Raw genomic sequence first — 115,343 nt, forward strand, 5'->3', positions numbered from 1 at the left:
ACGAGCGTCGCATCTGCACCAGGCGCTGCAAAGGTCGGAGACACTGCCGTCGCGTCACTCAACGTAACAGCAGTCCCGCTCGTCTGGGTCCACATATAAGTCAGTGGATCGCTATCGGCGTCCATTGAGGCCGAGCCATCCAATGTAATACTCGTGCCGGCCACAGCCGTTATCGCTTGATCTGCACCCGCATCAGCTACCGGAGCTGTATTGGTGGCGACGGCTGTAAAGGCGATCCGCACACGGTCCGCCACAGAATCGACCGTGCCATCATTTACGATTAAGTCAAAGAAAAGTGTTTCATCCGCAGCTGGCGCCGGGAAGGTCGGAGAGACCGTATCCGCGCCCGTCAATGTGACGGACGGCGTTCCTGCCTGAACCCACATATAAGTTAGCGTGTCGCCGTCGATATCCGTTGAACCCGAACCGTCCAGCGTAATTGTCGTGCCAGCGGCCGCTGTGATGTCTTGATTAGGCCCCGCATTGGCTTCAGGCGCCGTATTGGTAGCAGAGAAAGTATACGTCACAGTCGCTGTAGCCGGAGCGGAGTCTACAGTGCCATCATTGACGACAAGACTGAACACGAGCGTCGCATCAGCATTCGGCGCGGAGAATGTCGGCATGACAGCCGTCGCATCACTGAGAGCAACCGCTGTTCCGCTGGTTTGTGTCCACATGTAAGTCAACGGGTCACCGTCCAGGTCTGAAGAGGCGGAACCGTCGAGAGTAATCGTTGCGCCGCCAGCCGCTGTGATAGTTTGATCTGCACCCGCATCAGCCGTTGGAGCTGAATTACCTGCTACAAATGTGAAGTTCACTGTTGTTGTGGACGGAGCGGAGTCCAGAGAGCCGTCGTTCACAATAAGGCTAAAGACTAGCGTAGTGTCCGCATTAGGGGTTGGGAACGTAGGCATGGCAATATTGGCGTCGCTGAGTGTAACGGTCGTTCCGCCTGTTTGGGTCCAAGTATAATTTAACGTATCACCCTGAGGATCTGAAGATGCAGCGCCATTCAACGTAACTATTAGCCCTGCATCAGATGTGATATTTTGGTCTGGACCCGCATCAGCCGTTGGCGCCGTGTTAACCGGATCTATCGAATTGGCAATCGCCTCACACTCACCGCCGGCAGCTCGCAGAATAGCCGGAGTAATTTCGGTAGAAGACACAACATCACCATCGCTGGCACCACCTGTGTGATTATCTCTTTCAGTCACATTAAAGAACAAGGACATCGCGCTTCCAACCGACGCAACGCTAAGGTCATACATTGCAGACGCTTGCTCGGTAGTTCCCTTTGTAACAGTTGCGTTCCCATTAGGCGCACCAATAGAGGGGGTTCCGCCAGTGGTCCCGTTTCGAGTAATCCGTGTGCGATATCGATCCTGCCCATTAGTTCGACCGTCAGTATCCACCCCAGTTATCGTGTAGGATCCCGTTATTGTGCATACTCCGCCTGAAGATGTGGCCGATATAGAAGGCGGCACAGTGACATCAACCGCATGCGCACTAAGACTGTAAGTAAGAAAAGTCACAAGCATAACGCTCAGGACTTTTAGTTTAGCCGCAATGCTCCCTGCAGCTAAATAGACACGCTCACGACAGATAAACCGATTAAAATTAGACATACAGCCTCCCAAAACCTCACCCATTTTTACCATTAATAGTATAAATAAGACAAATACAATAAAAAAGTTCAGTAAGACTATACTTTTGTTAATTGAAGTCCCAAGAAAACGGTTAAGTACGGTAGTTTATAATGATAAAAATCGTCCGCAGGATTTCACGGCTTCAATCGTTTAGAGGGCATAAGACTATATAAATTCTGCGAATACAGGAATAAAACTATGAAGAGAAAAGCACATTATATCGCATCAGCATCTTTGTTGACTTTTTTTTCAATGCCAATTAGCAACCGCCGCGCCCGCGGCCGATACGAACAAAGATAGCGTAATTTCAAAAAATGAATTTATGGCAGCGTCAGCGACGCGTTTCGAACTTACCGACAGAGACGGCAACCATGTGCTTTCGAAACAAGAAATTAGTCATTTCCGCAAAGCGCGTCGTTCTCAGCAAAAATCTAGCAGCTTTAACCGCGCCGACATTAACAATGATAACATCATAGACAGGGACGAATTCACACAATATGACTTTCGTCGACATTCCTCCGACCACTCTGCAACGGCTTCTCGTCCAAGCTCACGCCATAAAAAACGTGCAAACAGAAGGAAACAAAGGAACTCTGATCGATATCAAGGGCTGGACGGAAATAAAGACGGACAGATTACGCTCCCAGAATACCAAAGTGCAGCAGAGCAGCTATTTTTGAAGCTCGATTCTAATAGCGATGGCGAGTTGACACGGGGTGAAAATAGAATGCGTAAAGTTTAAGCTGAAACTTAAGGCCCGTTGCGTCTGATAGACCTCACACGTAACTATTGTTGTAAACCTCGATACCTTCATGTGCTGATAACTGATGCCGCGCTAAGGTTATAGATACCTTATTTGGTAAGCACGTAGCTGCACGAAAGTCTTTATTTGGCCGCTAGTTCTTTAAGGCGAGATTTAACCTGCTTGCTCAAAACGATGGAATCCTCGTACGTTTCACCATATTCTAAAAGCTCTACACTCAACGATTGAATGATTTCCGTATAAGCTGGATCCGTGAAATAATTCACGGTCTCTGTAGGGTCTTTTTCTAAATCGAATAACCAAGGTTGCGTCTTAGTCTTCTCAAATACCAGCTTGTAACGGTCGGTAAAAGCACCTGCCCACCCATTATACCTCACAAACGTCAAATCTTTCAATAATGCGCTCTCACGCCCTTCTAACCATGGTGTTAAGTCCCGTCCATCAGTCGTAGTTTGGTCATAGTTTTTAACATCCATAAGACTTAAAACTGTATCCATCATATCGGTGTTATTGGCAGCTTTATCGATGACCGTGCCAGGCTTAATTTTACTCGGGTAGTACACAATGAATGGCACTTTTGCGGAGCCTTCATATGGAACACCTTTGTTGTCACGCCCGTGCTCACCCAAAAGGTCACCGTGATCTGCCGAGAAGATGATGACCGTATTCTCAAGCTCACCAGTTTTTTTTAAAGTTTCGATTATCCGTCCAATATTGTCATCAATCGCTTTGACCATACCAAAATATTGCGTAGTATTTTCGCGTATCATCCGCTGCATATCTGCATTAGATATTTTAGGACGCCCACGATATTGTTCCTTCGTTTTCGGATCTTTAAATTTTGTGGCAGCGTCAATCTCTGGATTCCACCACTTCGGCATGTTGTCATCATAATGCACATTCCATGTGGCCGGAACCTTAATGTCCTCCAAAGCATACATCGTATCATAAGGTGCACGCACAGTATTTGGAGTGTGGGGATCAAGAATGCTAAGAACATGGAAGAATGGTTTATCCGTATCTTTGCTGGCCTTAATGAAGTCCAATGTACGTGTCGTCAGCCAATCAGTCGCAAAGGATGTTTGATCCGTCCCTTTGGGCCTTCTCATAACTTTGGGCGTACCATTTTTATCAAACTTAAAGCCCTTCCAATGACCGCCATTGAACATATAGGCTTTGTCTTCAAATCCGTAACTGTACTCCGGGGCCCACATTGGTTTTTCGTTGCCGATAAGGTGCCATTTGCCAACATATCCTGTCCTGTAGCCCCTATCTGCTAAAACATTTGCAATAGTCGGGACATCTCTTCTTAGTGATTTTCCATTCTTTTCTATGCCATTTGTTTGAGGATAATCCCCTGTAAACATGGCAGCCCGTGACGGCGTACAAGATGGAGATGTTGCATACATGCTTGTCAGGATTGCGCCGTTGTCTGCCAGATAGTCGAGGTTCGGAGTCTCGACAACTGTTTCGCCCCACATTTTAGCCTGAGCCTCGGGCAGCAAGTCACGATAAGCGCCAATGGTTCTGAAATTATGCTCGTCAGTCATAATGTAAAGAAAGTTTGGCTTTCCCTCAGTGCGCGTTTCCAACGAGGCGCTGGCCACAGGTTGGCAGCCAGCCAGGCACAGCCCTAAGAAAGACAAACTAATAAGGGAAATAGAATTCATTTTAAATCCTCTGGCTTCCATAGTATCCACAATTTTATCGTTGGCTCCGGCCTCCCAACCGACGCCACCCACATACTACTTATAGGGAACTTGCATGTTCTTATTTATAGTATAATTGAGAGTATCACGCCGGGGTTTTAAATGTAAAGTCATCCAAGCATAGCACTAAAAGCTTCGCCCTTTGCGAAACTGGTAACATGGAGAACCGAGAACTTGATTTTATCAAACGTTGCTCAACCAATGAAAATTCTAGACGAAAATGGGTGAGTTATTTTCAGTAACTCATCACGTCGATACTCCATTGAACCGCCATCACCGTAGGCAGGCCGGTCATTCTTGTGCCCCATTAACAAACATCGCAAAGCGTAATCAATATTCGCTTCTTGCATGCGTTTCTCAAATGCATGGCGGAGAGAATAGATTACATGGTTCTTCGTCGGCAATAGGTCCCGGTTACGAAAAGCCTTGATGAGATTAGCTGAGACAAGAGTCCCCCTGCCCCTATATTTCTCAAAACCATTTGGAGTTAGCTTCATAGCTTCTAAGGCCACGCCAACAAGCGGAATTTCGCGCTCTGAATCAGGTGTCTTTAACTCTCGGTCATCTCTTGGGCGTATAGATATAAACGGGATTTGCTCTTCCATTTTAATATCTTCTGGCATGAGGTTACAAATCTCACTCATACGTGCCCCAGTTTCTATGAGAACATATATCATAACTTTTAAATCTAGATTGAGGCCATCAAAGAGGCCGGGCACAAGTATACGGTCTCGCACCCACTCATTTTCAAAAGCTTCTACAGATGACTTGCTGGTCCCTGTGAAATGCATATTTCGGAATGGGTTCAGTCTGTCTTCGTCACCAATATATTTGTAGTAGGCTCCATAAAGCCCTCGAATATTTCCAAGATGCCGATTGGCAGTGTTTGGCTTTATCCCGCGCTTACCGTTCTTATTGGTCTTCATCCGGGTTCGCCACCAATCTTCATATTTCAACGCATGCTTCCGAGTAATTTCGTCCATATTGAGGTCACCCATCACCTCAATAAAATAGTCTCTTGATGTCCGCTTTACTTTCTTCCAGCTATAGAGCTGATCGGCATCTTTGTTATATTGGTCATCAAATGATATCTTCTCAAGATATAACTCAAAAGCTTCTGAGACTCTCATCGCAGTATGAACGGGTTTCTTTATAGCCCCCAAAAGCGAGTCAGTGACATGCTCAGTCGCTACCCCTTTTGGCCCTGCGGTTTGCTCTAGGTGATTCAGCCTCTCTAATATTTCCTGTGTCGTGCCATCCTTTGCAAGTACGTCAGTGGGTATGTAAGCGAAGCCCAGAGCTAACGCGCGTGAAGCGGCGGCTAAGTGTCGTTTTTTTTCAACTTCACGCGTGGCAGCGCTTACGCCGCCATTGGCTGCAGATTCGACGCATAGTACTTGCCAGAAAGCGTTATCCGCAACCTCTAAGGCGTCACGCCTGACCCTGGCGTCTTGCAATGAAACTGTCTTAAGGGAGTGCCGTATTAGCGCACGAGGCTCTACATGTTTGAATCGCTTAGGTGGGCGCCGATTATAATACCAGCGCTTACCCTTTAAGAGTAAAAATCTATCTGGGTCAGACGCCTTAGACATAGTGTTTGTGTGCAAATTTGTGTGCAGTTTTGTGTGCAAGTTTTGCGCTACACATAGACATAAGAAAACCTCAGTTCTAAAAACTGAGGTTTATCATGCACTTATCAATCTGTCCATTCCGAAAAATGGCGCGAGTGACGGGACTCGAACCCGCGGCCTCCGGCGTGACAGGCCGGCGCTCTAACCAACTGAGCTACACCCGCGCAAATCATTGCGCTTAGCGAGCGCGCTTACTAGCCGCGCCCTATAGACCCGTCAACACGGATTCACGTTTGTTATGCAGAAAACTCATCTTTTATGAGACAAAATTTCTGACAGGTTGAAAGCCCTGAAGGGCAATCAATTTATAAAAATTTCAGGAAGATGTTTTGAAAATGGTGGGCGGTAACGGGTTCGAACCGCTGACCCTCTCGGTGTAAACGAGATGCTCTACCAGCTGAGCTAACCGCCCCCATGGACGAAGACGCGCTATATCGCCCGTGTCTGATTTTTGCAACGCCTTTTATGCAGAATTAATGCGCGACAACATTTCCCGTACCGCCTTCGCTGCGGCTGATAATGCCAGCCAGATCAGCGGCGTCCTGCGCCGTCCATTCAATCGCCGTAATCGGCGCGACAAGCGCATGTTTCAAGACTTCATCGACATGGCTAACCGGGATGATAGTCATACCTTTTTTGACATTGTCAGGCACGTCCGCAAGGTCTTTTTCATTCTCCTGCGGGATGATAACCGTTTTCACACCGCCGCGTAGAGCCGCCAGCAATTTCTCTTTCAATCCGCCGATCGCCGTGACGTGACCACGCAAAGTCACCTCGCCGGTCATGGCGATGTCTTTTTTGACTGCAATGCCGGTCAGCACAGATACAATCGCCGTGGTCATGCCGATCCCGGCGGACGGCCCGTCTTTGGGCGTAGCTCCGTCCGGGACATGAACGTGAATATCAGTGCTGCGGAAGGTCCGCGGACTAATACCAAATTCAGGTGCCCGCGATTGCACATAGCTATTGGCCGCGCTGATGGATTCTTTCATCACGTCTTTCAGGTTACCTGTGACTTTCATCATGCCTTTACCGGCCATGGAGACCGCTTCAATGGTTAGAATGTCGCCGCCGGTTGAGGTCCATGCCAGGCCCGTCACAACGCCGACGCGGTCATCTTTATCGGTCTCGCCGAATTTAAATTTGCGAACGCCCAGATAGTCGCCAAGCACTTCAGGCGTAATCGTGACGGATTTAAAATCTCCGCCGACAATCTTGCGTAGCGCTTTGCGCGACAGGCTGGCCAATTCGCGCTCCAGCGAGCGCACGCCCGCTTCGCGCGTATAATAACGCACAATATCGCGAAGTGTCGCATCTGTAATATCCAGCTCGCCTTTTTTAAGGCCATGATCTTTGATCTGTTTGGGAATTAAATGACGTTTCGCAATCTCGACTTTTTCGTCCTCAGTATAGCCCGGGATACGGATAATTTCCATGCGGTCCAGCAAAGGCTGCGGCATGTTCAGGCTGTTCGCCGTTGTGATAAACATGACATTGGAAAGGTCGTAATCGACCTCCAAATAATGATCATTAAACGTGCTGTTTTGTTCCGGATCTAAAACCTCCAATAGGGCGGAGGACGGGTCACCGCGAAAATCGCTACCCATTTTGTCGATCTCATCGAACAGGAACAGCGGATTATTATGCTTGGCTTTTTTCATGGACTGGATAACGCGTCCGGGCATAGAGCCGATATAAGTGCGGCGATGCCCGCGGATTTCACTCTCATCACGCACGCCGCCCAGCGACACACGCACAAATTCACGGTTGGTCGCGCGCGCAATCGAGCGCCCAAGGGATGTCTTGCCTACGCCCGGAGGGCCGACAAGACACAGAATCGGGCCTTTAAGTTTTTTGGTGCGGGTCTGCACAGCCAAATGCTCGATAATACGCTCTTTGACTTTTTCGAGGCCGTAATGATCCGCGTCCAGAATATCCTGTGCTTTGCCCAGATCTTTCTGCGTGCGCTTGGTTTTTCCCCACGGCACGGAGAGCAGCCAATCCAGATAATTGCGGCTGACATTAGCCTCGGCGCTCATCGGGCTCATCTGTTTGAGCTTTTTGATCTCAGCATCAGCTTTATTGCGCGCTTCTTTGGTCAGCTTGGTTTGCTCAACTTTCTCAACAAGCTCGCCAATTTCGTCATTGGCTTCTTCACCGCCGCCAAGCTCAGTTTTAATCGCCTTCATTTTTTCATTGAGATAATATTCGCGCTGCGTTTTTTCCATCTGGCGTTTAACGCGGCCGCGGATTTTCTTCTCAACCTTGAGCACGCTGATTTCGCCATCCAGCAATGTAAATATTTTTTCCAGGCGTTTGGATACGGACAACTCTTCGAGCAGGGTCTGTTTCTGGTTCATTTTGACGTTCAAATGCACGGCGACAACATCGGCCAGACGCGACGCAGACTCGGCCTCAGCTACTGAGGTCGCAACCTCCTCGGCAATTTTTTTGTTCAGTGAGACATAGCTCTCGAAATGTTCGGTGACACTGCGCATCAGCGCTTCGGTTTTAGACGGCGCTTCATCGATATCGACAAGCGGCTGAGCAAACGCTTCGAAATAATCATCATTATCGGTAAATTTGTCGACCTGCGCGCGCATCTCACCTTCGACCAGCACGCGAACCGTGCCGTCAGGCAGCTTAAGAAGCTGCAAGATCGTGGCAATACAGCCCTTGTGATGAATATCATCAATTGTCGGATCATCATCCTTGGCGCTTTTCTGCGTCAGAAGGAAAATCCGTTTTTCGGACTTCATAACTTCTTCCAGAGCTTTGACGGACTTATCGCGCCCGACAAAAAGCGGCACCACCATATGTGGAAACACCACGATATCGCGGAGCGGAAGAACAGGAAGGCAGATTGGCGCATCACTCATTAGGCATACCCTTATCAAATTCAGACAGCGATTCGTCACCGCTGTCTTATGAAGGTGGGATAGCCCGCCGTTTAATTCAACCGCGCGGGTGCAGTTAAGACGCTTTTTCCTGCGCCTTACTCTGCTTTGCATAAATTAGCAGCGGCTGGGCTTTCCCGTCCACCACTTCACCATTGATGACGACTTCTTCTACGCCGTCATAAGACGGTAGGTCGTACATTGTATCGAGCAAGATGCTTTCCATAATGGACCGCAATCCACGCGCGCCTGTTTTTCTCAAGATAGCGCGTTTAGCGATGGCCTTAAGCGCTTCTTCGTTAAAGGTCAGACGCACATCTTCCATAGCGAACAGCGCTTGATATTGTTTCACCAGCGCATTTTTCGGCTGGGACAAAATCGTGACCAAAGCCTCTTCATCCAGATCCGTCAGCGTGGCAATGACGGGAAGACGGCCGACAAATTCCGGAATAAGGCCAAATTTAACCAGATCTTCAGGCTCAACCTGCTGCAATATCTCACCTGTTTTGCGTGTTTCGACATCTTTGACATTAGCGCCAAAGCCGATTGAGGCTTTTTCGCCGCGATTCGAGATGACTTTATCCAGTCCGGCAAAGGCCCCGCCCACGACAAATAGAATATTGGTTGTATCGACCTGCAGGAATTCCTGCTGTGGATGCTTGCGGCCGCCCTGCGGCGGTACGGAGGCCACAGTGCCTTCCATAATCTTGAGAAGCGCTTGCTGCACGCCTTCGCCCGATACGTCTCGGGTGATGGAGGGATTGTCGGATTTACGGCTGATTTTATCGACTTCGTCAATATAGACAATGCCGCGCTGCGCGCGCTCAACATTGTAATCCGCGCTTTGCAGCAATTTGAGAATAATATTTTCAACATCTTCACCGACATAACCGGCTTCGGTTAATGTCGTTGCGTCCGCCATCGTAAAGGGAACATCGAGAATGCGCGCCAGTGTCTGCGCCAGGAGCGTTTTACCGCAGCCTGTTGGTCCGACCAGCATAATATTGGATTTCGCCAGCTCGACTTCAGAATTTGCGCCGGCGTGGTTCAAACGCTTATAATGATTATGAACGGCAACAGAGAGCACACGCTTAGCCATGCTTTGGCCAATGACATAGTCATCCAGAACGTCGCAAATCTCTTGCGGTGTCGGCACACCTTCTTGCGGTTTGCCCACAGAGGCTTTGCCCTCTTCGCGGATAATATCCATGCACAGCTCTACGCATTCATCACATATAAACACGGTAGGTCCGGCAATTAGCTTGCGAACTTCGTGTTGTGACTTCCCGCAGAACGAGCAGTAAAGCGTATTCTTAGAATCGCTTCCGGCAGATTTGCTCATATTTTCTCCCAGTGTCGCGCTGACAATTACATATCAGCTCCACTTTGCAATTTTTATGCCCTAGGGCCGTTACCATGACCGAATATGACAGTTAAGTTACAATATCATTGATACCGTGCTGTCAATATCGCGGCTTTAGCCCGGAAGGACGTCTTTTGTATCCGTACGGCTCTCATAAACATGATCGACAATGCCGAAATCCTTGGCTTCCTGCGCTGTCATAAAGAAGTCACGGTCCAGCGTTTTCTCAATCGTCGCGTATTTCTGGCCGGTATGTTTAACGTAAATCTCGTTCAGGCGCTTTTTCATCGCCAGAATATCATTGGCGTGACGCTGGATATCAGAAGCCTGACCGCGGAAGCCGCCCGACGGTTGATGAACCATGACGCGCGCATTGGGCAGTGCCACGCGCATATCTTTCTCGCCGGCACATAATAGAAGCGAGCCCATAGAGGCCGCCTGCCCCATTACAACCGTGCTAACCGGCGCTTTGATATACTGCATGGTGTCGTAAATCGACATCCCCGCCGTCACAACGCCGCCCGGACTGTTGATATACATGCTGATTTCTTTTTTCGGGTTCTCTGATTCTAAAAACAGAAGCTGCGCGCAGATCAGGCTGCTCATCCCGTCCTCGACCACGCCCGTCAGGAAGATAATGCGTTCCTTCAGCAGGCGGGAGAAAATATCAAATGCGCGTTCACCGCGGCTGGTTTGCTCCACGACCATCGGAACGAGGTTCATCATAACGTCTTTAGGATCTTGCATCTTTATTCCTTAAATAAATTTCTCACCGCGACTCGCGCCGATCTTCAGACACTGTGGTGAACAAAAAGTGTTACCGTTATATTGATATGCCCATCTTTAATGGCAAGAGCGTATGTGGGTTTGGTTCAGTTTTAATTAGCAGTCTCACAGCCTTAGGCATTAGAATGATCACTATCTAAGCCCAAACTTACAGGATTACCTTGAATATCGGTTTCAATTAGAAACGTTAGCGTCTTCGTTTCGTTCATATAGACCCCGGATGGATTAGAATTTTATGAGACACGGGACGCGGATTTAAGCAAACAAAAAGCCCGGCGCAAAGGCCGGGCTGTTCAATTCGTAACCTAAGTCAAAGACTAAATGCCTTCGTCTTCGGCAAAGAGAACGTCGCGTTTAACTTTTTTGTCTTTGACTTCGGCGGCTTCGATGATCAGGTCCACGACCTTTTCTTCATAAATCGGCGCGCGAAGCTGGGCGACAGCATTCGGGTTCTTTTGGTAGAATTCGAACACTTGCTGCTCTTGACCCGGATAGTTGCGGGCTTCGCGAACCATAGCGGCTTGCAGCTCTTCATTAGTGATTTGGATGTCCTGCTTGGAGCCCATTTCCGCTAAAACGAGGCCAAGACGCACGCGGCGCTCGGCAATCTTGCGGTAATCTTTCTCAAGCTGCTTATCTGTTTTCTTGGAGTCGTCCTCGTCAAGCTGTCCGGCTTCTTTTTCAGCCTGAACCTGCTGCCAGATCGCGCCGAATTCGGCTTCAACCATGCCCGGCGGCAGATCGAAATCATGGAGTTTGTCCAGCTCATCTAAAATGACGCGCTTAAGCTTCATGCGCGACTGACCGTCAATTTCGGCTTTGGCTTGATCACTAATGGCGGCTTTGAGCGCGTCCATATCAGCCACGCCGAAACGCGCGGCAAATTCATCGTTCATCTCGGCGTCTTGCGCGCCCTGGACTTCATGCACTTCAGTTTCAAATACCGCGTCTTTACCGGCCAGATCTTTAGCCTGGTAATCTGCGGGGAAAGTGACTTTCACGTCCAGCTTGTCACCGGCTTTAACGCCGACGAGCTGCTCTTCAAAACCGGGGATGAAAGAGTTGGACCCCAGTACAAGCTGATGGCCTTCCATCGCGCCGCCGTCAAAGGCCTCGCCGTCAACGCGGCCGGTAAAGTCGATCAGAACCGCGTCGCCGTCTTTGGCTTTGGCGGTTTTGGCTTTTTTCTTATAGGTTTTTTGGCCTTCGCCAAGCTTTTCAAGACGCTCTGTAATGTCTTTATCGTCAACATCCATGGTCAGGCGCGTCAGCTTAAGTTTTGACGGATCAGCCGGTTCAAATTCAGGAATAATCTCGACAGACAATTTATAGTCCAGATCCACATCACCCGTGGTCAGCTTTTCCGCATCAGACTTCATTTCAATTGAGGGCTGTACGGCGGGACGGAGCTTTTTCTCTTCGAGAACTTTCTGACTGGTCTCGGTCACAGTCTCAGTGATGACATCGCTCATGATCGATTTGCCGAACATTTTACGGATATGAGAGACAGGAACCTTGCCGGGACGGAAGCCCTTTAAGCGCACTTCGCCCTTCATTTGTTCAATCTTGGCTGTCAGCTTAGTCGCCAGTTCGTCTTTGGGGACGATAACTTCATAAATATGTGACAGACCTTTGGTGTCGACGTCTTTAATTTGCATGGTAATATCCTACGCTCGGGCGGGCGGCATGTGATTATATCTGGCCCGGGGAATCTAATTAGCGCGCCTTATAGCGGCTCGCGCGCGCAAGGCAACATGCCACAGCGTCCATTCACATCAATTTTGCAGAGCTTGTCGGCACAGCGGAATCGCTCAACACTCCTGCCTTCACGACTTTCATTGTCGCCGCCATACCTTTCGGGATGCTTTTATCAGACATGTGGCAATACTGACCGGGCTATCCGGCCGCCGCGTGTCGCAGAATGTACTCGCCAGATACATATACGCGGCAACACCGGCAAAATTCTGTTCAGCGTGCGGTTTTTACCGCTGGCACGCATTTCCGCCAAAGCCTGCGCCAATGATGAGCGTCTTGATCTCTTCGGGCAAGCCAGTCTGCACGGAAGGGCTAGGCCGCGTCGAAGCGGGCTTTATTCTCCGCCATCCAGCGCATACCGTCTTCTTTGGTTTTGCTACTGTCATTCATGACGTCGCTATGCGCCGTCTTGTAATGCGGCATCAGCTTTTGCATCCAGTCGTCGAAAGTCTCCGCGCTTGCTTTGTGATCACATAAATCGCATGTCAGGGTTTTCATAATCGTCTCCTATTCATTCGTGTAGACCCATTAAAGCGGTATATGCAATGATTTGCATATTAAGGCCTGCGCCATTACGCTGTTCTAACATTCTTATTACTGCCGGACGAAACATGGATATCTACACTGACGAGCACCGCGCCATTGCCGGGACAATGCGTAAAATCATTGAAAAAGACATTAACCCCTATGTTGATCAGTGGGAGAAAGACCGCATTTTTCCGGCGCATGACGTCTTTAAAAAACTTGGCGATGCAGGGCTTCTCGGCATTCAAAAACCGGAAAAATATGGCGGCATGGGTCTTGACTATACTTACCAGGTCGCCGCCGTCGAAGCGCTGGGCGCAATTAACTGCGCGGGCATCCCTATGGCGATCGGCGTACAAACTGATATGGCGACGCCCGCGCTCGCCAAATATGGCAGCGAAGCTTTGTGTAATGAGTTTCTGGTCCCCGCTATAGCGGGCGATATGGTCGCCTGCATCGGCGTGTCTGAACCTTCCGCCGGCTCAGATGTGGCCGCGATCAAAACCAAAGCCCGCAAAGACGGCGATGATTACATCATCAATGGCGGCAAGATGTGGATCACTAACAGCTATCAGGCCGATTTTATGGTTGCCCTTTGCAACACTTCGGACGGCCATAAACACAGCAATAAAAGCCTGATCGTGATCCCGATGGAGACACCGGGCGTGGTGCGCGCCAAAAAGCTGGAAAAGATCGGCAATCACAGCAGTGATACCGGACAGATATTTTTCGAAGATGTGCGCGTGCCGCAAGCCAACCTGATCGGCACCGAGGGCGCAGGCTTTATGTATCAGATGCAGCAATTCGAAGAAGAGCGCCTCTGGGCGGCGGTCTCCACCCTGCCCGGCCTTCAAGCCTGTATCGACGAGACCATTGAGTATACGCGGCAGCGCGAAGTCTTCGGCAAACCGATCCTTGATAATCAGGTCGTGCATTACCGCCTCGCCGAGCTCCAAATTGAGGTCGAGCTATACCGCGCCCTTGTCGAAAAATGCGTCACGCAATATGCGCGCGGCGAAAACATCACCAAGCTGGTCTCTATGCTGAAAGTCAAATCCGGGAGGCTCTTACGCGAAGTCACGGATGCCTGCCTGCAATATTGGGGCGGTATGGGCTATATGGACGAAACACTCATAGCGCGGCGCTTTCGCGATGGCCGCCTCGCCTCTATTGGCGGCGGCGCAGACGAAGTCATGCTCGGCGTAATCTGTAAAATGCTGGGAACGTTGCCGGGGCGGAAGTAGTGTATCCAGGTTTCTGGTGTGGATGAAGATTGAGCACCTCTCCCAATTACCGTCATCCTCGGGTCAAGCCCGAGTCGAACCGGCGTTCCGGATGACGGTTCGGAGTGTTAAGAGCTTTAGTTTGGTGGATATAAATAAATTCATCCCCACCCCTGAATCCTGCCCTATCTTCAAATTGTTCTTATCGCATTGGGCAGGCAAGCGTACGTTGGCTGGCTGGCAGGTAAGACGGTGTTGGGTGTAGGTTCGACGGGTAACGCCGGAGAGGCCGGCCCGCTAAGCGTGAGCTGTCTAGCGCCTCGACTGGCTAATTCGGCCGTTTAGCAAAGACATTGCTGTGCTGACGCTCAAACAGAGTTTGGGCGCCATGTCGGGTATGCGGCGCAATCCGTATTTCCGGCAGGGACTTTAAGAAACGAAATTATATTTACGCGTACCCAAACAGGTAGCCCCTGTTTTTTAATGTCCCGCACAGACGCCCTTTTTAACACGAGATAAAGAGACGCAGATAAAAGAGAAATCAGAGATACCGCGTTACGCCCTATACAAACTATCTTCAATGCGACATGGGCAGGCCATGAACAGCGCAACAAAATTTGAAATATTCCTCGGCACGCAGCCCGGGCTGGAGCGCGTCTTGCGCGACGAAGCGATTGAGGCCGGCTATAAAAAAGCCAAGACAGTTAATGGCGGCGTGACCTTTTGGGGGGATTGGAGCGATGTGTGGCGCGCTAATTTAACCCTACGCGGGCCGTCCAAAGTGCTCGCGCGTATCGGTACAATCCGCGCCTTTCATTTGGCACAGCTCGATAAACGCGCGCGCAAATTCGCCTGGGGGAACACCATTCCGCCCGGCCTGCGGGTGCGCGTCGAAGTCGTCACCAGTCAGAAAAGTAAAATCTATCATGCCGGCGCAGCCGCCGAGCGCATAGAGCGCGCTATGGCCGAAGACCACGGCGTAATCATTGCTAAAGATGCCGATGACGCGCAGATCGTAATCAAAGCACGCATAGACGATAATAATGTCATTCTCTCCGTCGATACCTCCGGCGCGGGCCTTCACAAGCGCGGTCATAAACAGGCCATGGGCAAAGCGCCGCTGCGCGAAACGATGGCGGCGCTATTGCTGCGCGCTTGCGAATATAACGGCACCGAGCCTGTGCTGGATCCGATGTGCGGCTCCGGTACATTTATCATTGAGGCCGCCGAGATCGCTGCAGGATTTATGGCCGGACGGTCGCGCCGCTTTGCGTTTGAACAGCTCGCTACATTTGACGCGGCGCAGGTCGCGCAGATCCGCCGCGATTGGCAAGAGGCGCATCCGGCGCCGTCCAAACTGCAAGGGTTTTACGGCTCTGATCGCAATGAAAAAGTTATCGGTTTTGCGAAGCAGAACGCAAGGCGCGCCGGAATAGAGCAATTCTGCACCTTCGCCCCGCTCGCCATATCGTCGGTGAAACCGCCGGCTGGCCCGCCCGGATTGGTTATGGTCAACCCGCCTTATGGGTCGCGTATCGGCAATAAAAAAGAGCTGTTTTCGCTCTATCACGCCTTTGGGGAGGTCATGCGGGATCGTTTTTCAGGCTGGCGCATCGGCATGGTCACGTCTGATACTATGCTGGCAGAGTCTACAAAATTGCCGTGGCTCCCGACGAATGCGCCGATTGCCCATGGCGGGTTAAAAGTAAAATTGTTTCAGACCGGGCCGCTATAATGGTGCCTTTTAGCCCGTGAACTGCATGCCGAGCCAGTCGGCGATAAGCGCCGGTTTTTCAACGCCTTCAATCTCGACGGTGATTTCATAGGTGAGCAAATGCTGGCCCGGTTTTTTCTCAACCGCGTCTTTAAGTTTGAAATGGCCGCGCACTTTGCTGCCACTGGGAACGGGATTGATGAAGCGGACTTTTTCAAATCCGTAATTCACACCCATTTTCACGCCTTCAATGACAAGGCCGGCGCCTTCACTGAATTTAGACAATAGAGACAAAGTCAGAAAGCCATGCGCAATCGTTCCGCCAAATGGCGTCATCTTAGCGGCCGCTTCGTTAACGTGAATAAATTGATGATCTTCAGTGACTTCTGCAAATCTATTGATGCGGTCTTGACTGACAGTTATCCAGTCACTCGTGCCAATATCGCTGCCGATCATACCCTGTAATTCAGATGCTTTAACGGTTTTCATGGTCTCTCCCTCTTATATTTTAGTAATGACTTTGCGTGGCCAGTTGATCAAAATGATAACTCGCATCGCCCAGCAGTTCTTGCAATACGCGGATGCGTTTCATGTAAAGGCCGATATCATATTCGTCAGTCATACCGACACCGCCATGCATTTGCACGCCTTCTTGGCTGGCCAGCTTGGCAAAACTGCCCAGCTTGGCCTTCGCCATAGCGCAATATTTCGCGGCGTTTTCATCGCCCTCATCCAGCGCCGTCAGCGAAGCAAGTACAGCCGAGCGCGCCAGTTGATATTCGGAATAAAGATGCGAGGCGCGGTGCTGCAAGCCTTGGAACTCGCCAATGATTTTGCCAAATTGCTTCCGCTCTTTGATATAGGCGACGGTCATCTCAAACGCCGCCCCGCCCGCACCGAGAAGCTCTGCCGCGACAACGGCCCGGCCTGCGGACATGACTTTGGTCAAAACATCATCGCCTTCGCTGAGACGCGCGTCACCCGTCACTTCAACGTCTTTCAGGTCGATGCGCGCCGCATTACGGCTGTCGACCATGATTGTGCGTTCAATATCCACGCCCGCCGTTTTCGGATCAACCAGAAACAGACCGATTTGCTCATCATCCATGCGCGCCGCGACGATCAACTGATCAGCCACATGGCCATCAACGACCATGGCTTTCGCGCCATTGATTTTAAAGCCATTGCCCGACGTTTCCGCGCGGGTCTGGATACCCTTTGGATTGTGCTTTGCGCCTTCATCCAATGCGAGCGCCATAACCGCCCGCCCGCCTGAAATGGCGGATAACCATTTGGCTTTCTGCTCAGCCGTGCCGCCGTGGCGGATCGCTGTTGCGGCCAATATAGCCGTGGACAGAAACGGTGACGCCGAGAGATTGCGGCCCATTTGCTCGGCCAGCAGTCCGGCCGCCATAAAGCCCATATCCACGCCGCCATGATCTTCATCGACGCAAACGCCGGCAAAGCCCATATCGGCCATTTCCGCCCAAAGCGCGCGGTCAAAACCAGTCTCATCGCGTGCATCGCGCAGTTTGCGCAGTGCCGTGACGGGCGCTTTATTGGCAAAGAAGCCTTCCGCTGTGTCGCGCAGCGTGACTTCGTCTTCGTTTAATACAAGTGCCATATTTACGCCCCGGGAAGCTGAAGGATATGTTTGGAAATGATGTTGAGCTGCACTTCGGATGTGCCGCCTTCAATCGAATTGCCTTTGGTGCGCAGCCATGTACGGGCCAAATTGCCCTCTTCGCTACGCTCGCTTTCCCATTCCAGACCGTCATGTCCGGCGGCGTCCATCAACAACTCAAACTTACGCTTATTCAGCTCTGTGCCGTAATATTTTAGCATAGAGCTATTCGCGCCCAGCGACGCGCCCGCTTTGGCCTCCGCGAGCATACGCGCCATGGTCATGGACATCGCCCAGTCATCAATCTCGGCTTCGGCAATTTTACCGCGCAAATAGGGGTCAGGCATTTTACCCTCGACCGTGCCGGTTTGCTGCACCGCCATTTCAGACAGGCTACGCGAGAGCGGCGACTCGCCAATCATTTCGCGCTCATGGGTCAGCAGGTATTTGGCGATATTCCAGCCCTGTCCCTCTTCACCAACCAAATTTTCTTTGGGGACTTTGACGTCATTCATGAAGGTTTCGCAGAAGGGCGATTTACCGGAAATCAGTTTGATCGGGCGGGTTTCAACACCTTCGCTTTCCATATCGAACAGAACGAAGCTGATGCCTTGATGTTTTGTGCCGGAATTATCCGTGCGCACCAGACAGAAAATCCAGTCGGCTTGGTCGGCATAACTGGTCCAGACCTTTTGGCCATTGACCAGATAATAATCACCTTTGTCTTCAGCCTTCGTGGCCAGAGAGGCGAGATCAGATCCTGCGCCCGGCTCGGAATAGCCTTGGCACCAGCGGATTTCGCCGCGGGCTATTGGCGGTAAAAACTCTAATTTTTGGTCTTCGCTACCGAATTTTAAGAGTGCGGGGCCAAGCATCCAAATACCAAAGGACGGCAGCGGATTGCGCGCATTAATACGTTTCATTTCCTGTTTCAGGATCTGGGCTTGCGCGCGGTTCAGGCCCGCGCCGCCATATTTTTTATCCCAGCTGGGCACGGTCCAGCCCTTGGCGAGCATACGCTCAAACCAGAGTTTTTGGTCTTCGGATTGAAACTTTGCGCCGCGGCCGCCCCAATACATCTCGCTGTCAGATTTGACGGGTGCGCGCATTGATTTCGGACAGTTTTCTTCAAGCCAGGCGCGCGTCTCCGCGCGAAACTGTTTTAAATCGCTCATGTAAACTCTCCCTTTTGGACGCGGGTCAGGAATTTCGCGCCCTGCTGGCCGCCATTTGTAAATTCTTCTTGACCGGCTGTGTCACGGATTTTATCAATATTTGCCGCAACATTCTCCGCCGTTTGATCGCCCTCAGCCAAATTAATGCCTTGGGTCTCAAACACTTTGGTTTCACTATAGCCGCCAGCACCCGCGCAGAGGATCATTCTGTTCGGCGCGTCATCGCAGCATAGATAAACCAGACCCGCAGAAACAGACTCAACGGTCAATTTCTCAAGGATTTCTTCTGGCATAAGATTTTCAGTCATGCGTGAGCGCGCTGTTGGCGACAGCGTATTGACGCGGATATTATATTTCGCGCCTTCAAGGCAGAGCGTGCGCATCATGCCTGACAGCCCGGCCTTGGCAGCGCCGTAATTCGTCTGCCCGAAATTACCATACATACCGGAGCTGCTCGTCGTCATCACAATACGGCCATAGCCGTTTTCTTTCATGTGGTTCCAGACGGCCTTGGTGCAATTGGCAGAGCCGATAAGATGCACATCGACAACAAGGCGAAAATCAGACATCTCCATTTTGGAAAAGCTTTTATCACGCAAAATTCCGGCATTATTGATCAGGATATCAACCTTGCCCCATTTATCGATGGCCTGCGCCACCATGGCCTGAACGTCGTCCATTTTCGTGACATTCGCGCCATTGGCGATGGCCTCGCCGCCTGCCGCTTCAATCTCAGCGACGATGTTCTCAGCCATTGTGGCGCTGCTTCCGCTACCGTCGACGGAGCCGCCCAGATCATTGACGACAACTTTGACGCCGCGCGCCGCCAATGCCAAAGCATGACTTCGGCCCAAACCGCCGCCCGCGCCCGTTATAATCGCAACACGATTATCAAATTTAATTTCGCTCATCTTAAATAATTCTCGCTCATTTTTGACCATTCTAATTCGGTTCCGAATGGAAAATTTGGTTTGTCAAACGGACCTGATATTACGGTTATTTCGACTTCAGGGATGGCCCCTTGATCTAAAAGTTTCGGATGCTGACGCTCCTCAGCACTCCTATCCATATTCTTTTTTGCCAGACGTTTTGCGTCTGCTTCGTTTTCGGCCCCGACAGAGATTTTGCATGTATACTTAAATGGCTTCAAAGCTCCCGAATGAAGCCGAAATAAGTTCTTCGCGACAATCTCAAAATCGTACCAAGCCACTTATGCGACTTCGAACAACCCGGCCGCGCCCATGCCGCCGCCAATACACATCGTGCTGACAACATATTTCGCGCCGCGGCGTTTGCCCTCAATAAGCGCGTGTGCGCTCATCCGTGCGCCGCTCATACCATAAGGATGGCCGACAGAGATTGCGCCGCCATTAACGTTGAGTTTATCCATCGGAATCCCGAGCTTGTCCGCGCAATACAGAACCTGCACAGCGAAAGCCTCGTTCAGCTCCCACAGGTCAATATCATCAACCGTCAGGCCATGGGCTTTAAGCAGTTTCGGCACGGCGTAAATCGGGCCAATGCCCATTTCGTCCGGTTCCAGCCCGGCCACAGCCATGCCGCGATAAATCCCCAGTGGGGTCAGGCCGCGCTGTGACGCCATTTTGCTGTCCATCAGAACGGAGACAGATGCGCCGTCGGAGAGCTGCGAGGCATTGCCCGCCGTGATCGTCTTATCGGGGCCAAGCACAGGCTTCAGACCCTGAAGACCTTCAAGCGTGGTGGACGGGCGGTTGCCTTCGTCTTTTTCCAGCGTCACGTCCTGTTTGGAGACTTCTTTCGTTTCTTTATTCATCACCATCATGGTGGAGGCAAATGGCACAATCTCGTCGTCAAAGGCGCCGGCTTGCTGCGCAGCATGTGTGCGCTGCTGGCTCATCAGCGCATATTCATCCATGCGCTCGCGCGATACGCCGTAACGCGACGCAACAATTTCAGCGGTTTGAAGCATCGGCATATAAGCCGCCGGATGCTTGGCAATGACAGCCGGGTCAGGCGCAACGCGCAATTCCGGGGTTTGCACCATAGAGATGCTGTCCACGCCGCCGCCAATGGCGATATCGACTTCGCCGCACATAATCTTTCGCGCGGCAATGCCGATGGCGACCATGCCGGAACTACACTGACGATCCACGCTCATGGCCGGAACCGTGACAGGCAAGCTGGAGGCGAAAACGGCGTTACGGCCAATTGTAACCTGTACGCCCTGTTGTAGGGCACAGCCCATGACGACATCTTCTACTAACGCGCCATCAATGCCTGCGCGTTTGACGGCGTGATCGATGCAGTGACCGGCAAGGCTGGGTGACGGCGTGGCGTTAAACGCCCCGCGATAGGCGCGGCCAATCGGTGTACGGGCGGTGGATACGATTACGGCTTCTCTCATGGGAGGCTCCCCTTTAATGTGTCTTGAATTTCGTTATCCAACTGATATGCACTTAATTGCATATAATCAAGGGGAACTGCATCAATTGAGCGCGACGCATCAAAATGTGAAGATTGGCGGCGCCAGCGGCTATTGGGGCGAGAGCGCTATGGCGACCCCTCAACTCCTCGCTTCGGGCGGGCTGGATTACATCGTTTACGATTATTTGGCCGAAATCACGATGTCGATTCTCGCCCGCGCTAAGGCCAAAGACCCCGCCAAAGGCTATGCCACGGATTTTGTCGATTATGTGATGAAACCCTTTCTGCCGATGATTGCAAGCAGCGGCGTGAAAATCATCGCCAATGCGGGCGGCGTTAATCCGCAAAGCTGCGCCGAAGCTGTCCGCGCACTCATTGCCGAAAAGGGCCTCAATTTGAAAGTCGGGATCGTCACTGGCGACGACTTTATGCCAAATAAAGAGGCTATAGCAGCGGAAGGTTTGACCGATATGTTTAGCGGCGCGCCCTTCCCACCCGTTGATACAATCATGAGCATTAACAGCTATCTCGGTGCATTTCCTATCGCAAAAGCGCTGGATATGGGCGCGGATATTATCATCACAGGCCGCTGCGTCGATAGCGCGGTGACACTTGGCGCGCTAATCCATGAATTTGGCTGGCGTGAGACCGATTGGGACAAGCTGGCCAGCGGATCACTCGCCGGACACATCCTTGAATGCGGGCCACAAGCCACGGGCGGCAACTTCACCGATTGGGAAGCGGCGGGCGATATCGTCAATATCGGCTACCCCATCGCGATATGCAGCGAAGACGGCAGCTTTGACGTGACGAAGCCCGAAGGCACAGGCGGGCTCGTCAGTGTTGGCACCGTGTCCGAGCAAATGCTCTATGAGATTGGCGATCCGCGCAGTTATATCCTGCCGGACGTGGTCTGCGATTTTTCAAATGTTGAGATATCACAGATTGGCAAAGACTGTGTTCATGTTAGCGCCGCACATGGCCTGCCTGCCCCGCCAGCTTATAAAACCTGCATGACCTATATGGACGGCTATCGCGCAGGTACATATTTGACGCTTTATGGCGCTCGCGCTGATGAAAAAGCCCAAAAACTTTGCGATGCCGCCTTTGCACGCGCCCGCAAAACAATGGCCATGTTTGGCCTTGGTGATTTTACCGAGACATCCGTCGAAATTATCGGTGCAGGCAGTCAGATGGGGGCGCCGCGCAGCAGCGATGAAGTCGTTGCGAAAGTGGCCGTCAAACATCCTGACATGCGCGGGGTCGGCATATTTCTCAAAGAGCTGGCGGGCATTGGCCTCGCCACCCCGCCCGGACTATCAGGCTTCACAGGCGCAGGCCGCCCGCGCCCCTCACCCGTTGTGAGGCTGTTTTCCTACCTCAACCCTAAAGACGGCGTTCAGATCACGATTGATGTCGACGGGCAAACACAGAGTTTCGAAGATCGCGTTCAGCCGCCCCTGCTCGATGAAGGCCATGGCCCGACGCCGAAAAATGTGGCAGATGCTAGTCTTGAAATCCAGCTTATCAAACTCGCCTTTACCCGCTCAGGCGATAAAGGTGACACAGCGAATATTGGCGTTATTGCGCGCAAACCGGACTACCTCCCTTATATCTGGGCAACGCTTACGCCGGAATATATTGCAAACCATTTCAGTCACTTCGGCGCAACACCTGAGTCTATAAGTCGATTTTACATGCCCGGCGCACACGCCATGAACATCCTGATCAACACCGTTTTAGGCGGCGGCGGCGCGGCGAGCCTTCGAAATGATGCTCAAGCGAAAGGCTATTCCCAAATCCTTTTGAATGTTCCAATCAGCGTTACTGAAGACATCGCAAAGCAAGTTGGACTCAATTAATGCCCGTTTATAAGTCCAAGATTAATACGTCCTCTGATCGGTATAAGAAAAACCGCACCGATATGCTGGCATTAATTGATCGCCTGTCCGAGCTTAACGCCCGCGCGCCCGCGCTCTCGGCCAGCAAAAAAGACCGGTTTGAAAAACGCGGGCAACTCTTACCTCGTGAACGTTTGGGCCGCCTGCTTGACCCCGGCATGCCCTATGTCGAGATCGGTAATCTTGCAGGCTATTTACAGGACACCAAGAAAGAGGCGCGCAGCATTCCCGGCTCAACCATCATGGCGGGGATTGGCTATATTAGCGGCGCTCGGTGCGTGATTGTCACAGATGATAGCGGCATTAAAGCCGGCGCACTGACGGTTGGCGGCGGCTATCGTCTTCAGCGCGCCCAGGAAATTGCGCTGGCGCAAAAGCTTCCCTTTATTCATCTCGTCGAGAGCGCGGGCGGGGATCTGATGAATTATACCGTCGAGGGGTTTTTCCAAGGCGGGACGCTCTTTGCCAATCTGGCGCGCCTGTCCAAAGCAGGCATTCCGGTGATCTCTATTTTGCATGGCAGCTCGACCGCGGGCGGCGCTTATATGCCCGGCCTGTCCGATTATGTCATTGCAGTGAAAGGCGGCGGTAAGGCCTTCCTTGCCGGGCCGCCTCTGCTCAAGGCCGCAACAGGTGAAATCGCGACCGAAGACGAGCTGGGCGGCGCGGAAATGCACGCGACAGTCTCGGGCCTTGCCGAATATCTGGTCAATGATGACGGGCAAGCCGTCGCCCTGCTCCGCGATATTATCGATAACCTGGACTGGCCATCGCGGTCACCAAAAGCTGGCGAAATTCTAGTTGACGACCCCATTTATGACTCCGACGAAATCGCGGGCATTGTCCCGACGGATTACAAAGTCCCTTATGATGTCCGCGAAGTTGTCGCCCGGATTGTTGACGGCTCTGACTTTACCGATTTTAAAGCCAATTACGGCGTTTCCACGGTCTGTCTGCAAGCGAGCATATTCGGCTATCGCGTTGGACTTATTGGTAATAACGGCCCGATTGACACACAAGGCGCAACCAAGGCCGCGCAGTTCATACAGCTTATGGATCAGGCTGATACGCCCGTTATCTTCCTGCAAAACACCACTGGATATATGGTCGGGACGCAATTTGAGCGTGCCGGCATGATCAAACATGGCAGCAAGATGATACAGGCCGTCACCAATATGAGCGTGCCACGCATTACCCTGATGATTGGCGCTAGTTTCGGCGCAGGTAATTACGGCATGTGCGGCCGCGGATATGACCCTGACTTTCTGCTGACATGGCCCAATGCCAAATCCGGCGTGATGGGCGGTGAGCAGGCCGCAACTGTTATGAGCATTGTGGCTGAGGGCCGCGCAGAACGCAGCGGCGTAGAAATCGATCCACAAATCGCCGCGCAGCAAAAAGCTATGCTCACTCATATTTTTGATAGTCAGTCGGATGCGTTTTATACCTCCGGCCATTGTCAGGATGACGGCATGATTGACCCGCGCGATACCCGCAAAGTGCTGGGCTTTCTGCTCGCCACCGTCTGGGAAGGCCGCCGCAAAAAGGTCAAAGACAACAGCTTTGGCATAGCGAGGATGTAAAGATGAGCCTGCCTGAAACGACTAAAGTCCTGACTACGCTGGATCGCGGCTGGCTGACCGTTACGCTGAACTCACCGGAAAACCGCAATGCGTTGTCAGCAGAGCTGACGGCAGAGTTAAGCGCTGTGCTCGATCACTGTCACAACAATTACGATATTCGCGGCATCACCCTGCGCGGCGCAGGCGGAACATTTTGCGCAGGCGGCGATCTGAAAAGTTTCGGCAAAATCTTATCCGGCGGCGGGGATCACGACGCCGTCAAAGCCATGAACTGCGCAGGCGGAGACCTGTTTACAAAGATCGAGGCCCTGCCCCAAGTCGTAATTGCCTATGTTGAAGGCGCGGCGATTGCCGGCGGACTGGGGATGATGTGCTGCGCCGATATCATTGTCGTGCACACGGATGCCAAATTTGCGCTCACAGAAACCGCGCTGGGCATTGTGCCCGCGCAAATCGCGCCCATCGTCGTTGCCCGCGTAGGAATAGCCACCGCGCGGCGGCTTATGCTGACGGCGGCGCGCTTTACAGGAGCGCAGACCAAAGAGGCCGGCCTGTCGGATTATGTCGTGAGTCATGAAGGCGAATTTGACGAGATAGAGCGCGACATAAGAACGGGCGTGCTGTCCTGCGCGCCGCGCGCCAATGCCCTGACGAAAGAAATTTTACTCGCCAGCCGCGACATGCCGCGCGCTGAACTGCTGGATTATGCGGCTGATAAATTCGCTGACGCCATGCTGTCCGATGAAGGCAAAGAGGGTATTATGAGCTTTGTGACCAAACAAAAACCGTCATGGGCCGCGCAGAGCGGTGAGGATTAAAATGATGATGCAAGACCTCAGCCGCGCCTTTAACATTGAATGTCACTCTATCGCCGATCTGCTCGAAAATCACCGCGAGGATATTTTCAGCACGGTCACCTTGTTCAAAGGCTGGACGATAGGCGATATTATGGCTCATCTTCATTTGTGGAATATCGCGGCCGATATGACCCTAAATGAACCTGATAAATTCCAGAGCTTCATGATGAAAATGATGAGCGCTCTGGTTGGCGGGCAGTCTCATATCGCTTTGCAAAACGCCTATTTCGGTAAGCAATCCAAAGCGCAAATTTTCGCGGCATGGCAGAGCCGATGCGAGGATATAGCGCAGACATTTGCGCAGGCCGACCCCGAGGCGCGGGTGAAATGGGCGGGGCCGGATATGAGCGTCAAAAGCTGTATCATTGCCCGCCAGATGGAGCATTGGGCCCATGCCCAGGCTATTTTTGACGCGCTCGGCGTGGAGCGCAAAAACGGGCCTCGCCTCAAAAATATCGCCCATCTGGGCGTCACTACCTATAGCTGGAGCTTTAAGGTCAACCAAATCGCGCCGCCCTTGCCTAAACCTTATGTGCGCCTGAACGCGCCGGGTGGCGAGATATGGGAATGGAACGACAAACAACTGGATAACCGCGTGACAGGAACGGCCGAGCAGTTCTGCCAAGTCGTCACCCAATGCCGCAATATCGCAGATACAGAGATTAAAACGATCGGCGATACGGCGCGCAAATGGATGGAGATCGCCCAATGCTTTGCCGGCGGCGCAGAGACCCCTCCCACTAAAGGCTCGCGGCACCTTTACTCAGAGCCCTAACGCCGCCGGAACGCTCTGGCGCAATTCAAACTTCTGCACCTAACCTGTCGCATTACGCGGCAATTATTCCATACAATAGACGTAAAGCGGCAATTTATACTTTGCGAGTTTCCCACCCAGATATGCTAATACCGTTTCAAGCGGCAGTTCTACACCCGGCTTAATCACCGCGCGAATGCAGCCCGCCTCGCCCCAGTCATGGGCATAGGGCCGGATTTCGGTTTTGATGCAGCCTGCCACCATTTCGCGAAAGGCGCGGCGCTCCTCTGTGTCAAATGGGTGCACCAACACGGCGTAATCTCCCCATCCGCCGCCATTTTGATGGCATGTCAGATTATATTTTGCCTTTACATTCTTTGCGGATGGCGGTTTCATATGCAACTCTTTTCATATGAATTTTACCGGAGCCGATATGAGTCTCACTGATATTCTTGCCTCGCGCTACTCTGTGCGCGGCTTTCTGCCTAAGCCCGTCCCTCAGAAGGAACTGGAGGATATATTCGCAGCGGCGCAGATGTCGGCGTCTAATTGCAATACCCAGCCCTGGCAGCCTTTGGTGGTGTCAGGCGACAAGGCCAAAACTGTCTCGAGTGCCATGCTGGCCGAGATCATGAGCGGCACAGCGCCATATCCTGACTTTGAATGGAATGTAAAATACCAAGACGAGCACCGCACACGCCAGTTCGGCAGCGCCAATGCGCTATATTCCGCCATGGGAATCGCGCGCGAAGACAAACCGGCGCGCAATATGGCGATGGGCCGTAACTGGCAATTTTTCGGTGCGCCGCACGCCATCTTTTTTACAATGGAAAAATATCTGGGCATTATGGGAGCCGTTGATGTTGGCATCTACGCGCAGACCCTGTCTCTGCTAATGAAGGAGCGCGGCATTGATAGCTGTATGCAGGGCGCGCTGGGTCAATTCCCCGGCCCCGTTAAAGAGATATTTGATGTCCCTGAGGAGCGCGGCATCCTCTTTGGCATGAGCTTTGGCTATGCCGATCCTGATCATTCGGCCAATCAAGCGCGGACAGACCGTGCACCCCTGGGCGATAGCGTCCGATTTGAAAGCTAAGCAGCGAAAGCTGAATATAACTATTGACGGCGCGCGCGATGAGAGGCAAATCGCGCGCACTACTATGGTATCACTTTGATATCGATTGCATCGTGCGGGTGTGGCGGAATTGGTAGACGCGCCAGATTTAGGTTCTGGTATCGAGAGATGTGGAAGTTCGAGTCTTCTCACCCGTACCATTCGCAGACGCTTCGCGCAGCGAATAATTTAATCCAGTGAATTAAATCAAGTCGTAGAATGCCCCGGCAGTGGCCTTCGCTCTGACTGTCTTCTGCTGTAAGGCCAATTTGGCATTAATAGATAAATCGCTCAACAAAAGTGCCGCAATGTTGTCACGCCCTAGCCGTAGGACAGCGGCGGACTAACTCTTGCGCGCGGTCATTGGCGCTTTGTGAAGCGTCCAGTACCGCGCAAGTAATCCTGATACAATATTAGCGATTGCTATGCCGATAAATGCGCCCATCATGCCGCCATAATTCACGCCCAGCGCCACAAGCGGAGCGTAAAGAACGAGTGAGCGGATGATGGTAAAAGCTAGGCCATAGAACGGACGGCCCAATGCATTATATCCGGCCGCCGTGACGAAGACAAAGCCATATCCAGCGATCGTTATCGGCACGATCCAGAAATAAGATTTCGCCAGAGCGTACACTTCAGGATCATTTGTAAACAAGCCCGTGATCGGCCCGGCCAGTAGCGCCAGGACAACGGCCATTCCCGTGCTCCAATAGATGCAAATGCGGTAGCTCACGCGAAAAGCTTCTTCCACGCGGTCTGTCCGTTTGGCGCCTCCATTCTGCCCTATGACAGCCCCGATACAGGCCGATAAGCCATAAAGCAGACCCACAGAGATTAGCTCGGCGCGGCTGACTAATGTGAAAGCCGCATTATAAGTGTCACCGCCCTCGCGCGTAACTGCCGCAACGGCTACCATTGCACCGACCGGGACAATCACATTTGTCACAGCCGCAACAGCTCCAACCTGGGCAATGACGCCCCAGGCATGGCGGATGGAGGCAAAGGTCATTTTGGCGAAAGACACCGCCTTGCGCCTGAACTGCACAATGTACAAGCCGAATATGGCCGCGACCGTATTGCCGAAAACGGTGGCAATCGCCGCGCCCTGAACTTCCAGTCTGGGGAACGGCCCCCAGCCGAATATAAGGAAAGGATCAATAATGATATTCAGCAGCGCGCCCAAAATCATGATAGCGCTTGGCAGTATAGCCTCGCCACCAGCCCTTAAAATATTGTTTGAAATCATAGAGATAGAGACAATAACTAATCCAGGCAGAGAGATTGCCAGATAAGTCGTCGCCATCTCCCGCGCCTCATCCTGCGCGCCTAGCAAATCAAGCGATATAGGCAGAGTGAACCAGATAAGGGCTGTCACCAGCGTCATGACGCATATTGCAAAGAGTATTGCCGCCGCGCCGTGGCGGGCTGCGCGCTGGCTGTCTCCGCCCCCTATGGCGCGCGACAGAGCGCTCATCGTCCCTGCGCCAAGGCCTATATTCACGCTATTGCCGAAGAATGTCAGCGGATAGGCAAACCCAACAGCGGACAGCGCCAACACGCCAAGCGCCGCAGACCCGTCGGCGGCGGTCAGATTTCCCAGATAGATTGTATCGACAATACCGGCAGACAGCAGCGCGATCACAGCAATCGCAAACGGGCCAAGCATACGCAGGATATGTCCCTGCACCGGGCCTTTCGTCAGATCGATCTTTCCCTTGCCGCTTGTCACGGGCGGCATAACGGCTTCAGGCAGAACCGCTGCGAGCTTTTCCTCTAAAGTCCCGTCACTCACGAGCTAGCTGTCTTCAGGCTCGCGGCCGGGGTCAAAGGCGGCCAGTGTCGCCATGCGGATAATCTCCGAGGCTGTTGCGCCAAGGCCGCATATCTGCACAGGACGTTCCAGTCCCGTCAGGAACGGGCCAAGCACAGTTGCGCCGCCGACACAGTCCATCAATTTTGTTGATATCGACGCGGAGTGAATGGCCGGCATAACCAGGACATTGGCCGCGCCGTTTAGGCGGGAAAATGGATATTTCAGGCCGTGCAGCGGGTCTAGCGCCACATCAGCGGCTAAATCGCCCTCATAGACAAAGTCCGCGCCGCGCTCGTCCAGAATGCGGACAGCGTCGCGCACTTTTTCCATACGTTCACCAACCGGATTACCGAATGTCGAATAGGATAAAAAGGCCACTTTGGGTTCGAACCCGAACCGGCGTGCAAATTTCGCTGTTGTTGTCGCGATATCCGCCAAATCCACTGCGCTCGGCAATTCGGTGATATTGGTATCGGCGATGAACAGCGTTTTACCCCGGCTGATGATTACGGACACCCCCATAGTGCGCTCATTAGCATCATGGTTTAGCACCAAACGGACGTCGCGTAGCGCAATATCATAGCTTCGCGTCACGCCGGTCACCATGCCGTCAGCCAGATTGTGGTGCAGCATCAGCGCAGAGAAGACGTTCCGGTCATTATTGACCAGGCGCTGGCAATCCCGGCGCAAATAGCCCCAGCGCTGCAGCTTGGCATACAGCGTTTCGGTAAATTCCGGATTACGGTCAAACAGGCGCGCATTGAGAATTTCGAGACTTCCGTCATCTTCCATGCCCAGCAGCTTCATATTATCCCGGATAGGTTTTTCACGGCCAATCAGGATAGCCTTGCCCAGCCCGCGCTGTTGATAGGCCTGCGCGGCGCGGATAACAGCGGGCTCCTCGCCCTCCGCAAAGACAATCGTTTTAGGGTTATCAATAACGGTCGACTGAATGCCTTGAAGCAGAGACGCTGTCGGATCCTGACGACGGGCTAATGAATGCTTATAAGCCTCCATATCCTCAATCGGCTTACGTGCCACGCCTGTATCCATGGCGGCCTGAGCCACATAAGGCGGAATTTCACTGATAAGGCGCGGGTCAAATGGTGCAGGAATAATATATTCGGGGCCATATTGCGGGCGTTTGCCGTGATAAGCGGCGGCCACTTCTTCGGGAACGTCCTGACGCGCGAGATCAGCCAGCGCATGGGCACAGGCCAGTTTCATTTCTTCATTTACATTACGCGCGCGCACGTCAAGCGCGCCGCGGAAGATGTAAGGGAATCCGAGCACATTATTGACTTGATTAGGGTAATCGCTTCGGCCTGTCGCAATAATAGCGTCGCTTCGCGCTTCTTTAATAAGCTCCGGACTGATCTCGGGATTGGGGTTGGCCATCGCAAAGATAATAGGATTTTTAGCCATGGATTTGACCATGTCCTTATTCACAATCCCGGCCACGGACAGGCCCAGAAACACGTCTGCGCCAACCATGGCTTCGGCAAGCGTGCGCAATTTTGTATCAACGGCGTGCGGCGCTTTCCATTGATCCATATATTCTGCACGACCCTTATATACCACACCGCGGCTATCGAGGACTATCGCGTTTTCATCTTTTACGCCCAGACGTTTAATTAAGCCCAGAACCGACAGACCCGCTGCGCCCGCGCCGGACAAGACAACTTTAATGTCTTCGAATTTACGGCCCGTCAGATGACAGGCATTGATAAGCCCCGCCGTCGCGATAATCGCTGTGCCGTGTTGATCATCATGAAAGACAGGAATGTCGAGCTTGTCGCGAAGTTCCTGCTCAATAATAAAGCATTCCGGGCTGCCAATATCTTCGAGATTAATGCCGCCGAATGTATTGCCGAAACGCTGCACGCATTCGATAAATTTCTGCGCGTCTTCTTCCTCAACCTCGATATCGAAACTATCGATATCGGCGAAGCGTTTGAACAGGACGGATTTACCTTCCATAACGGGTTTGGACGCCATGGCGCCCAGATTGCCCAGTCCCAGGATGGCTGTTCCGTTTGAGATAACAGCGACCATATTACCCTTGGACGTGTAATCATAAACGCTGTCAGGATCTGCAGCAATCGCCTCGACGGGTACGGCGACCCCCGGGGAATAAGCCAGCGAAAGATCGCGCTGCGTCGCCATGGGTTTCGTTGGCAATAAGGCCAATTTTCCTGGCGTGGGATAGGCGTGAAAATCAAGCGCCTGTTTATCAGTAATATACGTGCGCTCAGGCACATCTTTTTCGTTTTTTGGCATGGATCCCTCGAACGACATGAATGGTCTAGCTAAGTAAAGCGGTCTAACGTCCTTCAACCCAAAGATATAGGGTTAAACGTGACGATTCACCCGAAAATTCCGTTTCACATGATAAAATCAATGATGAATATTTCAGCGCAAAGCATATGAACTGCATAATTAGAGTGCACAATTTGCCTGAATATCGAATTAGCCTCTTCAATACTGCGCTTTTGCTCGACTCAGCCTAGGGCTCTTTTATCACTAGGCTAACACCAGCCGCGTTCGGAGAGAGCCCATGAAAAAGATCGAAGCCGTCATCAAGCCTTTCAAACTTGATGAAGTCAAAGAAGCCTTACAAGAAGTTGGCCTGCAAGGCATGACTGTACTTGAAGCCAAAGGCTTTGGCCGCCAAAAAGGCCATACAGAGCTTTATCGCGGCGCGGAATATGTCGTAGACTTCCTGCCCAAGCTTAAAATCGAACTGGTCGTCACCGACGAGCAGGTCGACGCCGCACTTGAAGCTATTCAAACTGCCGCGAAAACCGGGAAAATCGGTGACGGAAAAATCTTTGTTTCTACTGTAGAACAGGCTATCCGTATCCGGACCGGCGAAGCAGGTGATAGCGCGCTATAATAAAATCACAAAAGACGTCTTAAACGTCGCCATATGTTCACATTCAACAAAGGGAATAGATGAAGAATGTCAAATAAGATATTGAAAAAAATCAAAGATGAGGAGATCGGTTATGTCGATCTGCGCTTTACCGATGTTAAAGGCAAAATGCAGCATGTGACCTTCGATGCCTCTATGGTTGACGAAGACTTGTTCGAAGACGGGACCATGTTTGACGGCTCCTCTATTGAAGGCTGGAAATCGATTGATAAATCGGACATGGTTTTGCTGCCTGATCCGGACACAGCGGGCATAGATCCGTTCTATCAACAGGATACCATGACGATTTTTTGCGATATTCTGGAGCCTGATACAGGCGAGCCTTATAACCGCGATCCGCGCGGCACGGCGAAAAAGGCTGAAAACTATATCAAATCTGCGAAAATCGGCGATGAAGTCTATTTCGGACCGGAGGCGGAATTCTTCGTTTTTGATGATGTCCGCTGGAATACTGCATCTAATAAAACCGGTTACAGCTTTGACAGCCTTGAAGGCCCTTACAATACCGGCACGGAATATGTTGGCGGCAATAAAGGTCATCGTCCGGGCATTAAAGGCGGCTATTTCCCTGTTCCGCCCATTGATAGCGAACAGGATATGCGCACGGAAATGCTCGCGGTCATGACAGAGCTGGGCCTGCAACCTGAAAAGCATCACCACGAAGTTGCACCGTCACAACATGAGCTGGGCATGAAATTTGCCACCTTATTAAAGATGGCGGACAGCATGCAGCTTTATAAATACATCGTGCACAATGTCGCCCATGCTTATGGCAAGACAGCGACATTTATGCCCAAGCCGGTTCATGGCGATAATGGCTCAGGCATGCATGTTCATCAATCAATCTGGAAAGACGGCAAGCCGCTTTTTGCGGGCGATGAATATGCGGGACTGTCCAAAGACTGTCTGTATTACATTGGCGGCGTGATTAAACATGCCAAAGCGATCAACGCATTTGCTAACCCGTCAACCAACTCTTACAAACGTCTGGTTCCCGGATTTGAAGCGCCTGTTATGCTGGCCTATTCCGCGCGTAACCGTTCGGCCTCCATCCGTATTCCGTGGACGGCCTCGCCGAATGGGAAACGTATGGAAGCGCGCTTTCCTGATCCGATGGCAAACCCTTATCTGTGCTTTACCGCATTGCTTATGGCCGGTTTGGACGGAATAAAGAACAAAATTCATCCGGGCGATGCCATGGATAAAGATCTATATGATCTTCCGCCGGCAGAAGCTGCGCAGATCCCGCAAGTCTGCGGAAGCTTGAAAGAAGCGCTGGAGTCTCTGGACTCTGACCGCGACTTTTTAAAAGCCGGCGGCGTCTTCGACGATGATCAGATTGATGCTTACATTAATCTGATCATGAAAGATCATCACCGCGTCAATATGCATCCGCATCCGGTCGAATTTGATCTATATTACAAAGCGTAGACTGTTTGCCAGACCATAAAAAAAGCCCGGTCGATGACCGGGCTTTTCTTTTTTAAGATTTTGACAATATTCTAGAACAGCATGCGCAGGACCAGGCGGGCAATATGGCGGCTATAGCCGTCACGTATGTCCGCATCATAATCAAATCCAAAGGAGCTGTAACCGCTGCCAGCCATAAAGGTTACGCCCAGCACCATGCCGGTATCAGGAAATTCCTGGCTGGTGACACTGAACGGAGCCCCGATATTGGCGAATGACGCCGTAGTTGTGATCGGATCGTTGGCGAAGTCATTGCGCACGCCAATACGCGCAGACGGCGCGTACCAGACTTTTTCGCCCTCAAAGCGCGCGCCAAAATTAAACAGGGCTGTCGCACTCCCGTAATCGGACTGACGCTCTTCTACACTCAGACGGATCGCGTCGGAACCATCCTCAATATAGCTTTGTTCTTTCAAGGACAAATATGTCACCGTCACAGCCGGGCGCGCGAAATACCGGCTTCCAATATCGAAATCATATCCGACACTCGCCGTGGCATTATAATGATAGCCCTGCCAATCCCCTTCAGCCTGCCGCGCAAAGCTTCCGATAGTGATATTCCGGCGGCTTTCAAAGCTGTTATAGCCTGCGCCCACATAGCCGTCGGCATATATATTGCCGCGCTCAATACCGCCATATATCCCCGTCTGGAATGTTGAGACATTAAGCGGATCATCAATGCCGATCACATCTTCGACTTCTGTGGCACTATAGGATAGATTGACACCCACCGTATGGAACGGGCCCCACTGCGTATCCAGACCACCGGTAAAGCCGAACCCATAGCCGCGATAGGCGTCAGAAAGACCCACAAGCTCACGGTCTGCGAAATAAGCAAATTCTTCGACCCATACGCCGCCGGGTTTTTCATCGGACAGTCGGGCATTATTCAGATGGGTAGCAACTGCGCCTGTCGCGCCATCGACATTGGAGAACACAAAGCGGCCCGCGGCCGCGTTAAATTCGGGCAGGATCTGATTGTAGGCTGCGTTAAAAGTCTCCTGCGTCGTCAAGCCTGCAAAGGCGGCGCCCAAATCGGAATCCGCGCCAAATGCGCCAAATGCAGCATCAAATGCCGCTGTCTGAGTGCTATCCAAGCCGAGTTCCTGCGTGCTGCGCAGGCGCAATGTAGCAATCAAAGCATTGGCATTCGTCGGATCAAGGCTAATCTGAGTATCGTATAAGAACGGCGCATTTTCAGGCTGATATGTAGAAATATCGTCGCCGAGCGTCAATGTACCGGCATTAATCAAGGTAAATGTCCCGCCGCCGCCAATAATATTGCTGAGTGTCGGCGTGATACGCGCGCCGGATTCGAAACTAACCTGTCCGGTAGCATTTAATGTCGAGGCCTGTCCGGTTGCGCCATTGATAAGAGTCGACAGTATAGACGTCCCGTCAAAATTTGCCGTCGTCACATTCAAAGGCACAGCGTCATTTAAGGCCAGCGTAGACCCTCCCGTTACGTCGACCGTCAACAGACCGTCACTGTCAGTGACTGAGCCCACCAATACAGTTCCCCCGGACAATATTAATTGATCATTGCCATCACCAAAGCTGACATCGCCGACCAAAAGACCGGCGCTGGAATTAAGCGTGTCATCGCCGCTGCCGAGCATAATATCGCCGACAATGCGCGGAGCGACAGGCGTGATATCATCGTCAGGATCTTCGTCGGCGAGTTGGGACTGAGTGATCGTCACGCCGGTTGTGTTTGCGCGAACGTCGATGGCCACAAGCGTAAATACCGGCGCTGCGTCTGTCGAAAGGGCATTAGAATCCGACGTCGATCCGGTCGCCTGGATATAACCTTGATTGTTTATAACAGCCAGAGAACCGGATTGATCAACAATGGCATAGGCCTGTCCGCTGCGTCCGGACAGCAAGGCTTCTATTATGCCTTGATTATCGATCTGTGTCAGTGATGCACCCGCATCAATCTGAATGCCTGTCGCGATGACATTATTGGCGCCCTGAATATTGTCGCCATCTTCATAGACCAGGTCAGTGGCCTCTGAAGCTACAGCACGGACAGTCCCGGTATTATTGAACGTACCGGCTTGACCGCCATCCGCGACCCGTATGCCATAAGCATGGGCCACATCGCCGTCGACATTCGCGCTGCCGTCCGTTGGGACGCCCGTGCGAAAAGTTTGCGTGCTCATTTGTCCTGTGTTGGAAAAGCCATTTGTGAGTTGCGCATTTTCAATGCGCAGCGCCGTCGCTGAGCGGTCATCAAGTACGGCGCTGGAGCCGATCGTGCCTTCATTAACGAAGCTATATTGCAGCCGCTCTTCATATCCCTCGGCGGTTGGGTCGGTGATATCAGCGAGCAGTCCGATAACAATCGGCGTGCCGTCTCCTGCAATGAGCACAGCCGCTGCAACGCCGCCCTGCATTACTGTTGGTGTAGCTGTTACCAAGCCTGCATCAGATCGCGTCGCCTCAAATATGACGCCGCCATCGACATTACCGCCAATCCGCACAGCATTGCCGCCTTCCTGCGTATCTTCGGCACCATAAAGCGCACGAACGGTTCGGAATTGACGTGTTGAAACACGGTAACCCGAGCTACTGGTCGCTCCGGTAAAGCTGACGCGTCCGCTGACATCACCGTCAACACGTGCAGCCGACGCATCTTCGCCGCCCACCTGAATATTGCCACCAACATCAACGTCGCCGTTAACATTACCGGCCACATCCATTCCGACGCTACGATCACCCAAAACTTGAATATTGCTGTTAAAGTCCAAATTACCGTTGACAGTTGTCATATTTGCAAGGCGGAAACCTGCACTGTCATTGCCTTCAATTTGAATCGTACTGCCGGCTGTTGATACGATATTCCCGGTAAAAGGGCTGGCGCCGGTAATAAGTATTCCGGTGCGGCCGGTTCCCTGCGCGCGCGGCCCGTCATTTATGCCATCGTTATCCGTGTCCGTAGAGGTATAATCTTCGAGGATTGTTATATTGCCGCTAAAATTGACGTTGCCCGTATTGCCGCCCTGAACGAGAATGCCCGTCGTGTCATCAGCATTATCAATATCAACCGTGCCGGCAACAGTAACATCATTATCGCTATCCAGCGTCACGGCTGCGCCTGTTGTGGTCTCAAAACGGCCCGTAGACGTGACCACAATGTCGCCCGGTGCGCCATTATCAACCGTACTTGTCGCGACGCCAGTCGTCCGGGTATCGGAGATTTCAACCTGCGCAAAGCCTGTTGCGGCTGATGTGAGGCATAGCGCGCTGACTGCAGCACTGCGGAGCAATAATTTATTCAACGACATAGACGGTCCATACAGATAGGCCTGCAAATATGCAGGCGATTCAGATGTGTGTTTAGACCAGTGCCGCGCCCCCACGCAATGACCGATTTCAGCCTTTGCATGGCAGGGTGATTAAGATTGCGTAAGACGGTAGCGTTCTGAAGGCACAATGCGAGTCTTCTGAATTTCTGCCGCGTGATGACTGTTTTAAAATCGAGATGATGCGGCGTATATAAGTTTGGGAAAACCAATTGCCGCATCTTGCGATTTGGCTTGCTGCGCAGGGGCGGTTTTGTTTACAAGACCGCCATGAAAACACCATTTAAACTCTGCCTAGCCCTAACAGCCGCGCTGGCGCTGTCGGCTTGCGATACGTCATCAGATAAAACCGACGCGAAAAATGACGGCGATGCTCCGGCGATCAGTTATGCCTCGACCTATAAGGCTCTGCCCAGCCGCACGACGCTCATCACCAATGCCAATATATATGACGGTAAGGGCGAAGAAATTCTGGGCGGTTATGTTCTGATTGTCGACGGCAAGATTTCCGCTCTTGGCGAAGGCAGTATCGGCGCGCCCGAAGGCGCCCTGACCGTCGATGCTAATGGCGCGTGGGTAACGCCGGGCATTATCGATATTCATTCCCATCTGGGCGATTACGCCACCCCGGGCGTGAACGCCCATAGCGATGGCAACGAAGCGACCAGCCCGATCACAGCCGAAGTTTCTGCCGAACATGGCGTGTGGCCCCAAGATCCCGGTTTTGCCGAAGCTCTGGCCGGCGGCGTGACCACGTTGCATATCCTGCCCGGCTCAGCCAATCTGTTCGGCGGGCGCGGCGTAACCCTGCGAAATATCAGCTCACGCAGCGTCCAAGGCATGAAATTTCCCGACGCGCCTTACACGCTGAAAATGGCCTGCGGCGAAAATCCAAAACGGGTCTATGGCGGAAAAGGCGGTCCCGCTTCCCGCATGGGTAATTTCGCGCATTATCGCAAAAACTGGATTAAAGCGGCGGATTATAGACAAAAGCGCGATGACGGAGAAGATTATACGCGCGATCTGCAGCTTGAAACGCTGGCCGATGTTCTGGACGGCAAAATTCTGGTGCAGATGCATTGCTACCGCGCTGACGAAATGATGCAGGTTCTCGATATGGCCCGGGAATTTGACTATAAAGTCACGACATTCCACCACGCGGTTGAGGCCTATAAAGTGGCCGATAAACTCGCCGAAACAGGCACATGCGCCGCCGTTTGGGCCGATTGGTGGGGCTTTAAAATGGAAGCCTATGACGCCATTCGCGAAAACCTGCCTTATCTTCACGCGGCGGGGGCCTGCGCGATGATCCACTCTGATAGCGCAGACGGCATTCAACGGCTTAATCAGGAAGTCGCCAAGACCTTGGCTGACGGAAACCGCGCCGGACTTGATATCAGCAAGGCCGACGCGTGGACATGGCTATCGCTTAATCCTGCCAAAGGGCTGGGCATTGACGAGGAGGTCGGGTCGTTAGAGCCGGGTAAACGCGCCGATGTCGTGATCTGGTCGCGCAATCCCTATTCGACCTACGCCCGCGCCACCCGCGTCTATCTAGACGGCGCATTGGTCTATGACCGCGCCAGCGGCCTTAAACCTGTAAGTGACTTTAGGTTGGGCCAGCCCGGAACTGACGCTCCCGTCCTTCAACCGACAACCCCGCAATAGGAGAGACGACAATGAGAAAATTACTAACCACCGCCCTCTCCGTCTCTTTACTGGCCATCGCTATACCGGCCATGGCTCAGGATAGCTTTGCGATTATCAACGCCAAGGTCGTGACGAATACCGGCCCGACAATTGAGAACGCGACAGTCCTGGTTCAGGACGGTAAAATCCGCGGCATTGGCGCAACAGATTCCTCCGCCGCTGCGCCCAAGCCAAATGGCACAAGCATTATTGACGGCACAGGCCTATGGGTCACGCCCGGCATTTTTGCGCCTTATGGACAAGTCGGCCTTGTCGAAGTGTCATTGGAATCCTCAACGCGCGACACGCGCGCCGGTGACAGCATAAGCCAGGCCAGCCTAAAAGCCGCAGAAGGGTTTAATCCTAAATCCTCCTCTGTCTCCGCCACGCGCGGCGAAGGCGTCACCCATGTGGCCATCGGGCTGTCCCCCCGAGCCTCCGTATTTGGCGGCATCGGCGCAATTGCCACGATGAGCGGTGATTTTGACAGCGTTCAAACCCCCGAAGCCTTTGCCTATGTGCAACTGGGCAGCAATGGCGCCAATCTTGCGGGCGGCAACCGCTCTGCATCTATGGCGCAGCTGCGCCAAGGCCTATCCGACGCCACGCGCCGTTATACCTCGCCCGATGACGGTGATGCTGTGCGCCGCGCCGATGCGCTGGCGCTGCGCCCCGTTGTCGCCGGACGCATCCCGCTGATGATCGGGGCTGATCGCGCCTCTGACTTGCAGGCCATTGCCGGACTAAAACGCGACTTTCCAAACCTTCGTCTTGTCGTTCTGGGCGCATCTGAAGGCTGGATGGTTGCAGACGCGCTGACAGCGGCTAATGTCTCAGTGCTGATCGATCCGCAGGAAACCCTGCCTTACAGCTTTGATCAGGTCGCGACCCGTGCCGATAATGGCGCGCGCCTACAAGCAGCGGGCGTTCGCGTGGCCTTCATGCAGCGTAGCAGCGAGTTTAGCCATAATGTACGGCTACTGCCGCAACATGCCGGTAATGCCGTCGCGCAGGGCTTTACATGGGATCAGGCGTTCAAAGCGATCACATTGACGCCCGCCCAAATTTTCGGACGTCCGGATTTGGGCACATTGACGGTTGGGCAAACAGCAAATCTTGTCGTGTGGGACGGCGATCCTCTGGAAGTCATGACCGGCGCAAGGCGCGTTGTGATTGATGGCGAGGTTCAGGATATGACCAGCCGCCAAACAGAACTGGCCAAGCGTTATAACCCGAATAATACTTCGGATATGCCGCACGGCTATCGCAGGTAAGCTCGGGAAAGTCTTGAGAAATCAAAAAGCCCCGCCTGTTATGGACGGGGCTTTTTTGTTTCATCCCCGGTCGCAGCGGCCGTCCATCTGCGCAATCCATTGAGTGACCAAATCGACGCCTTCGTCGTGACGCAGTGACCGTCCAAGTTCGGGCATCATTTCCGCCGGATTGGTCGAGGCCATGCGATAGGTAAAGATGGACTGTTCCGGCTTGCCCGGTACGATATCAAAATCTCGCCCGCCGGTTCCTGTTCCCGCCGCAATGGGAAGTTTACATATCCCTAAAGCGGGGCCATGCGGCGCGTCCGGCTCAAGGTTTAATCCTGACGTATCGGCAGGCCCGACCGGATTATGGCAATGCGCGCAATTTATATCCAGATAGGCCCGTGCGCGCGCGGCGGCTGTTTGCGCGCTATCCGTCCAGTCCGCATTTTTGGGCGCGTCACCCAAGATTGAAATCGGCCCTAAAATACCCAGTGACTGCCAGGCCGAGAGCTGATTTTGCGATGCCGAGTCGTAATCATAATCCTTGTTTAAATGCCGCGCCTTAGGCCCAATCGGCAGAATCTCCCGCGTTGTGGCATTGGTCGCGTGGCACCCCGAGCATTGATTGACATTGGGCACAATATAGGAGAATTGCGCCGTATCCATGTCTTCGCCGCTTATCTCGAGCGGGATAATATCACCTATGCGTTTGAGTTTCGCCTCCGTCTGCGCGGCATTCCAAACATAAGGAAATACTGCCCAGCCTGCTTCGCGCCGCACCAAAAGCCGCGTCTCGATCAGACGCACTTCGGATAAATCGAAACGGCCATTTAGACGTTGCGCGGTATTATCATCGGTTTTTAAAACAGCGTCAGTGTCGCCGTCGCGCGGATAGTAAAAAGTTTTGGAAATGATCGTGCCAACGGGAAACGCGAAGGTCTCTGTGTCATTATATTCGGCCATCTGCCCGTCGGGCACCCAAACTGTCCGTAATTTATGGGCGTAGTCAGAAAACAGTGCCGAGTTTAGATCATAAGGAACAACGCGTCCTGAGAGCCGCAAGTCTTTCCCGTCAACCGACAAAATATTCCACTCGGACAATATTTCAGGATTACCCTGCGCGTGAAAGACAGGCTCACTTGGCGTTTTGCTACAGGCGCAAAGGAGGGCTGTCACCAAACCTATAATAAATGCCCGCCACATCAGTCAGCTAAAGCGAGCGTAACAGGGGGCAGCTTCTCCAGCTCGCATTTATGATCAGCCATATCTTTGGTCGGGCTTTTATATCCGCCCGGTCCGTCCGCATTGATCATCATAGTATCGCCATTATTGATACAAATGCGCATGGCCTCCGGCATCTTTCCGTCGACCATTTTAGCGTCATTTTTAAAGCCGTCCCAGAGCACATCCGGAAAGCGTCCTGTCAGGCCATACATGGCGGTTTTCAGAGCTTTTAAATCCAGACCGTCCGGCGAATTGCCGCCGCCCGAAAATCGGTTTCCGTAAATATAAATGGCTTCGGGGTAAGGATCGTATTCCGGATTGGCATTGTCTTGCGCGTAATTCGTCGAATAGACACTGGAGATAATTACATTGGCCGTACGGTGGTCACGCACATCATTATCAAAAATTTCAACGTGGTCATTAGAGTTGACGACAATGCCTGACCCTGCCGGAATGCTGGCGACAGGCGTGCCTTTATGGCCGAAATTTTTCGTATTGTTCTCATAGACCTCATTTCTAAACAGGCGGGCTCGCTTTCCTTCCTGCGCAAGGTTCGGCATATTAAAGACGAGAATGCCGCCGGTATTATTCGTCGCGATATTGTCGTAGACATCGGCGTCGACTGTGTTCTCGATTTCAATTCCCGCAACGTTAAATTCAGCGCGATTACGACGCACAATCACGTTTTTGGATTGCCCGATATACAGCCCCGCATCAGACGCGCCAATGGCGACATTATCTTCCATCAGGACGTTCGTCGTTTGGACGGGATAAATGCCGTAAGCTCCGTTTTTCGTGCTCGGCCCATTTGTCCATTCTGTGCGCACGCGGCGGATGATGATATTCTCGCCCTCTGTGATTTTAAGCGCGTCGCCGGTCGTGTCTTCAATCGCCAGGTCTTCGATGGTGAAATCACTTGCCGTGACCAGCAGGCCTTCTGCCCCCGCGACTTGGTCTTTAAATGACAGGATGGATGTCCCCATCCCCTCGCCGCGTATCGTCACCCCGTCCACGGAAAGGCTTAGCCCGCGGTTCAGACTATGCGTGCCTGCAGGTATTGTTATGATGTCGCCGGGCTGTGCGTCCAAAAGCTGTGTTTGCAGCGTGTCTTGGTAATCCGTGTCAGCCTGCGGCGCGGACGTTTCAGGTGAACAAGCCGCCAATATTGCCGTCAGCATGACGGATGAGATTAAGAGTGCGCGTGTCATAAATATCCCCATATTTTGCTGCAGTATTAAACAAATCCACGCTGCGGGCAATCGCACTATAATAGCGCTCTGAGACGAGAGTTTCGCCAGCGCGCTCTGCAATTTCCCAATGGACGCACTTGCCCGGAGTTAGCCCCTGCCTTACATCGCGTCCATGACAAAACCAGTGCATATTATCGGCGGCGGACTCGCCGGATCAGAAGCGGCATGGCAAATCGCCAGTCGCGGCGTTCCCGTAATCCTTCACGAAATGCGCCCCGAGCGTAAAACCGCCGCCCATGAGACAGATGGGCTGGCGGAGCTGGTATGCTCAAACTCGTTTCGCAGTGATGATAAGCTTGGTAATGCCGTCGGGCTTTTGCACGAAGAAATGCGGCGATCCGGCTCACTGATTATGGGTATGGCGGATATGACCAAGCTGCCCGCCGGCGGCGCGCTGGCCGTTGACCGGGATCACTTCTCTGAAGCGGTGACAATGATTTTGCACGCCCATCCGATGATCACGATTGAGCGGGGCGAAGTCAAAGGCCTGCCGCCCAAGTCATGGGGCAATACCATCATCGCGACAGGGCCGCTCACCAGCGAACCTCTGGCGAATGCAATACTCAAGCAAACGGGCGTCGACAGTCTCGCCTTTTTCGACGCCATTGCGCCCATCATCTATAAGGATAGCATCGATTTTGATATTGCCTGGATGCAGAGCCGTTATGACAAAAAAGGGCCGGGCGGAGACGGCGCGGACTATATTAATTGCCCGCTCAATGAAGCCCAATATCTTGAATTTGTCGATGCCTTAGTTAATAGCGACCAGACTGAGTTCAAAGACTGGGAAAAAGACACGCCCTATTTTGAGAGCTGCCTTCCGATTGAAGTGATTGCCTCACGCGGGCCGGAAACGCTGCGCTGGGGTCCGATGAAGCCGGTCGGCCTGACCAATAAACATAATCCAACCGTTAAAGCGCACGCCATTGCGCAGCTGCGTCAGGATAATGCGCTGGGGACATTATACAATATGGTCGGATTTCAGACCAAGATGAAATATGGCGCGCAAACCGAGATTTTGCGCAAAATACCGGGATTGGAGAACGCAGTTTTTGCGCGTCTTGGCGGCATTCACCGCAATACATTTATCAACTCGCCCAAGCTGCTCAATACTCAACTCCAGCTTAAGGGCCGCGAAGATATTCGCTTTGCCGGCCAGATTATGGGCGTTGAAGGCTATGTTGAAAGTGCGGCATTGGGCCTGATCGCCGGCCAAATGGCTGCAGCGCAAGCGATGGGAAATAAACGCGGCGCACCTATGCCGACCACTGCGCTCGGCGCGCTCATCGAACATGTAACAGGCGGATTCATGACCGGGCCAAAAGCCAAGTTCCAGCCCATGAATGTCAATTTTGGCCTCTTCCCGCCCATTGACGGCATCGTCTTTAAAGGCCCGAATGGCGAGCGCATACGCGGTAAAGATAAGACCCGTTTTCGTAAACGTCACCTCGCGCAGCGCGCATTGGTCGATATTGAGAAATGGATTAAGGTGGCTTAAACCCGCCCCGTTATGACTACGCCCATAAGGCGGAGTTGCTTGGCCAGCGGGCCCAGTGTGAGCCCGGTGGTGAGAGGGTCGAAATCACCGCCGGATTTAGCGATAAATTTCGGTACCAGACCCGCATAAGCAATGGCCGGGATAAGGTCGGCGCTGACTTTGCCTGCACTCGCCTTTGCCACCTTATAATCCTCCAATGCGGCGGCGCGCAGATCGCCATAATCCAAATTAAGCAGCATAGCTTTATGGTAATAGCCATAAGCCCGAACCAGCCCCGCCATGCCCCAGCTGCGCCCCAGCAATCGTGCGAAATCCATATTTTCATCAGGTGAAGCAATGCGCGCCGCTAATGTCATCAAGCGGCCCGACGTCTGCGCCGCATAATCGCGCGCTGCCGCAATATCGGCAAATGGCTCGGCCTCCAGATCACCCATGCGGGCATCAATTAATTTATCAAGCCCAAATCGTGGCAGATTGCGGCGCCGCACCATCTGCGCCAGCGGCGTACTGACTTCGTGACTGCGCACATTGCCGCCGCCATAAATTTCCTCAACCGCGTCACGCCACCATTGATATCGGATCGCCCCAACCATTGGTTCGCTGACCAGTTCCGGGATTTTAGCGAGCTCATAGTGAAACGCGTAAAGCGTCAGCAGATCATCGCGCACGCCCTTTGGCGCGAACAAAGCGGCGCGGCGGCGGTCAGGGTCATGTACCGCCAAGGCGTCAACCGCGGAGGGCGGCGCGGAAATTGTCTTTTCTCGGGACAAATCAAACTCTTTTGGTAAATTCGGTCGATTACGGGTCGCAAACGGAACTGTAGCGGCGTATCAACCGTAGTAAATACAAGACCACATTATAAATGGAGAGACTTATGGCTATTGAACTGCCCGACCTACCTTATGCCCGTGACGCCCTTGCCCCGACAATTAGCGAAAATACGCTGAACTATCACTACGGCAAGCATCATCAGGCTTATGTCAACAAACTCAATGACATGATCAAAGACACGGATTTTGAAGATGCCAGCCTTGTTGCGATTGTCAAAAATACAGCCGGCGAGAAAGAACGCCAAGGCATGTTTAACAATGCCGCGCAGGTTTGGAACCACACATTTTACTGGCACTCCATGACCCCTAAAGGCGGCGGCAAGCCGTCCGGTAAAATCGCTAAAGCGATTGATGAGAGCTTTGGCAGTTATGATAAGTTCTGCGAAGCCTTTAAAGCTAAAGGCGGCGGCCAGTTCGGCTCCGGTTGGGCCTGGCTTGTTCAAAATGAAGACGGCTCTTTAGAGGTACGCAATACGCCAAATGCAAAAACGCCTCTGACAGATGAGAGCGTCACGCCGCTCCTGACCATGGATGTCTGGGAACACGCCTATTATTTGGACTACCAAAACAGTCGTCCGAATTACATGAATTCGTTTCTCGATAAATTAGTCAATTGGGAATTTGCTGAACAAAATATGTCTTAATTCCTCCAGCCATTTGATGGCGATACTCCCCAATAAATAAGCCCGCGCAAGCGGGCTTATTTTTATGCAAATTAGCTTCCGCTGTTAGACGGCCACGGCCCTTTCAGGCTCACCTGACGGCCGCTTTACGCCCAGCAGAAGCAGAAGCGGCGAAGCCACGAAAATAGAGGAGTAGGTCCCGACAAAGACGCCCCAGATCATCGCGAAACTAAAGCCGCGCAGACCTTCACCGCCAAGAATGTAGAGTGAGAACAATGCCAGTAAGGTCGTCAATGACGTCATAATCGTACGGGACAAAGTATCATTGATCGACAGGTTTAAAACGTCGGGCAGCAGCATCTTCTTATATTTACGAAGGTTCTCCCGTATCCTGTCGTAAACGATCACCGTATCGTTGAGTGAGTAACCCACAATCGTCAAAATCGCGGCGACGATGGAGAGGTTAAATTCAATCTGAAGCAGTTCGAACACGCCCAGCGTCAACGCTACGTCATGAGCCAGCGCTATAACCGCGCCCAGCGCAAACTGCCATTCAAACCGGATCCAGATATAGAGCAAAACCATGGTCAGCGAGGCGACAACGGCAATCATGCCTTTTGTGCGAAGTTCGCCCGAGACCTTGGAGCCCAGCACGCTGGCACTCATATTGACGCGCTGTACGCCAAATTCGGTCTCCAGCATCGTTTGGACGCGTTCCAATGTGTCTTGCTGCAGACGGGCGTCTTTGAGAGAAATTTCGTCCTCAGTGCCTTCGAACGGAGCTTCAGGATCCTGCAAGGCATAAGAGAGACGGACGCCGGGCAAATCACTGCCGGAAAGAGATATTGTCTGCACGCCCACATCCCCGATATTAAGGGCGTTACCGGCGCTGCGAATGGCTTCGACATCCGGCTGCTGATCCATCGTAAACTGGATAACGGAGCCGCCTTTAAAGTCGATGCCGTAATTCAGCCCGTTGGAGAAAAATAGAAACAGTGAGAATAATACGGCTACGACAGAAATAATTCCTGCAATAATCCGCATTTTGATAAATGGAATTTTCGGCGACATCGGAAGGATCCGCACCATAGAAATATCAAACATGGCAGTCTCCTAAATCGGCAAAGTTTTTGGCCGCGCGCGCTTATGCCAAATAGAGGTGAACAGGCGGGCAACGATGACGGCGGTAAATACGCTCATTACGATCCCGATCATCAGGGTAACGGCGAAGCCTCGGATAGGACCCGAGCCGACAAAATACAGCGTCGCCGCCGCAATTAGCGTCGTGATATTGGCGTCCAAGATCGGCGCCATAGACAGGCGGTAGCCAGTATCAATGGCGTTAAGCGGCGGACGGCCATTAGCCGCTTCCTCGCGGATACGCTCAAAAATTAAAACATTGGCATCCACAGCCATACCAATTGTCAGGATAATACCCGCAATTCCCGGCAGGGTCAGCGTCGCGCCCAATAGCGATAAGGCTGCAGCTATAAGAATAATATTAAATGTCAGAGCCAGATTGGCAAATAATCCAAAGCGAAAGCCATACATGAAGAACATAAATATAGCGACGCCGAGCAGACCGACTGAGGCGGCAACCTTGCCCGCACGAATAGAATCTTCGCCCAGCTCCGCGCCGACCGTTTGTTCTTCTACCACAACTAGCTTGGCCGGCAGCGCGCCGGCGTTCAGCAACAGTGACAACTCACGCGCGCTCTCTGAGGTGAAATCACCTTCGATAAAACCACGCCCGCCTAAAATAGCCCCGTTAATACGCGGCGCACTAATAACCACATCATCAAGAACAACCGCAAAACGCTTGCCAAGATTATTCGATGTTGTCCGGCCAAAGGCCACGGCACCCTTTGTATTGAATGTGAAATTAACAATTGCGTAGCCGCCCTCAGGATGCAGGCCCGCCGACGAATTTTTAAGGTCTTCGCCCGTAACTTCCGGACGTTCTTTCAAGATATAAGGGACGCCGCCGTCGTCAAACTTCAAAATATGAAGCGGACGGACTTTGCCTTGATCTACGGCGCGGCGCAGCTCGTTTTCATCAGCTTCGCGCACCAAATGAAAGCTCATATTGGCTGTATCTTCGATCCGCGCTTTAATCTCACCCACATTTTTAGCGCCCGGAACTTGGAGTAAAATACGGCTATCGCCTTCGGGCGCCAGCGTCATTTCTGTCGTTCCGGTTGGGTCAATCCGGTTACGCAATACGTCAATAGACTGATCTACTGTGCGTTTTTTGATATCGTCCACATAATCTTCGGTCGGCGTAATGCGAAAACCGCGCTCGCCAACCTGTTCAATTTTGAGAGTCTTGGCGCCGCCAATTTGATTATCCTTAATCGAAACCGCTAAATCGCCCATAGCCGTCATTGCCGGCCCAATATCTTCAGCTTTAGCAACCCGTCCGGTAATCGTTTTACCGTCTTGAGTAATGTTAGTCGCAATAATTTTAGCTTCACGCAGACTAAGTTTAACCGCTGACAACTCATTGGTCAGCACGCGGTTCATGACATCGTCTATATCGACTTCGAGAAGCATATGTGCGCCGCCCTGTAAATCCAGACCCAGATTTATTGTCTCTTTTGGAAGAAACCCGGGAAGGCTTTCGCGGGTTTGTTCATTTAAGAGATTGGGCGCGGCCAGGATAATGCCTAACAGCAAAGCGATGGTGATCATAATGATCTTGAACCGGGAGAAATAAAGCATAGGGCGCGGCCTTACTGACGACTAAATATAGATTTTAGGATTTGGATTTCTTGCCTGTATCATTGGCAGGCGCCGGCTTGCCGCGCACATCAGCGATGGTTTGTTTGACGACTTTAACGCGCGTACCTTCGGAAATTTCAACGGTCACGTCATTATCATCAACTTTGGTAATTTTACCTACGATCCCGCCGCTGGTCACAACCGTGTCCCCGCGCGATAATCCGGCGATCATGCCGCGATGCGCTTTCGCCCGGTTTTGTTGAGGGCGCCACAGCAGAAAATAGAATATCAGTATAAGCGGCACGAATAAAATAAGATTGCCGACAATTCCGCTGCCGCCGGGGGCGGCTTGCATAAGTGGAAAAAACATAAAGTCCCCTATATAAGATTTTGCGTGGCTCAGTCGCCCGCGTTTGCAGGATATATAGAGAGCGCAGTTCTAAACGCAACGGGCCAGCAGCCAAGTTTTTTCCCTTAAAACACAAAACCGCACCTCAAAGCGGGATGCGGCCTGTTTTCAGCGATGTGCGGGACGTTATGGCGCGCAGTGCCCGACGGGTAATCGTAAAACCTGTCCGGGTTGAAGTTTTCCGTTCACGCTAATATTCGATAAAGCTGCAATCTGATCCGGCGTGACGCAGCTGCGACGGGCAATGGAATAGAGCGTATCACCGGGCAGAACCCCGTGCAGATTTGGATCCGGCAAAGGCGCAACGACCCGTGTTACCGCAGATGATTTATTCGTCGGCAAAATAACTGTGTTAGACGCCGTGGGCGATGATGGCGGAGTCTGCGTAACAACCATACTCTGACCCGGAACGATCAAAACCTGGCCGATATTGATATCACTTCCGTTCAGCTTATTGGCATTCATAATGGCAGACGGCTTAATGCCGCCGTAACGCCGTCCGATATTGTAAAGTGTATCGCCTGCGCCCACAGTGTGGCTGGCGATCGCCGGTACAATTTCTGCATTAGCCGGCAATTGTGCTACAGTCGTTGTCGCAGGCGTGACCGTAAGCGGACTGTTTTTAGCCTGCGGCTGTGTATATCCGGCAGAGGCGCGCTGCTGCGCCTGATACATGCGGATAGCGTCGGCTTCCTGCGCTGTATTCGCGTAAGTTTGCGCGGCTGCAACAGGTGCAATCGTCACCAGCGCTGCGATGGCCAAGCTTTTATAAAGTGTCAAATGTGTCATAATATCTCCCAAATCTTGGGCGACATCGTTGCGCAGCAAGGTTAAATCTTGATGAATTTAAAGGCGTTTACAGCGCCTTAGACCGTCCGGGCTCCAAATCCGGCATTTCCGCCGGCAATAGAGACGTCACTGTGTCGCCTTCAATAATGGTAATCATGCCTTCTACGACGGCGACAATACGTCCGCCCGCTTTAATCTGTACGGTCAGAGCCGGCGGCACATGGCTGACATTGGCCGCGATCAGGATCTTGTCATATGGAGCCTGCCCTGCCCACCCTTTTTGTGCGTCGCCATGACGCTGAGAGACATTGGCAATACCGCAAGCTGCAAATATGGTCCGCGCCCGGGTCAGAAGGCGCTGATAGCGCTGCACCAGATAGCTTCGCGCGCTCATTTTGGCGCATAAAGCCGCCGCGTAACCACTACCCTCCCCGATAACGAGAATCTTATCACCTCTGGCCAGGCGGAGGGATTGAAGCATAACGGCCAGCGTAAAGGACGGCGGCATCATGGTCGCGCAAGGCAGTGGCAGCATATCTTCATTATAGGCCCGCCCCGCATCTTCAGGCGCGCAAAACCGATCACGCGGCACGCTCTCAATCGCGCGAAGGACATTATTGTCATGAATTCCTTTTTGCCGCAGCCGCAGGATTAAATCCATCTGCGCGGGGTTCATGCCCCCTCGAAGCTTTGCGCAAGGTCATCAAGGCTGCCCAGATGAGTAAGGTCTGTGTGAAGCGGCGTAATTGAGATATAGCCATCGTAAATAGCGCGCAGATCGGTTCCGGTAAGCGGATTGCTACGCTGTCCGCCATAAGTAAGCCAAAAATAGCTACCCCCGCGCGGATGGGCGCGTTTAACGACGTCCGTCATATGAAAATCGCGATGACCTTGGCGGGTCACTTGAATACCCGAAACCTTATCCGGCGCGCGGTCGGGAAAATTAACATTCATTACAACGTCTTTAGGCCAGCCTGTATCGACAAGTTTTTTGACCACATCAGGGCCGTGCGCCAGTGCTGTTTCCCAAGGCAGGCTTTTGGCCCCCTGAAAGCCTCTGGCCAGAGATAACGCGATAGACGGAACGCCCATTTGCATACCCTGCAAAGCCCCCGCAACCGTACCTGAAAATGTTACATCTTCGGCCAGATTTTGCCCGCGATTAACGCCGGAGAGCACCAGATCCGGAAGGCTGTCGGCCAAAACTTCGCGCATCGCTAGAATGACGCTATCCGTTGGCGTTCCCGTGACGCTATAGACGCGGTCCTCGAGTTTTCGCAGCATGACCGGATTATGCAGGGACACGCCACGCGACGCTGCGCTCTGCTCGCTGGCGGGGGCGACGACCCATACATCATCGCTCAGTTTCGCTGCGATCTGCCGGAGCACATCCATGCCCGGGGCGTGGATGCCATCATCATTTGTCAGGAGGATTTTCATACCGCCTGTTAAGCGAGCCCGCCGGTGCGGGCAAGATGGTTTGTAACGTCGGTTCTAGTAAAGACCGTCTTCAAGTACATCTTCGCGCTTCGGCTCCGGTTTTTTAGCCGGGACATCAGGCGCGGGCGTTTTCGGCGTCGGGTTATCAATCAACAGATTATCCAGATCGTCATCCTCACCGCCATAGGGCAACGGGGCATCGTCGCCATTGTAATCGGTGATAAAACTTCCCGTACCCTGTCCAATCGACCCGCCAAATCCGCCCGTTCCGCCAATTTGCGGCTCGGTTCCGGGCTTAAACGCTTCCAATATAGCGCCGGGCGCACCGATAAAGGACGGCTGGCCGGTCGCGCCGTTAACGGGCGCGAGCACCACGCCTTCAGGAATACGGAACGGCACAACAGGGACGTCTTTGAGCGCTTGCGAGGCAAAGCTGCGCCATATTGGCAAGGCCGCCACGGCGCCGGTCTCATTCATCGGCTCAGGCGTATCCATACCGACATAAACGCCGATGACCAGGTCAGGCGTAAAGCCCATAAACCACGCATCCACCTCATCATTGGTCGTGCCGGTTTTACCCCCCAGCGGACGATCCAGACGGCGCAGCCCCGCGCCTGTGCCGCGCAGCACAACGCCTTCGAGCATTGAGGTCATTTGATACGCGGTCACGGGGTCAATCACCTGTTCGCGTAAGTCGGGGATCTCAGGCGGAGGGCCGGCAGTATATTCGTCTTGGTTGCATCCAATGCAGTCCCGGCTATCGGCTTTATAAATCGTAAGCCCGCGCGAGTCCTGCACGCGGTCAATAATGGTGGGCGTGACTTTCTTGCCGCCATTGACCAGTGTGGCATAGGCACCGGCGAGACGCATAACCGTCGTCTCCCCCGCGCCGAGTGACCACGCCAATTCGGGGCGCACTTCATCATAAATGCCGAAACTTTTACCGTAATCCATAATGGGCTGCATACCCATATCATTGGCCAACCGCACTGTCATGGCGTTGCGGGATTTCTCCAGACCCAAACGCAGGGTCGACATGCCGTAGAATTGTTGAGAGTAGTTTTTAGGCTTGTAAAGGCACGCACTCCCGCTGGAGCCACTGCCGCCCGAACAATCCGCCCTGACTGTTGAAATCACAAATGGCGCGTCCAATACGGTGGTCGTCGGCGTATAGCCGCTCTCTAAGGCTGCAGCATACACGAAGGGTTTAAACGCCGATCCGGGCTGGCGATAAGCTTGCGTGGCGCGGTTAAACTGGCTTTGCGAAAAGCTGTACCCCCCGACAAGCGCCATGACGCGTCCGGTATGCGCGTCCATCGCAATCAGGCCGCCATTGACTACCGGCACTTGCTGCAGAGCATATTCACCGGCTTTGGATTTCGCGGAGACCAATATGACGTCGCCGGTCTTCAAAGCATCATCCACTCCCGATAGAGACGGGCCGACACTTGGGCTACTTGGCAAGTCTTTGCGGGCCCATCTCATATCAGCAAAGGCTAGCGTGCCGTCTGACTTTTTAAGTGTCTCGACCGGCGGTTCGTCATCATCGCGCTCCTCACGGACAACCGTCAACAGGCCAAGCTTCGCGCGCGTGTCATTGACATCGAGAACCACTGCGGCTTTCCACGACTCAATATCGCGCGGTAAATCCACGGTTTGCAGCGCCTCCCCCCAGTCACCTGATACATCAATTGACCCGATAGGCCCGCGATAGCCGTGGCGCTTGTCAAATTCCTCCAGACCGCTGCGCATGGCGCGCCGGGCGGCTTGCTGCATTTTTGTGTCCAGCGTCGTACGGACGGACAGGCCGCCAGTATATACCATCTCTTCGTCCTGGCCGTACATGTCGAACACCATACGGCGGGCTTCTTCGACAAAATATTCCGCCGCCAGATATTCTTCGCCCTCGAGGCGCTCAGTTGCGACCAAAGGCTCATTAGCGGCAATATCAGCCGTGGCTTGCGTAATATAGCCATCTTCGACCATCCGTCCGAGCACATATTTACGGCGGCTGATCGCACGCTGCAACGTTTCAGGACGGTCCAAACGATAATTATTCGGGCCTTTGGGCAGCAGCGCCATATAGGCCAATTGACCAACGGTCAGTTCGCTCATCGGTTTCCCGAAATAGTTCAGCGACGCCGCAGCAATCCCATAAGAGCGGCGGCCAAAATAAATATCGTTCAGATATAGCTCCAGGATCTGGTCTTTGGTCAGCGCTTTCTCAATCCGGCGGGCAATCGCGATTTCGCGCACTTTGCGTTTGATAGAGTAATCATCCCCGACAATAAAGTTTTTGGCTATCTGCTGGGTCAAGGTCGATGTCCCGCCGACGCGCTTGCCCTGCAATTTCGTTGGAATCGCCATAATCGCGGCGCGGGTCAAACCAATCGGATCCCAACCATTATGATCATAAAAGCGCTGGTCTTCGGTCGCGACGAAAGCGTGTTGCAGCTCTAGGGGGATTGCGCTGATGGGAACGAAGACGCGGTGCTCCGTAGCATATTCCGCGATCAGCTTACCGTCACCTGCATGGACGCGGGTCATTTCCGCCGGGCGGTAGTCTTTAATGGCCTGCAGATTGGGCAGGTTGCGCGTCCATGAGAATATGACAATGGCAACCACTACCAGTCCGACAAGTCCGGTGACAAATCCACCTGCAACAGTCCATTTGGCGATTCTCCAGAATGTGTCGCGTTTACGTCTTGGCGCAGGCGTTTTTGCAACGGGAGTTACGGGCTCCACCGGAGCAGCAGGGTGTTCGGGTGTAGCGGGCGGTGTGTCGCTCATGTCCAGCCTTTATAGGATATTTCCGGTGTTACGGGGCGCAATAGACGCCAAATCTGTCCTAAACATGGCACAGACCTATTGATTCTGTCGAGTAAATTGCAGCAGAAACTAAGCTCCTACCCTTCGACCTCGACGAAATAGCGATCAATGGCTTTGACAACCGCGCCCATTTTACGGCGGCGGTCGGGGGCGCTGTTAAGCAGCTTTTCGTCCTGTGCATTCGACAGATATCCCATTTCAATCAACACGGCAGGCACATCCGGCGCCAGGAGCACCGCCAGACCGGCCCGGCGATGGGTATTGCCGATCACCGTCGTCACCCCCGCCAGCTCCGGCACTAATATATCGGCAAAGGCGGCGCTGTAGCTAAATGTTTTACGCTGCGCCAGATCGACCAATATATCATCGACATCTTTGGGAGTGGTGTCCAAATCAATATCCATGATCCAGTTCTGGCTGCCAACAAGATCGGTTGATCGTTTGCGCGCGTGATCGGCGATGGTGTAGACCGACGCGCCGCGAAGGCTGGACTTGCTAATACTGTCGGCGTGCAAGGAGATAAACAGATCCGCCTTGGCGCGGCGCGCCAGACGCACGCGCTCATCCAGCTCAATAAAGACGTCGCCCGCGCGGGTAAGCACAACTTTATATCGTCCGGTTTTCTCAAGCTGGCTTTTAAGCTCTTTTGCGGCGCGCAGTGAGACAGTTTTTTCATGCGTTCCGGCCCTGCCAATTGAGCCTGGGTCATAGCCGCCATGTCCGGCATCAATGACAATAACTTTTTTCTGCAGCTTAGCCTCGGGCTTCAGTGTTGGCTTGAGACGCGGCGTGGGGAGTCCGGACGCGGAGATCTGCGGCGTACCGGCCACAGAAACCTGCTCACCAAGGACAGGTTTGAGACGCGGGATAGGAATCCCGCTCTCGCTAAGCCGCCCCCCGCCCTGCCCGTCTGCGTTATTGTCGATACTTTTATCATCGACGCCATGCAGCATGACGACAGTCTGCTGCCCGCCATGAGTGAAGCCCGTAAGTTTCGCTCCATCTGCCAAGTCAATAACGATACGCATGCCGCTGCCGCGCGGGGCGTAGCGCACGGCACTAACCGCGCCCGAAGGCGCTACAGCTTGCAAATTTGCACCGCTTACCATAGCGTCAGTAATGTCAATGACGACGCGCGGCGCCCCGTCCTCCATGGTAAAAATATTAGGCTCGGAAACTTTACCATCATAGCTGATGATCAGATGTGTTTGCCCTCCTGAATTGCGCAGCGTCATGTCGCCCAGCGACACAGCATAGGTAGGTAACGCCAATGTAACGCCATAAGCGAAGCATACAAATATCAGGAGAACACGTATCATAGAGCTCTTTGACCACGGCTTTCTAAAAGTTTGGTTACCAGTCTCTTAATTCAGCTATCCATACACATGTGCAATCACAGGGTGGCAGAGAATTTACCTTGCAATTTAAGCCCCCTATGCCATTTAGAGAGAGTCGTTAGAGCGCCGGGCATCGAAAAAATCCCGCCGGTTGCGACAGATCGCGCGGACATAATCCACGCCCCTTTAGAGAGTTCCTATGCACGTCACGGCATCGTTTAAACCTTCACAGCCCGGATACTGTCCCGGCGGCGAAGCTGCGCGTGCGGCAACATTAATTTATCATAGAAATATATCGTCCATGAATACGGATCACGGTGAAGGCGCGCGTCAGCGCAGCCCCGCTCCGAGGCATGCGACGGTCGGAGTTTTACATGTCAAAGAAAATGCTTATCGACGCCTCCCACCCGGAAGAAACACGGGTCGTTGTCGTCAACCAGAACAGAGTCGAAGAACTTGATTTTGAAAGTGCCGCCAAGCGACAGCTACGCGGCAATGTCTATCTCGCCAAAGTCACGCGCGTAGAGCCGTCATTACAGGCCGCATTCGTCGAATTTGGCGGAAACCGTCATGGCTTCCTCGCCTTTAGCGAAATTCATCCCGATTATTATCAGATCCCGCATGCCGACAAGGTCAAGCTGCTCGAAGCCGAAGCCGCGCATAGCCGTGATGACGATGATGACGACGACGATGATGAGGATAACGGCAAGGGATCACGCAATAGCCGCAATCGTAGCCGCTCTAAACCCGCTAGCGCTAAAAAAGGCGCGCGCGTCAGTAAAAAATCATCATCAGATGACGAAGGTAAAGACCCATTGCGTAAAGCCGCGGCCAGCTTTGCTGCCGCCCTGCGCATAGCCGCGTCAAATCCCGATGACGAAATTGATCCGACGGCGCAGGCTTCCGACAATTTTGTCGTTGCCAAAAATCTACGGACGAAAGATTTCGACCCTGCTGATATCCCCGATGACTTAGATGATCATGATGACGATGAAATCGATGCGGAACTGGCTGAAGACGCCGCCGATGAGGACGACGAAGAGGTCGCGGTCGAGCAGGCCAAAATGGACAAAAAACGCCGGCAGCAGCAATTGCGCCGCCGCTATAAAATTCAGGAAGTTGTCAAACGCGGACAGGTTTTGCTGGTTCAGGCCGTTAAAGAAGAGCGCGGCAATAAAGGCGCAGCCCTAACAACTTATCTGTCGCTGGCCGGACGCTATTGCGTGTTAATGCCCAATACGCCGCGCGGCGGCGGCATTTCTCGTAAAATTTCCAATGGTGCAGACCGTAAGCGCTTAAAAGGCATTATGTCCAACCTTGAAGTGCCCAAAGGTATGGGCGTTATTGTCCGCACAGCGGGCGCAAAACGCACACAAACCGATATTGAGCGCGATTTTGATTATCTGGCCCGCCTGTGGGAAACCATCCGCAAGAAAACGCTGGAATCCTCTGCGCCAAGCCTGATTCACCAAGAAGGCGATCTGGTTAAACGCGCCCTACGCGACATGTTCAGCAAAGACACAGAACAGGTTCTCGTGGCGGGCCGTGAAGCCTATGAACAGGCGCGCGATTTCATTGAAATGCTGATGCCGGCCCAAGCTGAAAATGTTGTCGAATATACGGACGATATTCCGCTGTTTTTGCGCTATCAGGTCGAGCAGCAAATCGAAGCCAGTCTTGAGCCCGTCGCGCAGCTTAAATCCGGCGGCTATCTGGTCATTCACCCTACCGAAGCTCTGGTCTCTGTCGACGTCAATTCCGGCCGCAGCACCAAAGAACGTAATGTCGAGCGCACAGCGCTAAAAACCAATCTTGAAGCTGCCGAGGAAGTCGCGCGCCAGATGCGCCTGCGTGATCTGGCCGGTCTGATTGTTATCGACTTCATTGATATGGACGAAAACCGTAATAACCGTGCGGTCGAAAAACGCATGAAAGACATGCTGTCCACGGACCGCGCCCGCGTACAAATGGGCCGGATTTCACAGTTCGGACTGATGGAAATCTCCCGTCAGCGCCGCCGCCGCAGCCTTCTCGAAGGCAGCTCTGCCTCTTGCGAGCATTGCGGCGGTGTAGGCCGTAAACGCAGTGTTGAGAGCAGCGCGCTCAAAGCAATCCGCGCCGTCGAAGAAGAAGGCGTACGTAACCGCGCCAAGCGCATTCGACTGAAAGTCTCGCCAAATGTTGCGCTCTACCTGTTCAACGAAAAACGTGACCTGCTTTCCAGCGTTGATACGCGCTTTGATATGTTCACAGAAATTTTCAGCGACAACTCTATGCACCGTCCTGAGTTCGAGATTGAGCGTCTTGAAATGAACGAGGAAAAAGGCGACGATCCAGTCGAAGTCATGGAGAAAGAGGCCAAGCGCAATGAGCGCCAGAGCCGTAATTCCAGTCCGAAACGCACAAATAATAATGATAATAAGAGCGATGACGACGATAGCTCTGATACTAAAGCAGGCAGCACTAGCCGTAATCGCCGCGGACGCCGCCGCAATAGTTCTGATACATCTGAGAGTGACAGCAGCGAGACCCAAAGCAAAGCCTCCGCGCCAAGCCCGACCAAAGACGATGCGTCGGATTCAGATGAGAGTAACCGCCGCAAACGCCGCCGTAGAGGCCGCCGCGGAGGTCGCGGTAAGCGCCGTGACGAGGGCGAGACGTCCGGTGATAACTCCGGCAGTAACACCACAGACACGACGTCCAAAGCTGAAACGTCTAAACCTGTTGAAGGCTTAGAAGTTATTACGCCCGAAGCCGCTAGCAAAGCCGCCGCGCCCAAACGCCGCCGCACCCGCAAGTCTGCGCCGAAAAAAGAGAGCGGTTCATCGTCCACAGAGGGCAAACCCCCGCGCGAGTCGAAACCACAGGCCAATGATAAGCCTGCGGGCGCCGCTCCTCAAGGTGACGGTGCCACGCCCAAACGCCAGCGCGTGCGCCGCAAAGCTCCGAACAAAGACGGCGGTGAGGCTAAGCCCGCTGCAGCGGCAAAAGCGCAAGCCAAGCCTGCTGAAACGAAGGCCGCTGAGCGCAAATCAGATAAGCCAAAACGCACGCGTACACGTAAATCCGCGCCGTCAAAAGCGGCTGATGCTCCGGTGAAAGACGCGCCTAAGGCCAAGCCTGCTGCCCGGAAGAAAGCTCCGGCTAAAGCGCAGTCCCCCGCGCCTGAGCCTGAGAAGGCTCAGGCCGGAGGCAAACCCAAACGGGTTCGCGTCAGGAGGAAAGCGCCGGGAAAGCTTGAAGGCGCGCAGGCCCAGGCCAATAGCGCGCCAAACACTCAAGAGCCCGGCAAGCCAAAGCCTAAAAAGAAAAAAGGATTTTTGGGCAAGCTCTTTAATATTTAAGCTTGGCCTGTATTTATGGTTTAAACCAATCGGCGCAGCGCGTCGATTGGAAAACCGGAATCTATACACGTCCTGTCCATAGATAAAACCTGTTGGTTAATCTTGCGCCTCTAACGGTTCGCGCTTGACCGCGAAGCGCTTATCGCGTCAATTCCCTTTGAATATTCAGGGGAAAAATATGAACAATGAAACGCCCAGCAAAAGGTATCGCACCATTGTCCTCTTGTTGCTGACATTGGTCTACGCCTTTAATTTTATTGATCGTCAGATTATCGGCATTTTATCGCCTTTTATCCAAAAAGATTTAGAACTTACAAATACGCAATTGGGAATGCTCAAAGGTATTTTCTTTGCACTGTTTTACACCTCTATTGGCATCCCCATTGCGTGGCTGGCGGATCGTTATAACCGTACAAATATCGTCACAATCTCGCTTGCAGTTTGGAGTGGATTTACAGCATTAACCGGTATGGCCGGAAGTTTTGCATCTATTGCTTTGGCCAGAATGGGCGTTGGCATTGGTGAAGCCGGCGGCTCACCACCCTCACATTCTATGATTTCTGACCTGTACCCAAAAGAAGAACGGTCTGGGGCTTTAGGTGTTTACTCTCTTGGAATACCTTGGGGTCAAGGTATCGCTTACGCCCTGACGGGATATCTACTTGGCAGCCAAGCCGTTGGGTTTACGTGGCGCGAACTACTGATTTCACTTGGCATAGCCGGCGTGGTCTTTGCTGTGGCCGCTCGCTTGATTATTCGCGAACCACAGCGCGGCATTCAAGATACGGATACGCCCGAGCTTGCAACCAAAATTCCCTTTAAGACAGCCCTAAAAACCCTTTTATCTATTCCGTCGTGGTGGGCTATGTGCATGGGGATAACGACAGCATCATTTGTCGCTTACGCAGTCGCGACATGGCAAGTGGACTATTTGCTTCCATTTGATGGAGCAATGGAAAATCCATATGGCTTTCAAAAAATGATGTACATCTTGGGCGCGTTAAACATTACACTTTATGCTGCCGGAACTCTTCTTGGCGGCAAGATTGTCGATAAACTCGCTAAGGGTAATTTGAGATATTACGGCATAATTCCGGCTGTCACAGTGTTGATTTGCTTGCCCTTGATCATTGGAGCATTTTGGGCAAATTCCACATTCTTACATATGGCTTTTGGCGGCGTTTTTCTGTTTTTTATTGGCATGTATTTGGCGCCGTCATTTGCCGTCGCTCAAACCCTTGCGCCAATCAATATGCGGGCCATGTCAACGGCAATTTTCTTCTTGATTTTAAATCTCATTGCTTTGGGTGGCGGGCCAACTCTTGTCGGGATTTTGACTGATATATTTGAAGTCAACCACACCAAAGTTGAAGCCATTCGATTTAGTCTTACTATTGTTTCATCAGGTTTCATTATTAGTGCTCTGTGTTTTCTATACGCGGCTAAAACGCTGCCTAAGGATTGGGCCGAAGCACAAAAACGCAATGAAAGTTTAAAAGACCAGGTCAGATAAGCGAAGCAAATTTCACCCCTGCCCTTGACCTTCGGCCAAGGCGGGGGCAATGCGCGCGACACGTCACCTAGATAAAGAGTCGCAATTATGATCGATCGTTACGCCCGCAAAGAGATGGCCGAAATTTGGTCTGCCGCTACGAAATACCGTATCTGGTTTGAAATTGAAGCCCATGGCTGTGATGCGCTCGCGCAGTTGGGCGTTATTCCCAAAGCGGCGGCGAAAAATATCTGGGATAAAGGCGGCGCGGCGGAGTTTGACGTCGCGCGCATTGACGAGATCGAGCGCGAAGTCAAACATGACGTCATCGCCTTTTTGACCCATCTGGCCGAATTTATCGGTGAGGATAGCCGCTTCGTCCATCAGGGGTTTACCAGCTCTGACATTCTCGACACAACATTATCTGTACAGATGGCCCGCGCCACCGATCTTTTGCTGGTTGGCATGGACCGCGTTTTGACCGCGTTGGAACACCGTGCCAAAGAGCATAAATATTCGATCACCATCGGGCGCAGCCACGGTATCCATGCCGAGCCGACAACGATGGGGATCAAACTTGCGCGGTTCCATGCTGAATTTGCCCGTGGCCGCGCACGACTTGTTACGGCCCGCGAAGAAATTGCTGTCTGCGCGATCTCCGGCGCTATCGGGACATTTGCCAATATCGACCCCTCCGTAGAGGCGCATGTGGCCGAAAAAATGGGCCTCGCCATAGAGCCGGTCTCAAGCCAAATCATTCCGCGTGACCGTCACGCCGCCTATTTCGCGGCGCTCGGCGTGATCGCCAGCTCGGTTGAAAATATCGCTGTCGAAATTCGCCACTTGCAACGCACAGAGGTTCTGGAAGCCGAGGAGTTTTTCTCCAAAGGCCAAAAAGGCAGCTCGGCCATGCCGCATAAACGCAATCCGGTGCTGACCGAAAACCTGACAGGACTGGCGCGTCTTGTCCGTATGGCCGTGATGCCCGCGATGGAAAATGTCGCTTTGTGGCATGAACGCGATATTTCGCATAGCTCCGTCGAGCGCGGCATTGGCCCGGACAGCACGGTGCACCTGGACTTTGCCCTGCACAGACTGGCGGGCGTGATTGAAAACCTTGTGATTTATCCTGAGAAAATGGCGGCCAATATGAACCGTCTGGGCGGACTTCATAACTCTCAGCGCTTCCTGCTCGCCCTGACACAGGCCGGAGAGAGCCGCGAGACGGCCTATAGCCTTGTGCAGCGTAACGCCATGCAGGTCTGGGAGCTTTTCCGCACTCAAGGTGATGCCGGCGAAGGCGCGTTTTTGAACCTTTTGCTCAAAGATGACGATGTGCGCGCCCGCCTGTCCGAAGATCAGATTCGCTCTATGTTTGATGATGAATATCACACCAAACATGTCGATACGATTTTTTCGCGTGTTTTTGATTAAACTGCCTGCGACGTTATTTAGGGCTAGCTAAAACACCGCCGCCCATCGGCTCAGGCGTGCCAGTCGTGCCGGGAAAGCTGAGCGGCAGACCGCAAAGCGTGCGCGCCGCCATATAAGCAAAGGCCTGGGCTTCCAGCGCGTCACCGTCCCAGCCGAGCGTATCAGCACTCACGACATTACCGCCGCAATGGCTTTGCAGCATATATATGATGGCGCGGTTGTGCCGACCGCCGCCGCATATGATAACGGTTTGTGGGTCAAAATTAGCCATGTCGCGGGCGATCGCTTGAGCCGTAAAGCCGGCTAAAGTCGCCGCGCCATCCTCAGTGCTAATGCCTGCCAAATCGCCCAATACGTCAAATTCATAACGATCAGCACTACGCGGCAAAGGCCGCATAAAAAACGGCGCCGTCAGCCAGCACGCGATCAAATCAAAATCGACTTTGCCCGAAAGCGACAGCGCACCGCCCGCGTCATAATCCTTGCCAGACTTAGCCTTGACCCAACTGTCGAGCGGGCCATTGCCCGGCCCGCAATCACCAGCGATAAGCGGCGCGTCACCGTTAATCAGCGTGACATTGGAGACGCCGCCAATATTGACGACCGCAATGCGTCCCGTCAGGCCGCTATAATCGCACAGCGCTTTATGATAAATCGGAGCGAGCGGTGCGCCCTGCCCGCCAGCGGCCACATCGGCGCTACGAAAATCAAAGACAACAGGTAAGCCCGTGGCGGCAGCGAGACCCTCTCCGCTTCCAATTTGCAAGCTCTCACCTTTGCGCTTCGGCGTCGCCCCGCGATGCAAAACTGTCTGTCCGTGATAGCCCACCAAATCAATATCGTCTTTGCCAAGACCGCTCGCCTCCATCAATCCCGCCACAGCGCGGCGATGGGTGGCGTCTATAAGCGCTTCAGCGCGGGAAAAAATATTAGGCGGCGGGCCGGTGAAATTCCAGTTTACGGCAGCGGCCATACTTTCCGATAGGACAGTGCGCTCTGCGTCAGAATATTCAAGGGTCCGGGCGGGGCCGAAAGAAAGTATCCGCTCACCATCAGTCTCGATTATGGCCGCGTCCACCCCGTCCAGGGAGGTGCCGCTCATTAATCCGATCACTTTTATTCGTTTGGGCATGTATTTGATGCTCATTTGGCCTTTGACGTGTCGAGTCGCTTTGTTACACGGCTACCTTAGCTTTGGGAGAGTGCCATGTCCGCTTATAAATCAGACCTGATGTCCGTTCTGACCCAGCGCGGCTATCTCTATCAATGCACGGATGAGCAGGCGCTGGACAAGGCCGCGCATGACGGCACGTTGACCGGCTATATCGGCTTTGATTGCACAGCGCCCAGCCTGCATGTGGGCTCTATGGTCCAGATCATGATGCTGCGACGTCTGCAGCAAGCGGGTCACCGCCCGATTGTTCTTTTGGGCGGCGGCACGACCAAAGTCGGTGACCCGACGGATAAGGATAAATCGCGCCCCATCCTGACCGATGAACAGATAGAAATTAACAAGGCCGGCATCCGTCAGGTCTTTGCCAAGCTGATTGATTTTGACGGCCCGAACGGTGCCGTCATGGTTGATAATGCAGACTGGCTCGACAAGCTGGGCTATGTCGAATTGCTGCGCGAATACGGTACGCATTTTACGGTTAACCGTATGGTTCAACTCGATACTGTGAAGCGCCGTCTCGAGACCGAACAGCCCATGACGTTTTTAGAGTTTAATTACTCCATCATGCAGAGCTATGATTTTTGCGAACTTAACCGCCGCTATGGCTGCACCTTGCAAATGGGCGGCTCTGACCAATGGGGCAATATTGTCAGCGGGGCCGATCTGACGCGCCGTAAAACGGGCAATATTTGTTATGGCTTTACCACGCCGCTGATTACCACCGCCTCGGGCGGAAAAATGGGTAAAACAGCAGACGGCGCGGTTTGGCTGAATAATGAGGCTAATATTGACCCTCAATTTACGCGCAGCCCTTATGAGTATTGGCAGTTTTGGCGCAATACCGAAGACGCCGATGTCGGCCGCTTCCTACGCCTGTTCACCGATGTGCCGCTGGACGAAATTGCTGTGTTAGAAGCGCTGGACGGCGCGGCGATTAACGAGGCCAAAGTGCGGCTGGCAAATGAGGCAACGACCATGCTGCACGGCTCGGACGCAGCCCGCGAGGCCGAGCAAACCGCCAAAACAACCTTTGAGCAAGGCGGAACAGCTGACGGCCTTCCCACCTTTGAGATCGCTGCCGCCGAGATCGAAACTATGGGCGTTTTAAACGCAGCCACGCTGGTCGGGCTGGCCGGATCAAACGGCGAAGCCCGCCGCCACATCAAAGCCGGCGCGCTAAAGATCAATGACGAAAAAGTTGGCAGCCACGAGGACACTTTGTCTGGCAAGCTGATTGACGGCGTCGTCAAAATCAGTGTGGGCAAGAAGAAACACGCGCTGATTAAGGCGGTCTAGTGGAGCAATTTTGGTCCGGGCAAGGCTGTAATTCGCATAATATTGTGTGGATTAATAACCCTCACCTACCCACACCTATGCGTCATCCTCGGGCCTGACCCGAGGATCTATTTCTCCATTCAGGCCTGCGTGAGTAGGCATTAAACCGTTGGTTCAACACACTTATTTTTAACACGGCTCGACGACGCGCCGTGGATCCTCGGGTCAGGCCCGAGGATGACGCAGGTTGAGAATGGGGGGCGTGAACCGTTGATATATAAAGATACATCCCCGCCCCCTCAAGTCTCCCCTATCTTTAAACTGTCTCTTGTGGCGGGCCGGGTGTCGACGTTCGGAACTTATGAGAGATCGGTATTGGATTCGGGAGAAGTGGGGTTACGGCCTACGTCAAACGGGTTTGGGAGCATTCTGCGCTGCGGAGTGTGACCTTAGCGAGAGCCGCGTATCGGCCGTGAGATATCGCCGCGAAGCTGACCCTTCGTAAAACATTTCTCTTCTGGTCTCCATCGGAGGCTCAGCTTCGCGGATGAGTCCGCGCATTTTAATTCCCCGCTCGTGCAGCGGCGAGACCGCCTCTTGTTTTTTGTGACGACCCGATGCGTCAGTATGCGATTACGGCTGCGCGTAATAAAAAAGCCGCCCTTAGCGGCGGCTTTTTAAATTATGAGAGTGTCTTGTATCAAAATCCCTGCTTATGCGGAATTTTGATGATCAATACCGGTTGTCAGGGCCGTTATCACGATCACCTTGGAAAGCGCGGAGCAGTTCGTCAGCGTTCATTTCCGCAGGTTTTTCAGGCGCCTGTTCAATATTGCCGGCAATAACGACTTCGTCTTCATCATCTTTCAGATCATCATCAAGCAGGACGCGCTGCAGACCAACAACAAGGCTTTCGCGAAGGTCATCAAGATTAAGCGTTTCGGCGGCAAGCTCACGCAAGGACACGACCGGGGTCTTGTCATTATCACGGTCAACCGTCAGCGCAGAGCCGGCAGAGATGTTGCGCGAACGGTGCGCGGCCAAAAGAACGAGATCAAAGCGGTTGTCGATTTTGTCGATGCAATCTTCTACGGTAACGCGGGCCATAAAGTCTCCAGTAAAAAAAAGGCGTGCAAGTGCATACACGCCGTATCAAGGCGCCGTATATAAAGCTGTGGATACAAATGCAAGCCTCGCAAGCTTTAGCTTATGCTATGACCTGCAAAAAGGCACGAAAAACGGGCATATTAACCTCTGCGTCCTTGAACCGCCCTGCACCGCACGCTTAACTTTACTGCTAATAGAAATGTGATTCGATTATGGATGATGAACCCCCAACAGAAGATATGTTCGGCGGCGAGGAAGATAAAAATAAAAATAAGGCCGAAGCTGCTTATTCCGGTAAAAATATCCGTGTCCTCAAAGGGCTGGAACCTGTCCGCCTGCGCCCGGGCATGTATATTGGCGGCACGGATGAGCGCGCTCTGCATCACCTCTTTGCCGAAGTCATTGACAATTCCATGGATGAAGCCGTCGCCGGACATGCCAGCCGTATTGAAGTTGATCTGAACGCCGAAGGCTACCTAACCGTAACCGATAACGGGCGCGGCATTCCCATTGATTCGCATCCCGACCCTGAATTCAAAGGGAAATCCACGCTCGAAGTGATCATGACAGAACTTCATTCCGGCGGTAAATTTGACAGTGACGCTTACGAGACTTCCGGCGGACTGCACGGCGTCGGCGTCTCTGTCGTCAATGCGCTGGCCGACCATTTAATTGTAGAAGTCGCGCGGTCCAAAGAAATCTACCGTCAGGAATTCTCGCGCGGCGTGCCGCAGGGCAAATTGGTCAAGATCGGTGATACGCCAAACCGGCGCGGCACAAAACTGAGCTTCCATCCTGATCCTGAGATTTTCGGGCCTAAAGCGCGGTTCAAGCCCGCTAGAATTTTTCGCATGGCGCGCGCCAAAGCCTATCTACAGCCCGGCGTGGAAATCCGCTGGTCGTGTGATCCGTCCTTGGTCGAAAAGCTTGACGCTGTTCCGTCAGAGGCTGTTTTTCACTTTCCGGGCGGGCTGGCAGATTTTCTAGCCGAAACCATGGGTAAAAAGGCCCGCGTCGTGCCTGAAATTTTTGCGGGGCGCACGGAGAAATCCAGCGGCCACGGACGCGTGGAATGGGCCGTGGCGTGGAGCCCGTCCGGGTTTGGGGAAGCCGACAGTCTTATCCGCTCTTATGCCAACACAGTCCCTACGGCAGGCGGCGGCACGCATGAAGCGGGCCTGCGTGCAGCGCTAACCAAAGGCCTTCGGGCCTATGCTGATCTGTCCGGCATGGGTAAAAAGGCCGGTATTGTGACGCCCGATGACGTCATGGGCAGCGCCGGCGCGCTGATTTCCGTCTTCATCTCTGAGCCCCAATTCCAAGGCCAGACCAAAGACCGTTTGTCTAATGCCGGAGTGACGCGCATCGTCGAAAACGCTGTGCGCGACCCGTTCGATATTTGGCTGGGCAGCCGTCCAAAAGAAGCGACGCAGCTTTTAGAATGGGTGATTGAGAAGGCGGAAGCGCGCATTAAACGCCGCAAACAGCGCGATATATCCCGCAAAAGCGCGACCAAGCGCCTTCGCTTGCCCGGCAAATTGGCGGACTGCTCCAATAAGGACGCGGCCGGCACTGAGCTTTTCATTGTCGAAGGTGACAGTGCGGGCGGAAGCGCGAAACAGGCGCGCAATCGCAAGACGCAGGCCATATTACCTCTGAAGGGTAAAATCCTCAATGTGGAGAGCGCGAGCGCTGATAAAATCTCGCGTAATGCCGAGATTAATGATCTGTCCACCGCGCTGGGCGTCGGCATTGGCAAAAAATTCGATATTGAAGATTTACGCTATGAGCGCGTGATCATTATGACCGATGCTGATGTGGACGGCGCGCATATTGCCGCCCTGCTGATTACATTTTTCTTCCGCTATATGCCCGAACTCCTTGAGCAAGGGCGGCTCTATATGGCTCTGCCGCCACTCTTTCGCATTACGCAGGGCGGTAAATCGATCTATGCTTCCGATGAGGCGCATAAAAACGAGCTCCTGGCAACAGAATTTGCCGGACGCGGAAAAATTGAAATTGGCCGGTTTAAAGGTCTGGGCGAAATGATGCCTGCGCAACTTAAAGAAACGACAATGAACCCGGAAAGTCGAACATTGGCGCGCATCACGGTGGACGAGGAAAATATGCCTTCGACCGAAGCGCTGGTTCAGACCCTGATGGGAAAGCGGGCTGATTTGCGCTATCAATTTATTCAGGACAATGCCGAATTTGTTGAAGATCTGGACGTATAATCTGCGCCTAATGTCGCCCTGACTGCACCTTAATCTTACATTCATCCAAAATATCGTTAACCCGCCGCAACCGCCTTCAAAGCACCTGTAATGGCGGCGCAATTTATTGGAGATTTTAATGCATAAATATATCATCAGCGCCGCGATTGCCGCGCTTGTTACCGCCCCTGCTTTTGGACAGGATGATGGCTGGAGCGGAGAAGCCAGCCTGTCGGGCAATGCGACAACCGGCAATACAGAGACGACCGATCTCGGCATTGGTTTGGCATTACAACGCCAGTCCGGGGTTTGGCGTAATAAATTTGATGCCACAGTGGATTATGGCACTGTCAATGATCAGGATACGAAAAACCGCCTCTTTCTCGGCTATCAACTGGACCGCGACATCAACGAACATGTATATGTTTTCGGAACCGGCGATTATTTCAAAGATGATTTCGGATCATACCAAAATGGCTATTTTGTCGGTGCCGGCGCAGGCTATCATGCGCTGAAAAGCGAGCCTACATTCTGGGATTTGGAAGCAGCGCTTGGGTATCGCAACCAAGAAACACGCGAAACCGGCATCTTTGGACAGCCCGGATATATCGATAGCGAGAGTGTCGGTGAAGCGGCCCTGCGCGGTTCGTCCGATTTTAAATATAATTTCAATGAGGCCGTAAGCTTTTACAACAAAACCGAAGTTATCACCTCATCATCGGACACGTATTTATGGAACGATATTGGGATTTCAGCTAATCTGATGGGTAATCTGTCGGCGAAATTCGGCTACCGCGTCGATTATCACACTGATGTTCCTGTCGGCGTCGAGCAGACTGATACAGTCACGCGTATCGCGCTGGTCTACGCAATTAATTAGGGTCTCGGCACACAGCTTAGTCCATCATCGCTTGGGAGGCGGGCAATCGCCTCCCATATAGACATCCCGCTTTCGGGGTGTCTCCAGTCCGGCGAAATCTGCGCCAGCGGAAACAAAACAAAAGCCCGGTCTGTCATGCGCGGATGGGGTAAAGTTAAATCGCCAGTTTTAAGTTGAAGACCGTTATAGTCGATAATATCCAAATCGATAACGCGCGGCGCATTTTTCTGTGACGCCTCGCGGCCCATTTCACGCTCAATGGATTTAAGCGTTTTCAGTAAGTCCTCCGGCAACAGATCGGTTTCGACTTTCCAGACCGCATTAACAAAATTCGGATAGCCCCGCCCCGATGGCCATGACGGACTTTGCCACAGCCGGCTTTTATGGGTTATTACAATACCTAACCGGCGCATTTGCCCGGCCGCATATTCAAAGCTCTGCGCAGGCGCGCGTGTCACACCTTTGATAAGGCTTGGCATATTGGCCCCGATTGCGATAAAGACAGACATATTTTTCGCTTTATATTTTAAAAATTATTAGAGGACAAAATGGCATTTTATACAGACGAGAAAATCGCCCTTTTTATTGACGGAGCCAATCTTTATTCCGCAGCAAAATCAATGGATTTTGATATTGATTACAAAAAGCTCCTTGACGTTTTTCGCTCCCGCGGACGATTGATCCGCGCCTATTATTACACAGCTACGATTGAGCGCGACGATTATTCTGCGCTTCGTCCCCTCCTCGATTGGCTCGACTATAACGGTTATCACGTTGTAACCAAGCCCGCCAAAGAATTTGTCGACCGCGAAGGCCGCAAGCGCACCAAAGGCAATATGGACATGGAAATGGCTGTCGACATGCTCGATATAGCAGACCATATAGATCACATTGTTTTGTTCTCCGGCGACGGAGATTTTCGCGCCATTGTTAAAGCGGTTCAAGCCAAGGGCTGCCGCGTTACCGTGGTGAGCAGCCAAAAAACAAAGCCGCCCATGCTCGCCGATGAGCTGCGCCGGCAAGCTGATAATATCATCGATATGGCCGATATGGCCGATATGGTCGGCCGCGCCCGCCGCGCCCATGGCGACTTGCCAATGGTCGAGCCTGATGATGACGATTATCATGAATAATGCCGCCTTTACCGAGCCCCCGCGTAATTGTGCCCGGTGTCCGCGCCTGCGCGCGTTTTTGCTGGATCTGCGCGCGCAGTATCCGGATTGGCATAATGCGCCTGTCCCGAGTTTTGGTGACCCAGAGGCCGCGCTTTTGATCATCGGTCTTGCGCCGGGCATGCAGGGCGCAAACCGCACGGGCCGTCCTTTTACCGGCGACTGGGCGGGCGATCTGCTTTATGCGGCGATAAATGAATATGGATTTAGTGAAGGCACATACGGCGCCGAACCCGATGATGGGCTCCGACTAACCGGTGCAATGATCACCAATGCCGTGCGCTGCTTACCGCCGCAAAACAAACCCGTCGGCGCGGAGATCAATACATGTCGTCCGTTTTTGGTCGATCAGATAGAGGCAATGCGCAGCCTGAAAGCCTTATTATGTTTGGGCAAGATTTCCCATGACAGCACGATCCGTGCATTTGGACTTCGTCTGAAAGATTATCCCTTCGGGCATCACGTCATATATGATTTGCCAAACGGGCTGAGGCTTTATTCAAGCTATCATTGCTCGCGATACAACACGAATACGAAGCGATTGACCGAAGACATGTTCTACGGCGTTTTCACAGATATCAGGGCGTATTTAAAACGTTAGCCCGCGCGGGTACGTTCCCCGCGCTCATGCGTTTCCTGCGCTTCAATGGACAGAGTCGCAATCGGACGTGCATCAAGACGTTTGACATCAATCTCGTCGCCGGTCTCTTCGCAAAGACCATATGTACCATGTTCTATTTTGCGCAGCGCTTTGTCGATCTTGTTGATAAGCTTACGCTGGCGATCCCGCGAGCGCAGCTCCAAATGCCGGTCAGCAGTCGCAGACGCACGGTCCAGACTGTCCGGATGGGACATGCTGTCCTCTTTGAGCGAGCTCATCGTGTCTTGTGTTTGCGTAAGTATATCGGCTTTCCATTCCAGAAGTTTCTGGCGGAAATATTCGCGCTGAACAGGGTTCATAAACGCTTCATCTGCCGTTGGCGCATAGCCTTCGGGAACAGTAACACTATTTGTATTCGCAGCCGTCATGATCTACCCCATCAATGCGTCTCTCTCGAGGGCGCATTAGCGGTGAGAATCGATTTTAACAACTGATTTCTGCAGTCATACAGCGCGGCCTGCCCGCTATACACTACAAGATGATTGAAACCGCGCAATCCCGCCGCTATGAGCGCGAAGAAATTAATACAGGACGTTATTATGGGTTTTCAAAGTACAGACAGCTATATTGCCTCGCGCGATTTACAAGTTGCGGTTAACGCGGCTATCGCACTGGAACGGCCGCTTCTGATTAAAGGCGAACCCGGAACCGGAAAGACCGTTCTGGCCCATGAAATCGCGAAGTCTCTAGATACGGATTTGCTGCAATGGCACGTTAAATCGACCACAAAAGCGCAGCAGGGTTTATATGAATATGACGCCGTCGCGCGCCTCCGCGATAGCCAGTTGGGTGATGGTAAAGTCCACGACATCAAAAACTATATCAAGCGTGGCAAATTGTGGGACGCCTTCACTCACGCAAAACGTCCTGTCCTGCTCATTGACGAAATTGATAAAGCCGATATCGAATTTCCTAACGACCTTCTTCAAGAACTCGACCGGATGGAGTTTAATGTTTACGAGACCGGAGAGACGGTCACATCGGTCCACCGCCCCGTCATTATAATCACATCCAATAATGAAAAAGACCTGCCCGACGCGTTTTTGCGCCGCTGCTTTTTTCACTACATCCAGTTTCCCGATGAAGAGACGATGAAACAAATCGTCGATGTGCATTTCCCTAATATCAAATCGCGATTATTGTCTGCGGCAATGAAGCGGTTTTTCGATATTCGCTCAATGCCCGGACTGAAGAAAAAGCCGTCAACGTCAGAACTGCTCGACTGGCTCAAGCTCTTGATGATCGAAGATATTGACCCCGAAACACTGCGCGAAAACGATACGAAAAAATCCATTCCGCCGCTTCATGGCGCGCTGCTCAAGAATGAAGCTGACGTACATTTGTTTGAAAGGCTGGCGTTTTTAACGCGGCGTGAAGGCTAACCCGGCTTATCAAAATGCCAGACCGAGGGAACGGCGGCGAGGCGGTCTTTATAATAGCCCTGAAAGCCAGGCAGTTTAATGCGGTTCAGGAAGCTGGAATAGGTTAGGTAACTGACGACGAAGCGTAGATCCTTGGCCCATCTCGGCATATATCTCGGTGTCTCGATCAGTTTGTTGTCGATAAGTTCGGCAATGGCGGGCACGTCTTCGAGATCCATTTTGCCAACAAACAAAACGCGGATTAGATCTGCGCGGTTCAGAGAGACGACACTGCGCAGGAAATTATGCACGCGTAAAAGCCCGTTCAGATAGACGAGATCTTTGGTAAATGGTGCCCCGCCCGTCAGAACGCCGCCGCGAAAGACGCGACGCGTATTTTCAAATGATTCTTCGCGGTCACCCGTCTGGCCGATAAAAAAGCGGTAGACTTCAATAAAATCCGCGCCCTCAGCGGCCATATCGATAGCAATGACGCGGTCGGCGAGACGGCGAAAGCGTTTCGGGTCCATCGTGCCGGCAATCATTTCGGCAAAAACAGCCAGGCCTTCCTGGATTTGCGTCGTACCCATATGAGAGCTGCCGAGAATTGGAAAATGGTTTTGCGTTTTACCGTTAAGAGCGGTTGCCGTGTGAATTAAAGCTTCATGTTGCAAAAGTTGCCGGACATCCATTTGCGTAAATTGCGCATCATCACGCACGCGGATTCGCCGCGAACTTGCGGTGGCCTTAGCAGACAGGCTTTTAGACAGCTCGATATTCGGGGCATCTTCGCCAAAATATTTTGCGACTTTGGGTTCAAGCTCGGCAGCGAACTGCCGTGCTGTTAAAGCATCGTCCGCGCCTTCAAGCACAAGGTTTTCAAATTCCAGATCGCGCAGGGTCTCATCAATGTGTCGGGCCAGTTCAATGACCTGCGTTTTCCCGTCCAGCATTAGCATTTGCGGCGTTCCGAATAAGGTTGAAGAATGCGTGTAAAAAGCCCGAGTTTCGCGCGCATCCAGCATTTCAGCTTGGGTTTTCAGAACGCCGTGAATGCGCCTTAACCACTCCATAACAGGCGCATCTCCATCCAGCATTACGCCGGCATCTTGAAGATGCTGTCTGGCAGGGGCCGTATCCACATCGGGATAAGTCACGACGGGCATTTTTGTGCCATTCGCTGCTAGAAAAGCTTCCCTGACCTCTCCAGGCCATGCGACCGATTTTAAAACGCGTAAATCCTTCGCAGCCTCATAGAGATGAGCCGCAATATCCTGCTCGTTATGAAACGACTTACTCATGTCAGGCTTCAAGTACGACGCGGTAACGGGCCTTGCCGGATTTCAGGCGCGCCAAAGCATCGTTGACATCGTCCATCGCAAAGACCTCAGTCTCAGGCAAAATATCATGACGGGCGCAAAATTCGAGCATTTTTGTAATCATGGCCGGCGAGCCAGTATCGCTACCGCCCACAGCCTTCTGCCCTGTGATCAGTTGCCCTGCGCGAACCTCCATCGGTTTCATGACCATACCGACTGTGATCAGGCGGCCGCGCGGGGCCAGCGCGCCGATATATTGTCCCCATGGCAAATCGACATTAACGGTCGAAATCACGGCGTCATATGTGCCGCGCAACGCTTTTAGCGCGCCCTCATCGCGTGTGTTAACGACTTTATGCGCGCCCAGCTCTTTAAGCTCAGCCTCTTTATCCATGCTGGTCGTAAAAGCTGTGACTTCGCATCCCCAAGCCGCTAGAAATTTGACGGCCAAATGTCCGAGACCACCAATACCGATAACGCCGACTTTGTCGGTGGGCTGTATACCGTAATCAACGATCGGCGTGAACACAGTCACGCCGCCGCAAAATAAAGGTCCGGCTTTCAGCGCGTCCAGCCCGTCAGGAAGCTTAATCGCCCACGCGGCCTGCGCCCGCACTTTGTCCGCAAAGCCGCCATGATGACCGACAATCGTCGCTTGGGAATTGCGGCAATGGTGTTGCGAGCCTGACATGCAGGTTTGGCAGCTTAGGCAAGAGCCTGACATCCATCCGATGCCGACCGTATCACCAGGCTTAATATGGGTTACGCCATCGCCGACAGACTCAACAGTGCCTATAATTTCATGGCCTGGAACCAGTGGATATTGCGCATTGCGCCATTCATTTTCAATCATTGACACATCAGAGTGACAAATCCCGCAGCTTGTGACTTTAACATCGACTTCGCCTGCGCTGAGCGCATCCAGTTCATATTCAAAAGGCTTGAGTTCGTCTCCGGCTTTCATTGCAGCCCACGCTTTTACTGTGCTCATAATACTCTCCGTTTGGATTTATGTGCCCTGTCGAAGCAGCCTTGGCCAGCGATCTTTTGTTTGGCAGAGTTATTGGTGAAGTTAGCCTAATCGTAATGGTCTAAACGGTTGCACCCCGCATCCGCGCCGCGTAGGTTCGCGCGAAATTTAACGCGGGATTCCCGCAGGGCCGACATGCCTGCGCTAATATTTGACTGAGGACGATATGGTCGATTTCATCAACGAAGTTGAAGAAGAACTTCGCAAGGACCAGTATAATGAATTACTGCGCAAATGGGGGCCGTATCTGGCCGCCGCTGCGGTTTTGCTTGTATTGGGCGCGGCGCTGTATGAATTCATGGATTACCGCAATGATCGCGCAGCTAAATCGGCATCAATTTCTTACTTCGCCGCTTATGAGAAATATGATGCGGGCAATCTGGACGCCGCGCAAAGTGACTTTCTGGCCATTAGTGAAGCCGCCCGCCCGGGCTATGCCGGACTATCCTTAATGCAGGCTGCAGGTATCGCGCTTGAAAAGGGTGATTCCGAGAAAGCTGTAGAGCTGCTTGATCAAGCCGCCGACACATTTTCCGATCCACGCCACGTACATCTTGCGCGCTTAAAGGCCGGATATATATTAATGGATCAGGGCCGCTATGACGAAGCCAATAATCGTATTGAGCCTCTCCTTGCGGGTGATTCGCCCTATGAGCATTTGGCGCAGGAGCTTGCCGCTTTTGCAGCCCTTGAACAAGGCGATCTGCGTACGGCGCGGTCTAAATTTGCGCTATTATCCCGCGGCGTTGATGTCACGCCTGGCGTGCAAACCCGCGCCGAACAGATGATGGCGATTACGCCGTCTTTGCAAAGTGATGCAGAAGAAACGCCCGCCAAGGACGCGGCCACCAATTCCGACACACAAATTGAGACGACGCAGGATATTGAGGCGCCAGTTCCCGCCAGTCCGGCCGATAATAAACCGACCGAAGATTAACCCGACGTCACGACGACAGGATATATAATGACACAGACCCATTTCTCCCGCGCGCTTCTGGCCTCGGTGTTCGCGATAACCCTGACGGGCTGCTCTACAATTGGCGGCGTTGGCGATCGTATCAGCGATTTAAACCCGTTCTCAAAGAACGGGTCTACGGACTCATCGCAAGGCGACATCCCGGAAGAATCTGAACGTATTACTATCCTGTCCTTATCTGACAGTCTTGAAGTCGGCTCAGATCTCGCCCCTGCCGATATTGTCTTGCCTCAACCTTATATAAATTCAGACTGGGCTCAACCCGGCGGCAATCCCGCGCATGTGATGGGCGTTACAGCCTCTGGCGCAAACCTGACCCGCGCATGGAAAAAAAGCATTGGCAAAGGCAGCTCTAAAAAAGGCCGCGTTGTTGCAACACCGGTCATTGCCAATGGCGTTATATATACAATGGACGCCAACAATACCGTTAGAGCGGCAAATACATCCGACGGCTCTAAAATCTGGGACTACAAAATTACGGTAGATCTTGGCGAAGCAACACGCAGTCGTGATACGGGATTTAAAGGTCGTCTGGCTAATCCGCGCGGATTTTTTGGCGGCGGACGTAGCGGTGTGGATCGCGAATCAATTGGCGGCGGTGTTGCATATGACGGTGGCCGGATTTATGCTTCCTCAGGTTATGGTGTGATGAGCGCGCTGGATGCACGCACGGGCGCCAAAATCTGGGACCGCGGCACGGAGACTCCTCTACACAGCGCCCCGACAGTCTCAGATGGACGCGTTTTTGCGATCACGGATGATAATGAGATTTTTGCTTTTGACGCTGATAACGGCGAAATTCTCTGGACCTATCAGGGTATTATCGAGACTGCGCGTATGCTGACCTCACCCAGCCCGGCCGTCATTGACGATGTGGTTCTAGCACCCTTTGCATCCGGCGAAATTGTAGCCCTTCGCGCGCAAAACGGTACTGTCTTGTGGCAGGACGCACTTTCGTCCGCCGGGAAACTCACCCCGCTCTCAAGCCTGAACGACATAAGCGCAGGCCCGGCAGTCGCTGACGGTTACGTCATTGCAACAGCCCAGTCCGGCGCGATGAGCGCATTTGACCTTCGTACAGGTCAACGCATATGGAACCAACCCGCAGGCGCGCTCGGCTATCCGCTGATGGCCGGAGACTTTATCTATACTGTGACGACAGATGCCCAAATTGTGTGCCTGTCCAGAGCGGACGGTAAAGTCGTGTGGCTGACGCAATTAGAGACCTATGAAAAGCCCAAGAAGAAAAAGGGTAAAATCAGCTGGGTCGGACCGATCTTTACCGGCGGACGCTTGTTCACCGCCAGCTCGCACGGACAGGCCGCCGAGATTGATCCAAGAACAGGAGCCGTTTTGCGCAGCTATGACATTGGCGATTCTATATTTGTACAGCCCGTTATCGCCGGGCAGACCGTTTATCTGCTTAATGATGATGCGGATCTGATCGCGCTGCGTTAAGGCCCGCCTTATGGCCCGCAAAACAAAAAAACAGCGTCTGTCTGACAGACTCCAAAAAGATTTTGACGATCTAGATGCTACTATCGCTGATGGTGGTCAAGAAGTCGAAGAAGCCGAAATCCGCCTGCCGAAAATTGCGGTCATCGGACGGCCTAATGTCGGCAAATCCACAATCTTTAACCGTCTGGCAGGGCGACAGCTTGCTATCGTCAATGACACGCCCGGCGTCACCCGGGACCGTAAAGAGACCCATGCGCGTTTACGCCGCCAAGACGTCACTTTGATCGACACCGCCGGGTTTGAAGACATGCACGGCGAAACGTTGGAAGCGCGTATGCGGGCTCAGACAGAAATGGCCATATCTGAATCAGACATTTGCTTGTTCGTCTACGATGCACGGTTGGGCGTTACCGCGCTTGACGCGACTTTTGCCGACTATGTGCGCCGGATGAACAGATCGGTTATTCTGGTAGCCAATAAATGCGAAAGCCCCCGCGCATCTGCCGCCGGTGCCGGCGAAGGCTACGGCCTCGGCCTCGGCGAGCCCGTCGAAGTCTCCGCAGAACATAATATCGGCTTTGACGAGCTTGACGACCGCCTCGCTAAAGCCCTTGAAAATTTTGAATTCTATGCGCCTGAAACGCCTGAGGGCGAAGATGAAGAAGAAGCCGGCCCCTCGCCCATTCGAATCGCGGTTGTCGGCCGTCCGAATGCCGGTAAATCCACTCTGATTAATACATTGATTGGTAAAGACCGTCTGGTGACAGGTCCTGAAGCCGGGGTAACGCGCGATACTATTTCGATTGATTGGGAATGGAACGGCCATCCGGTCAAACTCCACGACACAGCCGGAATGCGCAAAAAGGCCAAGGTACAAGAGACGCTTGAAAAAATGAGTGTTAACGAGACGCTTCGGGCCATAAAGTTTGCACAGGTTGTCATCTTGCTGATGGACGCCAACAGCCCGTTCGATAAACAGGATTTACAAATTGCGGATTTCTGCGAGCGTGAAGGCCGCGGCATGATTATCGCTGTGACGAAATGGGATTTAATCGAGAATAAGTCAGCTTTGGCCAAATCGCTTCGCGAGCAAACCACGCGCTTGCTGCCGCAAATCAAAGGCGTTCCAATATTGTTTTTCTCCGGCCTGACGGGTCGGCATGTAGATCGTATCCTGCCGGCTGTTATAAACGTCATGGAAAACTGGTCAGTTAAAGTGAAGACATCCGACCTCAATAACTGGTTAATTGAGCGCGTTGCCAAGCATCCGCCACCCACTAAAAACGGACGCCCGGTCAAGCCGCGTTATATCGCCCAGACGAAAGCGCGTCCGCCGACCTTTATCCTAAAGACAAGCCGTGAGGCCGCGCTACCTGAGAGCTATAAACGGTATTTAATCAATGGATTACGAGAGGATTTTGATCTTCCCGGCGTCCCGATCCGCATGACAGTCAGGGCGGGTAATAACCCTTACACCTAATCTGTAAGTAAATGCCGCATATCCCTTTAAATTACTGATACAATCCCTAGGTAAAGGGCATCATGCCGGATGATAGCGCTTCAGCGTTTCGGCGAGCACAATTTCAACTCTATTATACGGAGACCACATGAGAACCCATGTTCCTAATGTTACATTTAAAACCCGCGTCCGCGACGAGTCTGTTGGCGGCGACAATCCTTTTAACTGGAAAGACCTCAGCACAGATGAGCTCTTTAGCGGCAAAACTGTCGTTTTATTTGCCCTTCCCGGTGCTTTCACACCGACCTGTTCGACCAGCCATCTTCCGCGTTATGAGGCCCTTTACGATGACTTTAAAGATGCCGGTGTAGACGAAGTTGTCTGCCTGTCCGTGAATGATGCCTTTGTCATGCACCAATGGGGCGTTTCCCAAGGCCGCAAAAATGTATTCCTGCTTCCGGACGGAAGCGGTCGGTTTACCCGCAAAATGGGTATGCTGGTTGATAAAGACAATCTGGGCTTCGGTTATCGCAGCTGGCGCTATTCTATGCTTGTGCGTGACGGCAAGATCGAGAAAATGTTTATCGAAGCTGATTTCGGTGATAATTGCCCCACGGATCCGTTTGAAGTCTCCGATGCGGATACGATGCTGAATTATATTCGCGGCGAAGCGGCATCAAAGGAAAAAGTAGCTTAAATCAGCTGCGCAATGCCGCCAGTGTCTGGCGGTATTCCCACCGTGAAATACGGTGATTGACCGCTTCAATCCAGCTTTGGATATCCTGAACAGCGACGGTTCGCGCCGTCGCTGTTGCATTTTTGCCTGTCAGTAATTCAGCGTTTTCGCATACATCGGCCAGACCGCAGGCCCCGACCGCGCGCGCCGTGCCTTTGAGCGTATGGGCGATGCTGATCCAAGTTTCATCATCCGCTTTGGCATCCAGAGCTTTGCACCACATATCTGTTTGATGACGGAACAGCCCAAAGACCTCGGCCGTTAAAGCCGTGTCATCGCCCACATATTGGCGAAGGTGCTTAAAGTTAATCGCGGTATCGGGGCTAATCTGTAACATAGTTAATGTATATAAATATAAATCCCAACAAAAGATGAACAAGCGGCTCAGACGCCTTTCAGATAAGCCCGTATAAGACGGAGAGGCTCACAGAAGGAAAGGAGCCCGCCATGTTTAACTTCACTCCCACAGGTCTTACAGCGGGTAACGCTTTGAAAGGCGTCGCCGCAGCTGCACTACTCTCTACATTCGGCGTCGGCGTGGCTTCGGCCACACCCGCAAATATGTCTCTCAAAGAAACAGCCAATGTACAAAGCTCGCAGACTGGCATCGTTCTTACGGCGCAAGTCTCCCCGGATCGCCGCAGTGACCGACGCTCAGACCGCCGCGAACGCCGCCGTAATGAGCGCGCAACTGACCGCCGCCGTGATGACCACAGAGTAGAGCGTAGACGCGAACGCCGTGTTGAACGCAGCCACGATGATCACAGCACAGAGCGTCGACGCGACCGCCGCGTTGAACGTCGACATGATCGTCGTGAGGACGCCCGTCAACACCGCCGTGCAGAACAGCGCCGCGCTGCAAGACAACACCGCCGTGTAGAACGTCGCCAAGATGCCCGTCAGCACCGCCGTATCGAACAGCGACGCCATGTCCGTCAGGCTCAGAGTCAACACGCACGGCGTTATGCGCACCGTAATAACCATCATGTGAATGGACGTCGCGGTTACCGGTCCGACTATCGCAGCCGTCTGGGTGTCAGCTTTAACTTCGGAACACCGGGCTATTCGGCTTATCGCTGGGCACCAAGCGCCTACAGCTTCTACCGTCCTACTTATGGATCATATGCCTCTTATCAGAGCCGGACGAGTTGTCAGCGCGTCTTGATTGAGAGTCGGCACTACGATCATATGGATGTCGTGAGCGTCAAAGAATGTTATAATCCATGGGACGGTTATTATGTCGTCCAGGGCAGCGAGCGCTTCGTCGACAGCCACCACTAGCCGTAATTATGACCGCTCCCGATAGTCTGTCGGGGGCGGTTTTTTATGGCCATAGCCTCCATATTTAATTAAGCTTGGCCTTCGGGCGTCAGGATGCTCAATATTAATCGGGGGACCTATGACAGGCCAAAGCACAATATCACCAATTCAAGCCTATTTCGCGCAAGCTCTGCGCGGCAAGTCGACATGGCCATATTGGTTGTTCGGCCTGTTTTTTGCGGGTGGTGTTTTCGCATTAGGACAACTTCTTGTCGCGCTTCCAATGATGTCATATTTGATGCCGCCTGAAGCGGCCGCCATCTCGCCTGCAGCAGTTATGATCGGTATGCTGGTCGTTACATTTATAGTCGCTTTGGTTATTACCGTTCCGATGCTGCTGTTTTTCTTAGGGGAGCGGGCATCACCTGAAAGCCGTAAAGTACTTCATATAGTTGGCGGAATAATTGCAGCGCTGGTGGCGATTGTGGGTATTTTCTCAGTTGTCGCCGGAAGTGGTGACGGCGCGGAAAGTCAGGATATACTTTCTGCGGCCATATCGTCATCGCCGTTTTTCTATTCCTTACTTCTTATTTCGTTCATTCCGATGATCCTTGGTGTGTTCGCCGCCGTTAAATTTGTTCACCGTAGACCAATAAAATCACTATTAACCGCTCATACCCATTTCAGATGGGGCCGTTTATTTCAAACAATGCTCGTCTTTTGGGTCATTGCTGCAGCGTTAGGGTTCGCTACGCATTTTCTAGGCCTCTCGGACTATGAATATGTCTTTGATCCATCGCGATTCGCGATTTACGCCCTCATCTCGCTTCTGTTCATCCCCCTGCAATCGGCTGCGGAAGAAATCCTGCTGCGCGGTTATTTAAACCAAGGCCTTGGCAAATACATTAAGAACCCCTGGATTGTCTTTGTCATCACCTCTGCCGGCTTTATGGCGCTGCATCTGGGCAATCCTGAAGCCGCCAAGGGTGCGGAAAACGGGACATTTGTTTTAACAATGGGGAGCTATTTCGCTTTCGGAATGATTGCTTGTATCCTGACCTATATGGATGGCGGACTTGAAAGCGCGATCGGCATGCATGTCGCCAACAACCTCTTTGCTTCGACCATGATGGGCTATGATGACAGCGTATTACCCACGCCGACAGTATTTAACACGACGCTGGATCCATCCAAGGACATGATTCTATTGGTTCTTTCCATGGCCCTAATGCTATTTATTCTGTGGAAATGGCGCAAACCGCTACAGCCCGACTTGCCCACTTCAGCGGATTTGGCTGATGAGCATGTGCAAGCAGAGGTCTTTAGTTAGTCTTGAATTTGATTAGGTAAATCCTTGTTAAGCCAAACGTTCTACCCTGCCCAGACAAGGGGAATTATGGCAGCCGCGTTGAAAAGATCCGTTCCGGCCATATTTGTCTGGGCTGTCATGATGGTGGCCGGCTCGATAAAATCCGCCCCCATACTCCTGCAAGGCGGCTTGCCCGGGAATGACGATTATATGCGCCTCGCCGTTGTTCGCGATTGGCTCGGCGGACAATCTTTCTGGGATATGAACCAGTACCGGCTCTTTCCGCCGGATCCGTTGCAATCCCATTGGTCCCGCATTCCGGATATTTTTATTGGCGGTCTGATTAAGCTGTTCACCCCCATTTTCGGCGCGCCGGGCGCAGAACTCGCTGCTGTCGTCATTTATCCGGCTATTTTACTTCTGATCATGCTGTTATTGGTGACGGCTATTGCGCGGCATCTGTCGAAAAGTGAATGGATGCCGCTTAGCGCCGCGTTGATGGCAGGCATGTGTTTTCCGCTGTTTAATCAATTTATGCCGGGCCGTATCGACCATCACGGCTTGCAAATCATTCTCGCCCTCGGCGCGGCTTTGTCATTAATTGTTTCGAGCACCCGTCCCCGTTTCGCCGCATTATCCGGCGCGCTCTGCGCAATCAGTCTCTCGCTTGGTATTGAGGCCCTGCCCTATGTGATCGCCTTGTGCGGCGCAGTGGGTATGAACTGGGCTATGGGGGAAGATCGGAATGGACGCGCGATGAGCCTGTTTGGCGGCGCAATGCTGGCGGGTATAGCGGTCTGCCTCGCATTGTCACGACCGGCAAGTTTATGGTTTGCGCCCGTCTGTGACGCTCTGTCTTCGGTCTATCTGCTTCTTGGCGCAGCTATTGCGATGGCCATGTTCGGATGCAGCCTGTTCAGTAATCGAGTAATAGGATTTGCAAAGCGGCTGGGAACCGTAAGCGCTGCGGGACTCGCCGCACTTGTTGTTACAATTGCAGTGTTCCCGCAATGTCTTGGCGGCCCTTACGCTGAGCTTGACCCGCTTTTGCAGAGCGTCTGGCTGTCCAATGTCGCCGAAGCTATGCCGTTTTTGACTTATGCGCCTACAGATTTAGTCACGGCGAGCGCACTCATCATTCTTCCGATACTTGCACTGCTCAGCTTAAAGTTCCGACCCGATGATACAAAACCGCCGCGCAGTATAATTTCATCGCCTGCAGAGCGTTTGCTCTGGATTGTGGTGATCATCACGTTTCTTGCGGGACTTATACAATTACGGCTGATGACATTTGTTGGCGCCTTTGCCGCGCCGCTCGCAGCGCTCGCTATGTGCTGGGCTGTCGGAAAAGCCGACCACATAACTGGAGATATCAAACGCGCCTTCGTTAGGGTTGGCGCAATATTTCTCTTCTCCCCGATATTTATACCACTAATTTTGACGGCGGTCGCGCCATCTAACATCACTGACGACTCCCAAAAGCAGATTGAAATATCCGACGCAACGTCCGCAAATCCGGTGCCCTCAAGCCTTCTGACTTGCCAATCCCCACTCTGGCTCAAAAAATTAAATGCGCTACCCGCAGGTTTCGCGCTCACACAGATTGACCTCGGCGCGCCTATGTTAGTGGCCACCCATCACAGCGTCAGCTCCGCGCCCTATCACCGTAATGAGGCGGGTAATTTGGCCGCGTTAAAGGTCTTTGCCGGATCACCGGATAATGCACGCACCCTCGTTACGAATATAGGCGCAGACTATATTATCGCGTGCAAAGAGTTCCCGGAGACGCGGATGATACGCCAAATTGCGCCAAATGGCCTGCTTTCACAGATCGAAGCCGGAAATATACCCGACTGGCTAATCCGCGTCGATATGGGGAAAGATTACCCGATGCGCGTCTACCGGATCAGCAATTAACCGAGCATTTTGCGGCCTTGATCCGTGATACGGCAAACCAACCAATCCGGTTTCATTGGATTAGCAAACCACCGTTCAGCCAGGCCTTTATCGAGGCAGGCGCGTATTACCCGCGCAGGTATCTCTTGTCCGTTCTGGTCAAAAATTGGTAATTTTCCCCCGGCTTGATGATTTCCCATCGCCAGATATGCGCGCTCTGCGCCGTTAATCTGTGTCATAAATCCCCCACCATTAGGCAGTCCATAAGCTAAATATCGCATTTGCGAGCCTTTGGCGATACGGTGTCTATGCACCCTTCCCCCCGAGGCAAAGACAATCTAAAAGAAAAAAACGATTATTTACTTAATCTGTTCGCAAGGCTTTATTTACAATTATGGCGGCGGTTAGTGTAGCCAGGGGACGCTATGTCAAATATTTCAGCAAAGATTACTTCCATCGAACCGGATGTGAAGCCGGTCAAAAATACGACTAAATCCACTATGGCGGCGCTACCGGGTGATGTGAAAAGACTACCCAAAGCGAAATCGCATGGCGTTTGGATTGCGGGCTGGCTGGCCGCGCTTCTTTGGATAGGCGCAGTGGGCGCAGCGTATTACTTCGCTAACATGAACGGCGCACAGACGTCGACTGCGACCAGCTTCGAGCAGCTTAGCTTCATTGCTCTGGCCTTCATCCCGGCAGCTCTGATTTTTGCCATTTGCTTTCTAATTTCCAGTTTTGGAAAATTAGCTTCGCAGACACAAAGTCTCGTCAGAGCGGCTGATGAGATAAGCCGCCCGGACGCGGCGGCGCAGAGCCGCGCGACCAGTCTCGCCTCTGCGGTGCGCAGCCAGATCATTTCGGTGGATAGCGAACTTAGCGCAGCCATGGAAAGTCTTGCAGGGATGGAGAATGTTTTGCGCGCACATACCGATGCGCTGACCGCCTCTCATGTCGAAGCCAAAACGCAAACCCTAACTATGGACGAGCGCCTGACGGAGCAGCGTACGGCTTTGAAATCGCTCACAGGCAGCTTTGACGAACGCATGGCCTCATTATCAAATATGCTAACCGAGCATAATGAGAGGCTGTCCAGTTCGACTCATGTGGCCGAGCAGAAAATACAAGAGGCCCGCGTCAGCGTGGAAGGCGCTGCGGCTAAGATAAATGCCAGTTCCGAGATCGTGCGCAGTAATGCCTTATCTGCCTCTGAAACATTGTCCGATAGCCAGATCAAGATCGCCAAATTAGGCGAGGATATTCGCCAGCAGGCCGAGCGCCTCGGCGAGCTTAATTCAAGCCACGCTGATGATATGAAGACTCTTCTATCGCAGCTTCGCGATGAGCAGCAGGAAATGGAAGCCAGTATTGAAGACCGCTTGTCGCGTCTTCGCGATATGTCGCTTTCGGCCAAGGTGAGCACGGAGAGCCTGAATAGTGCCAGCGAGGCCGGACGGCAAACAGTCGAGGCTTTGGCGCAATCTGCCAAGCTCGCCGATGACGCGGTTAAGAAGCGCTTTGCGGATATGGAAGATATGGTGCGCTATTCGAATTCGCGCGCCGAGAGTATTAGCGACCGCGCGGCTAAACGTGTGCGCGACAGTCTGGCTCTCACGCGTTTGGAAATCGGCCGTATCGAAGATGATATGCACGCTCTTGAAGCCCGTATGTCCCGCCGCGCCGCAGGTGAGCCGGAGGAGCTGGTTGTTGAAAGCCGTGCAGCGACAGGATGGCGCAAAAACCTTTTGCGCTTTCGTCCTCTGACCGGCCAGTCCCCGATTGAGGATATTGAAGCCGAAGAAACTGCCATGACTGAAATGGCTTCAGATCAGTCTAATGAGGGGGCGCAGGATATAGCCCCTATACCCCGGACCGCGCCCGCATCGGAGCCTTCGCCTGCACCTTTATCACCCAGACCTGCTGCGTCAGCCTCCGAGCCGGAGCCGGATATAGCAGATAGTATCGCCGCAATCCGCCGCACACCAGAGCCGCAGATTAAGCCTCAGAGCAAGACTCAAACCGTCGTACCGACTGATATGCTGGATCTGTCTCCCAAACAGGAAAAGGATCCGGACACCCTGGACATAGCGCAGCCTGAAGATGCATCTCAATCAGCGTCGCCAGATCTGACTTTAGATATTGAAGAGCACCCTATATTGTCTATTCCCGACACAAATGCCGATGTGCTCTCACCGGTCATAAGCCAGCCTGCGCTAAACAATCTGCGACGCAAGGCCAAAGCTAAATCGGGGTGGAGCTGGCGCGGGTTTTTAGGAGGTATCGACAATGATGACAACGCCCTTCAACCGTCCGACACCCCAGTACTAACATTTGACCAAATCAAAGCGGAAATTATTTCGAGGCTGTCCTCTATAGGACTTTCGCCCAATAGCGTCGTTGATGAAGGCTGCGTGATCGAGGCGGTCAACACACGCCGGTTTAAGGGTGCGGCTGAAATGCGAAACGTCGTCACGCTTAGGCTTCCAAGCGAAATTGGATATTTAAAAAAGGCGTTTGCGACTGACGAGAATTTTCGTAACCAAGCCGAAGACTTCGCACAACGCTATTACCAGTTATTGACGGGCGGTGCAGATGATCGTGAAAGCCTGCGCGAGACGCTCCAAACTGTGGAGGGCCGCGCCTTTATTCTCTGTGACACTGCGTTAGGCTAAAGAACGTCTTTAGTTATAACGCTTTTTCTGAGGCTCCACATAGGTTTTTGCTTTCCCTTCAGACCAAGTTACAATCTCATTAATTGCCTCACGCATGGCGTCTTCTTGAGCTATGACAATACGTTCAACGCGATATTCAGATGCAGTCGACTTGGCTTTAACAAGCTTGTTTCCGACCAATGTCCGTCCGCCGGCTTTGACAAGAACAACATCCATAACAACGCTGGCCTGCGGTGCCGTTTTAGCGCCGTTAATGAACACCGCTTGGAATTCGCGGACATCAATCGACAGAAGAAAATCACTATCAGCACCAGTATTTGCTGAAACAGCGCGAATTGATTGGCTCCGGTCAAACCCTTCAATAATGGCGCGTTGCAAAAGGCTGGGAACCGGGGCCTCCCATTTTGCCCCCTCGGCATAGGCAATTGTACGGCCATCAGGTGAAACCGCGATATCCGGGCCCCGCAGTGACGCAGGCACATTTGGCATATCAACACGAATAACCTTGGTGTCAGCCAGCTTTTCAACGAGATCAGCTCCCACATTAAGGCGGTAAATTGTCGGCGCTTTTGCCGGTTCAGGAAAAAGCGAAACACAAGCCGGTGTTGCGGCCAACAGAGCAGCGATCAAGCTAATTTTAAGGCGGGTTATCATTGGGGAACCTTTATACGTTCGCGATCTTTTCCGGATAGAAACATGGACGGGTTGCGTTCAATTTCCTCAGTCAATCGTGATATTGACTGCAATGTCGAACGCATATCGATGACAGCAAGTTCCAGATCGCGGATAATTTGTCCATCAATGCGCGCCAAAGTCCCGTCGGCATTTACAAGCAGTGTATTCGCACTCCCTGCCACTTCGCGGTAAGCAAGGATAGTTTTATCAACCTCTTCCAGTGTTTTCTCCAGACGAGTTGTCAGCGGTTTCACAACATCATTAATCACAATTTGTGCATCACGGGCGGTTTCGTCCACAGCGACTGAAGCGACAGATACATCTTTTGCAGCCTGATCAATACTCTCCAGCATTGTATTTACCCGGGCCATATCCAGCGGGGTTTCACGGTAAGCCCGTGTGAGGACTTCAACATTATCAAGAATTTTGTTAAAATTTACGACAGCTTCGTCTGAAAGAATATTTTGGACGGAGGATAAAGTGCGCTGCACCATCTCCAGAATATCGCCGCCGCCGGCTAGTAAACTGTCGAGCTGGCTACCCCGGCCTTCTATGAAATAAGGCCCTCGACCGGGTTGGTCTTTAAGAAGAGCAAAATTGCCGCCACCGGCTGTCAGTTGCACAAAGCTTAGGCCTGTCAAACCTTGCGGTTCTAATTGCGCGTAGCTTTTTACATCGATCGGCGTTTCCTTAAACACTTCGATGCGCACAAGTACTTTATTCGGATTATCGGGATCAAGCCGGATTGATGTCACTTCACCGACTTTAATGCCTTGAAAGCGCACTTCAGCTGACTCTTGAATCCCGCGAACCGGCCCGTCAAAGGTGACGATATATTCGTCAAATTCCTGATTAGGACCTGCACCTGACAACCAGAGAATCATCGCCAATATGCCCGTCGCAGCCAACATGACAAATGTGCCGATCAATGCAAAATGCGCGCGACTTTCCATTATTTTTTACTCTCTTTCAATCCGCCCCGGTTACCGGCGACTGCGGCAGCGCGGCTACGCGGTCCGCCAAAATATTCCTGTATCCACGGGTTTGGATCCGTAGTCACTTTATCTAAACTATCATTAATCGCAATGCGTTTATCCAACAGCACGGCAACCCGATCGCAAATCGTATACAAGCTATCCAGATCATGAGTGATCATCATAACCGTAAGTCCCAGCGCCTCGCGAAGGTCTAATATTAATTGGTCAAAGGCCGCTGCGCCAATTGGGTCTAGACCCGCAGTCGGTTCATCCAGAAATAAAAGCCCGGGGTCAAGCGCAAGGGCACGCGCCAGCCCTGCACGTTTACGCATGCCGCCGGATAGGTCAGACGGCGCAAGCGTTGCGGCATGCGGCGGAAGCCCCACGAGGTGTAGCTTCATATCCGCCAGTTCGCGCATTAGTTTGACCGGAAGATTACTGTGTTCGCGCATAGGAACCATAACGTTTTCGCGCACAGTTAAAGACGAGAAAAGCGCGCCGCCCTGAAACAGCACCCCGACACGGTTATTTAAAGCCTGACGTTCTTTTTCCGATAATTGCCCGCGCGGCGTGCCGTAAATATAAACTGTACCCGCATCAGGTTTACGTAGACCGAGGAGTGTATTGAGAAGGACGGATTTACCCGTGCCCGAGCCGCCGACAACGCCGACGATCTCGCCCTTGTTAATCTCAAGATCCAGATTTTCATGCACAACATTATCGCCGAAAGCCGTTTTTATACCTTTTGCGACAATTGGATGGTCATCCGTAATATCAAATTTTGCGTCAGCCATCAGAAGTTCATCTCCATGAAGAACATGGCAAAAATTGCGTCGAGAACGATAACGGCAAATATAGCCTGAACGACCGATGAGGTTGTGCGTTGGCCCAGCGACTCAACACTGCCCGTCACGGCAAGACCCTGACGACACCCGATGACAGCAATAATAAAGGCGAATACCGGCGCTTTAATCATTCCAACCCAGAAGTGCTGGATTTCAATATTCGTGCTAATTCGAAGAAAGAAGGTATTAAATGAGATGTCTTCCACGAGATTTGCGACAACTGCGCCGCCGATCAATCCCGACACCATAGCAATTCCGGTTAGGATTGGGGCGCTGATGAGACATGCCATAGCTCTTGGCGCCACTAATGTGCCGTCCGTATCCAGACCGATGACAGTCATAGCATCAACCTCTTGGCGCATGACCATCGAACCGATGGACGCGGTGAAAGCCGAATTTGATCGCGCGGCCATCATAATCGCCATAATCAGAACCGCAAATTCACGCAGCACGGCGAGTCCGACCAGATCGACCATAAATATTTGAACACCAAATGTTGCCAAAAGCTGCGCACCCATAAAGGCGATAACGCAGCCAATGAAGAAGGATAGGACGATAATAATGGGTACCGCATCAAGCCCGACACGTTCAATAAGCGATACGACAGAGCGCCACCGCACCCGTCCCGGCTGAACAATGGATTTAAACAAGACAACAACCACACGGCCTATGAAAGCCAGTGTGTCATATATTTCATTGATGCCTCTGACCGTGGCTTCACCCAGTCGGGTTATCACGTCATACCATTGTCGCTGGTTATGGGGCGGTTCACCGTTTCGGGCGTCTGCTGCTGCGGTAAGCAATTTTTTCTGCCCCTCAGTCGCCCCGATTGTGTCGAACACAGATATCGTCCCATCGCGACCCTTAAGGGCCCGTGCTAAAATATATGCGCCGCTTGTATCAATCGCTTCGGAACGGGTCAGGTCAAAGGTCACATGCTCATGACCCCCAGAATCAATCTGATTTTGCATCGCCTTGTCAATTGGTCCGGCCGTCTCATAGGTCCACCGGCCCAGAACCTCCACGACTAAGCGGTCATTCTCTATTTTAGTAATAAAGGCTTTATCGGCTATGTCCGCACTTGAGCTCATAGCTTGCAACGTGCAAAGCTGATGATGAAACGTCAACACAATAACGGCCCATGCAAACACTTTTTAACACTGTTCAAAACTATCCTGTCAAAGGAGTTTTCCGTATTGCGCGGGACACAAAAACACAGATCGATGTGGTCGAGGCGCATATTGGCCGCGGTGGTCTGACCGGCCGCGGGGAATGTCGGCCCTATGCACGATATGACGAGACCCCGGATAGCGTAATTTCGCAAATTGAAACTATCAGACCACAAATCGAATCAGGAGCGCAGCGCAGCGCTTTACAGGATTTGCTGCCTGCCGGGGCAGCGCGAAATGCGCTGGATTGTGCGTTTTGGGATTTAGAAGCCAAAGCCGCAGACCGTCCGGTCTGGACACTGGCCGGGCTGCCTCCCCCGCAGCCTTTGCGCACGGCCTTTACGTTATCGCTAGACACGCCTGAAGCCATGGCCAAAGCGGCGAAGTCGGCTGCGCAGTATAAAGTTCTTAAAATCAAAATTGGCCGGAAAGACGGACTGGATTGCGCGAAGGCTATTATGACGGCCCGACCCGATGCGGAATTAATTGTAGATGCAAATGAAGCGCTTGATCCTAATGAACTTTCTGTATTCCGTCATGAACTGAGAGACTGGCCGGTTTTATTGATCGAACAGCCCGTACGTGCAGGATATATTGATGCATTCAATAATCCGGATGCGCTCCCTATACTCTGTGCGGATGAAGCCCTGCATGAGCAATCCGATCTGGCCCGATTGTGGGCTCAAGGCTATCGCGCGGTTAACATCAAATTGGACAAATGCGGCGGATTAACTGCGGGCATTTGTTTGATGAGAGAGGCCAAGGATATGGGATTTGTAACAATGGCGGGATGTATGGTCGGCTCATCACTCGCGATGGCACCGATGTTTTTGCTGGCGCAACTGGCCGATATTGTAGATCTGGATGGCCCTGCCCTGCTGTCACGGGACATCAACCATGGTTTAAAGTATAAAAAAGACTTGGTTTTTCCGCCTTCGCCGGAGCTTTGGGGATAGACGCGGTGCAGCTAAGACGTTTTGGGAGATCCACCGCGAAGACGCGAACCAAAAATATCTGTTGTATCACGAAGGGAGTCCACGGATCGTGTCAGACTCATCATCGATTCATGGTCTAGGGGTAAACTCTGGGTTTTTAATGCATCACGAAAAACGGCCTCTGCTTGACGCGCGGAGAGTAAAGCGGTTTCAAGATCGGAAAGTTCGCTGACAATATCCGTTGCGCTCGGGTTATTGAGCAAAAAGAGCTTCGCTGTATCATTTGTCATCGTGACATAATCATTAGCGCGGTCAATATCTTCGACAATCATTTGCTCTTCGCTGCGGCGGGACAAATAATTACGGACAGGGTCAACAACCTCTCCCGTTTTTTTTAACCCGCGCACGAGGATATTAACAGCGGATTGCGCTTTGTTTGTTGGATTTATGCGCGACCACCCTTCAGTCGAAAACACACTGGATAGTTTCCGCGCGCTCATCTTCACTTCTGAGCGATCCTGCACCTCGGCCTGTGACATGAGCGAACCGGATTGAACCGGCGCCATTTCGACAGTTGCGCAGGCCGCAAGTGAAACTCCAAGAGCAATAGCGATAGCAATTTGTTTCATTCTGTGCAGTCCTTTGTCGGAATGTGTTCCCGGCGTTAAGTCTAATCTAATTTAACAAAGCTAGATTTATGTAATATGAATGCCGCATTATTTTCTCAGTTTAACATGAGCAATGGCCCGCGTTAACCTTTAATTCTACCCCTAATTTAAGGTGTCCCCAGTCCTATAATTGACCCGTACAGTTCCGGAAGAAACGTCTCAAAGACGCCGAATATCAATATCAATCCAATACTGATTGGCGCGACAAATCGGATCAATATATAAAGGAGATTGGCCATACCCTGGGATATACCCGCCGCTTCGACATCGTAAATTGCTTTTTTCAAACGCCAGCCAACAAATAAGACCAGAAGCAGTCCTGAGAGCGGAAGCATGATGGTCGATGTCAATTTGCCGTCAATCAGTCCGAAAAACCATGGCGAATAAATACAGAGCGCGCCAAGGGCCCACATCAGTAGACCCAGCATGATAGAGGCTTTGCCGCGGCTTTGATCAAACTTTTCGACCACATACGACACGGAGGGCTCAAACAGTGATATTGACGACGTAATAGCCGCAAAGAAAGCGAGGAAGAAAAATGCTGCACCGACGAGTGGTGCGTTTGACAGAGCAACAGGAAGCGTCTGGAAGAAAAGACCTGCGCCTGAATTTACAGCGAGACCGTGTGAGAACACGATCGGGAAAACTGCCAGACCCGCTATAATAGCGACGGCGGTATCCGTCATGGCGACGAAAATCGACGAGCGCGGAATGCTAATGCTGCGCGGCAAATACGACCCATAGGTAATCATAATTGCGCTACCAATTCCAATTGAGAAGAAGGCCTGTCCGAGTGCACCGCGGATTGTATCAATATTGACCTTGCCCCAATCCGGTGTGAACAAAAAGCCTAGCGCAGCTGCGCCGCCATTTGTCTGTTCACCATCCAAAATAATGGGCGTATTAAAACCCGTATAAAGGCTATAAATAGAAAGTCCCGCTAAGAGAGCGAAAAAGAGCGGCATCAAGAACTTTGCCGTCGCCTCAATCCCTCTATTGACCCCGCGGGACACCAAAAAAGACGTAAAGGCCGCAAACAAAGTGAACCAGCCAAAAACCTTAAAATGCGAGCTCCAAATTGCCGATCCGTCTTCGTTTTTACCAATGGCATCAGTTCCGAATTGGCTGGCAATCTGATCAGGCGTTAAACCCTCAAAGGCGCCAAAAAGAAATTTCGGAATATACATTAATACCCATGCCGCCACGACACAGTAAAAGCTGACGATCAAAAACGCAGCGACCATCCCGATCCAGGCAAAACTCGCCCAGCCCTTGGATACACCGGACTGCACAGTCAAATCTTCAACGCTCATGACGGCGCTGGATGCCTGTCCGGCCCGACCAACCAAATATTCGCTCATCAACACCGGAATTCCGATAAACAAAACGCATATGAAGTAAATGATAACAAATGCACCGCCGCCATTAGATCCAGCCTCGGCAGAAAATCTCCATAGATTTCCGAGACCTACAGAAGAGCCGACTGCAGCCATGATAAAAGCAAAACGTGATGACCACTGGGCCGTGCCTGGTGCTGCCATAAATTCCCCCGAAAGTTGATCGACACAAAGACGATTTATATTTTCTTAACAGTCTCAATTGTTTGGCGCTAAATCAAGCAAAAAACGGCAGCTGTCTGCAGCAAGTTAATCGCGTTTTTTTACACATTGGTTATAATTTAATCTTAGGTTGAAAATATATTAGCTTCGGAGTTGTTATGCTTGCCCCAAAATCCAATATTTCTCTTACTCCGCAAACCGAAAAAAGTGCTGCTGCACCGAAAGACGGCGGACACTCAAAACTTCACAGCACGTCCAAACCGCGCAGTGAAAACTCTTTAACACAATCCAAACCGGTCTCTAAAACTGCAAATATGCTGAATGTTCTAGTTGCGGAAGACAATTACACAAACCGGGTTTTAACCCGGACTCTGTTACAACGCTGCGGATTTAACCCAACGCTTGTCAATAATGGATATGAGGTTATCGGGGCGTGCCGTATACAAAAATTCGATCTCATTCTTATGGACATTGATATGCCGCAGCTTAACGGTATAGAGGCGACGCAATATTTAAGGCGCCATTCGGGTGCAAATCAGACGACTATAATCGTTGCCCTCACCGCCTACGATTCCCCTTCGGAAAAATATACCTATCAACATAGCGGGGTCGATCACGTTATAGCCAAACCGCTTAGACCTGACGCCTTAGCCCATATATTGGAAACACATTTCGAGATAGAACATAATCTACCGCGTGATCCTGACTTTAAAATATCACAAGGCAGCTGTGTTATTGATGCCAGTATTATCGGGACCCTAGCCGCGCAATATGATATTTCTGATTTAAAATCTGTATTTAAATCATTCTGGGCTATTGCAGACGGTCTTTATAAGGATATGGCCGCAGCTTTCGACCAATGGAACGATCATGAACTTGGGCAAGCTGGTCACGCGCTCAAAGGCGCAGCAGCAAATATTGGTCTGAGCGAAATATCCGGCATTGCCGCAACCCTGTCCAAAGCGAGCCCTGCTCAAGCCGGCCCGATATTAGCGCAGCTTGATGCTGCGATTTCGCGCGGAAAAAAGGCTTTAAGAGTGTTTGTACGAGAAATGTCTTAGAACTGCGGGCTATAACAGCAAACCTGCGCCGCGCGGCAAATCCGAATTGCGGTGAACATGGGCGGACAAAATTAGACCGAAACCGGCGAGAACAACCAGCATCACTGTGCCGCCGTAAGAAATCAACGGGAGCGGTACACCAACAACGGGCGCGAGGCCCGTGACCATCGCCAGATTGATATAGACATAGAGCATAAATGTCGCGGTAATCCCTGCTATCATTAACTTAGAGAACACGTTTTTCATTCGCGCCGCAATAATCATGCATATCGCCGCTATACCCATATAAAGCGCCATCATGCCTATTCCACCTAGAAGGCCGAACTGTTCGCCGATAACAGTGAAAATAAAATCGGTACGGTTTTCGGGCACGTAATCGAGATTAGCCTGGGTGCCTTTCATAAAGCCTTTACCGTTAACTCCGCCCGATCCCAGAGCAATCTTTGACTGGGTGATATGATAGCTGGCCCCTGACGGATCCCGCGACGGATCCAAAAATGTCCAAATGCGTTCACGCTGATAGTCTTTAAGACCAAATTTATAAAATAGCGGTACAGCGATAGCGGCAGCGATAAGGCCGCTGCCGATAATGCGCCACCGTACGCCTGCCAGAAAAATAATCATGAGTCCCGGGGCGATAATAAGCAGGGTGGTTCCAAGGTCGGGCTGCCGCAAAACCAGCAATGCCGGCAAAGCAATGATAATTAATGCGCCGAGAACCCCTGTCGGCTTTGAGATGCGCCAGTCCGGTAAATCATGATAAAATCTGGCGAGAGCAAGAACCACTGCCAGCTTCATAATTTCCGAAGGCTGTATTCGCGTCACATATATGTCCAGCCAGCGCTGTGATCCATTTACGGATACACCAAACACCTCAACGCCAATCAACAATAAAAGCGATGCGAGATATGCCGGATAGGCCATACCGAACCAAAAGCGAAAATCAATAACGGCAATCAGAATCATCAGGGACAACCCCATAATCAAACGCGTCAAATGTTGCTGGGCGCCTGCATCCCAGACGCCTTTGGTCGAGGCGTAGATCATAGCTACGCCCAGCAAGCCCGTCATAAAAATCAGCGTCGGAAGCAGCCAGTCAATCTCGAATAGCTTTCCACGCAACCCCCCATATTCAGATCGCCGGGTAATCATTACATGTCCTCTGTAAGGTTTGCGCGCGTCTCATATCCATCAGAAGCGAGCGCGCTTCGGAGCATGCCGCGGACCATATCAGCCGCTTTTCTCGCCCCGGAGCCGCCATGCTCGACAATGCAGCTCGCGGCGAAGCGCGGATTATCGAAAGGCGCATAACCGACAAAAATTGAGTGATCGCGAAACTTCCAGGGAAGTTCTTCATTTCTGCGTACGCGTACGGCGCGCTCTGCAGCAGATATTCCTTTGACTTGGCCTGTGCCCGTTTTTCCGGCCATTTTCACCCCTTCAAAACCCATAGAATTCGGACGATACGCTGTCCCTCCGGGTTCTTCGCAAACCGCATACATCGCGCTTTGCATATGTCCTAAGTGTTCAGGGTTGACCTTCAAAAGATCAAAATCGGGAACGCCGCCACCAACAATAAGATGCGGAGTCACGGCATATTTGCCATTAGCAAGTCGTGCGGCCATAACGGCAAGTTGTAGCGGCGTGGCCAGAACAAAACCCTGACCGATTGATGCATTAAAGCTATCGCCCGTACGCCACGCATCATTAAGGTGGTTACGTTTCCATTCGTCATCTGGGAGAAGTCCCGGCGACTGCCCCTCAATTCCAATATCAAAGGTTTGACCCAAACCCATGCGAAGGCCCATCTGTTTGATACGGTCTATCCCAATACGCTCAGCCATTGTATAAAAATAACTATCACAACTATGCTTCACAGCATTACGCATATCCATCCGGCCATGACCGCGGCGTTTCCAGCAATGGAACGTCCGCGGGCCGAGCTGCACTTTGCCTTTACAAAAAACGCTTTCATTTGGGTTTATCAAACCGTTTTCCAGCCCGGCCATAGCGACGACCATCTTAAAAGTTGAGGCTGGCGGATATCCACCGCCAATGACTTTATTAAATTGCGGGCGCTTCTCATCGGCGTTCATGCGGTCCATATCCGCTTGGGTGAGTCCGCTGACAAATAAATTGGCGTCAAATGTCGGCATAGATAACAATACGCGAAGCTCTCCCGTCTGTACGTCCATTACTACTGCGCCGCCGCTTTCCTCGCCGAAGGCTTTAGCCGTCTGCGTTTGTAGCTTTGAATCGATAGTTAAATAAACGTCCTCGCCCGGACGTGCGGCATCCGATTCATTCGGGAATTCACGCACGATTCGGCCCAGCGCATTGACTTCGACTTTCAATCGGCCGCGCTCGCCCCGAAGGCGCTTATCGACCACAGCCTCAACACCGGTTTTGCCGATCTGAAACGTCGGCTGCCGCAGCAGCGGGTTATCGTCTTCTTCCAGAGCCTTTGGTCCGGGCTTACCGACATAGCCTAAGATATGTGAAAACTCGCCATCCGGTGGATATTGCCGCGTTTGGCCCGATTGCGGGATTACGCCGGGCAGATCCGGCAAGTTTAGGTTTAACGCGGCGAACTGTTCCCATGTTAAATGATCTTCAATCAAAACCGGGACAAAACCGCGATTGCGCTTGATATCACGTTGAATGCGCTGTGATTGTCTCTCTCCAATATCCAAAAATGTTGAGAGATGCCTGAGTGTTAAATCTATGTTTTCTATCCGCTCAGGAACAATCATCAGCCGGTAATCCATACGGTTCGTAGCGAGCGCAAAACCGTTACGGTCTATGATCCGCCCGCGATCCGGCACGATAATCTGAAAATTAAACTGGTTATTTTCAGACAGCGTCCGGTAATCTTGTCCGTGAACGACCTGCAAATTATGCAATCGCGCGCCAATAATGCCAAATAGAGTCATTCCCCCGCCGCCCAAAACCAAAGCGCGTCGTGAAAATTCCTTGTTTAACTTTTCTCTGTCACTCATGTCCGAGCCCGGCGAAGGTCTACGCGCCCCGTCAGCGCATTTAGTATATCACGGAACCAGAATATGACGGCAAATAAAAGTATCGATAGCAGCCCGCATGCCAGCAAGGTGACGAGGTTAGGGAACTTCCCCAATGACAGGGCTCCAAATATGGACGTCATTGCACTAAGCGCCAGACACCACAGGCTGTATATTACGATATTAGATATCTTGGCTCTGGGCAGAATTTGCTGCGCCGGATTGGTCACGGCGTAAAGAAGTGCATAGCTCAAGGCAAACAGCCCTAGCGGCCCTCCCGAAACCAAGTCTTGAAACAGCCCGATAAGCAGCGCGCAGAAAACAGACACGCCGTAGTCAGCGCGATAAGGCCATAAGTAAATCGCCGCTGCCGGGAGAAATAGCGGTGTAACGGTTAGCCATGGACTGCTAAAATCAATTGCCGATACAAGAACAAGTATCAGTCCGAAGCCCAGCCCTTGAAAGGCATAGAGGACGGATTGAGATCGGCTGATACGTCCGCGGATCATCATGGTTGCGGCTCCGTCACAGGCTCGGCAAGAGTATCTGACTGCGATAAAGACTGCTCGGAAATAAGCTCAATCAAGGCCGTGAGTCTGTCATCGCGGCGCGGCGCAATAGGGGCGTCCTCATTGTCTGCGAGTTCATCGGTCAACAGCTCAGAGACAGGAGGAGCAATGGCATAAAACGGCTGTACCCACATCCAATCAATCGACCGGCGCGAGAATAGCCGAACCCGCCGCCCCGTCTCTTCGGTACCAAATACGGTGCCAATCGGCAGGCCGCGCGGTAGAACGCCGTCATCCCCGCTGGTTACAACTTCGTCGCCATCTACCCAGTCCCCATCCCCGACAAAACTAAGCTGCGGTGAGGCCGAATTATCTCCGGCAAGAATGGCCCGCTCACGGCTCCGTAAATTTATAACCGGAATACGGCTGCTTAGATCGCGTACAGAGATAACCCGCGCCGAACTTCGGCCTGTCCGAATGACGCGGCCATAGAGCCCGTCCTTCGTTAAAACCGCCTGCCCCTTTTGAACGCCTTGATTTCTTCCCGAATTAATTAGAGCGGAATGCACAAATGGGCCGTTTTGCTCACTGACAGCCCGCACCGTAATGCGCGTTCGAAACCGCCCCGTTTCAATGTCCGCGCCAAATATATCTTTCAGATAGGACACCTCGGCTTTAACAGCCTTATAATCTTGCTCGACAAGACGTAGGCGGGTGTTTTCAGCCTCCAAAGTGCCATTTCTTTCGACAAGATCGCGGTAATCTCGAAAACCTGACAGCAGATTTTCAGTGCCGCGAACCGGCATATTTAAAACACTGAGAGCCTTGGTACTCAAAGTCTCAGCAGGCTGACGTACGCCTCCGAGGGGTTGCCGTCCATTAAGTCCGAGTAAAAACAAAATAATGGCAAAGATCAGCGCAAGAATTGCGACGCGTCGCACCATTGATTGGCGGGCATTGGACGGGTCGGTATCATAACGTGCCATGAACCGATCCTACGCACATGTTGCGAAAAAGTGTCGGTTAAACACCCGCAGACAGCGCGCCCTTCCATTTCTTAAGATTTTCAACAACAGCACCGCAGCCGCGAACAACGCAAAACAGCGGATCTTCGGCGATAGAGACTGGCAGCCCCGTACGGTTGCGAAGTTCAGTATCTAGATTTCGCAAAAGGGCGCCGCCACCGGTCAACATAATGCCTTTATCGACAATATCAGCCGCGAGTTCCGGAGGGGTGGATTCCAGCGCATTTTTAACGGCTTCGACAATCTGCTCAACGGGTTCAGCCAAGCTCTCCGCAATCATGGCCTCTGTGACACGGATTTCGCGCGGCACGCCGTTCATCAAATCGCGGCCCTTAATCTGTACTGTCATGCCTTCATTATCTTCAGGCATTGTCGCGGAACCGATTTCTTTTTTCACGCGCTCCGCGCTCATCTCACCGAGAAGTAAATTGGTTGTGCGGCGAATATATTGGATGATCGCGTCGTCCATTTTATCGCCGCCAACGCGTACGCTGCGTGAGTAAACCACGCCATCCAGCGAGAGAACCGCAACTTCAGTGGTTCCGCCGCCAATATCAACAACCATAGAGCCCGAGGGCTCGTGAATGGGAAGACCGGCACCCAGCGCCGCGGCAGTCGGCTCAGGGATAAGATGCACCTGACGCGCGCCAGCGGCTTTTGCGCTATCGTGAATCGCGCGTTTCTCAACAGCAGTTGCGCCGGACGGAACGCAGATGACGACTTGAGGATGCACTAAATTCCGGCGGTTATGAACCTTCTGGATGAAGTGTTTGATCATTTCTTCCGCGACTTCGAAATCGGCAATCACGCCGTCTTTCATCGGCCGGACGGCTTCAATGTTACCCGGCGTACGTCCCAGCATCATTTTCGCGTCCTGACCAACGGCGTGAACAACCTTGCGGCCGTTTTTCATAGAAAAAGCGACAACGGACGGTTCGTTAAGAACAACGCCGCGTCCTTTGACGTAGACCAAGGTGTTAGCGGTTCCGAGATCGATCGCGATATCAGCCGATAGAAGTCCAAAAAGATTAGAGAGCATATATTTATATCCCGCCGCGCCGTGATGCGCTCCGCCAATTCGAGTTATCTTAAAAGTCTGACAGCATCAAATGTAGCGACTCGTCGTAAGTAATGAGTTAAGTTCTTATCGGCTTTAGATAATTAAATGCAAGCATTTCGCTGTATTAGAGCGGCTCCACAGGCAAAATATTTGCGCGTTTGGCCGCGCGGCTGCGGGCAAGGACGTAACCAATCCCGATGACAATAATAAAACCGATCATCGCCAAAGCAATACGCCACGGATCACCGGACAAGGCTGCAATCAGACTTTCCCCTAAAAAGGCAATCGCCAATATCTTAGGCATTATACCCAGAGCCGTACCGCCAAGATAATGGATGAATTTCATGCCGGACATTCCCGCCGCCATATTCACCAAAACAAACGGGCCGCTTGGCACGAGGCGAACACCGAAACTTACCCAAAATCCACTTTTTCTGAGGCGCGCAACAAAACGCTCTACCCACGGACGCCGCAACCTTGCCAGATGCTTCTCACCTAAGAGACGCCCGGCCCAGAAATCGACCGCCGCCGATATCATTGTCGCAAGCCAGCTATAAGCCGCGCCCATGACGGGACCGAAAGCGATCACGCTTGCCCCTATCAAAGCCCATTGCGGAACACCTATAAATGCGGCCAGTACGAAAACCAGGATTAATATGAGAACAGCCCATGGTGAATCGGAGAGACCTGACAAAAGCGTATTTACGTCACTTTCGGTTATACCGAAAACATGACGCGCAACCATAAAAAGCGCCACGACCGCAATCGCGCCGCCAATTAAAAGCAAAGTTGGTCTAAGGCGGTTTTCGGGTGAATTACTCATAGTTTGGCCTAGCGTGATTTAATATTTTATCCAAGCTAAGCTGCGATAAACGCTAAAAAAAAGAGCCGCTAAAAGCGGCCCGTCTCAAATGAGACTAAGAGTTTACGCATGACTGTTCCAAAACTGGAACACTCAAGCAATAATTCACCCGACCTCATAGGTCAAATAGAAATCTACGCAAAGTCTTGCCAGTACTCCAGCAGCGCCGTCCCACTGTCAAATTTTGGCCATAACGGCGTTTGGTTACGAAACCATGTCATTTGGCGCTTGGCAAAGCGGCGCGTTTGCTGCTTTGCCATCTCAATTTCGGACAGTACCGCCATTTCGTCAGCAGCGTTTTCTGCGCGAATGAGCTCAGGCACGCCGATCGCCTTCATAACTGGCAATAATGTAGACAGCCCCCTCTCTTGTAACTTGCTAACCTCAGTCAGCCCGCCATTTTCTGCCATTGCTTCGAACCGACCGTTAATACGCGCATATAATGCGGCCCGGTCAGGCATCAGGACGGCCCCTGTCCAGCTTTCTGCGGCAATCGCCGGAACTGTTTGCGCTTGCCATGTTGAAAGCGCTTTGCCTGTGCCGAGCGAAACGCTCACGATACGCTGCAATCGCTGCGGGTCATCGCCGAGGACTTTCCCGGCAGCAATGTAATCGAGATGCTCGGCTTGGTCGCGCAACGCGGATATCCCTTCATCTCGCAATATCGCTTCCGCCTGCTCACGCGCCTCATTCCCGGCATCGGGAATGACCGCGAGGCCCTCTGTCAGAGCTTTGAAATACAGACCCGTGCCACCAACAAATATCGGGTGTAGCCCGCGCGCGCTAATCTGTTTCGCGATAAGAACCGCTTCGGATAGCCACGCACCGACATTATAACGCTGCGCACCATCAATATGACCGAACAAATGATGGGGCACACCGTCCATTTCAGAACTCTCAGGACGCGCACTGATGATATGCAGGTCACGATAGACCTGCATCGAGTCGGCATTGATAATCTCTCCGCCCACAGTTTTGGCAAGCTTCACTGCAACAGCGCTCTTGCCGCTGGCCGTCGGGCCTGCAATACAAAATACTGTTTTCTCAAGAGTGATCATGGGCAGGGTTTAGCGGTGAGTAAGGTAAAAAGCTATATAGTCTGCGGGGTTCTCCCGGCTGCCGATGAGCAGACGTTTTTCGAACTTGAGGCGCTCACTTTGAAACGCGCAAGCCGTGTATCCCCATATAAAGTATTGTCCGAAGCCAAGGCGTTTGAAGCCCACATTGAAACTATGATGTCCGGAAAGGCCTATCAAACGGCAATTATTGAAGACCTCGCCGCATTAGGAATAAAGGCCGATGTGGCCGTCATGAGCGCAACAGATTCACGTAATAAGGCGCTGTTGATTTGCGATATGGACAGCACGCTGATCGGGCAGGAATGCATTGATGAACTGGCTGATTTCGCTGGGGCTGGTGAATATGTGGCTGGCATCACAGAACGCGCCATGCGCGGTGAACTGGATTTTGACGCAGCACTGACGGAGCGCGTAGGACTCTTAAAAGGATTGCCGCTATCGACGCTGCAAACCTGCTTCGATCAGCGCATTACAATGAATAAGGGCGCACGTATCCTAGCCCGAACAATGGCGGCTAATGGCGCAAAGACCGTCATTGTGTCAGGCGGATTCACCTTCTTTTCACAGCGCGTCGCAAACGCTGCGGGCTTTGATCACAACCAAGCCAATATATTATTGGATGATGGCGCGGTTTTGACGGGCAAAGTGAAAATACCGATTTTGGGACGTGAAGCCAAAAAAGCTTCACTGGAAACATATAGCGCCGATATTGGCGGTCCAGCTGCAGCGCTCGCCATAGGTGACGGCGCTAATGATTTGGCGATGATTACGACGGCGGGATTGGGGATTGCCTATCGCGCAAAACCAGCCGTCGCGGCCGCCGCGCACTGCGCGATTAATCACACCGACCTGACAACAGCTCTATATTTTCAGGGCTATAATGACTCAGAGTTTATAGCGGATTAGCTACTGTCGCGAACCGAATAAATAACTGGATAACCGCCGCGATTAACTAAAATCATGATCGGCAAACCCTCTTTCGACGCCGCATCTACCTTTGACTTGAAGTCCTCAACATTCTTTACGTCTTTATACTCAATTTGCGATATTACATCGCCGACACGAAGTTTCCCGGATGCAGCTGAGCGGCTTTTAATATGGGTGATCAGCACACCGTTCACGTCACCCGGAATGCGGTATTTGCGGCGCAGTGCAGGCGTAAGAGACTCGGCGGCAACACCCATAGCCACGACTTTAGCCGCTTGCACTTCACCGTCCTGTATCTCGGCTGGGTCTTCTTTCAGGCGCGTGATCGTGACATTTGCCGTATCAACGCGTTTGCCTTTGCGAAGATAGCGCACCTTCACAGCACTGTCGATTTTAGTGTCTGCGACTTTGAGAAAAATATCTGAAGATTTTTCAAGTTCCACACCATTATAGGACAGAATAATATCTCCCACCTGCAGTCCCGCCTTATCGGCAGGGCCGTCTTTTTCAACCTTTTTAATGAGCGCGCCTTTGGCATCATTCAATTTGTAACTGGCGGCAATGTCTGCCGTCACAGGCTGCACATTGGCGCCCAGATAACCGCGCCGGGTCTCGCCATAGTTTTCGAGCTGGCTAGAGACCTGCGATACTATATTAATGGGAGTGGTAAATGACAGGCCGATAGACCCGCCTGTCGGCGAAATAATCGCCGTATTCATACCGACGACTTTGCCATCCATATTAAATAATGGCCCGCCGGAATTACCTTTGTTAATCGCCACATCGCTTTGAATAAAATCATCAAATGCATTATTACCGAGATTGCGGTTACGGGCGGATACAATGCCGACCGTAACCGTACCCGCATACCCAAAAGGGTTGCCGATCGCCATGACCCATTCACCGACTTTGACATCATCGCTATTGGCGATTTCGACAAAGGGGAGATCGCGCCCGGCCTCGATTTTAAGGACAGCAACATCGGTTTTTGGGTCACGGCCAATCAGCTTTGCAGTATAGGTTTCGCCGTCAGGAAAGGTCACTTCAATCACGTCAGCGTCTACAATAACGTGGTTATTGGTCAGAATCGTACCGTTCTTATTAACGACAAAACCGGAGCCTAGCGAAGAGGCGATGCGGCCTTCGCCATTCCCGAAGAAATCATTGAACCGTTCCAGCGGTGACCCATTTGGAAAATCAGGCATTTCGACATTCGGCTCGATATTTTGTGATGTCGAGATATTGACCACTGCGGGCGATAATCGCTCAGCCAGATCGACAAAATCGACGGGGCGGGAGACCTGCGCAGAAGCAAGGGGCGCAAAAACATATTGCGCCGCAAATGATGATGTCAGCAGAGCTGAACCGAGCAGAGCGGCGCGCATAACTGTCATAGTCGTATCCTTTACATAATTACGTCCAGCCTGCCAAATTGGCCGCCGGACGCAACTTAATTTTTCGTGAGGCGCAAATATGCGCCCCGGCGCGATGTCTAGCGCTTGCGTCCGCTCTGGCTACCGAGGTAGGACAGATATTCATCGCTATCCGGCGACAGAATATATTGCGTCTCATTCCCGGCCAGACCTTCACGGTAAGCTTCCATTGAGCGGTAAAATTGATAAAACTCAGCATCCTGACTATGAACTTCGGCGTATATACGCGTCCGTTCAGCATCGCCCTCACCTTTTGTGCGCTCGGCTTCTTCACGCGCTTCAGCGAGGATAACTTGCGCCCGACGTTTCGCATCGTTTTCAATCCGCGCCGCGTCTTCTTTACCTTTTTCGCGAAGATCGGTTGCAACTTCGAAACGGTCAGCCCGCATCCGGCCAAAAACTGACTCAGCAACTTCATCCGGATAGTCAGCGCGTTTAATACGCACATCAATAACCTCTATGCCGTAATTGGCACCGCTGGCCGCCGCATTAGCCGCGTTCTGAATGTCCTGCATTAACTCGGCACGTTTACCGGCGATAATGGTTGGTGTATCTACCTTACCGAGACTGTCACGCAGGCTGGCTTCGACAATAGGTTTGAAACTGGTTTTCAAACGCGCTTCGGTTTTAAAGCGCTGATAATATTGTACAGGATCAGTAATACGGTAGCGCACAAAGGCGTCGACGAGGAGAGGGTTGGAGTTCACATCACGAATGCGGACCGGATCGAAATCCAATTCCAGATTGCGGCGGTCCAAAATGACGACCTGTTCCCAGGGCCACTTATATTTCAGTCCGGCGTCAGAGCCTTTGGCATTGCCGTCCCACGGATTGACCACGCGTTTATATTCACCAAATTGGAGAATAAGCGCCTGCTCCATTTCTTTAACGGTATAGACGGATAACATCAGGCCGATGCCAACGATTACGGCCATAATTATGGCCAAGAAAGAACGCTTCATCATCATCCCCTAATTGTTAGTTTTCTTGATTTGATCCAGCGGCAGATACGGCACGACGCCACTGCCGGCATTGCCATCAATAATAATTTTAGGCTTACCTTTGTAAACCTCTTCCATCGTCTCAAGATAGATACGCTGGCGGGTCACGCGAGGGGCGCGCCTGTATTCTTGATAGACAGAATCAAAGCGCGCGGCATTACCCTTGGCATCGGCGATGACGGCTTCTTTGTAACCGCGCGCCTCTTGAATAAGTTGATCGCCTTGGGCTTTGGATTGGGGAATCACCGTATTTTCGACCGCTTTGGCTTTGAGGATAGATTGTTCGGCATCCTGCTTGGCATCAACAACGTCCAGAAAGGCCTGCTCAACGGCGCGGGGTTCCTGCGCCTCTTTAAGTTCGACTTGCGAGACGATAACGCCCGCCTGATAATCATCGAGCATTTCCTGCATCAAAACCTGAACACGCTGCGCAACAATATCACGGCCTGACGTACTGAGATCCTCAAGTGTTGTTTTGCCGACAACTTCACGCATTGCGCTTTCGGCCACATCCTGAACGGCGCTCGGGACGTCGGCAACGTTAAACACATAATCCGCAGAATCTCCGACGCGCCAGCGCACGGAATATGCTACACGGGCAATTTTCTCATCCCCGGTCAGCATTAAATTTTCTGACGACGTGCCGATATCCACAGAGCGTTCACGCTCTACATCGACGAGTTCTTTAATCTCTAAGGGGGTCGGCATTTTCACATGAAGGCCCGGCGCCGTTGTACGGCTATATTGGCCAAAACGCAAAATAACGGCCTCTTCACCAACATCGACTTTATAAACGGATGTGACCACAAGGAAAAAGCCCAGCGCGCCAAGAACAAGAAGTGGAAGCGGAATGCCTTTACCTGATTTCGCGCCGCCCGGACCGTTAGGGCCGCCTTTGCGACCCCCGCCGAACCGGGATTTAAGCTGCTCGACAGCTTTTTCAAAATCCTGCGGGCCTGGATTTGCGCGCGGTTTGACCGGACGCACGGGTCGAGGACCGCCATTACCGTTGCCCCACGGGCCGCCGGGTTTCTTACCGCCGCCATTACCGCCTGATCCGCTTCCCCATGGGGACCCATTATTCAGATCGCCTTCAATCTTATCGTTCATGTTGTCTCCGCTAATATGTTATTGTCTATGTGGGCAGCGCCACGCCCATTATCAAGATGTTTCACGCTCATATTGCAGGAAACGGTAGCGATAGTCGTCATCCTCACCCTGCATCCAGTCTGTGTGTTGAGACAGTCTCCACTGCGCTTCGTTGACAGCCGGAAAATGAGCGTCGCCCTCAATCATTATATCGACCTCTGTAATATACATGCGGTCGCAATATTTCATCAATTTCGCATACAGTTGCGCGCCGCCAATGAGCATAACTTCGTCCGCGCCGCTACTGCCTGCGAGTTCATAACCGCGCCCGATGGCATCGTGAATGAGGCTAAAGGTCTCGGCCTTTTTCGCAACGTAATCACTGTCCCGGCTAACGACCAGATTGGGACGCCCGGGGAGTGGAAAAGGCAGGCTCTCCCATGTTTTGCGGCCCATTATCACCGGCTTGCCTAATGTGACGCGTTTAAACATCTTCAGGTCGCCGGACAGACGCCACGGTAAGTCACCATCGAGGCCAATAACGCCGTTACGCGACTTGGCCACAATTAGCGAAAATTTCGGGTCTGTGCTCATAACTCTCTACTCATTAACGGGGGTTACACAATACAGCCACCGGAGTATAGAGCGGCATGTCGACCTATTCCGAACCTGCAGAGATTTCTGAAAGCCGTGAAAAGCCGATATGGGCCATTCCGTTTACGCTAGTCTATGTGCTGCTGATTCCATTTATCAATTGGAGTTTTACATGGGCGCCGATGTGGGAGTTGCTGCCGGGCTGGGCCTTTAATCCAGTTACCATCGTTACGGGTCTTGTTCTTGTTGTGCGCGATTTCGCGCAGCGTGAAATCGGCCACAACGTCCTGATCGCTATGGCCATTGCCTTGATGCTGACCGCGGTTTTCGCGGGCAAAGAACTGGCGCTGGCCAGCGGCGCAGCGTTTGCTATTTCCGAGATCATAGACTGGGCGATGTTCACATTCACGAAATACAAGCTCTCAACCCGCGTGCTGGTGTCCTCCGCCCTCGCAGCGCCGCTCGACACAACTATATTTCTCTATGGCGCGGAAATGATTCGTGACAATCAACTCACCGTGCCTAATGTCACGATATCGATTGCAGGCAAAATGCTCGGCGCATTTGTGATATGGTGGATTGTCCGGCGCACAATCGACAAAAGTAAGGCTTAGACATATGGAAAATGCCGTCATAATGCCCCTGTCTTTCGCAATACTTGCCTATATCGGGACAGCCGTTTTTGCGCTGAGCGGGTCCTTGATGGGACTAAACAAGCGCATGGATATTATCGGCGTCGCCTTTGTCGCGACGCTAACCGGAATTGGCGGCGGCACGATTCGCGACCTCCTCATCGGGCGAACGCCTGTGACTTGGGTGACAACGCCGAACGATATTTTCATCTGTTTCGCCGTCGCGGCTTTGGCCTGTATCTTCTACCGCGTCTTTATGGGACGCACGATGAAATGGCTGATTTATGCTGACGCCATCGGTATGGCGCTGTTTTCCGTACTTGGAACAGCCATCGCGCTGCGCACAGGCTCGCATCCCATAATCGCGATTCTGTTCGGCGCGATGAGCGCCACCTTTGGCGGCATAGTGCGTGACGTGATCTGCTCAGAGCGCCCAATTTTGTTTTCTAAAGAAATTTACATCAGCGCCGCGCTCCTAGGCGGAGCATTATTTGTCGCCCTGCCCGACACTTTAGGGTTCGAGATCCGCGCCGCCATAGCGATGAGCGCGGCGGCCGCCTTGCGCATTGCGGCACTCTTGTTTAGCTGGTCATTGGATTTTCCAAATTATCGCCATGCCGAGCGCAAAAGCGACGCGGAATATATTATGGAAGAGATGGACAAAGATAATGAGTGAACTACTTCCAAAATGCCCAAAGTGCGAAGCCGAATTCACTTATCAAGATGGCGCGCTACTGATCTGTCCCATGTGCACACATGAGTGGAACCCCGATAACGCCGTAAGCGGCGAAAAAGTCTACCGCGACGTCAACGGCAATGACCTGGCCGAGGGCGATATGGTAACCTTAATTAAAGATCTAAAAGTGCGCGGCACGTCCAAAACCGTAAAAGTCGGGACAAAGGTCAAAATCGGGCGGCTTGTCGACGAAGATCACGATATTGACTGTAAAATTGACGGCTTTGGCGCGATGAAACTCAAAACTGAATTTGTGAAGAAGTCAGGTTAGAGTTAGGGTTTATTACAACGCCCGTAGCTCGTTCCGATAGCGTTTGGCGTTGGCCACATATATCTGTGCGCTCATCTTTAGCATGGCGATTTGCGCCTCGGTGAGCTGTTTGACCACCTTGCCCGGGCTGCCCATGACCATGGAGCCTTCGGGGATATCTTTACCTTCGGTAATCAGCGAATGGGCGCCGATCAGGCAGTTTTTACCGATGCGGGTTCTGTTTAAAATTGTGCTGCCAATCCCGATCAGGCTGTTATCGCCGATTATGCAGCCATGCAGCATAACGCGGTGACCGATTGTGACATCAGAGCCAATGGTCAGCGGACATCCCGGATCAGTATGCAGCACGGAATTATCCTGCACATTACTGCGCTCGCCGACCGTAATCAGGTCATTATCGCCGCGCAATACTGCGCCAAACCAGACAGAGCTATGCGCCATTAATTTGACATTACCCATTACATGCGCACCGGGCGCGATATAATGCGAGCCGTCTTCGGGAAGTTGCGGGCTAATGTCACCAAGGGCGTAAAGGCTCATTAGTCAGTCAGATCCTGCTGCAAAATAGAGATATTCAGATCATATGAGATATCGTCGGCGTCTTCGTCATCAATATAAAGCAGGCCTAGAATTTCATCATTGAGATAAACCTCGACGCTGTCGGCGACTTTGCGCGCGCGCAGGTCAAATCCGTCAATGCCGAAACGTTTCTGCAGATAGGCTTTAACGGTAGAAATCTGTGTGGGAGTCATGTGTCATCCTTAAGTATATTTTGATTCATATTTTGCGCAGGGTTTTTACACGGCCCGCCGATCGGTTTGGCGGGCACGCCCGCAACGGTGCAATGAGAGGATACAGCGCTAAGCACAACAGATCCGGCTGCAATTCGGGCGTGATCACCGATGGTGATATTGCCAAGTATTTTCGCGCCTGCGCCGATAAGAACGCCCTCGCCCACTTTGGGGTGGCGGTCTTGGTGCTCTTTGCCCGTTCCGCCCAAGGTCACGCCGTGCAAAAGCGAACAGCCATCTCCGACAACAGCCGTTTCGCCAATCACGATGCCGGTAGCATGATCAAGCATAATACCGTGGCCAATTTTCGCTGCCGGATGGATATCAACGCCAAACAGCTCTGAACAGCGGCTCTGCAGATGATAGGCAAACATATCGCGGCCCTGCGTAAACAAATAATGCGTAATCCGGTATGTCTGCAGCGCCAAAAAGCCTTTGAAATACAAAAAGACTTGCAGGCATGATGTGGCCGCAGGGTCACGCTGGCGCACGGCTAAAAGGTCGGCAGAGGCTGATTTAATCATAGACGGGTCGGCATTGTAAGCGTCCGCAATCGTCTCGCGAATATGAATAGCTTTAAACTCTGCATTGGCCAGTTTTTCAGCCAGATGGTTGGCCAGCGCGGATTGAAACGATTTTTGCCCCAATATCAAATCATGCAGCATGGACGCCATGGCGCGCTCCTGCACGGCTGTGCGCGCGGCTTCCTCATTGAGCTGCGTCCAGGTGCAAGGCTTTGACATCGCCATTTGTTCGGGCGTGTTGACCACGGTCATTTTCGTCATTTCGGCCTCCGTCTTTAGGGCGCACAGAATAATACGCCTACGCGCTTAGAGGATTAACCGCGTCCGCGATAGGGGGCAACGCCTTGATCGGGCACCCAAACGCCTTCGGGGCATTTGCCGTTTTGATAAAAAACATCAATCGGGATGCCGCCGCGCGGATACCAATAACCGCCAATGCGTAGCCAGTGCGGCTTAAGCTCGGCGACGAGGCGCTTACCAATAGAGGTAATACACGCCTCGTGAAAGTCGCCGTGATTGCGAAAACTGCCCATATAGAGCTTAAAGCTCTTACTCTCTACCAAGTATTCATCTGGCACATAATCCACAACAATATGGGCAAAATCCGGCGCGCCCGTCACAGGGCAAATCGAGGTAAATTCAGGGCAAACCAGACGCACAAGATACGGCTCATCCGCGCAGGGATTATCTACGCGTTCCAACTGCGCCTCGTCAGGGCTCTGCGGCAAGGCGGTATTGCCGCCGAGTTGGCCTAATTTATCGTAACGGGTTTCGGTCATAGGAGCCTCAGTAATAAAATGTCCGCCGTCGCCTTTTAGGCTATGGCGGGACAACCTTCGCAGCACGTCCCAGCAACAAATATTTGTGCCGGATGGCCTGCCAACTGAAGTCCGTCAGGACGAAGGTTGGTGCGGGCGGCCGGAATCGAACCGGCACTCCTATACAGGAACAAGATTTTAAGTCTTGCGTGTCTACCAATTCCACCACGCCCGCAGTGAATTGAGCGCGCTCTATAGTCCAACCCTACCCGTTCTGGCCAGTATCTTTTTGCGCGCGATGCAGAAGGTTAAATAACTCCGTGACGCTTGCCACTTGCCCTGCTAACGCGTGGCCATGCAAATTATTACAGATACCCAAGCCCTTTCCGACTTTTGCGATGCACTCGCCAAACATGATTTCATCGTCGTTGATACGGAATTCATGCGCGATTCGACGTTTTATTCCACTCTGTGCCTGATCCAAGCCTCCGGCCCGGGCAATGAGGCCATTATTGATCCGCTGGCGGATGGCTTAGACCTCTCTCCGTTCCTGGATCTCATGATGGACGAGCGCATAATCAAAGTCATGCACGCCGCGCGTCAGGACTTGGAAATTTTCTACGCCCTATGCGGTGATGTCCCGCCTAATGTTTTCGATTCCCAAATCGCGGCAATGGCGCTGGGCTATGGCGACAGCGTTGGCTATATGGCGCTCGTCAAAGGGTTTTTGGGCGTCAATCTGGACAAGGGTGCGCGCTTCACCGATTGGAGCCGCCGGCCATTATCCAATAAACAGCTCCATTACGCGCTAGGCGACGTCACGCATTTGCGCGATATTTATCCGCGCATGGTTGCGATACTCGAAGATAAAGGCCGCTTGGACTGGGTTTTGGTAGAAATGCAAGGGCAACTCGATCCCCTGCTCTATGCTTTTGATCCTGAAACAGCCTATCAGCGCCTGAAAATCCGCAGTAATAAGCAGGACTATTTGGCCGCTCTGAAGGCTGCCGCAGCATGGCGCGAGCGAGAAGCGCAAAGTCGAAACGTGCCGCGCAACCGTATTTTAAAAGATGACGGTATTTACGCTCTGGCGCAGCAGCGGCCTATGTCCCGCGAAGCTTTATCAAAAATGCGCGGTGTCCCGCGCGGGTTTGAGCGGTCCAAATCAGCTGATAAATTACTCTCCGTCATGTCGGATGCGATTAAAAATAAAGACTCCTACGCTCCGCCCGCGCCAAAAGTGCAGCATATGCCGCCTAATCTAGGGCCGGCTGTGGATATGCTTAAAACCTTGCTGCGCCTGCGCAGCGAGTATCAGGATATTGCCCCGCGCCTGATCGCAAATGCGTCCGATATTGAGCAAATTGCCGCTTTTGGCGCGAAAGCCAATGTGGCGGCGTTGTCGGGATGGCGACGTGAATTATTTGGCGAAGATGCACTCAACATGATTTCGGGAAATATTGCACTGCGCCTCAAAGACGGCGAAGTCGTGGCCGAAGCGATCTAGCGATTCTTTAGTCTCCGGTTTGAGGGTCTGATGTCTCTTCGGGAACATCCGTCGTAGTGTCCGGCTCGACAGGGTCAAAAATACGGCGCAGGAACCCCGGCGTAAACGCTGATAATGGATTGACTGCAATCTGGGTTTTATCAAACGGGCCGTTCACCGAATAATTAAGAGCGAAAATGCCTTCGCCTTTTTTCCCCACCACTATATCGCCCAGTAGCGGGATTTCGCCGAGCATAGAATTTATCGTATAGCTGGGCACCAAGACTCCGTTCAGCGTCATAGACTGGTCACCAAAATCGACCGCGCCGCTGGCTGTCAGGCCGATTGAGGAGCCGCCCATCCGCGCATCATCCAGCGTCAAAATATTTTGCTCATAGGTAAAGGGCGCGTGAAACTCCTTAAAATTCATTCCTCCGCCATCCAGTGCATCCGATAGGCCTTGCAGTGAGGCCAGTGACAATATTTGTGCAAATATGGGCGCGTTCACGAGCGTGAACGCCTCTAAGTCCGCCGTTCCGTTAATAGGGCCGGATTCTCCGGCGGGTGGCAACGTAGCCGCCACATTTAATGTCCCGCGTTCTAATGATCTGAAATTATAAAGTCCGCGCATGGCTTTGCCGGTATTAGGAAGGTTCATATCCAGCGTACGGCGCCCGCCGGCCACGGGCGTGGTAACTTCCACATTCATGGATTGTCCATCCAGATCGCCAATCATCGACATAGCCACCACTCCGGCCTCTGACCCGCGATAGGACACTACCGCGCCCGTCAACGCCAAATCCGGTGAAAAGTTAAGTTTGTTTATTGACGCGTTAAGTGTCAGCGCAACACTGTCGCCACGATCATCAAATCGCAGGAAGTTCTCAACCCACGGAGATATATCAAGCGATTTTGCGTCTAGATTCAGTCGTAATCCGGCATCGTCAAGGCTGCGCCCCGTAAGGCTCCCTTCCATAATATTATCAATATTCATAACAGGAATATTCAGCGATAACAGTTTGAAGTTGTTCGCGATTTTAATATCTCCGGAAACATCAAGGCCATCTGCTGATATATTTACACCGCTAAGTTCTATATGGTCGTCTTCAATAGTCATTTGCGCCGTCAATGTGCCTGCCTCGCCCGCATTTTTCCGCCAGACATTATCAAAAGCCAGCGTTGCAGGCGTTAGATCCGCTTTCAATGTTGCCGCATCAATGGATAAGCCGTCGCCTGTCGCATTGACCGAGATATCAGCAGCGCCATCGAACATGGCCCGCTGACCGATACCGAACTTATCCAGATCATCCCGGGTCAAGCGTCCGGTGACGCTATAACGCGACGGCGCGACCCCCCCGTCGAACAAATCTAAATAAGACAGATCGGCCTGCCACGGGCCGATTGACACCGGACCGCTGATCGCCATTTGTGTCTTGTCCACATTTAGCGAAATCCGGCCATCCGCGAGGGCATAGTCACCAAATTTGATGGGTGCGGAAACATCGGAAAATTCGCCTGTCGCAGAATAGTCAAGACGATCCTGTTCAAAAGATTCAAGAAGCGGCCGTTTAACATTGACTTTAACGCTTCCGAACCCCGTAAATCCAGACGGATCAATTCCGGCCTTACTCATAAATTCGAACGGCTTTTCATCAATCAAATGTAGTAAATCGGGGACTTGGCCCTCACCTTCAATCATTATCGTAAAGTCGCCGCCTTTAGGGTTAAGGCGCGGAATATCAACCTGCCCTCCCGTCAGTGTTAAAGCGCTGCCAATACGTCCTTGTGTCGTTGTCAAAGAAAATTGATTACCCTGTAAGCGCGCAAAGCCAGATGCATCTTCAAGCGGAGTCATGGTCGAAATATACTTTACATTTGCATTGTCGAAATTAAAGGTCAGGTCGAGATCCTCGTCTTGCAATATGCCCCGTTCAAGATCATCTTCTTCAATCGACACATCCAGCTTGAGCTGCGAAATATCTCCGGACAGTAAAGCGCGCTCAACCCAATTACGTGCTCCCAGCGCAAAGTCGACGGGCCAATGCTTTAGAATGACCGCTGGATTAACGTCACCTCCAATTTCGCCTTTTAGGATTATATCTGTCAGTGGCTTATCGCTATTTCCAAATCCAATATTTCCAATGAAGGCGCCATTATATGCCCCAAAATTAATGGCCAAAGCGTCCAGAATAACACGCGGATTCTGTGTATCATATTGTCCCGTGGCGGAGGCGTCGGGAAGTCGTATCTGTTCGGCAAATCGAGGCCCCGGGTTTATGACCACGTCTTCCAGCACGGCATCAAACCTGACGGGCCGCTTAAAAAAACCGCTTTCGGGATCGCCTAAATCACCCAGGTTCATCAGACCTGAAAGCGTGATTAAATCCGATTTCACTTCGATATCGGAAAGCCGTAAGGCCTCCTCTAAAACATCATATCCGGCAGTAAAACGGGCAGAGTCAAAACTGCGCCACTCTTGACCCGCCTTGATGCGTCCGGCCCCTGCAGAAAATCCAATCTCGGCGCGCGTCAGGCCGGTATCCGTCGCACGAATATCGGCATCCAGCGCCACGGGCGCATCCAGGGTACTAATCGCCGCGAAGCGACCCTGCGTAGGGATTAATTTAGCGGGATAGAATTCCGCCGTATTCACTTTAATCTCAAATTGAGTCAGCGCATTATTTGCGACTCCCGAAATGCCAAGCGGCGTAATCTGTCCATTGGACGCGATATCTGAGCTCATATCGAGAGAAATTACGTCATTTTTTGAAAGATAGTCAAGATTTACGGAATCAAGTCTCCAGTTAATTCCTTCCACCTCATCAATAAGGTAAATCTGCCCTTCGCGCAGCCGCAGAGATTTAATACTACGCCATTTGCGGGTCTGACCGGGCTTGGGGGCGGCATTAATGGGCTGAACATTACTCACATCACGCGAAAATGCATCCGCATTTGCGGGCGCGCCAAGACCTACCATGACGGTACGGTCTGAGCGACGTATGACCGTTAAGCTTCCCCCGGTTAACTCAGCCTCTGTTATGACGGGCGAGCCGATGATAAGAGAGCGCAATCCGAATTTGGCATTCATTGTCCCAGCATTTGTTACAGCCTCGCCCGCTTTATCGTAAATTGTGAGGTTTCGAGCTACAAAGCCAAGCGCTTGTTCATCCCGGAACCATTCAATACGCAGACTGTCCAGGTTAGCCGACTGTCCGTTATACCGCTCGGATAAAAGCGACTGCGCCGTCGACTTAAAGGGAGATAGGTCGACAGTTTCGGCGCGCATGAAAAAGAATAGAACGTTAAACCAGACAAATATTGCGCCGAGCAGAATCGTCAGAAGCTCTACGCCAAATCCCAATAGCGGCCGCCCGATGCGGTAAAGACGTGTATTGGGCGAGCCGTCATATTTTCGCGCCGCTCTTGTTTTGGCAGCCAAATTCATTTGATGGCGCGTATAAGCTCCCCATAGCCGTCCGGCTTTGCTATCACCACCCGTTGCAGCGTCAATTCGGGGGGTGGACGCATCCTCCATAATCAGGCAACCCTTCCGTCAGAACGATTGTTAAACGCACAATATAAAGCCGCACTTTCTGGAGCAAAATAAATGAGTAACTTCCCGCAAGTTAATGATATTATACCTAATTTTTCTCTGCCGACTAATGGCGGCGGACACATTTCATTATCGGATTTAAAAGGGCAAAAAGCCGTCATTTATTTCTACCCAAAAGATGATACGCCGGGATGCACAACGCAAGCTATCGCCTTTGGCGACCATAAGAAAGCCTTTGATACATTAGGCGTCAAGATTATCGGCGTATCAAAAGACAGCGTCGAAAAACATGATAAGTTCATCGCCAAACGCGATTTGAAGGTAACTTTAATCTCCGATGCAGATGGAAAAATGGTCGAGGATTACGGCGTTTGGGTTGAAAAAAACATGTATGGCAAAAAATATATGGGCATACAGCGCGCAACGCTCCTGGTTGACCGATCGGGAAAAGTCATAGCCGCTTGGCCGAAGGTAAAAGTCAAAGGCCATGTCGAAGAGGTTCTGGCTGCAGCGACATAGATGAACGCCGTGAGACATAGCGCGATAGCCGTATTGAGGGCGAGTGAACCTAGGGACAAGGTGACAGCGGCCTTTGCCCTTCGTGACAATTTGGACTCTGCCTTGTTCTCCTTTGCCTCCTCCACAACTATACCGACACGTCCTGCCCGGCCGGCAAAGCCGGTCCTTGTTGAGCCGGGCGACCTCGCGCGTCGCCGTTTGGGCACACCTGCCGGGCGCGGCGCACTGCTTCATGCGGTCGCCCATATCGAATTTAACGCTATCGATATGGCCGCAGATATGGTCGCGCGGTTTGCAGATCATGATTTAATCGCTGATCAGGACCGCACCGCGTTTATTTTGGATTGGTCAGGCGTTTGCCACGACGAAGCGCGTCATTTCGGCCTTATGTGCGACCGAATGGCCGATTTGGGCATAACTTACGGTGATCTGCCCGCCCATGACGGATTATGGCAAGCCGCCGAAGCGACCCGTGATGATATTGCGGCGCGGCTGGCGATTGCGCCT

At 52.3% G+C, this 115,343-nt stretch carries 99 protein-coding genes and 4 tRNA genes (1 of these 103 only partly in view); 41 read left to right on the plus strand and 62 right to left on the minus strand.

Annotated features, from left to right (window positions below; genetic code table 11):
- Positions 1-1,271: PKD domain-containing protein (locus H142_RS16940; protein WP_233341561.1), on the minus strand; the 1,271-nt coding region annotated here is incomplete at its 3' end.
- 700 nt (positions 1,272-1,971) lie between these two features.
- On the opposite strand from H142_RS16940, the gene H142_RS16765 reads away from it, so the two are divergent.
- Positions 1,972-2,391 (plus strand): EF-hand domain-containing protein, encoded by a 420-nt coding sequence (locus H142_RS16765; protein ID WP_156811872.1) that lies wholly within the window; start codon positions 1,972-1,974, stop codon positions 2,389-2,391.
- Between the two features lie 143 nt (positions 2,392-2,534).
- Here the strand turns inward: H142_RS16765 and H142_RS0103440 are convergent, their stop codons facing one another.
- From H142_RS0103440 to H142_RS0103485, 9 genes are all read right to left on the minus strand, one after another.
- The gene (locus tag H142_RS0103440) at positions 2,535-4,082 is read right to left on the minus strand and encodes a sulfatase family protein (RefSeq protein ID WP_233341563.1); all 1,548 of its coding nucleotides are present in this window, start codon (positions 4,080-4,082) and stop codon (positions 2,535-2,537) included.
- A 233-nt stretch (positions 4,083-4,315) separates the two neighbouring features.
- Positions 4,316-5,578: a site-specific integrase gene (locus H142_RS0103445; RefSeq protein ID WP_017930706.1), complete on the minus strand. Its 1,263-nt coding sequence runs from the start codon at positions 5,576-5,578 to the stop codon at positions 4,316-4,318.
- A gap of 261 nt (positions 5,579-5,839) precedes the next feature.
- A tRNA-Asp gene (locus H142_RS0103450) sits at positions 5,840-5,916 on the minus strand.
- 172 nt (positions 5,917-6,088) lie between these two features.
- A tRNA-Val gene (locus tag H142_RS0103455) sits at positions 6,089-6,164 on the minus strand.
- A gap of 61 nt (positions 6,165-6,225) precedes the next feature.
- Entirely contained in the window at positions 6,226-8,631 is a 2,406-nt protein-coding gene (lon, locus tag H142_RS0103460) for an endopeptidase La (protein WP_017930707.1), read from the minus strand.
- A 94-nt stretch (positions 8,632-8,725) separates the two neighbouring features.
- Entirely contained in the window at positions 8,726-9,991 is a 1,266-nt protein-coding gene (gene clpX / locus H142_RS0103465) for an ATP-dependent Clp protease ATP-binding subunit ClpX (RefSeq protein ID WP_026147758.1), read from the minus strand.
- Positions 9,992-10,126: 135 nt separating this feature from the next.
- Positions 10,127-10,759 (minus strand): ATP-dependent Clp protease proteolytic subunit, encoded by a 633-nt coding sequence (locus H142_RS0103470; RefSeq protein WP_017930709.1) that lies wholly within the window; start codon positions 10,757-10,759, stop codon positions 10,127-10,129.
- 356 nt (positions 10,760-11,115) lie between these two features.
- The gene (tig, locus tag H142_RS0103475) at positions 11,116-12,456 is read right to left on the minus strand and encodes a trigger factor (protein ID WP_017930710.1); all 1,341 of its coding nucleotides are present in this window, start codon (positions 12,454-12,456) and stop codon (positions 11,116-11,118) included.
- A 409-nt stretch (positions 12,457-12,865) separates the two neighbouring features.
- Positions 12,866-13,051, minus strand: a complete 186-nt coding sequence (locus H142_RS0103485) for a hypothetical protein (protein ID WP_017930712.1) — start codon at positions 13,049-13,051, stop codon at positions 12,866-12,868.
- Between the two features lie 113 nt (positions 13,052-13,164).
- On the opposite strand from H142_RS0103485, the gene H142_RS0103490 reads away from it, so the two are divergent.
- Both H142_RS0103490 and H142_RS0103495 read left to right on the plus strand, forming a co-directional pair.
- The gene (locus H142_RS0103490) at positions 13,165-14,322 is read left to right on the plus strand and encodes an acyl-CoA dehydrogenase family protein (protein ID WP_017930713.1); all 1,158 of its coding nucleotides are present in this window, start codon (positions 13,165-13,167) and stop codon (positions 14,320-14,322) included.
- 577 nt (positions 14,323-14,899) lie between these two features.
- Positions 14,900-16,036: a THUMP domain-containing class I SAM-dependent RNA methyltransferase gene (locus H142_RS0103495; protein ID WP_026147760.1), complete on the plus strand. Its 1,137-nt coding sequence runs from the start codon at positions 14,900-14,902 to the stop codon at positions 16,034-16,036.
- A 9-nt stretch (positions 16,037-16,045) separates the two neighbouring features.
- On the opposite strand, the gene H142_RS0103500 is transcribed toward H142_RS0103495, so the two are convergent.
- From H142_RS0103500 to H142_RS0103525, 6 genes are read right to left on the minus strand one after another with little or no spacing between them, the layout of a single operon-like run.
- A complete protein-coding gene (locus tag H142_RS0103500; protein WP_017930715.1) occupies positions 16,046-16,504 on the minus strand; it encodes a MaoC family dehydratase in 459 nt (152 codons plus the stop codon).
- Between the two features lie 19 nt (positions 16,505-16,523).
- Positions 16,524-17,639, minus strand: coding sequence for an acyl-CoA dehydrogenase family protein (locus H142_RS0103505; RefSeq protein WP_017930716.1), 1,116 nt, complete (start codon positions 17,637-17,639; stop codon positions 16,524-16,526).
- Between the two features lie 2 nt (positions 17,640-17,641).
- Positions 17,642-18,814, minus strand: coding sequence for an acyl-CoA dehydrogenase family protein (locus H142_RS0103510; protein ID WP_017930717.1), 1,173 nt, complete (start codon positions 18,812-18,814; stop codon positions 17,642-17,644).
- Entirely contained in the window at positions 18,811-19,725 is a 915-nt protein-coding gene (locus tag H142_RS0103515; RefSeq protein WP_017930718.1) for an SDR family NAD(P)-dependent oxidoreductase, read from the minus strand. The genes H142_RS0103510 and H142_RS0103515 overlap by 4 nt, the downstream gene beginning before the upstream one ends.
- Entirely contained in the window at positions 19,722-19,964 is a 243-nt protein-coding gene (locus tag H142_RS16995) for a hypothetical protein (RefSeq protein WP_156811874.1), read from the minus strand. The genes H142_RS0103515 and H142_RS16995 overlap by 4 nt, the downstream gene beginning before the upstream one ends.
- Positions 19,965-20,024: 60 nt before the next feature.
- Complete coding sequence (locus tag H142_RS0103525) at positions 20,025-21,200, minus strand: acetyl-CoA C-acyltransferase (RefSeq protein ID WP_017930720.1); 1,176 nt, start codon at positions 21,198-21,200, stop codon at positions 20,025-20,027.
- Positions 21,201-21,246: 46 nt separating this feature from the next.
- Between H142_RS0103525 and H142_RS0103530 the strand changes: the two genes are divergently transcribed.
- From H142_RS0103530 to H142_RS0103545, 4 genes are read left to right on the plus strand one after another with little or no spacing between them, the layout of a single operon-like run.
- Positions 21,247-23,082 (plus strand): acyclic terpene utilization AtuA family protein, encoded by a 1,836-nt coding sequence (locus tag H142_RS0103530; protein WP_051048564.1) that lies wholly within the window; start codon positions 21,247-21,249, stop codon positions 23,080-23,082.
- Positions 23,082-24,704, plus strand: a complete 1,623-nt coding sequence (locus tag H142_RS0103535) for an acyl-CoA carboxylase subunit beta (RefSeq protein WP_017930722.1) — start codon at positions 23,082-23,084, stop codon at positions 24,702-24,704. The genes H142_RS0103530 and H142_RS0103535 overlap by 1 nt, the downstream gene beginning before the upstream one ends.
- Positions 24,705-24,706: 2 nt before the next feature.
- Positions 24,707-25,522, plus strand: coding sequence for an enoyl-CoA hydratase/isomerase family protein (locus H142_RS0103540; RefSeq protein ID WP_017930723.1), 816 nt, complete (start codon positions 24,707-24,709; stop codon positions 25,520-25,522).
- A 1-nt stretch (position 25,523) separates the two neighbouring features.
- Positions 25,524-26,336: a TIGR03084 family metal-binding protein gene (locus H142_RS0103545; protein WP_017930724.1), complete on the plus strand. Its 813-nt coding sequence runs from the start codon at positions 25,524-25,526 to the stop codon at positions 26,334-26,336.
- Positions 26,337-26,399: 63 nt separating this feature from the next.
- Here H142_RS0103545 and H142_RS16080 read toward each other — a convergent pair whose 3' ends face one another.
- Positions 26,400-26,711: a hypothetical protein gene (locus tag H142_RS16080; RefSeq protein ID WP_017930725.1), complete on the minus strand. Its 312-nt coding sequence runs from the start codon at positions 26,709-26,711 to the stop codon at positions 26,400-26,402.
- A 37-nt stretch (positions 26,712-26,748) separates the two neighbouring features.
- Here H142_RS16080 and H142_RS0103555 point away from each other — a divergent pair, with 37 nt between their 5' ends.
- Both H142_RS0103555 and H142_RS0103560 read left to right on the plus strand, forming a co-directional pair.
- Positions 26,749-27,411: a nitroreductase family protein gene (locus tag H142_RS0103555; RefSeq protein WP_026147762.1), complete on the plus strand. Its 663-nt coding sequence runs from the start codon at positions 26,749-26,751 to the stop codon at positions 27,409-27,411.
- Positions 27,412-27,505: 94 nt separating this feature from the next.
- Positions 27,506-27,590, plus strand: a tRNA-Leu gene (locus H142_RS0103560).
- Between the two features lie 182 nt (positions 27,591-27,772).
- On the opposite strand, the gene H142_RS0103565 is transcribed toward H142_RS0103560, so the two are convergent.
- Complete coding sequence (locus tag H142_RS0103565) at positions 27,773-29,221, minus strand: MATE family efflux transporter (protein ID WP_017930727.1); 1,449 nt, start codon at positions 29,219-29,221, stop codon at positions 27,773-27,775.
- Positions 29,222-29,224: 3 nt separating this feature from the next.
- Positions 29,225-31,522: an NADP-dependent malic enzyme gene (locus H142_RS0103570; RefSeq protein ID WP_017930728.1), complete on the minus strand. Its 2,298-nt coding sequence runs from the start codon at positions 31,520-31,522 to the stop codon at positions 29,225-29,227.
- A gap of 277 nt (positions 31,523-31,799) precedes the next feature.
- Between H142_RS0103570 and H142_RS0103575 the strand changes: the two genes are divergently transcribed.
- Positions 31,800-32,138: a P-II family nitrogen regulator gene (locus tag H142_RS0103575; protein ID WP_017930729.1), complete on the plus strand. Its 339-nt coding sequence runs from the start codon at positions 31,800-31,802 to the stop codon at positions 32,136-32,138.
- Between the two features lie 66 nt (positions 32,139-32,204).
- Positions 32,205-33,608 carry a type I glutamate--ammonia ligase gene (glnA, locus tag H142_RS0103580; RefSeq protein WP_017930730.1) on the plus strand — a complete coding sequence of 468 codons (1,404 nt, stop codon included), beginning with the start codon at positions 32,205-32,207 and terminating at the stop codon, positions 33,606-33,608.
- 71 nt (positions 33,609-33,679) lie between these two features.
- Here glnA and H142_RS0103585 read toward each other — a convergent pair whose 3' ends face one another.
- A complete protein-coding gene (locus tag H142_RS0103585; protein ID WP_017930731.1) occupies positions 33,680-36,937 on the minus strand; it encodes an autotransporter family protein in 3,258 nt (1,085 codons plus the stop codon).
- Positions 36,938-37,225: 288 nt separating this feature from the next.
- Here H142_RS0103585 and H142_RS0103590 point away from each other — a divergent pair, with 288 nt between their 5' ends.
- The gene (locus H142_RS0103590) at positions 37,226-38,623 is read left to right on the plus strand and encodes an amidohydrolase (RefSeq protein ID WP_051048541.1); all 1,398 of its coding nucleotides are present in this window, start codon (positions 37,226-37,228) and stop codon (positions 38,621-38,623) included.
- 11 nt (positions 38,624-38,634) lie between these two features.
- Positions 38,635-39,918, plus strand: coding sequence for an amidohydrolase family protein (locus tag H142_RS0103595; protein ID WP_017930733.1), 1,284 nt, complete (start codon positions 38,635-38,637; stop codon positions 39,916-39,918).
- 60 nt (positions 39,919-39,978) lie between these two features.
- Here the strand turns inward: H142_RS0103595 and H142_RS0103600 are convergent, their stop codons facing one another.
- Both H142_RS0103600 and H142_RS0103605 read right to left on the minus strand, forming a co-directional pair.
- Positions 39,979-41,079 (minus strand): SO2930 family diheme c-type cytochrome, encoded by a 1,101-nt coding sequence (locus H142_RS0103600; RefSeq protein WP_233341565.1) that lies wholly within the window; start codon positions 41,077-41,079, stop codon positions 39,979-39,981.
- 26 nt (positions 41,080-41,105) lie between these two features.
- Positions 41,106-42,335, minus strand: a complete 1,230-nt coding sequence (locus tag H142_RS0103605; RefSeq protein WP_026147764.1) for a parallel beta-helix domain-containing protein — start codon at positions 42,333-42,335, stop codon at positions 41,106-41,108.
- A gap of 154 nt (positions 42,336-42,489) precedes the next feature.
- On the opposite strand from H142_RS0103605, the gene trmFO reads away from it, so the two are divergent.
- Positions 42,490-43,875 carry a methylenetetrahydrofolate--tRNA-(uracil(54)-C(5))-methyltransferase (FADH(2)-oxidizing) TrmFO gene (gene trmFO, locus H142_RS0103610; protein ID WP_033314796.1) on the plus strand — a complete coding sequence of 462 codons (1,386 nt, stop codon included), beginning with the start codon at positions 42,490-42,492 and terminating at the stop codon, positions 43,873-43,875.
- Here the strand turns inward: trmFO and H142_RS16085 are convergent.
- Positions 43,872-44,645: a squalene/phytoene synthase family protein gene (locus H142_RS16085; RefSeq protein ID WP_017930738.1), complete on the minus strand. Its 774-nt coding sequence runs from the start codon at positions 44,643-44,645 to the stop codon at positions 43,872-43,874. The genes trmFO and H142_RS16085 overlap by 4 nt on opposite strands.
- A gap of 104 nt (positions 44,646-44,749) precedes the next feature.
- Here H142_RS16085 and H142_RS0103620 point away from each other — a divergent pair, with 104 nt between their 5' ends.
- The gene (locus H142_RS0103620) at positions 44,750-45,349 is read left to right on the plus strand and encodes a superoxide dismutase (RefSeq protein ID WP_026147766.1); all 600 of its coding nucleotides are present in this window, start codon (positions 44,750-44,752) and stop codon (positions 45,347-45,349) included.
- Positions 45,350-45,433: 84 nt separating this feature from the next.
- On the opposite strand, the gene secF is transcribed toward H142_RS0103620, so the two are convergent.
- The 8 genes from secF to H142_RS14190 form a co-directional block, all read right to left on the minus strand.
- Positions 45,434-46,432: a protein translocase subunit SecF gene (secF, locus tag H142_RS0103625; protein WP_017930740.1), complete on the minus strand. Its 999-nt coding sequence runs from the start codon at positions 46,430-46,432 to the stop codon at positions 45,434-45,436.
- 9 nt (positions 46,433-46,441) lie between these two features.
- Positions 46,442-48,049: a protein translocase subunit SecD gene (secD, locus tag H142_RS0103630; RefSeq protein ID WP_017930741.1), complete on the minus strand. Its 1,608-nt coding sequence runs from the start codon at positions 48,047-48,049 to the stop codon at positions 46,442-46,444.
- Between the two features lie 34 nt (positions 48,050-48,083).
- Positions 48,084-48,419: a preprotein translocase subunit YajC gene (gene yajC, locus H142_RS0103635; RefSeq protein WP_017930742.1), complete on the minus strand. Its 336-nt coding sequence runs from the start codon at positions 48,417-48,419 to the stop codon at positions 48,084-48,086.
- Between the two features lie 165 nt (positions 48,420-48,584).
- Positions 48,585-49,247, minus strand: coding sequence for a LysM peptidoglycan-binding domain-containing protein (locus tag H142_RS0103640; protein ID WP_156811875.1), 663 nt, complete (start codon positions 49,245-49,247; stop codon positions 48,585-48,587).
- Between the two features lie 67 nt (positions 49,248-49,314).
- Positions 49,315-49,923, minus strand: a complete 609-nt coding sequence (locus tag H142_RS14185) for a protein-L-isoaspartate O-methyltransferase family protein (protein WP_017930744.1) — start codon at positions 49,921-49,923, stop codon at positions 49,315-49,317.
- Positions 49,920-50,687 carry a 5'/3'-nucleotidase SurE gene (gene surE, locus H142_RS0103650; protein ID WP_017930745.1) on the minus strand — a complete coding sequence of 256 codons (768 nt, stop codon included), beginning with the start codon at positions 50,685-50,687 and terminating at the stop codon, positions 49,920-49,922. Before surE ends, H142_RS14185 begins: the two co-directional genes overlap by 4 nt.
- A gap of 54 nt (positions 50,688-50,741) precedes the next feature.
- Complete coding sequence (locus tag H142_RS0103655; RefSeq protein ID WP_017930746.1) at positions 50,742-53,477, minus strand: penicillin-binding protein 1A; 2,736 nt, start codon at positions 53,475-53,477, stop codon at positions 50,742-50,744.
- A gap of 116 nt (positions 53,478-53,593) precedes the next feature.
- The gene (locus H142_RS14190; RefSeq protein ID WP_017930747.1) at positions 53,594-54,835 is read right to left on the minus strand and encodes an N-acetylmuramoyl-L-alanine amidase; all 1,242 of its coding nucleotides are present in this window, start codon (positions 54,833-54,835) and stop codon (positions 53,594-53,596) included.
- A gap of 392 nt (positions 54,836-55,227) precedes the next feature.
- On the opposite strand from H142_RS14190, the gene H142_RS0103665 reads away from it, so the two are divergent.
- The 3 genes from H142_RS0103665 (at position 55,228) to purB (ending at position 61,123) form a co-directional block, all read left to right on the plus strand.
- Complete coding sequence (locus H142_RS0103665; RefSeq protein WP_017930748.1) at positions 55,228-58,197, plus strand: Rne/Rng family ribonuclease; 2,970 nt, start codon at positions 55,228-55,230, stop codon at positions 58,195-58,197.
- Between the two features lie 178 nt (positions 58,198-58,375).
- Complete coding sequence (locus H142_RS0103670; RefSeq protein WP_017930749.1) at positions 58,376-59,710, plus strand: spinster family MFS transporter; 1,335 nt, start codon at positions 58,376-58,378, stop codon at positions 59,708-59,710.
- Between the two features lie 87 nt (positions 59,711-59,797).
- On the plus strand, positions 59,798-61,123 hold the full coding sequence (gene purB, locus H142_RS0103675; RefSeq protein WP_017930750.1) for an adenylosuccinate lyase: 1,326 nt from the start codon (positions 59,798-59,800) through the stop codon (positions 61,121-61,123).
- Between the two features lie 13 nt (positions 61,124-61,136).
- Here purB and H142_RS0103680 read toward each other — a convergent pair whose 3' ends face one another.
- On the minus strand, positions 61,137-62,270 hold the full coding sequence (locus tag H142_RS0103680; RefSeq protein ID WP_017930751.1) for an anhydro-N-acetylmuramic acid kinase: 1,134 nt from the start codon (positions 62,268-62,270) through the stop codon (positions 61,137-61,139).
- Positions 62,271-62,330: 60 nt separating this feature from the next.
- On the opposite strand from H142_RS0103680, the gene tyrS reads away from it, so the two are divergent.
- Entirely contained in the window at positions 62,331-63,593 is a 1,263-nt protein-coding gene (tyrS, locus tag H142_RS0103685) for a tyrosine--tRNA ligase (protein WP_017930752.1), read from the plus strand.
- Positions 63,594-64,304: 711 nt separating this feature from the next.
- On the opposite strand, the gene rpoZ is transcribed toward tyrS, so the two are convergent.
- A complete protein-coding gene (rpoZ, locus tag H142_RS17240; protein WP_017930753.1) occupies positions 64,305-64,679 on the minus strand; it encodes a DNA-directed RNA polymerase subunit omega in 375 nt (124 codons plus the stop codon).
- Between the two features lie 212 nt (positions 64,680-64,891).
- On the opposite strand from rpoZ, the gene parE reads away from it, so the two are divergent.
- Entirely contained in the window at positions 64,892-66,913 is a 2,022-nt protein-coding gene (gene parE / locus H142_RS0103695) for a DNA topoisomerase IV subunit B (RefSeq protein ID WP_017930754.1), read from the plus strand.
- A gap of 118 nt (positions 66,914-67,031) precedes the next feature.
- On the plus strand, positions 67,032-67,772 hold the full coding sequence (locus tag H142_RS0103700) for a DUF481 domain-containing protein (protein WP_017930755.1): 741 nt from the start codon (positions 67,032-67,034) through the stop codon (positions 67,770-67,772).
- Here the strand turns inward: H142_RS0103700 and folK are convergent.
- Positions 67,769-68,281 (minus strand): 2-amino-4-hydroxy-6-hydroxymethyldihydropteridine diphosphokinase, encoded by a 513-nt coding sequence (gene folK / locus H142_RS0103705; protein ID WP_017930756.1) that lies wholly within the window; start codon positions 68,279-68,281, stop codon positions 67,769-67,771. The genes H142_RS0103700 and folK overlap by 4 nt on opposite strands.
- A gap of 39 nt (positions 68,282-68,320) precedes the next feature.
- Here folK and H142_RS0103710 point away from each other — a divergent pair, with 39 nt between their 5' ends.
- Positions 68,321-68,905, plus strand: a complete 585-nt coding sequence (locus tag H142_RS0103710; RefSeq protein WP_017930757.1) for a LabA-like NYN domain-containing protein — start codon at positions 68,321-68,323, stop codon at positions 68,903-68,905.
- Positions 68,883-69,545 carry a uracil-DNA glycosylase gene (locus tag H142_RS0103715; RefSeq protein ID WP_017930758.1) on the plus strand — a complete coding sequence of 221 codons (663 nt, stop codon included), beginning with the start codon at positions 68,883-68,885 and terminating at the stop codon, positions 69,543-69,545. The genes H142_RS0103710 and H142_RS0103715 overlap by 23 nt, the downstream gene beginning before the upstream one ends.
- On the opposite strand, the gene dksA is transcribed toward H142_RS0103715, so the two are convergent.
- Positions 69,542-69,973, minus strand: coding sequence for an RNA polymerase-binding protein DksA (gene dksA / locus H142_RS0103720; RefSeq protein ID WP_017930759.1), 432 nt, complete (start codon positions 69,971-69,973; stop codon positions 69,542-69,544). The genes H142_RS0103715 and dksA overlap by 4 nt on opposite strands.
- Positions 69,974-70,144: 171 nt before the next feature.
- Between dksA and H142_RS0103725 the strand changes: the two genes are divergently transcribed.
- Positions 70,145-70,987 carry an AAA family ATPase gene (locus H142_RS0103725; protein WP_026147768.1) on the plus strand — a complete coding sequence of 281 codons (843 nt, stop codon included), beginning with the start codon at positions 70,145-70,147 and terminating at the stop codon, positions 70,985-70,987.
- On the opposite strand, the gene H142_RS0103730 is transcribed toward H142_RS0103725, so the two are convergent.
- Together H142_RS0103730 and ahr are read right to left on the minus strand one after the other, a co-directional pair.
- Positions 70,984-72,267: a flavohemoglobin expression-modulating QEGLA motif protein gene (locus H142_RS0103730; protein WP_017930761.1), complete on the minus strand. Its 1,284-nt coding sequence runs from the start codon at positions 72,265-72,267 to the stop codon at positions 70,984-70,986. The genes H142_RS0103725 and H142_RS0103730 overlap by 4 nt on opposite strands.
- Before the next feature lies 1 nt (position 72,268).
- Positions 72,269-73,276, minus strand: coding sequence for an NADPH-dependent aldehyde reductase Ahr (gene ahr, locus H142_RS0103735; protein ID WP_026147769.1), 1,008 nt, complete (start codon positions 73,274-73,276; stop codon positions 72,269-72,271).
- 205 nt (positions 73,277-73,481) lie between these two features.
- On the opposite strand from ahr, the gene H142_RS0103740 reads away from it, so the two are divergent.
- The 4 genes from H142_RS0103740 (at position 73,482) to H142_RS0103755 (ending at position 77,905) form a co-directional block, all read left to right on the plus strand.
- Positions 73,482-74,252, plus strand: a complete 771-nt coding sequence (locus H142_RS0103740; protein WP_017930763.1) for a tetratricopeptide repeat protein — start codon at positions 73,482-73,484, stop codon at positions 74,250-74,252.
- 27 nt (positions 74,253-74,279) lie between these two features.
- A complete protein-coding gene (locus H142_RS0103745; protein ID WP_017930764.1) occupies positions 74,280-75,749 on the plus strand; it encodes an outer membrane protein assembly factor BamB family protein in 1,470 nt (489 codons plus the stop codon).
- Between the two features lie 10 nt (positions 75,750-75,759).
- Positions 75,760-77,229 (plus strand): ribosome biogenesis GTPase Der, encoded by a 1,470-nt coding sequence (gene der / locus H142_RS0103750; RefSeq protein WP_017930765.1) that lies wholly within the window; start codon positions 75,760-75,762, stop codon positions 77,227-77,229.
- Between the two features lie 127 nt (positions 77,230-77,356).
- Positions 77,357-77,905, plus strand: coding sequence for a peroxiredoxin (locus tag H142_RS0103755; protein ID WP_017930766.1), 549 nt, complete (start codon positions 77,357-77,359; stop codon positions 77,903-77,905).
- Position 77,906: 1 nt separating this feature from the next.
- Here H142_RS0103755 and H142_RS16090 read toward each other — a convergent pair whose 3' ends face one another.
- Positions 77,907-78,281, minus strand: coding sequence for an Hpt domain-containing protein (locus H142_RS16090; protein ID WP_156811876.1), 375 nt, complete (start codon positions 78,279-78,281; stop codon positions 77,907-77,909).
- 110 nt (positions 78,282-78,391) lie between these two features.
- Here H142_RS16090 and H142_RS16095 point away from each other — a divergent pair, with 110 nt between their 5' ends.
- The 3 genes from H142_RS16095 (at position 78,392) to H142_RS0103775 (ending at position 82,430) form a co-directional block, all read left to right on the plus strand.
- Positions 78,392-79,225 (plus strand): hypothetical protein, encoded by an 834-nt coding sequence (locus H142_RS16095; protein WP_017930768.1) that lies wholly within the window; start codon positions 78,392-78,394, stop codon positions 79,223-79,225.
- A gap of 118 nt (positions 79,226-79,343) precedes the next feature.
- Positions 79,344-80,534, plus strand: a complete 1,191-nt coding sequence (locus H142_RS0103770; RefSeq protein ID WP_017930769.1) for a CPBP family intramembrane glutamic endopeptidase — start codon at positions 79,344-79,346, stop codon at positions 80,532-80,534.
- Between the two features lie 66 nt (positions 80,535-80,600).
- Positions 80,601-82,430: a hypothetical protein gene (locus tag H142_RS0103775; protein ID WP_017930770.1), complete on the plus strand. Its 1,830-nt coding sequence runs from the start codon at positions 80,601-80,603 to the stop codon at positions 82,428-82,430.
- Here H142_RS0103775 and H142_RS14205 read toward each other — a convergent pair.
- A complete protein-coding gene (locus tag H142_RS14205) occupies positions 82,427-82,648 on the minus strand; it encodes a hypothetical protein (RefSeq protein WP_033314953.1) in 222 nt (73 codons plus the stop codon). The genes H142_RS0103775 and H142_RS14205 overlap by 4 nt on opposite strands.
- A gap of 186 nt (positions 82,649-82,834) precedes the next feature.
- Between H142_RS14205 and H142_RS0103785 the strand changes: the two genes are divergently transcribed.
- Entirely contained in the window at positions 82,835-85,081 is a 2,247-nt protein-coding gene (locus tag H142_RS0103785; RefSeq protein ID WP_017930772.1) for a phenylalanine--tRNA ligase subunit alpha, read from the plus strand.
- Between the two features lie 9 nt (positions 85,082-85,090).
- Here H142_RS0103785 and H142_RS0103790 read toward each other — a convergent pair whose 3' ends face one another.
- Genes H142_RS0103790 through H142_RS0103805 form a run of 4 tightly spaced genes read right to left on the minus strand, consistent with a single transcriptional unit; the run spans position 85,091 to position 88,669 of the window.
- A complete protein-coding gene (locus H142_RS0103790) occupies positions 85,091-85,735 on the minus strand; it encodes an ABC-type transport auxiliary lipoprotein family protein (protein ID WP_017930773.1) in 645 nt (214 codons plus the stop codon).
- Positions 85,732-86,709 (minus strand): MlaD family protein, encoded by a 978-nt coding sequence (locus H142_RS16100; RefSeq protein ID WP_017930774.1) that lies wholly within the window; start codon positions 86,707-86,709, stop codon positions 85,732-85,734. Before H142_RS16100 ends, H142_RS0103790 begins: the two co-directional genes overlap by 4 nt.
- A complete protein-coding gene (locus H142_RS0103800; protein WP_017930775.1) occupies positions 86,709-87,527 on the minus strand; it encodes an ABC transporter ATP-binding protein in 819 nt (272 codons plus the stop codon). Before H142_RS0103800 ends, H142_RS16100 begins: the two co-directional genes overlap by 1 nt.
- Positions 87,527-88,669, minus strand: coding sequence for an ABC transporter permease (locus tag H142_RS0103805; protein WP_017930776.1), 1,143 nt, complete (start codon positions 88,667-88,669; stop codon positions 87,527-87,529). Before H142_RS0103805 ends, H142_RS0103800 begins: the two co-directional genes overlap by 1 nt.
- 50 nt (positions 88,670-88,719) lie before the next feature.
- Here H142_RS0103805 and H142_RS0103810 point away from each other — a divergent pair, with 50 nt between their 5' ends.
- Complete coding sequence (locus tag H142_RS0103810) at positions 88,720-89,703, plus strand: dipeptide epimerase (protein WP_017930777.1); 984 nt, start codon at positions 88,720-88,722, stop codon at positions 89,701-89,703.
- A gap of 11 nt (positions 89,704-89,714) precedes the next feature.
- Here H142_RS0103810 and H142_RS0103815 read toward each other — a convergent pair whose 3' ends face one another.
- On the minus strand, positions 89,715-90,311 hold the full coding sequence (locus tag H142_RS0103815) for a hypothetical protein (protein ID WP_017930778.1): 597 nt from the start codon (positions 90,309-90,311) through the stop codon (positions 89,715-89,717).
- Positions 90,312-90,457: 146 nt separating this feature from the next.
- Positions 90,458-91,891 carry a sodium-dependent transporter gene (locus H142_RS0103820; RefSeq protein WP_017930779.1) on the minus strand — a complete coding sequence of 478 codons (1,434 nt, stop codon included), beginning with the start codon at positions 91,889-91,891 and terminating at the stop codon, positions 90,458-90,460.
- 176 nt (positions 91,892-92,067) lie between these two features.
- Between H142_RS0103820 and H142_RS0103825 the strand changes: the two genes are divergently transcribed.
- Entirely contained in the window at positions 92,068-92,970 is a 903-nt protein-coding gene (locus tag H142_RS0103825; RefSeq protein WP_017930780.1) for a response regulator, read from the plus strand.
- 9 nt (positions 92,971-92,979) lie between these two features.
- On the opposite strand, the gene rodA is transcribed toward H142_RS0103825, so the two are convergent.
- The 7 genes from rodA to miaA form a co-directional block, all read right to left on the minus strand.
- On the minus strand, positions 92,980-94,122 hold the full coding sequence (gene rodA / locus H142_RS0103830; protein ID WP_017930781.1) for a rod shape-determining protein RodA: 1,143 nt from the start codon (positions 94,120-94,122) through the stop codon (positions 92,980-92,982).
- Positions 94,122-95,969, minus strand: coding sequence for a penicillin-binding protein 2 (gene mrdA / locus H142_RS0103835; protein ID WP_017930782.1), 1,848 nt, complete (start codon positions 95,967-95,969; stop codon positions 94,122-94,124). The genes rodA and mrdA overlap by 1 nt, the downstream gene beginning before the upstream one ends.
- Positions 95,966-96,499, minus strand: a complete 534-nt coding sequence (locus H142_RS0103840; RefSeq protein WP_017930783.1) for a hypothetical protein — start codon at positions 96,497-96,499, stop codon at positions 95,966-95,968. Before H142_RS0103840 ends, mrdA begins: the two co-directional genes overlap by 4 nt.
- Positions 96,496-97,482: a rod shape-determining protein MreC gene (gene mreC, locus H142_RS16105; protein ID WP_017930784.1), complete on the minus strand. Its 987-nt coding sequence runs from the start codon at positions 97,480-97,482 to the stop codon at positions 96,496-96,498. Before mreC ends, H142_RS0103840 begins: the two co-directional genes overlap by 4 nt.
- A gap of 37 nt (positions 97,483-97,519) precedes the next feature.
- Positions 97,520-98,560, minus strand: coding sequence for a rod shape-determining protein (locus tag H142_RS0103850; RefSeq protein ID WP_017930785.1), 1,041 nt, complete (start codon positions 98,558-98,560; stop codon positions 97,520-97,522).
- A 145-nt stretch (positions 98,561-98,705) separates the two neighbouring features.
- Positions 98,706-99,404, minus strand: a complete 699-nt coding sequence (locus H142_RS14220) for a TVP38/TMEM64 family protein (protein WP_017930786.1) — start codon at positions 99,402-99,404, stop codon at positions 98,706-98,708.
- 173 nt (positions 99,405-99,577) lie between these two features.
- On the minus strand, positions 99,578-100,501 hold the full coding sequence (gene miaA / locus H142_RS14225) for a tRNA (adenosine(37)-N6)-dimethylallyltransferase MiaA (protein WP_017930787.1): 924 nt from the start codon (positions 100,499-100,501) through the stop codon (positions 99,578-99,580).
- 15 nt (positions 100,502-100,516) lie between these two features.
- On the opposite strand from miaA, the gene serB reads away from it, so the two are divergent.
- Positions 100,517-101,428 (plus strand): phosphoserine phosphatase SerB, encoded by a 912-nt coding sequence (gene serB / locus H142_RS0103865; protein WP_017930788.1) that lies wholly within the window; start codon positions 100,517-100,519, stop codon positions 101,426-101,428.
- Here the strand turns inward: serB and H142_RS14230 are convergent.
- The 4 genes from H142_RS14230 to H142_RS0103885 form a co-directional block, all read right to left on the minus strand.
- Entirely contained in the window at positions 101,425-102,843 is a 1,419-nt protein-coding gene (locus H142_RS14230) for a Do family serine endopeptidase (RefSeq protein WP_017930789.1), read from the minus strand. The genes serB and H142_RS14230 overlap by 4 nt on opposite strands.
- A 98-nt stretch (positions 102,844-102,941) precedes the next feature.
- Positions 102,942-103,844 carry a protease modulator HflC gene (hflC, locus tag H142_RS0103875; protein ID WP_017930790.1) on the minus strand — a complete coding sequence of 301 codons (903 nt, stop codon included), beginning with the start codon at positions 103,842-103,844 and terminating at the stop codon, positions 102,942-102,944.
- Between the two features lie 9 nt (positions 103,845-103,853).
- Entirely contained in the window at positions 103,854-104,993 is a 1,140-nt protein-coding gene (hflK, locus tag H142_RS0103880; protein ID WP_017930791.1) for an FtsH protease activity modulator HflK, read from the minus strand.
- Positions 104,994-105,044: 51 nt separating this feature from the next.
- Entirely contained in the window at positions 105,045-105,566 is a 522-nt protein-coding gene (locus H142_RS0103885) for a dihydrofolate reductase (RefSeq protein ID WP_017930792.1), read from the minus strand.
- A gap of 56 nt (positions 105,567-105,622) precedes the next feature.
- Between H142_RS0103885 and H142_RS0103890 the strand changes: the two genes are divergently transcribed.
- The 3 genes from H142_RS0103890 to H142_RS0103900 are packed head-to-tail and all read left to right on the plus strand — an operon-like array spanning position 105,623 to position 107,205.
- Positions 105,623-106,180: a hypothetical protein gene (locus H142_RS0103890; RefSeq protein WP_017930793.1), complete on the plus strand. Its 558-nt coding sequence runs from the start codon at positions 105,623-105,625 to the stop codon at positions 106,178-106,180.
- A 4-nt stretch (positions 106,181-106,184) separates the two neighbouring features.
- A complete protein-coding gene (locus H142_RS0103895) occupies positions 106,185-106,874 on the plus strand; it encodes a trimeric intracellular cation channel family protein (protein ID WP_017930794.1) in 690 nt (229 codons plus the stop codon).
- Positions 106,867-107,205, plus strand: a complete 339-nt coding sequence (locus H142_RS0103900) for a zinc ribbon domain-containing protein YjdM (RefSeq protein WP_017930795.1) — start codon at positions 106,867-106,869, stop codon at positions 107,203-107,205. The genes H142_RS0103895 and H142_RS0103900 overlap by 8 nt, the downstream gene beginning before the upstream one ends.
- Positions 107,206-107,217: 12 nt before the next feature.
- Here H142_RS0103900 and H142_RS0103905 read toward each other — a convergent pair whose 3' ends face one another.
- From H142_RS0103905 to H142_RS0103925, 5 genes are all read right to left on the minus strand, one after another.
- Positions 107,218-107,745: a gamma carbonic anhydrase family protein gene (locus tag H142_RS0103905; protein WP_017930796.1), complete on the minus strand. Its 528-nt coding sequence runs from the start codon at positions 107,743-107,745 to the stop codon at positions 107,218-107,220.
- Positions 107,745-107,957 (minus strand): DUF3126 family protein, encoded by a 213-nt coding sequence (locus H142_RS0103910; RefSeq protein WP_017930797.1) that lies wholly within the window; start codon positions 107,955-107,957, stop codon positions 107,745-107,747. The genes H142_RS0103905 and H142_RS0103910 overlap by 1 nt, the downstream gene beginning before the upstream one ends.
- Positions 107,954-108,781 (minus strand): serine O-acetyltransferase, encoded by an 828-nt coding sequence (gene cysE, locus H142_RS0103915; RefSeq protein ID WP_017930798.1) that lies wholly within the window; start codon positions 108,779-108,781, stop codon positions 107,954-107,956. Before cysE ends, H142_RS0103910 begins: the two co-directional genes overlap by 4 nt.
- A 53-nt stretch (positions 108,782-108,834) precedes the next feature.
- A complete protein-coding gene (queF, locus tag H142_RS0103920) occupies positions 108,835-109,299 on the minus strand; it encodes a preQ(1) synthase (protein ID WP_026147774.1) in 465 nt (154 codons plus the stop codon).
- A 127-nt stretch (positions 109,300-109,426) separates the two neighbouring features.
- A tRNA-Leu gene (locus tag H142_RS0103925) sits at positions 109,427-109,513 on the minus strand.
- Positions 109,514-109,633: 120 nt separating this feature from the next.
- Between H142_RS0103925 and rnd the strand changes: the two genes are divergently transcribed.
- Positions 109,634-110,785 (plus strand): ribonuclease D, encoded by a 1,152-nt coding sequence (gene rnd, locus H142_RS0103930; RefSeq protein ID WP_017930800.1) that lies wholly within the window; start codon positions 109,634-109,636, stop codon positions 110,783-110,785.
- Positions 110,786-110,792: 7 nt separating this feature from the next.
- On the opposite strand, the gene H142_RS0103935 is transcribed toward rnd, so the two are convergent.
- Positions 110,793-114,299, minus strand: a complete 3,507-nt coding sequence (locus H142_RS0103935) for a YhdP family protein (RefSeq protein WP_017930801.1) — start codon at positions 114,297-114,299, stop codon at positions 110,793-110,795.
- 72 nt (positions 114,300-114,371) lie between these two features.
- On the opposite strand from H142_RS0103935, the gene bcp reads away from it, so the two are divergent.
- A complete protein-coding gene (gene bcp, locus H142_RS0103940) occupies positions 114,372-114,836 on the plus strand; it encodes a thioredoxin-dependent thiol peroxidase (RefSeq protein WP_017930802.1) in 465 nt (154 codons plus the stop codon).
- Positions 114,837-115,343, plus strand: the 5' portion of a protein-coding gene (locus H142_RS0103945; RefSeq protein ID WP_026147776.1) for a ferritin-like domain-containing protein. Its footprint extends 303 nt past the window's final position; the window shows 507 of its 810 coding nt (coding positions 1-507); it begins with the start codon at positions 114,837-114,839; the stop codon falls past the right edge of the window.

It is taken from the genome of Robiginitomaculum antarcticum DSM 21748 (assembly GCF_000365025.1).
Classification (GTDB): Bacteria; Pseudomonadota; Alphaproteobacteria; order Caulobacterales; family Maricaulaceae; genus Robiginitomaculum; species Robiginitomaculum antarcticum.

Bases quoted from the DNA above. Each gene is read 5' to 3' on its own strand.
- H142_RS0103725 (WP_026147768.1), top strand. From the start codon at position 70,145: ATGGGTTTTCAAAGTACAGACAGCTATATTGCCTCGCGCGATTTACAA.
- H142_RS0103590 (WP_051048541.1), top strand. From the start codon at position 37,226: ATGAAAACACCATTTAAACTCTGCCTAGCCCTAACAGCCGCGCTGGCG.
- H142_RS0103670 (WP_017930749.1), top strand. From the start codon at position 58,376: ATGAACAATGAAACGCCCAGCAAAAGGTATCGCACCATTGTCCTCTTG.
- H142_RS14185 (WP_017930744.1), bottom strand. From the start codon at position 49,923: ATGAACCCCGCGCAGATGGATTTAATCCTGCGGCTGCGGCAAAAAGGA.
- clpX (WP_026147758.1), bottom strand. From the start codon at position 9,991: ATGAGCAAATCTGCCGGAAGCGATTCTAAGAATACGCTTTACTGCTCG.
- H142_RS0103770 (WP_017930769.1), top strand. From the start codon at position 79,344: ATGACAGGCCAAAGCACAATATCACCAATTCAAGCCTATTTCGCGCAA.
- H142_RS16100 (WP_017930774.1), bottom strand. From the start codon at position 86,709: ATGGAAAGTCGCGCGCATTTTGCATTGATCGGCACATTTGTCATGTTG.
- H142_RS0103785 (WP_017930772.1), top strand. From the start codon at position 82,835: ATGTCAAATATTTCAGCAAAGATTACTTCCATCGAACCGGATGTGAAG.
- H142_RS0103595 (WP_017930733.1), top strand. From the start codon at position 38,635: ATGAGAAAATTACTAACCACCGCCCTCTCCGTCTCTTTACTGGCCATC.
- H142_RS0103905 (WP_017930796.1), bottom strand. From the start codon at position 107,745: ATGAGCCTTTACGCCCTTGGTGACATTAGCCCGCAACTTCCCGAAGAC.
- rodA (WP_017930781.1), bottom strand. From the start codon at position 94,122: ATGATTACCCGGCGATCTGAATATGGGGGGTTGCGTGGAAAGCTATTC.
- H142_RS14230 (WP_017930789.1), bottom strand. From the start codon at position 102,843: ATGACAGTTATGCGCGCCGCTCTGCTCGGTTCAGCTCTGCTGACATCA.
- H142_RS0103500 (WP_017930715.1), bottom strand. From the start codon at position 16,504: ATGAAAACCGTTAAAGCATCTGAATTACAGGGTATGATCGGCAGCGAT.
- H142_RS0103935 (WP_017930801.1), bottom strand. From the start codon at position 114,299: ATGGAGGATGCGTCCACCCCCCGAATTGACGCTGCAACGGGTGGTGAT.
- H142_RS16090 (WP_156811876.1), bottom strand. From the start codon at position 78,281: ATGTTACAGATTAGCCCCGATACCGCGATTAACTTTAAGCACCTTCGC.
- H142_RS0103680 (WP_017930751.1), bottom strand. From the start codon at position 62,270: ATGAGCATCAAATACATGCCCAAACGAATAAAAGTGATCGGATTAATG.
- rpoZ (WP_017930753.1), bottom strand. From the start codon at position 64,679: ATGGCCCGCGTTACCGTAGAAGATTGCATCGACAAAATCGACAACCGC.
- H142_RS0103470 (WP_017930709.1), bottom strand. From the start codon at position 10,759: ATGCAAGATCCTAAAGACGTTATGATGAACCTCGTTCCGATGGTCGTG.
- H142_RS0103730 (WP_017930761.1), bottom strand. From the start codon at position 72,267: ATGAGTAAGTCGTTTCATAACGAGCAGGATATTGCGGCTCATCTCTAT.
- parE (WP_017930754.1), top strand. From the start codon at position 64,892: ATGGATGATGAACCCCCAACAGAAGATATGTTCGGCGGCGAGGAAGAT.
- H142_RS0103805 (WP_017930776.1), bottom strand. From the start codon at position 88,669: ATGAGCTCAAGTGCGGACATAGCCGATAAAGCCTTTATTACTAAAATA.
- surE (WP_017930745.1), bottom strand. From the start codon at position 50,687: ATGAAAATCCTCCTGACAAATGATGATGGCATCCACGCCCCGGGCATG.
- H142_RS0103810 (WP_017930777.1), top strand. From the start codon at position 88,720: ATGCAAACACTTTTTAACACTGTTCAAAACTATCCTGTCAAAGGAGTT.
- miaA (WP_017930787.1), bottom strand. From the start codon at position 100,501: ATGATCACTCTTGAGAAAACAGTATTTTGTATTGCAGGCCCGACGGCC.
- yajC (WP_017930742.1), bottom strand. From the start codon at position 48,419: ATGTTTTTTCCACTTATGCAAGCCGCCCCCGGCGGCAGCGGAATTGTC.
- H142_RS0103800 (WP_017930775.1), bottom strand. From the start codon at position 87,527: ATGGCTGACGCAAAATTTGATATTACGGATGACCATCCAATTGTCGCA.
- H142_RS0103755 (WP_017930766.1), top strand. From the start codon at position 77,357: ATGAGAACCCATGTTCCTAATGTTACATTTAAAACCCGCGTCCGCGAC.
- H142_RS0103495 (WP_026147760.1), top strand. From the start codon at position 14,900: ATGAACAGCGCAACAAAATTTGAAATATTCCTCGGCACGCAGCCCGGG.
- H142_RS0103490 (WP_017930713.1), top strand. From the start codon at position 13,165: ATGGATATCTACACTGACGAGCACCGCGCCATTGCCGGGACAATGCGT.
- H142_RS0103530 (WP_051048564.1), top strand. From the start codon at position 21,247: ATGCACTTAATTGCATATAATCAAGGGGAACTGCATCAATTGAGCGCG.
- H142_RS0103840 (WP_017930783.1), bottom strand. From the start codon at position 96,499: ATGATGATCCGCGGACGTATCAGCCGATCTCAATCCGTCCTCTATGCC.
- H142_RS0103815 (WP_017930778.1), bottom strand. From the start codon at position 90,311: ATGAAACAAATTGCTATCGCTATTGCTCTTGGAGTTTCACTTGCGGCC.
- H142_RS14190 (WP_017930747.1), bottom strand. From the start codon at position 54,835: ATGATACGTGTTCTCCTGATATTTGTATGCTTCGCTTATGGCGTTACA.
- tig (WP_017930710.1), bottom strand. From the start codon at position 12,456: ATGCAAATTAAAGACGTCGACACCAAAGGTCTGTCACATATTTATGAA.
- H142_RS0103885 (WP_017930792.1), bottom strand. From the start codon at position 105,566: ATGAGCACAGACCCGAAATTTTCGCTAATTGTGGCCAAGTCGCGTAAC.
- H142_RS0103640 (WP_156811875.1), bottom strand. From the start codon at position 49,247: ATGACACATTTGACACTTTATAAAAGCTTGGCCATCGCAGCGCTGGTG.
- H142_RS0103790 (WP_017930773.1), bottom strand. From the start codon at position 85,735: ATGATAACCCGCCTTAAAATTAGCTTGATCGCTGCTCTGTTGGCCGCA.
- H142_RS0103890 (WP_017930793.1), top strand. From the start codon at position 105,623: ATGTCGACCTATTCCGAACCTGCAGAGATTTCTGAAAGCCGTGAAAAG.
- hflK (WP_017930791.1), bottom strand. From the start codon at position 104,993: ATGAACGATAAGATTGAAGGCGATCTGAATAATGGGTCCCCATGGGGA.
- mrdA (WP_017930782.1), bottom strand. From the start codon at position 95,969: ATGAGTGACAGAGAAAAGTTAAACAAGGAATTTTCACGACGCGCTTTG.
- H142_RS0103575 (WP_017930729.1), top strand. From the start codon at position 31,800: ATGAAAAAGATCGAAGCCGTCATCAAGCCTTTCAAACTTGATGAAGTC.
- H142_RS16095 (WP_017930768.1), top strand. From the start codon at position 78,392: ATGTTTAACTTCACTCCCACAGGTCTTACAGCGGGTAACGCTTTGAAA.
- mreC (WP_017930784.1), bottom strand. From the start codon at position 97,482: ATGGCACGTTATGATACCGACCCGTCCAATGCCCGCCAATCAATGGTG.
- H142_RS0103555 (WP_026147762.1), top strand. From the start codon at position 26,749: ATGAGTCTCACTGATATTCTTGCCTCGCGCTACTCTGTGCGCGGCTTT.
- rnd (WP_017930800.1), top strand. From the start codon at position 109,634: ATGCAAATTATTACAGATACCCAAGCCCTTTCCGACTTTTGCGATGCA.
- H142_RS0103440 (WP_233341563.1), bottom strand. From the start codon at position 4,082: ATGAATTCTATTTCCCTTATTAGTTTGTCTTTCTTAGGGCTGTGCCTG.
- H142_RS0103570 (WP_017930728.1), bottom strand. From the start codon at position 31,522: ATGCCAAAAAACGAAAAAGATGTGCCTGAGCGCACGTATATTACTGAT.
- H142_RS0103820 (WP_017930779.1), bottom strand. From the start codon at position 91,891: ATGGCAGCACCAGGCACGGCCCAGTGGTCATCACGTTTTGCTTTTATC.
- H142_RS0103850 (WP_017930785.1), bottom strand. From the start codon at position 98,560: ATGCTCTCTAATCTTTTTGGACTTCTATCGGCTGATATCGCGATCGAT.
- H142_RS0103605 (WP_026147764.1), bottom strand. From the start codon at position 42,335: ATGACACGCGCACTCTTAATCTCATCCGTCATGCTGACGGCAATATTG.
- H142_RS0103535 (WP_017930722.1), top strand. From the start codon at position 23,082: ATGCCCGTTTATAAGTCCAAGATTAATACGTCCTCTGATCGGTATAAG.
- H142_RS0103525 (WP_017930720.1), bottom strand. From the start codon at position 21,200: ATGAGAGAAGCCGTAATCGTATCCACCGCCCGTACACCGATTGGCCGC.
- bcp (WP_017930802.1), top strand. From the start codon at position 114,372: ATGAGTAACTTCCCGCAAGTTAATGATATTATACCTAATTTTTCTCTG.
- H142_RS0103740 (WP_017930763.1), top strand. From the start codon at position 73,482: ATGGTCGATTTCATCAACGAAGTTGAAGAAGAACTTCGCAAGGACCAG.
- secD (WP_017930741.1), bottom strand. From the start codon at position 48,049: ATGCTTTATTTCTCCCGGTTCAAGATCATTATGATCACCATCGCTTTG.
- H142_RS0103505 (WP_017930716.1), bottom strand. From the start codon at position 17,639: ATGGCACTTGTATTAAACGAAGACGAAGTCACGCTGCGCGACACAGCG.
- H142_RS0103665 (WP_017930748.1), top strand. From the start codon at position 55,228: ATGTCAAAGAAAATGCTTATCGACGCCTCCCACCCGGAAGAAACACGG.
- purB (WP_017930750.1), top strand. From the start codon at position 59,798: ATGATCGATCGTTACGCCCGCAAAGAGATGGCCGAAATTTGGTCTGCC.
- tyrS (WP_017930752.1), top strand. From the start codon at position 62,331: ATGTCCGCTTATAAATCAGACCTGATGTCCGTTCTGACCCAGCGCGGC.
- H142_RS0103715 (WP_017930758.1), top strand. From the start codon at position 68,883: ATGATGACGATTATCATGAATAATGCCGCCTTTACCGAGCCCCCGCGT.
- H142_RS0103775 (WP_017930770.1), top strand. From the start codon at position 80,601: ATGGCAGCCGCGTTGAAAAGATCCGTTCCGGCCATATTTGTCTGGGCT.
- H142_RS0103910 (WP_017930797.1), bottom strand. From the start codon at position 107,957: ATGACTCCCACACAGATTTCTACCGTTAAAGCCTATCTGCAGAAACGT.
- cysE (WP_017930798.1), bottom strand. From the start codon at position 108,781: ATGACGAAAATGACCGTGGTCAACACGCCCGAACAAATGGCGATGTCA.
- H142_RS0103700 (WP_017930755.1), top strand. From the start codon at position 67,032: ATGCATAAATATATCATCAGCGCCGCGATTGCCGCGCTTGTTACCGCC.
- glnA (WP_017930730.1), top strand. From the start codon at position 32,205: ATGTCAAATAAGATATTGAAAAAAATCAAAGATGAGGAGATCGGTTAT.
- H142_RS0103585 (WP_017930731.1), bottom strand. From the start codon at position 36,937: ATGTCGTTGAATAAATTATTGCTCCGCAGTGCTGCAGTCAGCGCGCTA.
- lon (WP_017930707.1), bottom strand. From the start codon at position 8,631: ATGAGTGATGCGCCAATCTGCCTTCCTGTTCTTCCGCTCCGCGATATC.
- H142_RS0103895 (WP_017930794.1), top strand. From the start codon at position 106,185: ATGGAAAATGCCGTCATAATGCCCCTGTCTTTCGCAATACTTGCCTAT.
- H142_RS0103710 (WP_017930757.1), top strand. From the start codon at position 68,321: ATGGCATTTTATACAGACGAGAAAATCGCCCTTTTTATTGACGGAGCC.
- H142_RS0103510 (WP_017930717.1), bottom strand. From the start codon at position 18,814: ATGAGCGATTTAAAACAGTTTCGCGCGGAGACGCGCGCCTGGCTTGAA.
- folK (WP_017930756.1), bottom strand. From the start codon at position 68,281: ATGTCTGTCTTTATCGCAATCGGGGCCAATATGCCAAGCCTTATCAAA.
- H142_RS0103545 (WP_017930724.1), top strand. From the start codon at position 25,524: ATGATGATGCAAGACCTCAGCCGCGCCTTTAACATTGAATGTCACTCT.
- ahr (WP_026147769.1), bottom strand. From the start codon at position 73,276: ATGAGCACAGTAAAAGCGTGGGCTGCAATGAAAGCCGGAGACGAACTC.
- H142_RS0103485 (WP_017930712.1), bottom strand. From the start codon at position 13,051: ATGAAAACCCTGACATGCGATTTATGTGATCACAAAGCAAGCGCGGAG.
- trmFO (WP_033314796.1), top strand. From the start codon at position 42,490: ATGACAAAACCAGTGCATATTATCGGCGGCGGACTCGCCGGATCAGAA.
- hflC (WP_017930790.1), bottom strand. From the start codon at position 103,844: ATGAAGCGTTCTTTCTTGGCCATAATTATGGCCGTAATCGTTGGCATC.
- dksA (WP_017930759.1), bottom strand. From the start codon at position 69,973: ATGACGGCTGCGAATACAAATAGTGTTACTGTTCCCGAAGGCTATGCG.
- H142_RS0103900 (WP_017930795.1), top strand. From the start codon at position 106,867: ATGAGTGAACTACTTCCAAAATGCCCAAAGTGCGAAGCCGAATTCACT.
- H142_RS14220 (WP_017930786.1), bottom strand. From the start codon at position 99,404: ATGAGTAATTCACCCGAAAACCGCCTTAGACCAACTTTGCTTTTAATT.
- H142_RS0103745 (WP_017930764.1), top strand. From the start codon at position 74,280: ATGACACAGACCCATTTCTCCCGCGCGCTTCTGGCCTCGGTGTTCGCG.
- H142_RS0103825 (WP_017930780.1), top strand. From the start codon at position 92,068: ATGCTTGCCCCAAAATCCAATATTTCTCTTACTCCGCAAACCGAAAAA.
- H142_RS16080 (WP_017930725.1), bottom strand. From the start codon at position 26,711: ATGAAACCGCCATCCGCAAAGAATGTAAAGGCAAAATATAATCTGACA.
- H142_RS0103540 (WP_017930723.1), top strand. From the start codon at position 24,707: ATGAGCCTGCCTGAAACGACTAAAGTCCTGACTACGCTGGATCGCGGC.
- der (WP_017930765.1), top strand. From the start codon at position 75,760: ATGGCCCGCAAAACAAAAAAACAGCGTCTGTCTGACAGACTCCAAAAA.
- H142_RS14205 (WP_033314953.1), bottom strand. From the start codon at position 82,648: ATGACACAGATTAACGGCGCAGAGCGCGCATATCTGGCGATGGGAAAT.
- queF (WP_026147774.1), bottom strand. From the start codon at position 109,299: ATGACCGAAACCCGTTACGATAAATTAGGCCAACTCGGCGGCAATACC.
- H142_RS16765 (WP_156811872.1), top strand. From the start codon at position 1,972: ATGGCAGCGTCAGCGACGCGTTTCGAACTTACCGACAGAGACGGCAAC.
- secF (WP_017930740.1), bottom strand. From the start codon at position 46,432: ATGTTTGATATTTCTATGGTGCGGATCCTTCCGATGTCGCCGAAAATT.
- H142_RS0103620 (WP_026147766.1), top strand. From the start codon at position 44,750: ATGGCTATTGAACTGCCCGACCTACCTTATGCCCGTGACGCCCTTGCC.
- H142_RS0103655 (WP_017930746.1), bottom strand. From the start codon at position 53,477: ATGAGCGACACACCGCCCGCTACACCCGAACACCCTGCTGCTCCGGTG.
- H142_RS0103515 (WP_017930718.1), bottom strand. From the start codon at position 19,725: ATGAGCGAAATTAAATTTGATAATCGTGTTGCGATTATAACGGGCGCG.